The sequence below is a fragment of the Kribbella qitaiheensis genome, from assembly GCF_014217565.1.
In the GTDB taxonomy this organism is placed as follows: domain Bacteria; phylum Actinomycetota; class Actinomycetes; order Propionibacteriales; family Kribbellaceae; genus Kribbella; species Kribbella qitaiheensis_A.
In genome coordinates, this window is the sequence record NZ_CP043661.1 from 5,387,053 (window position 1) to 5,497,695 (window position 110,643).

117 protein-coding genes, 1 tRNA gene, 3 pseudogenes and 1 riboswitch (2 of these 122 cut by a window edge) are annotated in these 110,643 nt (G+C 67.5%); of the genes and pseudogenes, 60 read left to right on the forward strand and 61 right to left on the reverse strand.

The genetic code is table 11. The features are described from left to right. The 3 genes from F1D05_RS25600 to F1D05_RS25610 form a co-directional block, all read right to left on the reverse strand. Positions 1-1,004, reverse strand: the 5' portion of a protein-coding gene (locus F1D05_RS25600; protein ID WP_206685825.1) for a cellulase family glycosylhydrolase. It extends 991 nt beyond the left edge of the window; the window shows 1,004 of its 1,995 coding nt (coding positions 1-1,004); it begins with the start codon at positions 1,002-1,004; the stop codon falls past the left edge of the window. A gap of 32 nt (positions 1,005-1,036) precedes the next feature. Next, positions 1,037-3,046, reverse strand: a complete 2,010-nt coding sequence (locus F1D05_RS42185) for a glycoside hydrolase family 6 protein (RefSeq protein WP_185443052.1) — start codon at positions 3,044-3,046, stop codon at positions 1,037-1,039. Between the two features lie 187 nt (positions 3,047-3,233). Then, a complete protein-coding gene (locus F1D05_RS25610) occupies positions 3,234-4,280 on the reverse strand; it encodes a LacI family DNA-binding transcriptional regulator (protein WP_246485965.1) in 1,047 nt (348 codons plus the stop codon). A gap of 70 nt (positions 4,281-4,350) precedes the next feature. Between F1D05_RS25610 and F1D05_RS25615 the strand changes: the two genes are divergently transcribed. The 7 genes from F1D05_RS25615 (at position 4,351) to F1D05_RS25640 (ending at position 11,914) form a co-directional block, all read left to right on the forward strand. Beyond that, a complete protein-coding gene (locus tag F1D05_RS25615; protein ID WP_185443053.1) occupies positions 4,351-7,035 on the forward strand; it encodes a substrate-binding domain-containing protein in 2,685 nt (894 codons plus the stop codon). Positions 7,036-7,123: 88 nt separating this feature from the next. After that, complete coding sequence (locus F1D05_RS43140; protein ID WP_206685826.1) at positions 7,124-7,387, forward strand: alpha/beta hydrolase; 264 nt, start codon at positions 7,124-7,126, stop codon at positions 7,385-7,387. Then, the gene (locus F1D05_RS39070) at positions 7,345-7,590 is read left to right on the forward strand and encodes an alpha/beta hydrolase (protein ID WP_206685827.1); all 246 of its coding nucleotides are present in this window, start codon (positions 7,345-7,347) and stop codon (positions 7,588-7,590) included. The genes F1D05_RS43140 and F1D05_RS39070 overlap by 43 nt, the downstream gene beginning before the upstream one ends. Positions 7,591-7,693: 103 nt before the next feature. Beyond that, a complete protein-coding gene (locus F1D05_RS25625; protein WP_185443054.1) occupies positions 7,694-8,554 on the forward strand; it encodes an alpha/beta fold hydrolase in 861 nt (286 codons plus the stop codon). A 359-nt stretch (positions 8,555-8,913) separates the two neighbouring features. Then, entirely contained in the window at positions 8,914-9,360 is a 447-nt protein-coding gene (locus F1D05_RS25630; protein WP_185443055.1) for a CBS domain-containing protein, read from the forward strand. 25 nt (positions 9,361-9,385) lie between these two features. Further along, entirely contained in the window at positions 9,386-10,675 is a 1,290-nt protein-coding gene (locus F1D05_RS25635; protein ID WP_185443056.1) for an ArsB/NhaD family transporter, read from the forward strand. Between the two features lie 54 nt (positions 10,676-10,729). Next, positions 10,730-11,914 carry a cation:proton antiporter gene (locus tag F1D05_RS25640; protein WP_185443057.1) on the forward strand — a complete coding sequence of 395 codons (1,185 nt, stop codon included), beginning with the start codon at positions 10,730-10,732 and terminating at the stop codon, positions 11,912-11,914. Between the two features lie 143 nt (positions 11,915-12,057). On the opposite strand, the gene F1D05_RS25645 is transcribed toward F1D05_RS25640, so the two are convergent. Together F1D05_RS25645 and F1D05_RS25650 are read right to left on the reverse strand one after the other, a co-directional pair. Beyond that, on the reverse strand, positions 12,058-12,840 hold the full coding sequence (locus F1D05_RS25645; RefSeq protein WP_185443058.1) for a hypothetical protein: 783 nt from the start codon (positions 12,838-12,840) through the stop codon (positions 12,058-12,060). A gap of 341 nt (positions 12,841-13,181) precedes the next feature. Continuing rightward, a complete protein-coding gene (locus F1D05_RS25650; protein WP_185443059.1) occupies positions 13,182-14,123 on the reverse strand; it encodes a DUF389 domain-containing protein in 942 nt (313 codons plus the stop codon). A gap of 55 nt (positions 14,124-14,178) precedes the next feature. On the opposite strand from F1D05_RS25650, the gene F1D05_RS25655 reads away from it, so the two are divergent. From F1D05_RS25655 to F1D05_RS25665, 3 genes are all read left to right on the forward strand, one after another. Beyond that, positions 14,179-14,463 carry a hypothetical protein gene (locus F1D05_RS25655; protein WP_185443060.1) on the forward strand — a complete coding sequence of 95 codons (285 nt, stop codon included), beginning with the start codon at positions 14,179-14,181 and terminating at the stop codon, positions 14,461-14,463. 316 nt (positions 14,464-14,779) lie between these two features. Then, positions 14,780-16,759, forward strand: a complete 1,980-nt coding sequence (locus F1D05_RS25660; protein ID WP_185443061.1) for an APC family permease — start codon at positions 14,780-14,782, stop codon at positions 16,757-16,759. A gap of 13 nt (positions 16,760-16,772) precedes the next feature. Next, the gene (locus tag F1D05_RS25665; protein ID WP_185443062.1) at positions 16,773-16,916 is read left to right on the forward strand and encodes a hypothetical protein; all 144 of its coding nucleotides are present in this window, start codon (positions 16,773-16,775) and stop codon (positions 16,914-16,916) included. 1,304 nt (positions 16,917-18,220) lie between these two features. Here F1D05_RS25665 and F1D05_RS25670 read toward each other — a convergent pair. Continuing rightward, a protein-coding gene (locus tag F1D05_RS25670; RefSeq protein WP_185448958.1) for an IS3 family transposase occupies positions 18,221-19,491 on the reverse strand; the annotation gives its coding sequence in 2 pieces (ribosomal slippage) (positions 18,221-19,146 and positions 19,146-19,491; 1,272 coding nt in all). 169 nt (positions 19,492-19,660) lie between these two features. On the opposite strand from F1D05_RS25670, the gene F1D05_RS25675 reads away from it, so the two are divergent. Beyond that, a complete protein-coding gene (locus F1D05_RS25675; protein WP_185443063.1) occupies positions 19,661-19,825 on the forward strand; it encodes a hypothetical protein in 165 nt (54 codons plus the stop codon). A 158-nt stretch (positions 19,826-19,983) separates the two neighbouring features. Here F1D05_RS25675 and F1D05_RS25680 read toward each other — a convergent pair whose 3' ends face one another. Further along, positions 19,984-20,403, reverse strand: a complete 420-nt coding sequence (locus F1D05_RS25680) for a GlcG/HbpS family heme-binding protein (RefSeq protein WP_185443064.1) — start codon at positions 20,401-20,403, stop codon at positions 19,984-19,986. 95 nt (positions 20,404-20,498) lie between these two features. On the opposite strand from F1D05_RS25680, the gene F1D05_RS25685 reads away from it, so the two are divergent. Further along, positions 20,499-20,930, forward strand: coding sequence for a MarR family winged helix-turn-helix transcriptional regulator (locus tag F1D05_RS25685; protein ID WP_206685828.1), 432 nt, complete (start codon positions 20,499-20,501; stop codon positions 20,928-20,930). Here F1D05_RS25685 and F1D05_RS43145 read toward each other — a convergent pair. Both F1D05_RS43145 and F1D05_RS25695 read right to left on the reverse strand, forming a co-directional pair. Next, the gene (locus F1D05_RS43145) at positions 20,877-21,368 is read right to left on the reverse strand and encodes a sigma factor-like helix-turn-helix DNA-binding protein (protein WP_428994971.1); all 492 of its coding nucleotides are present in this window, start codon (positions 21,366-21,368) and stop codon (positions 20,877-20,879) included. The genes F1D05_RS25685 and F1D05_RS43145 overlap by 54 nt on opposite strands. 341 nt (positions 21,369-21,709) lie before the next feature. Further along, positions 21,710-22,111 carry a nuclear transport factor 2 family protein gene (locus F1D05_RS25695; protein ID WP_206685829.1) on the reverse strand — a complete coding sequence of 134 codons (402 nt, stop codon included), beginning with the start codon at positions 22,109-22,111 and terminating at the stop codon, positions 21,710-21,712. A gap of 110 nt (positions 22,112-22,221) precedes the next feature. Here F1D05_RS25695 and F1D05_RS25700 point away from each other — a divergent pair, with 110 nt between their 5' ends. Both F1D05_RS25700 and F1D05_RS25705 read left to right on the forward strand, forming a co-directional pair. After that, positions 22,222-22,452 carry a hypothetical protein gene (locus F1D05_RS25700; RefSeq protein WP_185443066.1) on the forward strand — a complete coding sequence of 77 codons (231 nt, stop codon included), beginning with the start codon at positions 22,222-22,224 and terminating at the stop codon, positions 22,450-22,452. Positions 22,453-22,861: 409 nt separating this feature from the next. Beyond that, positions 22,862-23,950, forward strand: coding sequence for an MFS transporter (locus F1D05_RS25705; protein WP_185443067.1), 1,089 nt, complete (start codon positions 22,862-22,864; stop codon positions 23,948-23,950). Positions 23,951-24,202: 252 nt separating this feature from the next. On the opposite strand, the gene F1D05_RS25710 is transcribed toward F1D05_RS25705, so the two are convergent. After that, positions 24,203-24,275 (reverse strand) — tRNA-Thr (locus F1D05_RS25710). 160 nt (positions 24,276-24,435) lie between these two features. Between F1D05_RS25710 and F1D05_RS25715 the strand changes: the two genes are divergently transcribed. From F1D05_RS25715 to F1D05_RS25725, 3 genes are all read left to right on the forward strand, one after another. After that, positions 24,436-25,179, forward strand: a complete 744-nt coding sequence (locus tag F1D05_RS25715; protein WP_246486902.1) for an MFS transporter — start codon at positions 24,436-24,438, stop codon at positions 25,177-25,179. Next, positions 25,148-26,346 (forward strand): IS3 family transposase gene (locus tag F1D05_RS25720; protein WP_185443068.1). Its coding sequence is split into 2 segments (ribosomal slippage): positions 25,148-25,412 and positions 25,412-26,346, totalling 1,200 coding nucleotides; the frame shifts between segments, so codons are not numbered across the junction. Before F1D05_RS25715 ends, F1D05_RS25720 begins: the two co-directional genes overlap by 32 nt. Then, positions 26,312-26,977, forward strand: coding sequence for an MFS transporter (locus F1D05_RS25725; RefSeq protein ID WP_185449861.1), 666 nt, complete (start codon positions 26,312-26,314; stop codon positions 26,975-26,977). Before F1D05_RS25720 ends, F1D05_RS25725 begins: the two co-directional genes overlap by 35 nt. On the opposite strand, the gene F1D05_RS25730 is transcribed toward F1D05_RS25725, so the two are convergent. Then, entirely contained in the window at positions 26,949-28,136 is a 1,188-nt protein-coding gene (locus F1D05_RS25730; protein WP_185443069.1) for an MFS transporter, read from the reverse strand. The two genes, F1D05_RS25725 and F1D05_RS25730, sit on opposite strands and share 29 nt — an antisense overlap. A gap of 76 nt (positions 28,137-28,212) precedes the next feature. Here F1D05_RS25730 and F1D05_RS25735 point away from each other — a divergent pair, with 76 nt between their 5' ends. Beyond that, positions 28,213-28,488 (forward strand): aldehyde dehydrogenase family protein, encoded by a 276-nt coding sequence (locus tag F1D05_RS25735; RefSeq protein WP_185443070.1) that lies wholly within the window; start codon positions 28,213-28,215, stop codon positions 28,486-28,488. Positions 28,489-28,529: 41 nt separating this feature from the next. On the opposite strand, the gene F1D05_RS25740 is transcribed toward F1D05_RS25735, so the two are convergent. From F1D05_RS25740 to F1D05_RS25750, 3 genes are all read right to left on the reverse strand, one after another. Beyond that, positions 28,530-29,345, reverse strand: coding sequence for an NPP1 family protein (locus F1D05_RS25740; RefSeq protein ID WP_185443071.1), 816 nt, complete (start codon positions 29,343-29,345; stop codon positions 28,530-28,532). Positions 29,346-29,557: 212 nt separating this feature from the next. Then, a complete protein-coding gene (locus F1D05_RS25745) occupies positions 29,558-30,019 on the reverse strand; it encodes a VOC family protein (protein WP_185443072.1) in 462 nt (153 codons plus the stop codon). Positions 30,020-30,028: 9 nt separating this feature from the next. Continuing rightward, entirely contained in the window at positions 30,029-30,469 is a 441-nt protein-coding gene (locus tag F1D05_RS25750) for a helix-turn-helix domain-containing protein (protein ID WP_185443073.1), read from the reverse strand. A gap of 41 nt (positions 30,470-30,510) precedes the next feature. Between F1D05_RS25750 and F1D05_RS25755 the strand changes: the two genes are divergently transcribed. Continuing rightward, a complete protein-coding gene (locus tag F1D05_RS25755) occupies positions 30,511-31,119 on the forward strand; it encodes a GNAT family N-acetyltransferase (RefSeq protein WP_185443074.1) in 609 nt (202 codons plus the stop codon). On the opposite strand, the gene F1D05_RS25760 is transcribed toward F1D05_RS25755, so the two are convergent. Continuing rightward, complete coding sequence (locus tag F1D05_RS25760; RefSeq protein WP_246485967.1) at positions 31,116-32,099, reverse strand: sigma-70 family RNA polymerase sigma factor; 984 nt, start codon at positions 32,097-32,099, stop codon at positions 31,116-31,118. The genes F1D05_RS25755 and F1D05_RS25760 overlap by 4 nt on opposite strands. A 140-nt stretch (positions 32,100-32,239) precedes the next feature. Here F1D05_RS25760 and F1D05_RS25765 point away from each other — a divergent pair, with 140 nt between their 5' ends. Then, a complete protein-coding gene (locus tag F1D05_RS25765) occupies positions 32,240-32,965 on the forward strand; it encodes an SDR family NAD(P)-dependent oxidoreductase (protein WP_185443076.1) in 726 nt (241 codons plus the stop codon). A gap of 24 nt (positions 32,966-32,989) precedes the next feature. Here F1D05_RS25765 and mmsB read toward each other — a convergent pair whose 3' ends face one another. The 4 genes from mmsB to F1D05_RS25785 form a co-directional block, all read right to left on the reverse strand. Beyond that, entirely contained in the window at positions 32,990-34,243 is a 1,254-nt protein-coding gene (gene mmsB, locus F1D05_RS25770) for a multiple monosaccharide ABC transporter permease (RefSeq protein WP_185443077.1), read from the reverse strand. Further along, complete coding sequence (gene mmsA, locus F1D05_RS25775) at positions 34,240-35,778, reverse strand: multiple monosaccharide ABC transporter ATP-binding protein (RefSeq protein ID WP_185443078.1); 1,539 nt, start codon at positions 35,776-35,778, stop codon at positions 34,240-34,242. Before mmsA ends, mmsB begins: the two co-directional genes overlap by 4 nt. Positions 35,779-35,822: 44 nt before the next feature. Beyond that, positions 35,823-36,968, reverse strand: a complete 1,146-nt coding sequence (gene chvE, locus F1D05_RS25780) for a multiple monosaccharide ABC transporter substrate-binding protein (protein WP_246485968.1) — start codon at positions 36,966-36,968, stop codon at positions 35,823-35,825. Positions 36,969-37,156: 188 nt separating this feature from the next. Next, positions 37,157-37,798, reverse strand: a complete 642-nt coding sequence (locus F1D05_RS25785; protein ID WP_185443080.1) for a TetR/AcrR family transcriptional regulator — start codon at positions 37,796-37,798, stop codon at positions 37,157-37,159. Between the two features lie 87 nt (positions 37,799-37,885). Between F1D05_RS25785 and F1D05_RS25790 the strand changes: the two genes are divergently transcribed. Then, positions 37,886-38,776 (forward strand): SDR family oxidoreductase, encoded by an 891-nt coding sequence (locus F1D05_RS25790; RefSeq protein ID WP_185443081.1) that lies wholly within the window; start codon positions 37,886-37,888, stop codon positions 38,774-38,776. A gap of 61 nt (positions 38,777-38,837) precedes the next feature. Further along, complete coding sequence (locus F1D05_RS25795) at positions 38,838-39,431, forward strand: GNAT family N-acetyltransferase (RefSeq protein WP_185443082.1); 594 nt, start codon at positions 38,838-38,840, stop codon at positions 39,429-39,431. Between the two features lie 57 nt (positions 39,432-39,488). Here the strand turns inward: F1D05_RS25795 and F1D05_RS25800 are convergent, their stop codons facing one another. From F1D05_RS25800 to F1D05_RS25815, 4 genes are all read right to left on the reverse strand, one after another. Beyond that, positions 39,489-40,427 carry a zinc metalloprotease gene (locus tag F1D05_RS25800; protein WP_185443083.1) on the reverse strand — a complete coding sequence of 313 codons (939 nt, stop codon included), beginning with the start codon at positions 40,425-40,427 and terminating at the stop codon, positions 39,489-39,491. 180 nt (positions 40,428-40,607) lie between these two features. Beyond that, positions 40,608-41,273: a class F sortase gene (locus F1D05_RS40850; RefSeq protein WP_246485969.1), complete on the reverse strand. Its 666-nt coding sequence runs from the start codon at positions 41,271-41,273 to the stop codon at positions 40,608-40,610. Position 41,274: 1 nt separating this feature from the next. Further along, entirely contained in the window at positions 41,275-42,177 is a 903-nt protein-coding gene (locus tag F1D05_RS25810; RefSeq protein ID WP_185443084.1) for a hypothetical protein, read from the reverse strand. Between the two features lie 130 nt (positions 42,178-42,307). Continuing rightward, positions 42,308-42,820 (reverse strand): VOC family protein, encoded by a 513-nt coding sequence (locus F1D05_RS25815; RefSeq protein ID WP_185443085.1) that lies wholly within the window; start codon positions 42,818-42,820, stop codon positions 42,308-42,310. A 143-nt stretch (positions 42,821-42,963) separates the two neighbouring features. On the opposite strand from F1D05_RS25815, the gene F1D05_RS25820 reads away from it, so the two are divergent. After that, positions 42,964-43,314: a histone-like nucleoid-structuring protein Lsr2 gene (locus F1D05_RS25820; protein ID WP_246485971.1), complete on the forward strand. Its 351-nt coding sequence runs from the start codon at positions 42,964-42,966 to the stop codon at positions 43,312-43,314. Positions 43,315-43,522: 208 nt separating this feature from the next. On the opposite strand, the gene F1D05_RS25825 is transcribed toward F1D05_RS25820, so the two are convergent. Next, positions 43,523-43,906 (reverse strand): ROK family protein, encoded by a 384-nt coding sequence (locus tag F1D05_RS25825; protein ID WP_185443086.1) that lies wholly within the window; start codon positions 43,904-43,906, stop codon positions 43,523-43,525. Positions 43,907-44,030: 124 nt separating this feature from the next. Here F1D05_RS25825 and F1D05_RS25830 point away from each other — a divergent pair, with 124 nt between their 5' ends. After that, positions 44,031-44,804, forward strand: a complete 774-nt coding sequence (locus F1D05_RS25830; RefSeq protein WP_185443087.1) for a TrmH family RNA methyltransferase — start codon at positions 44,031-44,033, stop codon at positions 44,802-44,804. Between the two features lie 65 nt (positions 44,805-44,869). After that, positions 44,870-45,430 carry a DJ-1/PfpI family protein gene (locus F1D05_RS25835; protein WP_185443088.1) on the forward strand — a complete coding sequence of 187 codons (561 nt, stop codon included), beginning with the start codon at positions 44,870-44,872 and terminating at the stop codon, positions 45,428-45,430. Between the two features lie 79 nt (positions 45,431-45,509). Here F1D05_RS25835 and F1D05_RS25840 read toward each other — a convergent pair whose 3' ends face one another. After that, the gene (locus F1D05_RS25840; RefSeq protein ID WP_185443089.1) at positions 45,510-45,932 is read right to left on the reverse strand and encodes a hypothetical protein; all 423 of its coding nucleotides are present in this window, start codon (positions 45,930-45,932) and stop codon (positions 45,510-45,512) included. 37 nt (positions 45,933-45,969) lie between these two features. Next, positions 45,970-46,695 (reverse strand): SAM-dependent methyltransferase, encoded by a 726-nt coding sequence (locus F1D05_RS25845; protein ID WP_206685830.1) that lies wholly within the window; start codon positions 46,693-46,695, stop codon positions 45,970-45,972. Positions 46,696-46,779: 84 nt separating this feature from the next. Here F1D05_RS25845 and F1D05_RS25850 point away from each other — a divergent pair, with 84 nt between their 5' ends. Beyond that, positions 46,780-47,220 (forward strand): GNAT family N-acetyltransferase, encoded by a 441-nt coding sequence (locus F1D05_RS25850; protein ID WP_246485972.1) that lies wholly within the window; start codon positions 46,780-46,782, stop codon positions 47,218-47,220. 63 nt (positions 47,221-47,283) lie between these two features. Here the strand turns inward: F1D05_RS25850 and F1D05_RS25855 are convergent, their stop codons facing one another. The 4 genes and pseudogenes from F1D05_RS25855 to F1D05_RS25865 all read right to left on the reverse strand — a co-directional run bounded on the left by F1D05_RS25855 (position 47,284) and on the right by F1D05_RS25865 (position 48,119). Beyond that, positions 47,284-47,682: a PPOX class F420-dependent oxidoreductase gene (locus F1D05_RS25855; protein WP_185443090.1), complete on the reverse strand. Its 399-nt coding sequence runs from the start codon at positions 47,680-47,682 to the stop codon at positions 47,284-47,286. 17 nt (positions 47,683-47,699) lie between these two features. Continuing rightward, the gene (locus F1D05_RS38520) at positions 47,700-47,834 is read right to left on the reverse strand and encodes an SDR family oxidoreductase (RefSeq protein ID WP_195826155.1); all 135 of its coding nucleotides are present in this window, start codon (positions 47,832-47,834) and stop codon (positions 47,700-47,702) included. Between the two features lie 58 nt (positions 47,835-47,892). After that, a pseudogene (locus tag F1D05_RS40855) lies at positions 47,893-48,000 on the reverse strand (SDR family NAD(P)-dependent oxidoreductase); the annotation flags it as partial. Beyond that, positions 47,952-48,119: a hypothetical protein gene (locus F1D05_RS25865; protein WP_185443091.1), complete on the reverse strand. Its 168-nt coding sequence runs from the start codon at positions 48,117-48,119 to the stop codon at positions 47,952-47,954. The gene F1D05_RS25865 and the pseudogene F1D05_RS40855, both read right to left, overlap by 49 nt. Before the next feature lie 195 nt (positions 48,120-48,314). On the opposite strand from F1D05_RS25865, the gene F1D05_RS25870 reads away from it, so the two are divergent. The 3 genes from F1D05_RS25870 (at position 48,315) to F1D05_RS25880 (ending at position 51,506) form a co-directional block, all read left to right on the forward strand. Continuing rightward, the gene (locus F1D05_RS25870; protein WP_185443092.1) at positions 48,315-49,481 is read left to right on the forward strand and encodes a neutral zinc metallopeptidase; all 1,167 of its coding nucleotides are present in this window, start codon (positions 48,315-48,317) and stop codon (positions 49,479-49,481) included. A gap of 23 nt (positions 49,482-49,504) precedes the next feature. Then, a complete protein-coding gene (locus F1D05_RS25875; RefSeq protein ID WP_185443093.1) occupies positions 49,505-50,809 on the forward strand; it encodes a neutral zinc metallopeptidase in 1,305 nt (434 codons plus the stop codon). A 514-nt stretch (positions 50,810-51,323) separates the two neighbouring features. Beyond that, positions 51,324-51,506 (forward strand): hypothetical protein, encoded by a 183-nt coding sequence (locus tag F1D05_RS25880; RefSeq protein ID WP_185443094.1) that lies wholly within the window; start codon positions 51,324-51,326, stop codon positions 51,504-51,506. Here the strand turns inward: F1D05_RS25880 and F1D05_RS25885 are convergent. Further along, positions 51,503-51,958: a GNAT family N-acetyltransferase gene (locus tag F1D05_RS25885; protein ID WP_185443095.1), complete on the reverse strand. Its 456-nt coding sequence runs from the start codon at positions 51,956-51,958 to the stop codon at positions 51,503-51,505. The genes F1D05_RS25880 and F1D05_RS25885 overlap by 4 nt on opposite strands. A gap of 214 nt (positions 51,959-52,172) precedes the next feature. Between F1D05_RS25885 and F1D05_RS25890 the strand changes: the two genes are divergently transcribed. Next, entirely contained in the window at positions 52,173-53,093 is a 921-nt protein-coding gene (locus F1D05_RS25890) for a mechanosensitive ion channel family protein (RefSeq protein ID WP_185443096.1), read from the forward strand. Positions 53,094-53,332: 239 nt separating this feature from the next. Here F1D05_RS25890 and F1D05_RS25895 read toward each other — a convergent pair whose 3' ends face one another. Then, a complete protein-coding gene (locus F1D05_RS25895; RefSeq protein ID WP_185443097.1) occupies positions 53,333-53,863 on the reverse strand; it encodes a hypothetical protein in 531 nt (176 codons plus the stop codon). A gap of 524 nt (positions 53,864-54,387) precedes the next feature. Between F1D05_RS25895 and F1D05_RS39420 the strand changes: the two genes are divergently transcribed. Then, a complete protein-coding gene (locus F1D05_RS39420) occupies positions 54,388-54,879 on the forward strand; it encodes a hypothetical protein (protein WP_219732964.1) in 492 nt (163 codons plus the stop codon). A 7-nt stretch (positions 54,880-54,886) separates the two neighbouring features. Next, on the forward strand, positions 54,887-55,099 hold the full coding sequence (locus tag F1D05_RS39425; RefSeq protein ID WP_246486903.1) for an STAS domain-containing protein: 213 nt from the start codon (positions 54,887-54,889) through the stop codon (positions 55,097-55,099). Positions 55,100-55,816: 717 nt separating this feature from the next. Here the strand turns inward: F1D05_RS39425 and F1D05_RS25905 are convergent. Next, positions 55,817-56,905 carry a hypothetical protein gene (locus tag F1D05_RS25905; protein WP_185443098.1) on the reverse strand — a complete coding sequence of 363 codons (1,089 nt, stop codon included), beginning with the start codon at positions 56,903-56,905 and terminating at the stop codon, positions 55,817-55,819. Positions 56,906-56,924: 19 nt separating this feature from the next. Continuing rightward, positions 56,925-58,115: a DUF222 domain-containing protein gene (locus tag F1D05_RS25910; RefSeq protein ID WP_185443099.1), complete on the reverse strand. Its 1,191-nt coding sequence runs from the start codon at positions 58,113-58,115 to the stop codon at positions 56,925-56,927. A gap of 298 nt (positions 58,116-58,413) precedes the next feature. Between F1D05_RS25910 and F1D05_RS25915 the strand changes: the two genes are divergently transcribed. The 3 genes from F1D05_RS25915 (at position 58,414) to F1D05_RS25925 (ending at position 60,881) form a co-directional block, all read left to right on the forward strand. After that, positions 58,414-59,259 carry a hypothetical protein gene (locus F1D05_RS25915; RefSeq protein WP_185443100.1) on the forward strand — a complete coding sequence of 282 codons (846 nt, stop codon included), beginning with the start codon at positions 58,414-58,416 and terminating at the stop codon, positions 59,257-59,259. Between the two features lie 522 nt (positions 59,260-59,781). Then, a complete protein-coding gene (locus tag F1D05_RS25920; protein ID WP_185449464.1) occupies positions 59,782-60,444 on the forward strand; it encodes a uracil-DNA glycosylase in 663 nt (220 codons plus the stop codon). Further along, the gene (locus tag F1D05_RS25925) at positions 60,444-60,881 is read left to right on the forward strand and encodes a hypothetical protein (RefSeq protein WP_185443101.1); all 438 of its coding nucleotides are present in this window, start codon (positions 60,444-60,446) and stop codon (positions 60,879-60,881) included. Before F1D05_RS25920 ends, F1D05_RS25925 begins: the two co-directional genes overlap by 1 nt. A gap of 91 nt (positions 60,882-60,972) precedes the next feature. Here F1D05_RS25925 and F1D05_RS25930 read toward each other — a convergent pair whose 3' ends face one another. After that, the gene (locus tag F1D05_RS25930) at positions 60,973-61,287 is read right to left on the reverse strand and encodes an ATP-binding cassette domain-containing protein (protein ID WP_246485973.1); all 315 of its coding nucleotides are present in this window, start codon (positions 61,285-61,287) and stop codon (positions 60,973-60,975) included. A gap of 176 nt (positions 61,288-61,463) precedes the next feature. On the opposite strand from F1D05_RS25930, the gene F1D05_RS25935 reads away from it, so the two are divergent. The 6 genes from F1D05_RS25935 to F1D05_RS25960 all read left to right on the forward strand — a co-directional run bounded on the left by F1D05_RS25935 (position 61,464) and on the right by F1D05_RS25960 (position 68,187). After that, positions 61,464-62,624 (forward strand): ROK family transcriptional regulator, encoded by a 1,161-nt coding sequence (locus F1D05_RS25935; protein WP_185443102.1) that lies wholly within the window; start codon positions 61,464-61,466, stop codon positions 62,622-62,624. A gap of 94 nt (positions 62,625-62,718) precedes the next feature. After that, on the forward strand, positions 62,719-64,047 hold the full coding sequence (locus F1D05_RS25940; RefSeq protein ID WP_185443103.1) for an ABC transporter substrate-binding protein: 1,329 nt from the start codon (positions 62,719-62,721) through the stop codon (positions 64,045-64,047). Between the two features lies 1 nt (position 64,048). After that, positions 64,049-64,996 (forward strand): carbohydrate ABC transporter permease, encoded by a 948-nt coding sequence (locus F1D05_RS25945; protein WP_185443104.1) that lies wholly within the window; start codon positions 64,049-64,051, stop codon positions 64,994-64,996. A 13-nt stretch (positions 64,997-65,009) separates the two neighbouring features. Continuing rightward, the gene (locus F1D05_RS25950; RefSeq protein ID WP_206685832.1) at positions 65,010-65,918 is read left to right on the forward strand and encodes a carbohydrate ABC transporter permease; all 909 of its coding nucleotides are present in this window, start codon (positions 65,010-65,012) and stop codon (positions 65,916-65,918) included. Then, positions 65,915-67,168, forward strand: a complete 1,254-nt coding sequence (locus F1D05_RS25955; RefSeq protein ID WP_185443105.1) for a 6-phospho-beta-glucosidase — start codon at positions 65,915-65,917, stop codon at positions 67,166-67,168. Before F1D05_RS25950 ends, F1D05_RS25955 begins: the two co-directional genes overlap by 4 nt. Next, positions 67,165-68,187 carry an N-acetylglucosamine kinase gene (locus F1D05_RS25960; protein ID WP_219732965.1) on the forward strand — a complete coding sequence of 341 codons (1,023 nt, stop codon included), beginning with the start codon at positions 67,165-67,167 and terminating at the stop codon, positions 68,185-68,187. Before F1D05_RS25955 ends, F1D05_RS25960 begins: the two co-directional genes overlap by 4 nt. A 69-nt stretch (positions 68,188-68,256) precedes the next feature. Here the strand turns inward: F1D05_RS25960 and F1D05_RS25965 are convergent, their stop codons facing one another. The 4 genes from F1D05_RS25965 to F1D05_RS25980 form a co-directional block, all read right to left on the reverse strand. Further along, positions 68,257-68,781 carry a DUF1990 family protein gene (locus F1D05_RS25965; RefSeq protein WP_185443106.1) on the reverse strand — a complete coding sequence of 175 codons (525 nt, stop codon included), beginning with the start codon at positions 68,779-68,781 and terminating at the stop codon, positions 68,257-68,259. Continuing rightward, positions 68,778-68,999: a YndJ family transporter gene (locus tag F1D05_RS25970; protein WP_185443107.1), complete on the reverse strand. Its 222-nt coding sequence runs from the start codon at positions 68,997-68,999 to the stop codon at positions 68,778-68,780. Before F1D05_RS25970 ends, F1D05_RS25965 begins: the two co-directional genes overlap by 4 nt. 63 nt (positions 69,000-69,062) lie before the next feature. Then, positions 69,063-70,070 carry an LCP family protein gene (locus F1D05_RS25975; protein WP_185443108.1) on the reverse strand — a complete coding sequence of 336 codons (1,008 nt, stop codon included), beginning with the start codon at positions 70,068-70,070 and terminating at the stop codon, positions 69,063-69,065. A gap of 94 nt (positions 70,071-70,164) precedes the next feature. Beyond that, complete coding sequence (locus F1D05_RS25980) at positions 70,165-70,974, reverse strand: helix-turn-helix domain-containing protein (RefSeq protein WP_185443109.1); 810 nt, start codon at positions 70,972-70,974, stop codon at positions 70,165-70,167. 72 nt (positions 70,975-71,046) lie between these two features. On the opposite strand from F1D05_RS25980, the gene F1D05_RS25985 reads away from it, so the two are divergent. Then, positions 71,047-71,835, forward strand: coding sequence for a phytanoyl-CoA dioxygenase family protein (locus F1D05_RS25985; protein ID WP_185443110.1), 789 nt, complete (start codon positions 71,047-71,049; stop codon positions 71,833-71,835). Between the two features lie 136 nt (positions 71,836-71,971). After that, positions 71,972-72,265, forward strand: a complete 294-nt coding sequence (locus tag F1D05_RS25990) for an HU family DNA-binding protein (protein ID WP_185443111.1) — start codon at positions 71,972-71,974, stop codon at positions 72,263-72,265. On the opposite strand, the gene F1D05_RS25995 is transcribed toward F1D05_RS25990, so the two are convergent. Continuing rightward, on the reverse strand, positions 72,262-73,341 hold the full coding sequence (locus F1D05_RS25995) for an SMP-30/gluconolactonase/LRE family protein (protein WP_185443112.1): 1,080 nt from the start codon (positions 73,339-73,341) through the stop codon (positions 72,262-72,264). The genes F1D05_RS25990 and F1D05_RS25995 overlap by 4 nt on opposite strands. Positions 73,342-73,566: 225 nt before the next feature. Here F1D05_RS25995 and F1D05_RS26000 point away from each other — a divergent pair, with 225 nt between their 5' ends. Next, complete coding sequence (locus F1D05_RS26000) at positions 73,567-75,522, forward strand: M13 family metallopeptidase (RefSeq protein WP_185443113.1); 1,956 nt, start codon at positions 73,567-73,569, stop codon at positions 75,520-75,522. Between the two features lie 1,160 nt (positions 75,523-76,682). Further along, positions 76,683-77,018 carry a GNAT family N-acetyltransferase gene (locus tag F1D05_RS26005; RefSeq protein WP_185443114.1) on the forward strand — a complete coding sequence of 112 codons (336 nt, stop codon included), beginning with the start codon at positions 76,683-76,685 and terminating at the stop codon, positions 77,016-77,018. Here F1D05_RS26005 and F1D05_RS26010 read toward each other — a convergent pair. The 10 genes and pseudogenes from F1D05_RS26010 to F1D05_RS40870 all read right to left on the reverse strand — a co-directional run. Further along, positions 77,015-77,662, reverse strand: coding sequence for a phosphotransferase (locus tag F1D05_RS26010; RefSeq protein ID WP_246485974.1), 648 nt, complete (start codon positions 77,660-77,662; stop codon positions 77,015-77,017). The genes F1D05_RS26005 and F1D05_RS26010 overlap by 4 nt on opposite strands. 388 nt (positions 77,663-78,050) lie before the next feature. Then, the gene (locus F1D05_RS26015) at positions 78,051-79,484 is read right to left on the reverse strand and encodes an aminopeptidase P family protein (RefSeq protein WP_185443115.1); all 1,434 of its coding nucleotides are present in this window, start codon (positions 79,482-79,484) and stop codon (positions 78,051-78,053) included. 74 nt (positions 79,485-79,558) lie between these two features. Next, positions 79,559-79,939 carry an aspartate 1-decarboxylase gene (panD, locus tag F1D05_RS26020; RefSeq protein WP_185443116.1) on the reverse strand — a complete coding sequence of 127 codons (381 nt, stop codon included), beginning with the start codon at positions 79,937-79,939 and terminating at the stop codon, positions 79,559-79,561. Positions 79,940-79,984: 45 nt separating this feature from the next. Then, entirely contained in the window at positions 79,985-80,917 is a 933-nt protein-coding gene (locus F1D05_RS43150) for an MMPL family transporter (RefSeq protein ID WP_246486970.1), read from the reverse strand. Between the two features lie 139 nt (positions 80,918-81,056). After that, a pseudogene (locus F1D05_RS43155) lies at positions 81,057-81,317 on the reverse strand (MMPL family transporter); the annotation flags it as partial. 107 nt (positions 81,318-81,424) lie between these two features. Beyond that, positions 81,425-82,855, reverse strand: coding sequence for an FGGY family carbohydrate kinase (locus tag F1D05_RS26030; RefSeq protein WP_185443117.1), 1,431 nt, complete (start codon positions 82,853-82,855; stop codon positions 81,425-81,427). After that, positions 82,842-84,239 (reverse strand): alpha,alpha-trehalose-phosphate synthase (UDP-forming), encoded by a 1,398-nt coding sequence (locus F1D05_RS26035; protein WP_185443118.1) that lies wholly within the window; start codon positions 84,237-84,239, stop codon positions 82,842-82,844. Before F1D05_RS26035 ends, F1D05_RS26030 begins: the two co-directional genes overlap by 14 nt. 6 nt (positions 84,240-84,245) lie before the next feature. Then, positions 84,246-85,244, reverse strand: a complete 999-nt coding sequence (locus F1D05_RS26040; RefSeq protein ID WP_185443119.1) for a Gfo/Idh/MocA family protein — start codon at positions 85,242-85,244, stop codon at positions 84,246-84,248. Further along, positions 85,235-86,158, reverse strand: a complete 924-nt coding sequence (locus F1D05_RS40865) for an amidase family protein (RefSeq protein ID WP_343066649.1) — start codon at positions 86,156-86,158, stop codon at positions 85,235-85,237. Before F1D05_RS40865 ends, F1D05_RS26040 begins: the two co-directional genes overlap by 10 nt. 91 nt (positions 86,159-86,249) lie before the next feature. Beyond that, positions 86,250-86,720, reverse strand: a pseudogene (locus tag F1D05_RS40870) (amidase family protein); the annotation flags it as partial. Between the two features lie 98 nt (positions 86,721-86,818). Between F1D05_RS40870 and F1D05_RS26050 the strand changes: the two are divergent. From F1D05_RS26050 to otsB, 3 genes are read left to right on the forward strand one after another with little or no spacing between them, the layout of a single operon-like run. Beyond that, complete coding sequence (locus F1D05_RS26050; RefSeq protein WP_112247103.1) at positions 86,819-87,127, forward strand: DUF3263 domain-containing protein; 309 nt, start codon at positions 86,819-86,821, stop codon at positions 87,125-87,127. A 2-nt stretch (positions 87,128-87,129) separates the two neighbouring features. Beyond that, positions 87,130-87,708 (forward strand): LytR C-terminal domain-containing protein, encoded by a 579-nt coding sequence (locus F1D05_RS26055; RefSeq protein WP_185443120.1) that lies wholly within the window; start codon positions 87,130-87,132, stop codon positions 87,706-87,708. Beyond that, a complete protein-coding gene (gene otsB, locus F1D05_RS26060; RefSeq protein WP_185443121.1) occupies positions 87,705-88,538 on the forward strand; it encodes a trehalose-phosphatase in 834 nt (277 codons plus the stop codon). The genes F1D05_RS26055 and otsB overlap by 4 nt, the downstream gene beginning before the upstream one ends. Here the strand turns inward: otsB and F1D05_RS26065 are convergent. Beyond that, positions 88,504-88,980 (reverse strand): hypothetical protein, encoded by a 477-nt coding sequence (locus F1D05_RS26065; RefSeq protein WP_246485975.1) that lies wholly within the window; start codon positions 88,978-88,980, stop codon positions 88,504-88,506. The genes otsB and F1D05_RS26065 overlap by 35 nt on opposite strands. Before the next feature lie 97 nt (positions 88,981-89,077). On the opposite strand from F1D05_RS26065, the gene F1D05_RS26070 reads away from it, so the two are divergent. The 4 genes from F1D05_RS26070 to F1D05_RS26085 all read left to right on the forward strand — a co-directional run bounded on the left by F1D05_RS26070 (position 89,078) and on the right by F1D05_RS26085 (position 93,024). Next, on the forward strand, positions 89,078-89,974 hold the full coding sequence (locus F1D05_RS26070) for a DNA-3-methyladenine glycosylase family protein (RefSeq protein WP_246485976.1): 897 nt from the start codon (positions 89,078-89,080) through the stop codon (positions 89,972-89,974). 39 nt (positions 89,975-90,013) lie between these two features. After that, complete coding sequence (locus F1D05_RS26075) at positions 90,014-91,264, forward strand: cation:proton antiporter (RefSeq protein WP_185443122.1); 1,251 nt, start codon at positions 90,014-90,016, stop codon at positions 91,262-91,264. 65 nt (positions 91,265-91,329) lie between these two features. Continuing rightward, a riboswitch (SAM riboswitch) is annotated at positions 91,330-91,470 on the forward strand. Positions 91,471-91,480: 10 nt separating this feature from the next. Further along, positions 91,481-92,749: a threonine synthase gene (thrC, locus tag F1D05_RS26080; RefSeq protein WP_185443123.1), complete on the forward strand. Its 1,269-nt coding sequence runs from the start codon at positions 91,481-91,483 to the stop codon at positions 92,747-92,749. After that, positions 92,746-93,024, forward strand: a complete 279-nt coding sequence (locus F1D05_RS26085; RefSeq protein WP_185443124.1) for a ubiquitin-like small modifier protein 1 — start codon at positions 92,746-92,748, stop codon at positions 93,022-93,024. The genes thrC and F1D05_RS26085 overlap by 4 nt, the downstream gene beginning before the upstream one ends. On the opposite strand, the gene F1D05_RS26090 is transcribed toward F1D05_RS26085, so the two are convergent. Beyond that, on the reverse strand, positions 93,021-93,968 hold the full coding sequence (locus tag F1D05_RS26090) for a helix-turn-helix domain-containing protein (RefSeq protein ID WP_185443125.1): 948 nt from the start codon (positions 93,966-93,968) through the stop codon (positions 93,021-93,023). The two genes, F1D05_RS26085 and F1D05_RS26090, sit on opposite strands and share 4 nt — an antisense overlap. A gap of 71 nt (positions 93,969-94,039) precedes the next feature. Between F1D05_RS26090 and F1D05_RS26095 the strand changes: the two genes are divergently transcribed. Together F1D05_RS26095 and F1D05_RS26100 are read left to right on the forward strand one after the other, a co-directional pair. Then, positions 94,040-95,065, forward strand: a complete 1,026-nt coding sequence (locus F1D05_RS26095; protein ID WP_185443126.1) for a saccharopine dehydrogenase NADP-binding domain-containing protein — start codon at positions 94,040-94,042, stop codon at positions 95,063-95,065. 46 nt (positions 95,066-95,111) lie between these two features. Next, positions 95,112-96,134 (forward strand): zinc-dependent alcohol dehydrogenase family protein, encoded by a 1,023-nt coding sequence (locus F1D05_RS26100; protein WP_185443127.1) that lies wholly within the window; start codon positions 95,112-95,114, stop codon positions 96,132-96,134. A gap of 324 nt (positions 96,135-96,458) precedes the next feature. Here the strand turns inward: F1D05_RS26100 and F1D05_RS26105 are convergent, their stop codons facing one another. The 3 genes from F1D05_RS26105 to F1D05_RS26115 all read right to left on the reverse strand — a co-directional run bounded on the left by F1D05_RS26105 (position 96,459) and on the right by F1D05_RS26115 (position 98,411). Further along, a complete protein-coding gene (locus tag F1D05_RS26105) occupies positions 96,459-96,659 on the reverse strand; it encodes a cold-shock protein (protein ID WP_185443128.1) in 201 nt (66 codons plus the stop codon). A 220-nt stretch (positions 96,660-96,879) separates the two neighbouring features. Next, positions 96,880-97,059, reverse strand: a complete 180-nt coding sequence (locus F1D05_RS26110; protein WP_185443129.1) for a hypothetical protein — start codon at positions 97,057-97,059, stop codon at positions 96,880-96,882. Next, positions 97,056-98,411, reverse strand: a complete 1,356-nt coding sequence (locus F1D05_RS26115) for a PspC domain-containing protein (RefSeq protein WP_246485977.1) — start codon at positions 98,409-98,411, stop codon at positions 97,056-97,058. Before F1D05_RS26115 ends, F1D05_RS26110 begins: the two co-directional genes overlap by 4 nt. Positions 98,412-98,668: 257 nt before the next feature. On the opposite strand from F1D05_RS26115, the gene F1D05_RS26120 reads away from it, so the two are divergent. From F1D05_RS26120 to F1D05_RS26130, 3 genes are all read left to right on the forward strand, one after another. Next, the gene (locus F1D05_RS26120) at positions 98,669-100,123 is read left to right on the forward strand and encodes an ATP-binding protein (RefSeq protein ID WP_185443130.1); all 1,455 of its coding nucleotides are present in this window, start codon (positions 98,669-98,671) and stop codon (positions 100,121-100,123) included. Beyond that, positions 100,120-100,761 (forward strand): response regulator, encoded by a 642-nt coding sequence (locus tag F1D05_RS26125; protein ID WP_185443131.1) that lies wholly within the window; start codon positions 100,120-100,122, stop codon positions 100,759-100,761. The genes F1D05_RS26120 and F1D05_RS26125 overlap by 4 nt, the downstream gene beginning before the upstream one ends. Positions 100,762-100,995: 234 nt before the next feature. Then, positions 100,996-102,318 carry an aminopeptidase C gene (locus tag F1D05_RS26130; protein ID WP_185443132.1) on the forward strand — a complete coding sequence of 441 codons (1,323 nt, stop codon included), beginning with the start codon at positions 100,996-100,998 and terminating at the stop codon, positions 102,316-102,318. 75 nt (positions 102,319-102,393) lie between these two features. On the opposite strand, the gene F1D05_RS26135 is transcribed toward F1D05_RS26130, so the two are convergent. Both F1D05_RS26135 and F1D05_RS26140 read right to left on the reverse strand, forming a co-directional pair. Continuing rightward, the gene (locus F1D05_RS26135; RefSeq protein WP_185443133.1) at positions 102,394-103,137 is read right to left on the reverse strand and encodes an alpha/beta fold hydrolase; all 744 of its coding nucleotides are present in this window, start codon (positions 103,135-103,137) and stop codon (positions 102,394-102,396) included. Between the two features lie 42 nt (positions 103,138-103,179). Continuing rightward, a complete protein-coding gene (locus F1D05_RS26140; RefSeq protein ID WP_185443134.1) occupies positions 103,180-103,917 on the reverse strand; it encodes an AraC family transcriptional regulator in 738 nt (245 codons plus the stop codon). Between the two features lie 55 nt (positions 103,918-103,972). Between F1D05_RS26140 and F1D05_RS26145 the strand changes: the two genes are divergently transcribed. Continuing rightward, a complete protein-coding gene (locus F1D05_RS26145) occupies positions 103,973-105,118 on the forward strand; it encodes an MFS transporter (RefSeq protein WP_185443135.1) in 1,146 nt (381 codons plus the stop codon). On the opposite strand, the gene F1D05_RS26150 is transcribed toward F1D05_RS26145, so the two are convergent. From F1D05_RS26150 to F1D05_RS26160, 3 genes are read right to left on the reverse strand one after another with little or no spacing between them, the layout of a single operon-like run. Further along, positions 105,102-105,839: a PIG-L deacetylase family protein gene (locus F1D05_RS26150; RefSeq protein ID WP_246485978.1), complete on the reverse strand. Its 738-nt coding sequence runs from the start codon at positions 105,837-105,839 to the stop codon at positions 105,102-105,104. The two genes, F1D05_RS26145 and F1D05_RS26150, sit on opposite strands and share 17 nt — an antisense overlap. A 56-nt stretch (positions 105,840-105,895) precedes the next feature. Continuing rightward, positions 105,896-106,522 carry a ClpP family protease gene (locus F1D05_RS26155; protein ID WP_185443136.1) on the reverse strand — a complete coding sequence of 209 codons (627 nt, stop codon included), beginning with the start codon at positions 106,520-106,522 and terminating at the stop codon, positions 105,896-105,898. Further along, on the reverse strand, positions 106,519-107,127 hold the full coding sequence (locus F1D05_RS26160) for a ClpP family protease (RefSeq protein ID WP_185443137.1): 609 nt from the start codon (positions 107,125-107,127) through the stop codon (positions 106,519-106,521). Before F1D05_RS26160 ends, F1D05_RS26155 begins: the two co-directional genes overlap by 4 nt. 415 nt (positions 107,128-107,542) lie before the next feature. Here F1D05_RS26160 and pcrA point away from each other — a divergent pair, with 415 nt between their 5' ends. Then, positions 107,543-109,864, forward strand: a complete 2,322-nt coding sequence (pcrA, locus tag F1D05_RS26165) for a DNA helicase PcrA (protein WP_185443138.1) — start codon at positions 107,543-107,545, stop codon at positions 109,862-109,864. 75 nt (positions 109,865-109,939) lie between these two features. Further along, positions 109,940-110,503, forward strand: a complete 564-nt coding sequence (locus F1D05_RS26170; protein WP_185443139.1) for a hypothetical protein — start codon at positions 109,940-109,942, stop codon at positions 110,501-110,503. Positions 110,504-110,534: 31 nt separating this feature from the next. Here the strand turns inward: F1D05_RS26170 and F1D05_RS26175 are convergent, their stop codons facing one another. Next, positions 110,535-110,643: the 3' portion of a lanthionine synthetase LanC family protein gene (locus tag F1D05_RS26175; protein WP_185443140.1), read on the reverse strand. It continues 467 nt past the right edge of the window; 109 of the gene's 576 nt are visible here — the last part of the coding sequence; its start codon lies beyond the right edge, outside the window; the stop codon is at positions 110,535-110,537.

The window sequence follows — 110,643 nt, forward strand, 5'->3', positions numbered from 1 at the left end:
GTGCGGTTCCAGTCGCCGGTGAACCAGGGCTGTTCGTAGACGAGCGGCCCGTAGTCGTGCGGCGAGTAGACCAGTTGGTGCTGGTACTGGCCGAGGTTGATCGGATGCTGAGCGACGCCGCGGAGCTGCCCACCCCACCAGTTGTTGTACCAGTCGTCCTTGTTCTGCGAGGTCCAGGAGACGCCGTCCTTGGGGTAGATCTCGGTGCCCTCGACGAAGATCAGCAGGTTCGGGTTGATCGCGAGGATCCGCTGCGCCGCGGTCTCGGCGAAGTACTTGAAGTTGGTCAGATCGGTGGAGTCGTCCCACTTGGCGAACGCGGCTTCGGAGAACTGCCCGTGCGGTTCGTTCTTCAGGTCGGCGCCGATGATCGTGTCGTTGGTCTTGTACCGCGTGGTGACCCACGACCAGGCTTGGTAGACGCTCTCGGTGGTGATCGATCCCTTGTACCAGAGCGGGTACAAGTGACCGGAGTTGTCGGCCTCGGCGCTGTGCAGGTCGAGGAAGACCTTCAGGCCGTACTGCTCGCAGAGCGCGAGGAAGCGGTCGAACACCTGCAGGTTGTTCAGGCCGGCCAGGTCGGGATTGGCGGCGAGGTTGACGTTCGGCATGATCGTCTGGCCGTTCGACCATTCGAGCAGCAGTTGCGCCGAGATCGGGATGCGGACGACGTTGATGCCGCGGTCGGCCATCGACTTGGTGATCTGCTGCAGGTTGCCCGACCACAGACCGTGCAGGACCCGCTCGCTGGCGTTGAAGCCGAACCAGTTGGCGCCGGTCAGCCACACCTCCTTCCCGGCCCCGTCGACGATCTTGTTGCCCTGGGCATGTAACCAGTCCTGGGCCGGCGCAGCTTGAACAGTTGGAGCCTGGGCAGTCGTGGGTTCGGCGGCCGAGGCGGAGGGGTGCGGCGCCAGTGCGCCCGCGAGCAGCGCGGCGGCAGCGACGACCGGCAGCACTGCGCGGTGGCGGCGGCCGGTCGATGACCAAGATGGGAAGAACACGGGAACCTCCTGGGACTAGGGGCGGTGGCCGGTCAGCCGATCGTGCAGGGCCGGCCGCTGACCGAGAACGCGGTCGGTGCGTTGTTGGTGCCTGTATGGGTGCCGTTGAAGCCGAGATCGACGCTCGCCCCGGGCGCGAGCGTCGCGTTCCAGGTACCAGGCGTGCCGGTGGCGGTCACCGTGCTGCCGGTCTGGCTCCACACCGCGTTCCAGCCCTGCTGGAGCGTCTGCCCGTTGGCGAAGGCGAACGTCAGCCGCCAGTCGGTCAGCGGAGTCGTAGCCGTGTTGGTCAGCTTGACCGTGGCCGTGAAGCCGGTGTTCCAGGTGTTCGTGGAGTAGGTCACGTTGCAGGCACCCGGCGGCGGGGTGGTCGTGCCGGTTGTCGTCACCGCCAAAGCCGCGGAGGCTGCGGACACGTTGCCCGCCGCGTCCTTGGCCCGCACCGTGAACGAGTAGGCCGTACTGGCGGTGAGCCCGCTGACGGTGAAGCTCGCAGTACTGGAGGTTCCGGCGAGCGTCGTACCGCGGTAGATGTCGTAGCCGGTCACGGCGACGTTGTCCGTCGCCGCAGCCCACGTCAGTGCCACCGAGGTGTTGGTGACCGCTCCGGCCTGCAGTGCGGTCGGTACCGACGGCGCCGTCTGGTCGGTGGGAGGAGTGCCGCCACCGTTGATGACGGGGAACGCATTGCGGACCAGTTCCGCGAACTGCGACTCGAACCAGCGACCCGCGAGCGGAGCACCCGGCGAGGCGCCGGTCAGCCGGTTCCCCAGCTTGGGCGACACGAACGTCGGGTCGCACATCCGGTCGAACCGCTTGCCCTCGTCGTTCTGGATGTCGGTGGACGCGCCGTCGGACTCACCCGGCGGCTTGATCCAGACGAAGGCGTCAAGGTGCGACGCCGCGGGCGCGGCCGGAGTCGCCTGCGGACGCTCGCCGATCCCGGCACCGAGTGGGTTGCACCAGGCGCCCCGGTGGTTTCGGCGATCGACCCTCGACTGGTCGACGTAGGTGTTGAGCTCCGTACTGGTCGAGGTTGCCGTCGGCCGTGCGGTGCCACCCCACCCGTTCCGCGAAGTGTCGATCAGCATGCCGGTGCCGGCCGGGAATCCCTCGGCGACGAGCAGGCTGTGCAGGTGCGCGGTCCAGTCGAGCTCGTCGAAATCGGAGTTCCACTCGTAGAACGCCGACGAGCGGATCGGCGTACCGTTCAGCGTCAGCGTCGGGTCCGGCAGGTACGGTTCCGCCAGCGGGGTGGTGTTCGCCGTGTTCGTGACGAACCCGTCGACCGAGGCCAGGCCGGCCTGGGTGGTCCGGGCCACGTCGGCGAACAGCTTGGCGGCCGGGGCGGCGTTGCTGTCCCAGCCGAGCCAGCCGGAGTGGGCGGCGTCGATGTAGTTGTAGACGTTCGGGATCGCGTGCAGCTTGTCGAGGGCGTACTTGACGCCGTCGCGATAGAACGGCGCGGCCTGCTGGCACTCGGACTGCGAGCTGTTCGTGATCAGGTTCGGCAGCGAGTCTGGCTCGATCGTCGCCGCGATCCGCAGGCCCTGGTACTTCGGGTCGGCGAGGATGGCCGCGATCGGATCGATGTATTCGGACTTGTAGCGGGTCAGGCCGGCCGCGGTGGCCGGCAGTTCGCCGTTCGAGGCTAGTGCGTAGCAGTCCCGGCCGGGCAGGTCGTAGATCACCAGGTTCACGACCAGCGGCGTACCGGACTGCTTCTGGGTCAGGGCGTTGTCGAGGTGGAAACGCAGGCCGTTGCCGTCGGCGTTGCCGACGATGGCGCTGATCCGGTCCATCCAGACCGCGGTCGGCTGGGTCTTGACCGCCCGCATCTTCGCGGCCTGGGCCGGATCACCGGCGCGGGTGGCTGCGCCTTCGACCGCGGCGGCCCAGGTTGGATTCACGTACTGCGTGGCGCCGGCGTACGGGTTGTCGGCGTGTGGCTCCGCGGCGCTAGCCGTGGTCGTCAGGGTCAGCGGAAGGATGACGACGGCGGCGGATGTGGCGGCCACCAGCGGTAGGGGGATCTTGAACACACGTGCCTCCAGGTGTGGTCGGCGTGCCGGTCCCGCCAGGAGGTCCAGGCACGAGCCGCCTCGGACGATCCGCGGCGACTCCGGTGAACCTCACACGCGGCGACACGGGCCCGGGATGGGGTTAAACGTTTAGGACGACGGCGCGTTACCGCATCGTGACCACGGTTCGGCGTGCGCGGGGTCGTGGTCAGCGGGATCGGGGTGCGGTACTGCCGCGGACGGCGACGCCGCCGGCCAGTTCCACCCAGCTGTACTCCGGCTGCCCGTCGAGCACCGCCAGCACGGCCCGGCCCATCGCGGTTCCGAGCTCGCGCGACGGCAGCGGCAGTGCGGTGATCGACGGGGTGGCGAGCCTGCAGAGAGCGGAATCGCTACCCGCCACGATCGACAGATCCCACGGCACCTGCAGGCCGAGCCGCCGCGCGACGTTGAGTGCGGCCACCGCCATCTGGTCGGAGTCGAGCACGATGACCGATGGCGGTATCGGCGCCGTCAGCAGCCGCCGGGTGGTCGCGGCCGCCTCCTCAGCGGTCGCGTTGGTGGCCTCGTGAATCAGCCTGCCACCGACCGCGTCGAGCACCCGGGTGAGCGCCTCCAACCGCAGCCGGGTGCGATGCAGGGCCCTCGAAGCAGTCACGGCAGCGACTTCACGATGACCGAGTTCCACCAGATACGTCCCGACCCGCGAGTACGCCTCGTCCTCGTTGAGCCAGACCGACGCCAGCCCTTGGCAGACGTCCGGGGAGGCCAGCACGGCGGCCGGCACGCGCATGCGTCGCAAGGCGTCCACTCGGGGATCCTGGGTCAGGACGTCGGTCACGATCATCACATCGAAGCGGCGCTCGGCCCACCACTTGCGGTACGTCGCGACTGCGGCCTCGGCGGAGTCCACGATCTGCAGCAGCAGGGCGAACCCGCGCTCGGCGACCACCTCCTGCACGGCGGAGGCGAAGTCGAGAAATGAGGTCGAGTGGGCCCCGGTTCCGGCCTCCCGGGTGAGCACCAGACCGGCCGCGCGCGGACCGGTCCGCAGCGAACTGGCGGCCGCGTTCGGCCGCCAGCCGAACTCGTCGGCGATCCGCAGCACCCGCTCCCGGGTGGCCGCCGACACGCCGGGGCGCCCATTGAGCGCATACGAGACGACCGCGATCGACACCCCGGCGGCCCGGGCGACATCGCTGATCGTGGGGCGGCGCGCGGGCGATCCAGAGCTGCCGGCGGTAGGTGGGAACACAATGACCTAGTGTGTCGGCCTGCTCACCGGAGCGCATCGGCTCGACCTGCCGACGTGACGAGGAGGGCGGATGGATGGGATGCGGCGCGGTGCCATGGTCACGAGTGCACGAAGGACGATCGGGGTGCTCTCGCCGGTCGTCGGCGGGTTCTACTTCGGTGCGCTGATCGCCGGGGTTTCGCGAGCGGCAAGACGGGACGGGCACAGCGTCGTCGCAGTACAGACTTATCCCGCCGGCCTGGACCGCGAGCGGTATCCGGACGAGCCGCTGCTCGAGGTACCGGTCGCGCTCGATGCCGTCGACGGCATCATCGTCATCGCCAAAGCAGTCCGGCACGACCGGCTCGCCTCCATGCAGGAGTGGGGCCGCCCGGTCGTGCTGATCAGCGAGGACCAGACCACGCTCCCCGCCCCGGTGGTGGTTCCGGACAACGCCGGGGGCGTGTCGGCCGCGCTGCAGCACCTGGTCGAGCACGGGCACACCCGGATCGGCTTCATCGGCAGCCCGTTGCAGCGCGACATCCGGGAGCGGTACGACGCCTATCGGACGGCGCTCGCCGAGCACGGGATCAAGCCCGGTCCCGGATGGTTCTCCGAGACCGCCGACAACCACGAGCAGGGCGGGTCTCAAGCTGCGGCGCGGCTGCTGGCCGGCGGCATGCCCACCACCGCGACGATCGCGGCGACCGACCGGAACGCGGTCGGCTTCATCCGGGCGCTCCAGGCGGCCGGACTCGTGCTGCCGCGGGATCAGGCCATCATCGGGTTCGACCGGACCGAGACCGGTGCCCGGTTGGTGCCACGACTGTCGACGGTGGACCCGCACAACGACCGGATCGGCGGACTCGCGGTGAAGTTGCTGCTCGCCCGCCTGCGCGGCGAGGAAGTGGCCGCCGGGGTGTACCGCGCGCCGTCGACGCTGGTGATCCGGGAATCCTGCGGATGCGGCGAGTCGACGGCCCAGCCCGACACGGACACTGCCGATCCACTGTTCGAGCGGTACGGCTCCACACCGGCGCGAGCCTGTCTACGCCGGCTGTCCGACAGCGGCTTCGGCGGCCGGTCCGCAGCGCCCGGCAGTTCCGGAACAGGCGATGACGAGGCCCGGGCAGGTTGGCTGCGCGCCGTCGTCGACCCGATCACGACCGCCGCCGAGCGGGGCACCGTTCCGTCCGGCGTCTCGCTCGGCCGCCTCGCCGATCTGACCTCCGTACGGCGGCCGTACCCGGAGGCCCTCGAACAGTTCGTCGCCGCGGTCCGGGACCTGGAAACCGAACTGACGAGCACCTTGCCGCCCGGGTCCGACCAGGTGCCGACGCTGCGTCGGGTCACGACCGACATCCTGCTCGCGCTGACGAAGGGCTGCACCCGGCCGATGCTCGCGCGCAGCGGATATCTGGAGCGGACGATCGCCGAGCAGTACGAGGTCGACCTGGACCTGCTGCGCGGAAGGGGTTCGAGCCCACGCGCCCTCACCTGGCTTCCGTCCGCCAGGCGCAGTGCCGCCTGCCTCGGGTTGTGGGCCGGCCATGAACGCTCCCCAGGTGATCGGGAGGTGGAGATCGTCGGCGTCAACGACACGACCGGGACGCTGTCCCGCCTGATCGGAACGCGCACCCCCGCCAGCCAGTTTCCGCCCGCGGCGCTGACCCGGGCCGGGGGCAGCGGCAGCAGTGGTCTCACCTTGGTGCTCCCGGTGACGTTCGGCGGAAGCGACTGGGGACTGCTGGCGATCGACGGCACCGTGGACATCCGGATGACCAGCGGCCGGGACAAGTACAACCACTGGGCCGCGCTGCTGGCGGTGGCGCTGGACCAGGAGCGGCTGATGTCGTCGTTGCGCGACCAGCGCCTGGCGCTGGAGGAGGCCGCGGCACGGGAACGAGCACTCGCCGACACCATCCGGGCCAGCGAAGAGCGGTACGCGCTCGCCTCGATGGCGGCTCAGGACGGCACCTGGGACTGGGACGTCTCGGCCGGCACGGTCTACTACTCGCCGAGGTGGAAGCAGACGCTGGGCTACGGCGAGGAGCAGATTGGCTCGTCCCTCACCGAGTGGCTCGACCGCGTCCATCCGGACGACCGGAACGAACTGTCGGCCGCGATCGCCGCACAGCTCGGCGGCGCCCGTACTCCGCTGGAGCTCGAGCACCGGGTACGGACCTCGTCCGGCGACTACCGGTGGATGATGTGCCGAGCCGTGACCGTTCTGGATGACGCTGGTTGCCCGGCCCGCCTCGTCGGCGCCCTCGTCGACATGACCGAGCGGAAGGAACATGAACTCGCCCTGCGCCGCAACGCCTTGCGCGATCCGGAGACGGGCCTGGTCAACCGAATACTCTTCCTCGACCGGCTCGGCGCCGCCATCAAGCGGACCCGGCGCTCGAGCGACTACGACTGCGCGGTCGTCCTGCTGCGGGTCGTCGCGGCCCCGGACGATCTCCCGGTGCACGACGATCCGGTCGCCGCGGAGGTCGAAGTACGGCGGGAGGTCGTCGGGCGGCTGCGGCAGGTGTTGGCTGAAGGGGACTCCGCGGCGCGCCTACGGCAGGACGAATTCGCGGTCCTGCTGGACGACATCGGACCCGACGGGATCCGGATCGATGAGCTGGTCGCCTCGGTACAGCCCAACCCCAACGCCGGAATAGCAGTCGGGGTGCTGCCGACCATCAAGCCCTTCCAGGACGCAGACGAAGCGCTACGCGGCGCCGACATCGCCCTACTCCGAGCCCAAACCCAGCCCCGCGCCCACTGACCAAGATCTTCAGGCTCGGCCGCGCCCGAGTGACGCGGGGGCGCGTGGGCCGCATCCTCTCGTCTCGCGACCAGCGTCAGGACAGCTTGTGTCTTTTGTCATCGCGCCCGGCCTGAATGGCTCGGACCACCAGCACTGGCAATCCAGATGGGAAGCGGACTGGCTGCCGGGCGCCACGCGCGTCCAGCGCTCCTCGTGGACGGAGCCTTCGCTTCCGGATTGGACCAGGGCCATCGAAACCGCCGTCGACCAAGCCGGCCCGGACGTCGTACTGGTCGCGCACAGCCTCGGGTGTCTCGCAGTCGCCGATTGGCTGACGAGCCGAGTCCGCTCGGCGTCTCCGCCGTACTGATTGCCAGTGACAACGATCCGTACTGCAAAGTGCAGGCAGCCGGCAAACTCGCTGCCGGCTGGGCGGTGCCGCTGGTCACGACCGGACTACAGGGCCACATCAACTCCGACAGTAACCTCGACCTCTGGCCACTCGGTCAGGACCTCTTCAAGTGCTTCGTCGCCGGCCTCGGTCTGCCCATCGATCCCAAACAGGGTCGATAGCAGTTACTGCTGCCGTGACTTCGCGAACCGCCAGTGGGGCTGAGGGTTGACGTTCATGGCGTACGGACTGGACGAAGTGTGGGCCGGCGGACACACTGGCGCAGTGCCGAGCGTCTACAAGACCCCAGCCGGTCAGCACGCGGTGCGGCAATGGTGTTTGGAAGCCTTGGCGCGGGCGGATTTCCCACTCACCACCGCGACCTTGGACACCAGCGCCGGCCTTGTGCATCTAACTTCCGCTGGAGGTGGCAAGCCGCAGGTGGTCATGGTGCCGGGAACCGGCTTCAACGCCGCGGTGGTTCTACCGTGGCTGCAGGCGCTGTCGCCCCGCTGGACGACCACAGTGGTGGATTTGCCGGGTCAGCCCGGACTCAGCGATCCGCGTCGGCCCAGTGGGGCGCGGCTGGCCTGGTACGGCCGAGTGCTCGATGAGATTCTGGCGGGGGTGGATGCCGACGGAGTTGTGTTGTTGGGCAATTCGCTGGGCGCCGCCGTGGCCCTGGCCGCAGGCTCGCCTCGAATCGCGGCGCGGGCGCTGGTCTCGCCCGCCGGGTTCAGCCGTCTCAACGTGGACCTGCCGCTAGCGCTGGCCTCGGCAGTCTGGTTGTTGCGTCCCACCGCCGAACACACCCGCCGCATGCTGCGGTTGTTCGTCGCCCCCGGCGCGGACCCGCCGCAGACCGAGGTGGAGTGGATGACCCTGACGGCCGCCAGTTGCCGCACAACTCTGGCCCCGCCGCCCCTGCCGGCCGCACTACTGGCCCGTCGCGCCGAGCGACCGTGTGTCGTCGGGGTCGGAGAACATGACCGGTTCCTGCCGCCCCGTCGACTGGCACCGGCAGTGCGCCGAACCATGAACCTCAACGTCCGGGTCTTCTCCGGTGTCGGCCACCTGATCACGCCAGGTCACCTCGACGAGGTGGTGTCCCTTGTGGGCGAGGTCACCGATCCGCTCGCCAACTAGCCCCTGCCATTCGACGCGGCGGATGCTTACAGCTGTTGCTCGATCGGATCAGCCCGTTGCCGCTGACATTGCTGTCGGCAACGGCGGCCCGCACTCGCACTGCTCGGAACACTGACCTTCAGTCGCCGGGATGTCGAGGGGCGATGACCATCGCTTCGACGAACGCGCCGGGCCGAAGGTGGTTGCTCTTCACGCCGGGATGAGGAATGGTTGGCGCCGGTGCGCCGGGAAGTCTGGTCGGCAACGCCTGTGCCCGACCTGGCCACGGGCTCTTGACCGATTCCCGGAGGCCTCCTTGCCGAGCACACGTTCACTTGCGGTTCCAGCTTCGGACCAGGTGACCGGAGTACGCTGCGAAGATGCACGGAGAGCAGATGGCCGAGGAGTTTCCGGTGGTCGGGCTGGACACGGACGCGCGCGAAGCTGCCGAGCTGCTGGCATCGCAGAGGTTGCCCGGTCTGATCGTGGCCGACGAGAACGGTGCGCCGTACACGGTGCTGCCCGCATCGCAGGTGGTCCGGTTTCTGGTGCCGAGCTATGTGCAGGACGACCCGTCGCTTGCCCGGGTGATCGACGAGTCGCTGGCCGACCAGGTCGCGGACAAGCTGGCCGGCGTTTCGGTGCGCGCGTTGCTGCCGAAGGAGTTGGCGGAGTTGCCGGTGGTGAACCACGACGACACGGTGCTGGAGATCGCCGCGATCATGGCGCGGTTGCGCTGCCCGTTGGTGGCCGTGGTCAAGGATCGGAAGATCATCGGCGCCGTCAGCGCGTCGAGGTTGCTCGAAGTGGCGATGACGCCGCACTGATCCCGGCTCGCCGGAAGGCGGCGGCATGACGGTCATCGCAGTCGTCGTCTTCATCGTGGCGTACATGTTCATCGCCACCGAATGGATCCACAAACTACTGGCCGCGCTCGGCGGAGCCGCGGTGTTGCTCGCCCTGGGCGTGACGGACGCCGAGCACGCGTTCTACTCGCATGAAACCGGTATCGACTGGGATGTCATCTTCCTGCTGCTCGGGATGATGGTGATCGTCGGCGTACTGCGCCGTACCGGGGTCTTCGAGTACGTCGCGATCTGGGCGGCGAAGCGGGCCAAGGGCTCGCCGCTCCGGGTGATGATCCTGCTCACCATGATGACCGCGGTCGCCTCGGCGTTGCTCGACAACGTGACGACCGTGTTGCTGATCGCGCCGGTGACGCTCCTGGTCTGCGACCGGTTGGGGATCAATCCGGTGCCGTTCCTGATCGCGGAGGTGATGGCGTCCAACATCGGCGGTACGGCGACGCTGATCGGCGATCCGCCGAACATCATCATCGCGAGCCGATCCGGGCTCACCTTCAACGACTTCCTCGTGCACCTGGCGCCGCTGGTCGTGATCGAACTGCTGGTCTTCTGCCTGGTCCTGCCGCGGCTGTTCAAGGGGGCGTTCGCGGTCGATCCCGACAAGGTCGATAACGTGATGCGGCTGAACGAGCGGGAGGCGATCGAGGACTCGCGGCTGCTGATCAAGTGCGGCGTCGTGCTGTCGCTGGTGTTCGTAGGATTCATCGGCCGCCCTTTGCTGCACGTTGAGCCGTCCGTGGTGGCCTTGCTGGGAGCCGGTCTGCTCGTGCTCGTCGCGGGGGTAGAGCCTCGCGACTACATGCCGAGTGTCGAATGGCGGACGCTGCTGTTCTTCGCGGGTCTGTTCGTGATGGTCGGCGCGCTGGTGAAGACCGGGGTGATCGGTCAACTGGCCAAGGCGATCGGTGGGGTCACCGAGGGACGCGCGTTGTTCGCGACGATGCTGATTCTGGTGGTGTCGGCGGTGCTGTCGGGTGTGGTCGACAACATCCCGTACGTCGCGACGATGAGTCCGGTAGTCCACCAGTTGACCAAGAGCATCTCCGATCCGGTCCAGGCGGACGCGTTGTGGTGGGCGTTGGCCATCGGCGCGGACTTCGGCGGCAACGCGACCGCCGTCGGCGCGAGCGCGAACGTGGTGGTGATCGGTATCGCCCTGCGCGCCGGTTCCTCGATCAGCTTCTGGGACTTCACCCGCAAAGGCCTGGTAGTGATGGCGATCTCGATCCTGGTGGCCGCTCCGTACCTGTGGCTGCGGTACTTCGTCCTGTCCTGAGCTCGTCCCGTCTGCTCCAAGGCCTGGCCGGTTCCTGGCCGGAGGGAAGCCGAAATGCTGCTGTTGTGTTTTGCGGTTGTGTTGTTACTTGCGGTGCTGGTCTCCAGCCTCGCAAACCGAACGATCCTGTCGACGGCGGTGCTGTTCCTGGCTGCGGGGGTCCTGCTCGGCCCGGAGACGACCGGCATACTCGATCTCCAGCCGGATTCGCCGGTGGTGTCGACGCTGGCCGAACTAGCGCTGTTCGCAGTGCTGTTCACCGACGGGATGCGGGTCGGCTGGGCAGATCTGCGGTCGGCCTGGCGGCTGCCTGGCCGTGCACTTGGCTGGGGGTTGCCGCTGACCCTGGTGATCACGGCCCTCGCCGCCCACTACATCGCGGGCCTCGATTGGCCCGCCGCGTTGCTGATCGGTGCGATTCTGGCGCCGACCGACCCGGTCTTCGCCTCGGCGCTGGTCGGCAACCAGAAGGTGCCGGCCCGGTTGAGGCATCTGCTCAACGTCGAGTCCGGCGTCAACGACGGTCTGGCGCTGCCCTTCGTCATGGTGTTTCTGGCGGTCGCGGTCGGCGCCGACGACCTGCATCTGGGCGAGCTCGCTCTGGAGCTCGGGATCGGCGTCGCGATCGGTGTGGTCGTTCCGTGGGTGGCGCTCCGGCTGGAACGGACCCGGTTCTTCTCGGCGTCGACGCAGTACGAACCGTTGAACGCGGTGGCGATCGGTGTGCTGGTGCTCGCGCTGGCAGAGACTCTGCACGGCAATCTGTTTCTCGCCGCGTTCGCCGCAGGGATCACGGTCGCGACGTTCGGTCCCGCGCAGCGCCGGGCCTTCGAGCACTTCGGCGAGCTGATCGCGGAGAGTCTGAAGCTCGCGGCGTTGCTGGTGTTCGGAGCGCTGATCTCGGTCGAGTTCCTCGGCGAGATCAGCTGGCAGGGTTGGGTCTTCGCACTGGTGGCACTGGTCGTCGCCCGGCCGCTCGCACTCGCGGTGTCCTTCCTGCGCTCAGGACTAGGCGCAAGGGAACAGTTGGCGGCGATGTGGTTCGGCCCGAAGGGCTTCGCCTCGGTCGTGTACGGGTTACTTGTGCTGGAATCCGGGATCACGGACGCCGACGAGGTCTTCCACCTGGTAGCGCTGACGATCGTCTTGTCGATCGTCGCGCACTCCTCGACCGACATCGTGGTCGCGCGATCCTTCGAATACGCCGATCTCAAGATCGAACCGGCAGCAGCCGACTGAATTCATCCTTCGGCGAGTACCGACCCTGCTGGACCCAGAGATGTGCGCCGATCGGGCAGTGCCGGGGACGCCGAGCCAGGTCGGCCCCCGCCCAGTCCAGTCGACGCGCGGCGGGTCATGGTCGATCTCGATCGGAGGTTGGTTCAGGTGCCGGACTTGGTGTCGAGGGTTCGGCGAGCCTTGGCCACTGCGTCGGCCGCGGCGGCGTCGAGGTCTTGCGACGTACCGGCCAGCACCGACATCGACAGCACGACCGCGTCGATGCCGGTGGAAAACAGGATGACTTCGAGTCCCTCGAGCGAACCTGAGGTCGCGCTCAGCCGTACGGCGACCGGACCGGTGCCGACCGGGGGAGCGGAGACCTCGTTGACGGCCATGGTCGAGCGGCCTTCGCCGGGGATGGTCAGGGTGATGCTTCGGCAGGCGGCGATTGCGGACTTGAAGGACCGCTGCAGTGCCTGGGCGGCTGCGGGCGATCCCATCGCGTCCAGGCTCTCGTCGATGAAGGGCCCTTGCTGGCCGCCGGAGAACGATCGGGTGACCGATGCCTTCGAGCCGGGCGGCGTGTCGGCGTTCGCGAAGGTGACAAACCGGGCGCACCGAGCGTCCTTCGAGGTCAGCCGGCTGTCGTCGCCGGTTGCGCTTTCGTCCTTCTCGATGGAGAAGCCGGAGGGCAGGTCGGGCAACGCCAGCAGGGCTTTGGTGAGCTCGGCAGCGGTCGGCAGTTTGTTCGCCGGCGGAACCGGCGTGGGGGAGGCGGTGGGCGTTCCGGCGGTGGTCGGTGTGACGGACGGATTGACCGATGCAGACGTCGGCGCTCCGGTCGTCGGCGACGATCCGCCGCTGCTCGTGTCGTTGGAGCAAGCCACCAGGCACAGCGCCAGGGCTGCGGAGAGGGCGAGGCGCACAGGGGTGATCTTCAGCATCGGTGAGACTCCTGTTTCTGGGCATGGTCAGGACATCGCCGACCAGACTTCCCGGCACACCGAGAGTGATGCTATTCGATCGGATACCCCTCGCGCCATCACTCCATGTAACAGTTTGGGAGGACTACGGGGGCCGTGGCGGGACGCATTGCGTCGTCGTCACGGCGGCGAGCGATACCAGGGGGTGTACAGCAAGAAGGAGCCCGCAAATGCGGAGAGCGGGAGTTTGCGAGGCTGGGCCCGCTGCGGTGGGTCGTGGGGATCTGTGTTCAACCGGTACGAGACGTTCGACGGCGGAGTGGTGTGAGGCTTCCGCATTGGCGTGGGTCGGACAAACCCGGTTAGGCCCGGCGACCTGGTTTGTGCGTGTTCAACCAGCGCCAGAGAACTTGCTGAACGATCAGTGTCGCGACCCCTGCACAGGTCATGCCGACAAGGTTGATGGCGAGCTGGGCGGCTGAGCCGCCGATCTGTTGTGGTGCCCATACGGCGATTGACAGCGCCAGGTCTCCGGCGGCGGGCACGGTGGTGACGGAGATGAAGACACCGACCAAGGCGTTGGAACGGCCTGCGGTCTGTGACAGCACGCCGGCGCAGCCGGCCAGGACGGCGACCACTGCCGACCATCTGTCGGGGCGCCAGATGAATCCGGTCAGCGGGCGGGCGGCGGTCACGTCGCCGGCGTCGATCCAGCCGGCCGCGTGGACGACCAGGGCGGCGAGCGTGGTGAGGACGATTGCCAGCAGGAATCCCTTGGCTAGAAGGGTCAGCGACCTCGAGGTCAGGTTGTGCCTGCGCAAGGCGATGCCGAGGGCCAAGGCGGCAACGACGCCGAACTCCGGGCCGACGACCATGGCTCCGACGACGAGGATGGCCGAATCGGTGATGACCGCGATGGCCGCGATCATGGTGGCGAGGGTCAAGAAGGCGTAGAACGCCCAGGAGCCTCGTGCTTCGGCGTAGCCCTGGTCGACGACCGCGTCCCACACGACGGCGTCGTCCGGTGCTCCAGGTGCTGCCTCTTCGGTCTCCCGGGCGTTGCGTGACGGGGAGGCGTCGACGGTGGTCAGTGCTACTGCTCCGTGGTCGTAGACGCCTTGGGCTTTCAGCCGCGCGAGGATGTCGGAGGTGGCCTCACGGGTGACGTCACAGTGCACGACGTCGCCGGCGGGGCGTTTGGCGGCGCCGGGGAGGACGACGACGTTGGTCAGCCGGGCATCGTCGATAAGGGACTCGACGATCAGGTCGGTGCTGTCGGGTGGGACGATGAGTCGAAGATGCATCACGCGCTCATGATGACCGACTCAGCGACTCGTACGTTGGGTGGACCATAGGGGAATGACAAAATTCAGCGCTGATCGAGAGACCCTGCGAGCACTGGCCGACGACGGCAACGAGAAGGCGTTGGACCGGCTGGCCGACCTCGCCGACGAACGCCAAGACCTCGACGAGTTGAGCGAGCTGCTGGACGAAGGTTGCCTGCATGCGGGGCAGTTGCTGACCCGGCGCGCGGTCGCTGCAGGTGACCTGCGGGAGCTGCAGCGGATTATGGACGCCGGATACGACGAAGCCGGCGACGAGCTCGATCGGCTGCTCGACGGCCGCACGGCCAGGGACGAATGAGAGCCACGCCGCAGATTCGCCTCCAGCAGTCCATCGCCTGTCCATGACTGCCGACACGGCACAGCGGCTCGTTAGCGCTTTCGGGTGGTGAGCGCGACGAGAGAGGCCGCGGCTGCGGCGACGGGGGCCGGGATGAGCCAGCCGGCGCCGGTGAGGTGGGTCGGTGCGAAGGTCAGGTAGCTGATGGCTGTCCCGCGCGGCGGAAAGCAGATTGGCCAGTGGCGATCGCGGCATACAGGGGCCGGCTCCTCTTCCACGCGACGGACGCCATAGGGGCTGTGGGAACCGACCCGGCGGGTCGTGCATTCTATGGGGCGTGACTACCTCCGATGAGTTGATCGTTCCTGCCACTGTCGAGGGGCCGGGTAAACCGTCGGCCCAGTCTGGCGGGGTGGGCGGGTGGCTCTTGCGGCATCGGGTGCAGCCGGTCGGGCCGGAGTCCGATGAAGGTCATGCGCCGCCGCAGGCGTGGTGGAAGGTGATGTGCCTGACCGGCGTCGACTACTTCTCGACCCTGTCCTACCTACCCGGTATCGCTGCTTTGGCCGCCGGTGCGTTGTCGCCGCTGGCGACGCTGCTGATCGTGGCGTTGACGCTGCTGGGGATGTTGCCGATGTACCGGCGGGTGGCCAAGGAGAGCCCGCACGGGCAGGGCTCGATCGCCATGCTGGAGAACCTGCTGCCATTTTGGCGGGGAAAGCTATTCGTACTGGTGCTGCTCGGATTCGTGGCGACGTCGTGGATTATCACCATCACGCTGTCGTCTGCCGACGCGACCGTGCACCTACTGGAAAACCCGTATGCGCCAGGTTTCCTGCATGGGCAGGAGGTGGCCGTCACGGTGGTGCTGCTGCTGATCCTGGGCGGGGTGTTCCTGCTCGGTTTCAACGAAGCGGTGGGGGTCGCGATCCCGCTGGTGGCGATCTTCCTGGTTCTCAACGCGGCCGTGGTCGCGGTCGGCGTCTACGACGTCGTCACGGTCCCCGGCGCAGTGTCCAGCTGGGTCGATGCGTTGACCGCTGGAAACGGCGGTATCGGCGGCATCGTAGGCCCTGCGATCGTGGCGTTCCCGTTGCTGGTGCTCGGCATGTCGGGCTTCGAGACCGGCGTCAGCATGATGCCGCTGGTCGCGGCCGATGGCGAGGACGCCGAAGAGCGACTGGCCGCCCGGATCCGCAACACCAAGAAGCTGCTGACCGTGGCCGCGCTGATCATGAGTGTCTATCTGCTGGCCACCAGCTTCATCACGACCGTACTGATCCCCGCGGACGAGTTCGAGGCCGGCGGGGCGGCCAGCGGACGCGCCATGGCCTATCTGGCCCATGAGCACCTCGGTGAGGTGTTCGGCACCGCCTACGACATCAGCAGCATGCTCATTCTTTGGTTCGCCGGCGCCTCGGCCATGGCCGGGTTGATCAACATCGTCCCGCGCTACCTGCCGACCTACGGGATGGCGCCGGAATGGGGCCGCGCGGTGCGTCCGGTCGTGATCGTCTACACGGCGATCAGTATCGTGATCACCATCGCCTTCGGCGCCGATGTCAACGCCCAGGCGGGTGCCTACGCGACGGGCATCTTGGCCATGATGGTGTCCGGCGCGGTCGCGGTCACCATCTCCGCAGGGCGCCGCCGGCAACGCCGCCAGACGATCGCCTTCACGGTCCTGTCCCTCGTTCTCCTCTACGCGCTGGTCGAGAACATCATCGAGAAACCCGACGGGATCGCCATCTCCGGCCTGTTCATCGCCGGCATCATCGTCGTTTCCTTGGTCTCCCGGGTCGCGCGCACCACCGAACTGCGCGCGGACCGGATCGAGTTCGACGACACCGCCCGCCGATTCATCACCGACTCGGTCGCCAACGACGGCGCGCTCAACCTGATCGCCAACCGCCGCCAGGCCGGCGACGCCTCGGAGTACTCGGCCAAAGAAGCCGAAGTCCGGGCGATGGATCCCGTCCCCGGCAACGCCGACGTCATGTTCCTCGAGATCGACGTGATCGACCCGTCCACGTTCAGCGACGTCCTGCGCATCGAGGGCATCGACGTCGACGGCTACCGGATCCTGCGCGCCCAGAGCCCGGCAGCACCCAACGCGATCGCGGCGATCCTGCTGACCCTGCACGACACCACCGGCGTCCGGCCGCACTGCCACTTCGAATGGTCCGAAGGTAACCCGCTCACCCATCTGCTGCGCTACCTCCTTCTCGGCCGCGGTGACACCGCTCCCGTCGTCCGCGAGATCATCCGCCAGCACGAATCCGACCCCGCCCAGCGGCCCGGCATCCACGTCGGCTGACGGCAGCTGACCCATGGCCATGGTGCTCTGGACCTTCGCCCTCACCCTCACGATCGCCGGGATGATCTGCGCTATCCGCTACAAACTCGTTCTCGGTGGCGTCCTGATCGCAGGCGGCCTGACCATCGGCATCTACGCCGGCAGCCAACTCCCCTGACCCATCACCGCGGTGCGCCCGCTGTCCGCAACGGCGTACCGCGGAGATCCAGGACGAAATCGCGTCGAGCTGATTCATGCGCAGTTCCCGCAGGCCGTGAACTCATTCGGTTGGGGTCTCCACCACTGCTGCAGACAGGAGTTCGATGCGTCGACGAAGTTGCCTGGGAAGGTACCAACCTGAATACAGCATCACGCTGGTCGTGAGCAGGTAGGGCAAGGCCCAGAGCGAACCGGACACAGCCTCTCCCACGGACCCGATCGCCATCACGCCGCCGAGTGCAGTTGTGAGTCTGGGACCAGGTTGCCAGCGGGACCTGGCCAGACCAGCGGAGGCTATCCGGAGAGCCGCCGCCCGGACCTCAGGATCGTTCGGTACTGGCCCACGCAGGGAAGCGCGACGAGCGACCTTCAGTTTGTCAGCTGGAAGGCCACCTTCAAGCTCTTCACGTTTACGTCGCCAGCTGGGCTCCAGCCACCAAGCCGCCAAGGCAAACGGAATTGTGGCCATGCCGGCGATGATTCCGGATGCTGACCAGCTCGCCTCCTCAGTCTTGAAGTAGAACCCGATTCCCACACCGCCAACTAGGCCGATCCAGACTGCCAACAGCCACCTGGGCGGGTCAGAAAGTCTGGTCTGCACGGGCTCATCATCCTCGACGAGTCCTCTGCACGCCAGAAGTGCTCTCCAGGTCCGCCCGGCCGGCCCAGTACGACGCCTGAACAGTTCAATCAACCAGCCGGGCGGTAATAGTGGGGTCCGACGGAGCCGCCCGGATCTGGTCGCGGCAGCGCAAAGATCTCACTGATCGGTTCCCCGATGTCGCTGCTGCGGCTTTCCGGAGTTGCCCGCCGGCGTAGTGCTGGACGGCGAGCTGGTCATCGGTGGGACCGATGGCCGGCCGCGATGGGCATCGAGGCCTGGTCGGGAAAGGGCGCGAGTCCACGCTACACGGGTGGGACGCGCGGATGGCTGAAGGTGAAACACAGGCGACCGAAGACATCGTGGTCGGGGGCGTGATCGGGCCGATCAGCCGGCCGGGATTCCAAGAAGCCGCTGACGAAGGTCGAACCGCTGATCGTGGGAGAAGTCGCCGCCGATGCCGCGCCGCGGCAGGACAGTTAAGGCATCCGTTGCGCTGGGTCCGAATACGAGCAGAGTTGTAGCCAGAAGGCGTTCCGCCACTTCCTCATACGGTGTGGATGGCTGATCTGTTGCGAGGTTCGGCGCGAGCGTGGTTGCTGCGTACCGATGCCCAGGGCAAGTATGGGCCTTACCCCCGGTTCGTGGACACGGGTGGTGGATTATGCCGCTGATGGGAGCGTAGCGGGGTAGAGGGTTTCGTAGGTGTTCGGGGAGTGGTAGCGGCACCAGGAGTGTCGCCTGCGGGTGTTGTAGCGGGTGACCCATCGGAACACTTCGCGGCGGCAGGTGGCCTCGTCGGGCCAGGAGTTGTGGTCTTGGAGGACCTCTCTTTTGAGGGTCGCGTTGAACGACTCGGCGAGTGCGTTGTCGGCGCTCGTGCCGACCGCACCCATGGACTGGGTCACGCCGAGGGCGTTGCAGAGGTTGGCGTAGTCCTTCGACGTGTAGACCGATCCGTGGTCGCTGTGGAACACGGATCCGGCCAGGCTGCCTCGGGTGAGTTCGGCGGCTTTGAGGGCGTCTTCGACCAGTTCAGTGCGCATGTGGTCGGCGACAGCCCAGCCGGCCAGCCGGCGGGAGTAGCAGTCGATGACCGTTGCCAGGTACAGGTTGTTGCCGTCGGCAAGTGGTAGGTAGGTGATGTCGCCGACGTAGCGCTGGTTCGGGGCGTCGGCGGTGAAGTCCCGCTTCAGCAGGTCGGGCACCTTCTGATCGGCTGGCTCGGGGATTGTGGTGCGGACCTTGCGGCGGCGCCGGTAGCCGGCGATGCCGTGCTCGCGCATCACCCGGGCGACCCGCTTGTGGTTCACCCGCTCACCGGCGTCTGCGCCGTCGTTGAGTTCGGCGGTGATCCGCGGAGCACCCTGGGTCTTGTCGTCGTCGTGGACGGCCCGGATCCGTACCGCCAACGCTGCGTCGGCCTCGGCCCGCTCGGCGCGGGCAGGGGCGGCCTTCAGCCACGCGTAGTACGACGAACGCTCGATGTCGACGAGCATGCACAGCCGCTTCACGCCCCAGCCGAGGCAGGAGGTGGTGGAGTGGTCGGCGACGAACTGGAAGCGGTTCACCAGTTCGTCTCCCCGGCGAAATACTTGGCCGCCTGGCGCAGGATCTCCCGTTCGGTGGTGAGCTTGGCCTGCTCCGCCCGCAACTGCGCGTTCTCGGCCTCGAGCCGGGCGATCCTCGCCTCCGGCGACTCCGGTCCAGCACCGGTCGGCGTCTCACGCCGACGGGGCCTGGACGAACTGCTGATGGTGCTGCCGTCGGCGGTCGTCTTCTTGTCCGTCCCGTACAGGTCGACCCAGCGTGCCAGGGTCGCCCGCTCGACCCCGAGATCGGCTGCGATCCCGCGCAGCGTCGCTCCCGGAGTGGACTCGTACAAGTCAACGGCCTGCCGACGGAACTCCTCGGAGTAGTTCTTGCGGGCCATGGTCCTGATCATCTCGCTTCCCCAGCACATGGCTGGATTCAGCGTGTCCAAGAACCAGGGTCAGGGCCCTATCCCGGTCACAGCCCGCACTTGAGGTAGGAACCCATTCTGAACTCCGGCGAAATGCTCAGGCCGATGGGCAGCCGGCAACCCGAAGCGCGGCGGACGATTGCTGATTTCGATCCGGCCGGCCATGCGGCTGGATCGCAGCGGCGTCAACGGAGCCGTCGCGGTGCTGCTCGGCGTCCTGATGTGGAAGAACCTCATTAACGCGGCCTCCGCGGTGCTGGCGATCGTGCTGGTCGTGTTCGGCACGCGTTCTGGACGTTCCTGACCGAGCATCGTGACCCGTTCGTCGTCACGAACATGTGGGTGATGCGAATCCGCGGCGTCTTCTACAGCGTGATGTCGAGGATCCGCGCGATCAGTGTCGTTGCGGCCGACTCCCGCCGTCGTCCGTTCGGGATCACCGTGAACTCGAAGCGAAGTCAGCTAGGACGTCGCAGTGGGTGTGAGGGAACCAAGCCCGACATCGGCGCACTCGTCGTCCTGCTCCGGCATGCCTCCGCTGACTGCGATTGCGCCGACAACGGCATCGCCGCGTCGGATCAGTCGGGAGCCTGCGCCCGCCATGATGGGTGTCCCAGCCAGGTGATCCATCTGCGCGAACAGGGCAGGCCAGGCCTGCTGGAGGCCCATCAACTCGCTGCCGTCGCGATGGAACAACGCAACGCTGGATGCTTTCGCAGGGGCAATGCGCGCCGAAAGCGGCGGCGCACCGTCCATGCGATCGAGCACCTGGAGGTGCCCTCCGCTGTCGACGATCGCGACCGTGACCCGCGCCCCGAGCGCGGCGGCGTGTTCGCGCATCCGAACACTGACGGCTTGAGCTTCACCCAAATTGAGTGACATTTTCCTACCCCAATTTCCTTGGATCGACCAACCTTGGCTCGACCCACGAAAACCGAACTCATTGGTACGACCAAGAGACTTGCTAGACTTCGTGGATGGAGATGGAAGATTCGCCCACCCGCCTGCGCGGCAAACCGAGCTGGCTGGTCAGCAAGGCTTCGGCGCGGGCCCATCGGCTCATCGGAGAAGCGATGGCCGCTGCCAGTGGGCGCGCCTACCACTTCGCGATCCTTGCCGCGCTGGACGAGTTCGGGCCCGACAGCCAAGTGCGGATCGGCCAACGGTGCGGAATCGACCAGAGCGACATGCACACGATGCTCAATGAGCTGACGGCGCAAAGTCACGTTGCGCGTACCCCGGACCCCAGCGACCGACGCCGCAACTTGATCATCCTGACCCCCTCGGGGCAGCGACGGCTAGAAGTGCTGGACACGACGCTCTCCGAGGTTCAAGACGACCTGTTGAACGCCTTGTCAGGAACCGAGCGCCACCAACTGACCATGCTGCTCACCCGCGTCCTCGACTAGGTTCTGTTGCGAAGGTGGATCTTGGTCGTCGACGATCATGGTCTGTGGGACGTGGTGATCTGCCGAACAGCCGGTGGTGAGCCAGGCCAGGAGTTGGCGGGCGACGTAGCGATCGGTGCGGACCTCAGCCATCAGTACTTCGACGTGCGCGACGGCTTCGTGCCAGGCGGTCGGTGCTGGCGCGGATCCAGGTGTTCGTAGACCTGCCAGACGTTCAGTCCGCCGCGTCCGGGCAGCCCGGTGGTAGCCCACGACCGCGCGTTGGAACGCCCCGAGCGCATCCCTCGTCTCGGCCGGTGAAACGACCTGGCGCGGCCGACGCACTGCCACGTGCGCCCGCGCCCGGTGCGCGATCTGGCGGACCGCGGCCGCGTTCCTACCGACGGCCGCCGCGATCTCGTCGTACTCCAGCCCGAAGACGTCGCGCAGTACGAACACCCCCGCGCGAGCCGTGAACCCGGCGTACAGAGTGATCTCCTGTACGCCGGCCCGGCGCCGTGACCCTCACTTCGTGGTGCACGTATCCCGTGGACGCACCGAAGGCCTGCTCACCAAGAACCTCGCTACCTTCCGGCCCGACCCGCATGCCGACCGCCCGGCACCCGCTGGAAGCGCCGCCGACGCACTGATCCACGAACGGAACGCATACGTCGTCCAGGACTCACCGGGATCACCTGAGTCAGCGGGCTCCATCCGGTCTCCGCCTGCCCGAGCCACCCTTGTTCGCGCCAGAGCGGGCGAACCACGCAGGCCTGCGGAATGGACTCGGCGCACCGGGCTCAGGAGGCGCAGGCCTCGGCGACGGCGAGGCTGTCTTCATAGACGTGATGCCGGGTAATCAGCCCGTCCAGCACCGTCAACTGCAGGGCGAACGAAGTGCTGAACCGCTTGCCGGTCGCTCGAACTGTCTGGGCTGTTTCGCCGATCACGACGGCGTCATCACCATCGATCAGAATTCGGCTGATGCCGGCAGAACCTTCACCAGGCACGCAGGCCGCGGCCAGGGTCCGGTGGTGATCTGCAACGTCGGCTCGGGTCGACCGGGGACGGATCCAGGGGACGTCGGCATGTTCGGGTCGAGGCCAGTTGACCCGCCAATCGACCTTCTCCGCATACAGCGCGGCCACTTCCTCCGGACCCGCCCCGGTAGCGATGCGGTTGAGGAATTCGTCGACGACCACCCGAGTGCTCATGCCGCACAGCCTCGCGCCCGGCGGAGTTTTCGACCATTACATCCCAGGTAATCGGCGAACTGGAACCCCTCGCCGCGCAAGGCCACGACCTGGAGGTCATGACGGCGATCGGAGACGTCGTCGAACGGCACAACCCCGGCCCCTATCCAGCCGACGAGCTGGCGATCTTGGCCGGAGTTACCCCGGCGGACGTTCAGAAGGTGCTGGACCGAATGGTCGCCGATGGGACCGCCACACCACCCACCGACACCCAGGAAACGGACCCGCGAAAGCATCGGTGCGGAAACGTACGGCGAGCAATCTGGGGCCGCGGGTTCGGCGGCGAGTAGCTGCAGAGGACTTCGGACATCGACAACGCATCGACCGCACTCTGGCGTGGGGAGAGTCGCGAAACTCTGTCCTGGATGCCTCGTCTCCAAGAGGCGTTTGACTGGAGACACGCGGGTACGCCGACGTACCGCTGATCGTTCCGCTGACGAACGCCGAGATCGACGCTCAGCTTCCCGGCCGGCGAACGCGCGTCGGCGACCAGGTGGAGCGCACACGCGGCAAGCTCCGCGAGTACGTCTCGCTGTGATCGGCGGCCACGGTGGAGGTCATTTCGGCTTTGATCATTGGGGAATTGGATGGAAATGCCGAGTACTCGACGTAGTGAGTTGGGCGCTGTCTAGTCGCGGCCAACGCGATGCGGGTGGCCAACGACGGCGCCGTGGTTGGGCTCACTTTGCTGCCTTCGAGGTGCTGCCGGGTACCGCTCAGCCCGCGACGATCGCCGGCTTGCTGGTCGCCGCCCTGATCGCGCCTCACCTGGCCGGACCCTGGATCGCACGGATGCTGGCGAAGTTCCGCGATACCCGCCCGCTGCTGGCTGGCGTTTTCATCGGTTACGGCGTTTCCATCGCCGGGGTGACTTTCATGCTCGGATCGACGCCGAGCGTGTTCCCGGTCCTGGTAGCGCTGTTGGCGGGATGCGCCGGACCTTTCCTTGGCGGCGGGCTGACCAGCCGGCTACCCAAGGAGGCCACCCGAGCGCTTGCCTTGGACAGCGCCACCTGGGGGATCGCCACCGCCGCAGGGCCGGCGACGGCAGCAGCACTAGCGCTGACCGTCGGTACCCGGACCGCCATGCTGATCTTCGCCGGCACCGCAGTGATGGCCGGAGTTCTCGTCCTCGCGCTTCCCGCAGTCACCGGGTCACGGACCGACGCGCCAGTCCTACGGGCGGGCGAGGTGGTGCGTCTGGTGAGCCGGACCCGAATGCTCATCCGTGCGGTCGCCGCCGCCGGCGTGGCCGGACTGGGCATGGGAACCCTGCGGGTCGCGGCTCCGCTGTTGAGTCTGGAGTTCGGTCGCGGCCCGGCGCAAGGCGGTGTCCTCTTCGCTTTGGATGGCCTCGGCAGCCTCGTAGGGAGCCTGCTGATCGCTGTCCGGCCCTTCAAGGCCAGGCCCGATCGCGCGGCCGGCGGCTGCTTGGCGGTGATGGCCCTCGCCGTCGCCGGAGCCGCTGGCGCACCGTCGTACCTGCTGGCGCAGGTATCCTTCATAATTCTCGGCCTCGCGAACGGGCAGTTCATCGCAGCCACCCTCGCTGCTTGCGTCCGGGACGCCCCGGCCGAGGCGCGCGCACAGGTACTGATCCTCAGCTCCAGCCTGCGGGTTCCGACGGCCGCCGCGGCAGGAGTCCTCGCCGGATTCGCCGGTGGCGCGGGCGGGCGGGCCATCCTGCTCGCAGCCGCAATCGCCCTGGTCCTCGCCGCCACTGCGGCCGGCTTCCTCCGTCCGCTCCCGGCACCCTCACCATCCTGTCCCGACGCCGAACCCGCCTGAACCCAAATCACGTCTCCAGACCGGATACGCCTGGTCGGGCTCCAAGGCCGCCGGCTACGCACTCGGCGACGTCGTCGCAATGTGGATGGGAAGGCCTGCGTTCACGGCTTCGGTGACGAACATCCGGCGGAAGTCGCGCGCGGTGGCCGCCGGAAGGCCCTGCGATCTGACGGAAGACTCGCTCCTGAGCGGCAAAGGAGTGAGTAGAGGCTCACAAATTCATGCTCTGTGGGGAATATATAGAGGTCAGAGAGCCGACGAGGGGACTCGAACCCCTAACCACCGCTTTACAAGAGCGGTGCGCTGCCAGTTGCGCCACGTCGGCGGGTGTGGGAGTGCCGGACCATCGTAGAGGATGCCGATGGGTGGGGAGGGAAATGGGTGGGGCGTGGGGGTGGGACAGGAAGGTTGCGGGCGGGCTGGAGACTTGTCCTGGAACACCCGTCGGGAAGTGACGGGGGTTGGTGGGTGTGGGCGAGTTGGGGATGGGAGGGGGCGGGGAGGTGAGTGGGGTGGGGGGAGGTGATGCGCGTCGGGGGGCGTTCGCTGTGTTGCGGGGGAATGGTGGGTTTCGAGGGTTGTGGGTGGCTCGGTCTGTGTCGTTCTTGGGGGACTCGCTGAGTCTTGTGGCCTTGTTGTTGTATGTCGAGGCTGAGACTGGGGCGGCGTTGGCGGTGGCGTTGCTGTTGTTGGCGGGGGACTTCACGCCGGGGTTGTTCGGGGCGTTTGCGGGGGTGATCGGGGATCGGATCGACCTGCGGAAGGTGATGGTTGGGTGCGATCTCGCCCAGGCTGGGTTGGTGGTGGCGATGGCGGCGACCTTGCCTCCCTTGCCGGTGCTGCTTGTCCTCGTGGCTGTCAGGAGTTTGGTGGCGCAGGTTTTTCAGGCCAGTTCGCGGAGTGCGGTGCCGGCGTTGGTGGCGGACAGGGATTTGGAGACTGCCAACTCGGCGCTTGGGGCGGGGACGCACGGGCTCGAGGCCGTTGGGCCGGTGATCGCCGCCGGGTTGTTTCTCGTGCTGGATGTGCGGGGGATTTTATTTATTGATGCGGCTAGCTTCCTGGTGTCGGCGGGGTTGTTGAGTCGGTTGCCGTCGTTGCCGCCGGCGCCGGGCGAGGTGAAAAACTCGTTTGAGGTGCTACGAACCTTCCGGACAGTGCCCAAACTAAGATTGGGTTGTCTGGAAAGGAAAGATTTTGCCGCGTTCGAAGAGGAATTTCACTCCTGAGTATCGGGAGGAAGCTGTGAAGTCGGTGATCGAGACTTCGCGGCCAGTAGCTCAGGTAGCGAAAGAGCTCGGTATCAATCCGGGGACTTTGAGTAATTGGGTAGCTGCGTATCGGCGTGATCATGCCGGCGAGGAGCCGCCGCTCACTGTGAATGAGCGGGCCAGGCTGCGTGAGCTTGAGCGTGAGACGCGGGAGTTGCAGATGGAGCTCACGTTCTTGAAAAAAGCCGCAGCGTACTTCGCCAAGGATCATCGATGAGCGAAAGGTTCGAGTTCATCGACGCGGAATATGCGGATAATAAGGCTTACAAGGACGCTGATGCGCCATCGATTGTTCAGATGTGCCGATGGTTCGGGGTGGGCCGGTCCAGTTTCAACGAGTGGCGGAACCGGCCGGTCTCGGTGACGGCGAAGCGCCGAGCCGATCTCAAGCTGATCATCAGCAAGTCGTTCGAGGAGTCCGACGACACCTACGGGTACCGGCGGGTGCATGCCGATCTGGTGGATTGGGGCGTGCCGTGCGGGCTCGAACTGGTGCGGGTCCTGATGCGGGAGCTGGGCCTGGAGCCGTGTCAGCCGCGGCCGTGGCGGCACGGTCTGACCGAGCGAGATGGCCTGGCCGGCGCGATCCCGGACCTGGTCGAGCGCGACTTCACCGCGGAAGCTCCAGGTCTCAAGATGGTCGGCGACATCACCTACATCTCGACCTGGGAGGGCTGGCTCTATCTGGCGACCGTGATCGATTGCCACACCAAGGCGGTGGTCGGGTGGGCGATGGACGATAACTACAAGACCCCACTGATCGAGGCCGCCATCGAAATGGCTGTCCGGAACCATGAACTCGCTGACGGCGCTATCTTTCATTCCGACCGTGGCAGTAATTACACGTCCGCCCAGTTCGCCGCCACCTTGAAGAAGAACAATCTTCGCCAATCGGTCGGCCGGACCGGCATCTGTTACGACAACGCCATGGCTGAATCGTTCTTCGGAACTCTCAAGAACGAGCGTATCTATCGCACTGAATATCCCACCCGCGAACATGCACGCCGCGACGTTGCCCGCTACATCGAATTGCGTTACAATACCAAACGTCGCCACTCAGGGCTTGGCTATCGAACCCCACAACAAGCCCATGACGAGTACCTGGAAAAGCAGCTCGCAGCGTGAATTAACCGTGAAAAAGCTGTCCGGGAAACGCGCGGCACCTCAGTTCTTCAAAGACGCGCGGGCGGGGATTGGTTATATCTGGAGTACCAAGATCGTCCGCGTCATCGGGCTGGGGTTTTTTGCGGTGGTGGCGTTCAGTGGGGTTGATGATGTGGCGATGGTGTTTTTGGCCAAGGACGAGTTGGGTGCGGGGGACTCGGGGGCGGCTGTTTTGTATGCCGGGGTTGGGATCGGGCTGGTGGTTGGGTATGCGCTGCTGACCAGGGTTGCGGGGATGGTCAGGATGCTGCCGCTGTTGGTGGTTGGGTTTGCTGTTACGAGTGCGGGGAATCTGCTGACTGGGTTGGCTTGGGCGGTGTGGGCTGCGCTTGCGTTGCAGACCATTCGAGGGTTGGGGATCGCGGCGCTTGACGTGGCGATCAACACTCATCTGCAGCGCGTGGTGCCGGCGTCCATGCTTGGTCGGGTGTTTGGGAACTTGTACGGCGCGATTGGACTCGCTGCGGGGATCTCTTATGTCTTTGGGGGTCTGCTGCTGCAGCACACTGATGCTCGCGTCACCTTCATTGCTGCAGGTGCGGGCGGGCTATTAGCCGCTGGGGCTACTGGGGTGGCGCTAGCTCGGCGATAGGCCTCCGTAGGGCACGGGCCCCTGGTACTGCGATTAGGGCCACCACCGCCATCACTAGGAACGCCACCAGGGGGTGGTCGACCAGGAGGCCGACTGCTACGGCTACTACTAGGCCGCCTAGGTTCCCGGCCATCCAGATCAGGCCTGCGCCGGTGCCTTCGGCTTCGCCTGTACGACGCTCCACTAGCTCGAGCACGATCGGTAGAGCAGGCAGCAGCAGGAAGCCGATCACGGTGATCGCTATGAAGCCCATGGCGGCCGACGGGAAGAGGGCGAGGGCGGTACAGGCCACTGCTGTTACTGCGAGGCTGATCACCAGCAGGGATGACTCTGCTCGGTGGCGGACTACCAGGACCGGCACGATGGCGCTGCCGATGACGCCGGCGACCACGTTGACTAGAAGGATCGTGCTGGCTGTCTCCGCGCTGACTCCGGCGGGCTCCAAGAGCGCCTGCGCAAAGGTGGTCATGGCAACGAACACCCCGAAGGGGAAGATCGCCAGGAGGGCCACTCGCCGGATCAGCGGGTCGCCCCAAGCAACCTTCAGTGCGCCACGTACTGGGCCTCGCCGCTCCACCTTGTGCTGCCCGGGCTTTCGCAGCGCTACAACCAGTACTGCGGCCGCCAGGACGCTGAAGCCGGCCGACAGCCACAGCATGGTAGGCAACTGGTCCGCATCGGACAGTACTGCGGCCATCACGAAGGCCAGCACCATCCCGGCGAAGATGCTGGCGGTGCCGACCGCTATCCCAGTAGGGCGGTCCTTCTCAGCCAGGTAGCGGCCGGTGATCCCGGTGACAGCGTTGAGCACGAGCGGCTGGGCCACAGAGGCGAGCAACTGTCCGACGAGCAGCCAGCTGTAGTCGTCACCGATGAGCCGGACCGCCGCACCGATGGCGGTGAGCACTGCGCCGACCAGTAGCCCGCTCCGGAACCAACGGTCGAGGATCAGGCCGGCAGGGATCGACAGTACGACGTACAGCAGCGGGAAGACCTGTGCGAGCCAGCCGATCGCGCTCTCGGACACGCCGTACCGCTCGGACGCGACCGTGGTGACGCCGGCGAAGTTGAGCCAGACCAGCTGCGTGGCCGCGCCGACCAGCGCGTACGCCACGATCGCCAACCACCGGCTGCGAACCGCCACGACCTGACTCTTCATCGAAGCCCTCCCCTTTGCGAGGACCTTAGATGCAGCCCTCGATCAGCGCCAGTAGCTCCGGCTCGGGTCGCGTCGCATGCCGCGAAGGTCCTCGGCCCGCGACCCGTGCCGGCCGGGATGGGGCGGGAGGGCCGTCGCCGGCGGAGTCGGGTCCGTGCGAGCGCCGTACGTCGAACCGGTCGTGCTGGTCGGCGTACCGGAGGACAGCGAAGCGGTACGAGAGGAGACGTTCGGCCCGACGCTCACCATCACGAAGGTCGCCGATCTCGACGAGGCGATCGCCAAAGCGAACGGCGGCCGCTACGGGCTTGGCTCGGCGGTGTTCTCACTGAAGCGGGCCCCTCGCAACTGAAAGCGGGCCCCCTGACAGACAGGGAGCCCGCGATCAGCTGGTCAGGACCAGGGGTCGAACGGGATGCCGGCCGGCTTGGAGGCGTTCAGGAGGTTCCTGAACCGGTCGTCCTTGTCGGTGATCTTGATCGTCGCCGAACCGAAGTCGGCGTTCATCAGGAGGTCGCGCAACGAGGTGGTCGGCCAGCCGTTCCAGTCGACCAGCGGCGGGTAGCGCCAGTTGTGGTAGTGGTTCTCGGGCGGCTCGTCGTTGGTGTTGGCCAGCCGGAAGAAGTGCGTGCTCAGGCCGTCCTTGTGGTAGACGACCTTCGGATGCGAACCGTCGAAACGCACCTGCGACCGGGGGTAGGTGACCTGGCTGGAGTGCTGCGTCGTGGTCACGTACCGGACCTCGTTGGCCGACTGGTTGATCCACGAGATGACGTGCTCGAAGTCGTGCCGGTGACCGCCGAGACCGCTGCCGGCCACGGCCTGGTCCTTCTCGAAGTAGCTGGCGTAGATGACCGCGCACCAGCCGTTGTTGCACTTCGAGCGGGCATAGGTCTGTGAGTTGTCGAGGTCGGACTGGTCCCGGCAACTGCCGTTGACGGCTCCGGTCGTGTTCAGCCCGGGATTGAGCGTGCCGTCCGGCCCGATGGCAGGGGTGGCGTAGCACCCGTCGCCGTCGTAGTCGTAGGCCGGCGAGAAGGACTGCTCCCAGCTGCCGGCGTTCTGCGGGAGATGCGGCGGCGGTGCGGCGAACGCGGCCGCCGCGCTGGTGACCATCAGCGCGGCGGTGCCGAGGGCAACACCGAGCACCCGGCGGCCACGCCTCTTCTTGGGGGGTTGACTGGACTCGATCGGCGACAGAATTTTCATTCAGCACTCTTTCGAGAGGAGCACGCGACGACGCACGCCGTCGGGTGCGGGGCGGCATCCAACGCTCTCGACGATGACAGAGACAGTGAACAACTGCTCACCTACTACGTGTCGCACAGGCGGCAGTCGGTCGAGGTCAGGGAAGGCGGAGGATAGGGGGTCGCCCGGGCGGCGGCTGGTGAGTGGTCGGGTTCGGTCGAACCGGGCCGGTGTCAGCTGCCGCTGCTCCAGCGGGCCTTGTCAGCTTCGGTGATCTCGACGGGGCCCTTGGCGGGCTGGGTGATCCGGACCTGGTTGCCGAAGGGGTCGCGGAGGGCGCAGTCGATTCCATAGGGCTGCTCGGTCGGCTCCTGGGTGAACTCCACACCCTTGCCGGAGAGGGTGTCGAAGGTCTTGCGGCAGTCGTCGGTGGAGAGGACGCAGGCCAGGCCGAGCGCGCCCTTGGTCAGCAGCTCACGTACCTGCCTGCTGACCTCCTCGCTGAGCGCGGGCGGGCCGGGCACCTCGAGCAGGAGGTGTCGCTCGGGGTCGCTGGGCAGCGCGATGGTCAGCCAGCGCATGAAGCCCATGTCGACGTCGTTGGTGACCTCGAAGCCGAGCTTGCCCACGTAGAAGTCGAGCGCTTCGTCCTGGTCGAGGACAGGGACCGCGGTGATGGCGATGGTGTTGAACATGGAACAACGCTAGACGCGGGCCGGCAGAGTCGCTTCTCCGAAACTGCTCGATCCGGCAGCCGTCGGCCGCGTCCAGGCCCGTACGACGCAGTCCGGCGCCTGGAGCGGTCGGCTGGACCTGCGATACGTCGATGGGGACTGCCCGACCACCGCCTTGAACGTCCGGCTGAACGTCCCGGGGCTGGTGAACCCCACTGCGAAGCCGACCTCGGTGATGCTCTGCGTGGTGTTGCGCAGCAGCGCCATCGCCCGCTCGACGCGCCGGCGCTGGAGGTAGCGGTGCGGCGGCTCACCGAAGGTGGCCCTGAACTGCCGGATGAAGTGCGCCGGTGACATCAAAGCGATCCCGGCGAGCGCCGCAATTGCCAGCGGCTCGGGGAACTGCCGATCGATCGCGTCCCGGGCGCGGAGCAGGCGCCGGTTGGCATCCTCGGTCCCACTGAGCCTCATTTGTCGAGCATAGGACCCGGAGCTCGTGAAACGGTGGGGTCATGCCGCAACCGATTCTGTTGACCGAGCGTCTGCTGCTGGTTCCGTTGGCGGACTCGCATTTCGAGCTCGAGGTCGAGCTCGACTCCGACCCCGAGGTACTGCGGTATCTGGTCGGCCGGGCGCGGTCGAGGGACGAGGTGACCGAATCGCATCAGCGCCGGATGGCTACTTCGGCCAAGGTGGACGGGCTCGGCTACTGGATGGCGTTCGGAACCGATGGCGGCCAGCGCGGGTCGACAAGGCCGGCGACGGAGGACGAAGGCGAGTTCATCGGCCTGATGATGTTGCCGCCGGCCCACGGTCCGGACCAGCCGGACGACCCCACGGTCGCCGAGCTGGGCTACCGGCTCGTCACCAAGAGTTGGCGTCAAGGGTTGGCCAGCGAGGCCTCTCGCGTGTTGCTGCGGCACGCCTTCGAGACGGTCGGACAGGACCGGGTGATCGCGCAGACGATGGCCGTGAACGCCGGCTCGCGAGGCGTGATGGAAGCCGTCGGTCTGCAGTACGTGCGCACCTACTTCCCCACCTGGGACGACCCCCTCCCCGGATCCGACCAGGGTGAGGTCGAGTACGAAATCACCCGCAAGGTGTGGGCTGACCGGACTTAAGGGAGCGATCGGGGCAGCCCGAACCAGGGCAGGGCGCTGTTGTCGAAACGGGTGACGGCGCTCACCTGGTCACCAAACAGGGTGAGGACGAGGAGTCCTGTCCCGTGGCGGATCCCGTCGGCCGGAGTACGGAGGTAAGTGCCGAAGGCAGGCTGACCGTTTGCCCGTGTCGCCACCAGGTCGTACCGGCGATCCGGTCGGATGACGGCGGCGTAGAAGCCCGCAACGGCTTCGCGTCCGTGGTACTCGAGGGGGACAGGTGGCATCGAGACGCGGACGTCCTCAGTGAGCAACGCGACCAGTGCCTCGACATCGCTGGCCTGGTACGCGCGGACGAACTTCTCCACGAGCGCCTGCTCGGCAGGTGAGTCGGGAGCGGGAGCGGAGTCTTTCGGCGGCAGGTCGCGCTGCAGGCCGGTGCGAGCCCGTTTGAGTGCACTGTTCACCGACTCGACGGACGAGTCGAGCATGTCCGCAACCTCGCTCGCGCGGTACCCGAGCACCTCGCGCAGGATGAGCACGGCCCGCTGACGAGCAGGTAGCACCTGCAGTGCGGTCACGAAGGCCAGCGAGATGGCTTCCCGCTGCTCGTAACGTGCCTCTGGGTCGTGTGCGCCGTCCAGGAGGACGTCGGGATAGGGCTCGAGCCAGACGATTTCACCGAGCCGCGACGGCTCAGGTGGCTGCAGGGCCGGCGCGTCCCACTCTTTGGCCTGGCGTCGCTTGGTCGAGCGGAGCGCGTTGAGGCATCGATTGGTGGCGATCCGGTACAGCCAAGTGCGGATCGAGGCGCGCCCCTCGAAACCTTCGAGGCCTTGCCAAGCGGCCAGCAGGGCGTCCTGGAGCGCATCCTCGGCGTCCTGGAAGGAGCCGAGCATCCGGTAGCAGTGCACCTGGAGCTCGCGCCGGTACGGCTCGGTCAGCTCCCGGAACGCGCTGCCGTCCCCACTCCGCGCCTTGGTCATCAGGTCGGTCGTCACCACTCCACCTTCACGTCGCCGGTCCCTCTCCAGTATCGACACCGGCCGGACCAAGAACTGGGCGGCCGGTCCGCGCCCAGTTTCCGGCGGTCGCGCGGTCTACCTCTTCGACAGGTCGCAATCACTCTGCAGGAGTACGAATGACAATCGCAGGCAGCACAGTTCTGGTCACCGGCGCCAACCGCGGTATCGGACGGGCATTGGTCGAGGAAGCTTTGAGGAGAGGCGCGAAACGGGTGTACGCCGGTACGCGGCGACCGCTGGTCCATCCCGATCAGCGCGTCACACCGCTGACCCTGGACGTGACGGATGCGGAGCAGATTCGGGCGGCGGCCGAGGCGGTCGAGTCGCTCGACATCCTCGTCAACAACGCCGGAGTGGGCCTGTACGCCGAACTCGGCGACCGGGCCGCCTTGGAGCAGCACCTCGCCGTCAACCTCTTCGGCAGCTACGACACCACCCAGGCGTTCCTGCCGCTGCTGACCCGTTCGCGGGGAGCCATCGTCAACGTGCTGTCGCTGGCAGCCCTTGCTCCGGTGCCGTTCGACCCGACGTACGGGATCTCTAAGGCCGCCGCGTTCTCCCTTACCCAATCGCTGCGGGTGGCCCTGGCCGGGCAGGGCGTGTCCGTGTACGCCGCCCTACCCGGCCCGGTCGACACCGACATGGGCCCGCAGGGCGACATCCCGAAGGCCGCACCGGAGGCCGTCGCGCGAGCCATCTTCGACGGGGTGGACAAGGGGGACGAGGAGATCTTCCCCGACCCGCTCTCGGCGGCCATGGCAGAGGGCTGGCCCAACAGCACGTCCAAGCTGCTCGAACGCCAGATGGCAGCCTTCGTCCAAGCAGTCCCGGCCACCTCATGAGCGAGGAAACGCACCCGTGAGCTGTCAGCGTGCGGCGCCCGCGCGGCGCTTGTTGTAGACGTCGAAGGCGACGGCCAGCAGGAGGACCAGGCCCTTGACCACGGCCTGGATGGACTGGTCGACACCCATCAACTGCATGCCGTTGCTCATGACGGCCATGATCAGTCCGCCGACCATCGCGCCGACGACAGTGCCGACACCGCCCGTGACCGCGGCCCCACCGATGAAGGCGGCAGCGATCGCGTCGAGCTCGAACATGTTGCCGGCGGCCGGCTGGGCACCGTTCGAGCGCGACGAGTAGATCACTCCCGCGACCCCGGACAGCATGCCCATGTTGACGAAGATCCAGAAGGTGACCTTCTTGACGCTGACACCGGACAGTTCCGCGGCCGGGAGGTTACCTCCGATCGCGTACACCTGGCGCCCGAAGACGCTCCGGTTCATCATCACGCCGTACACGAGGATGAGGACGGCCAGCACGATCAGCACGATCGGGAGCCCGCGCGCGTGGGCGAGCTGCCAGCCGAACGCCATCACCACGGCACCCACGCCGACCACCCGCGCGACGAACAGCGGGAACGACTCGACCGGCTGCTGGTAGCGGATCCGGGCGAGCCTCGTCCGGAACCCGCTGACCGCATAGCCGGCCACCGCGAGGGCGGCGATGACGAGGGTGAACGTGTCGTAGCCGTAGCCGCCGAGCAGCCCGTTGAGGAAGCCGTTCGCCATCCGCTGGTACTCGGGCGGGAAGGGCGACAGCGAGATGTTGTCCAGGACCTGCAACGTCAGACCGCGGAAGAGCAGCATGCCCGCGAGCGTCACGATGAAGGCCGGGATCCCGACGTACGCGACCCAGAAGCCCTGCCACACGCCGACGACGAGCCCGACGCCGATCGCGGCCAGCACACCGACCGTCCAGGGCAGGCCCTGCTGAATGACCAGTACGGCGGACGTCGCGCCCGTGAGCGCCACGACCGACCCGACCGACAAGTCGATGTGACCGCTGACGATCACGATCACCATCCCGATCGCGAGGACCAGGATGTAGGAGTACTGGAGCAGGACGTTGGTGATGTTGCCAGGGCTCAGCGACACCCCGTCGGTCAGGATGCCGAACAGAGCGATGATGGCCACGAACGCCACATAGATGCCACTCTGGCGGAGGTTGCGGGCGAGCAGCTCCCGGACGTCACTGGTGCCGGTGTGCAACGCGTCGGGAGGTGTACTCGGCGGCTTGTCGGCGGCCTGTCCCGGGGGCCGGGTTACGCTGCTGGTCATCGGTCGAGTTCCCTCTCCTTGGTCATGAGCTCCATCAGGTTCTCCTGGGTGGCCAGCCGGCCGGCCAGTTCGCCGGTGATCCGGCCGCCCGACAGTGCGTAGATGCGGTCACAGAGACCGAGTAGCTCCGGCAGCTCGGACGAGATGACGATGACGGCTTTGCCGTTCGCCACCAGCCGGTTGATGATCGTGTAGATCTCGTACTTCGCGCCGACGTCGATGCCGCGGGTCGGTTCGTCGAGGATGAGGATGTCCGGGTCGGCGAAGATCCACTTCGACAGCACGACCTTCTGCTGGTTGCCGCCGGACAGTTTGCCCACGACCGAGGTGACGGCGGGCGCCTTGATGTTCAGGCTTCGCCGGCTCTCCTCGGCGACCTTGGTCTCCTCCTCGGCATTCACCCAGCCGTAGCGGGAGAGCTTGCGGAGACCGGCCGCGGAGACGTTGCGGCGGATGTCCTCGATCAGATTCAGCCCGTACTTCTTGCGGTCCTCGGTGGCGTAGGCGAGGCCGTTGGCGATCGCCTCCGACACGGTCCGGGCCCGGATCTCCTTGCCCCGCTTGAAGATCCGGCCGGAGATGTTGCGGCCGTACGAGCGGCCGAAGACGCTCATCGCGAGCTCCGTCCGGCCGGCGCCCATCAGCCCGGCGATGCCGACCACCTCACCGGCCCGGACGGACAGGGAGGCGCTGTCCACCGCTTTGCGGTCCTGGGTCGGATGCCAGACCGTCCAGTCCTCGATGCGCAGCACCTCCTCGCCCGGCGACGACGTCCGCTCGGGGAAGCGGCTGTCGAGGTCGCGGCCGACCATGCCGCGGATGATCCGTTCCTGGGTCACCCCGTCCGCGCGCATGTCCAGCGTCTCCACCGTCCGGCCGTCCCGGATGACGGTCGTCGAGTCGGCGACGCTGGTGATCTCGTTGAGCTTGTGCGAGATGATGATCGAGGTGATCCCGCGCTCCTTGAGCCGGCGGAGCAGCTCGAGCAGGTGCTCGGAGTCGGTGTCGTTCAGAGCCGCGGTCGGCTCGTCCAGGATCAGCAGCCGGACATCCTTCGACAACGCCTTCGCGATCTCGACCAGCTGCTGCTTCCCGACCCCGAGCTGCCCGACGGGCGTGACCGGGTTCTCCCGCAGGCCGACGGACGCCAGCAGTTGGCCGGCCTCGGCATTCGTCCGGTTCCAGTCGATCAGCCCGCCGCGCCCCCGCCGTTCGTTGCCGAGGAAGATGTTCTCGGCGATCGACAGGTACGGGACGAGCGCAAGCTCCTGGTGGATGATCACGATCCCGACGCGCTCGCTGTCGCGGATGCCCGCGAAGTGGCACGGGGTGGCGTCGAAGAGGATCTCACCGGTGTAGCTGCCGGCCGGATACACACCCGACAGCACCTTCATCAGCGTCGACTTGCCCGCTCCGTTCTCACCGCAGATCGCGTGGATCTCGCCACGCCGTACCGCGAGTGAGACGTCCTGCAGCGCCTTGACCCCGGGGAAGGTCTTGGTGATGGAACGCATCGTCAGGATCTGATCGTCCATGGGTTCGTCGTCCTAGTCGTTGTCCTGGTCGTCGTACGGCGGGATCAGCCGGCCTGGCCGGAAGCGACCTCTTGCACGGTGTAATAGCCGGAGTCGATCAGCAGCGACTTGATGTCATCCTTGTAGACCGTCTTCACCGGCAGCAGGTACGAGGGGACGACCTTGACGCCGTTGTCGTAGGTCTTGGTGTCGTTGGCCTGCGGAGTGGTGTGCTTCAGGAAGGCCTCGGCGGCGATCACGGCCTGGTCGGCCAGCAGCCGGGTGTCCTTGAAGACCGTCGACGACTGCACGCCCTGGTTGATCAGCTTCACCGACGCGATCTCCGCGTCCTGTCCGGTCACCACCGGCCGCGCGATGCCCTTGGCTCCGTAGCCGGCGTTCTGGACCGCGGTGATGATGCCGCGGGAGATGCCGTCGTACGGCGAGAGAACGCCGTTGACCTTGGTGCCGTCGCTGTACGCCTTGGTGAGCAGGTCCTCCATCCGCTTCTGCGCCGTCTCCTGGGCCCACCGCAGCGTGGCGGTCTGCTCGATCGCGGTCTGCTTCGACTTCACCACCAGTTGCTTGGCGTCCAGGTACGGCTTGAGCGTGTCCATCGCACCGTTGAAGAAGTAGCGCGCGTTGTTGTCGTCGAGCGACCCGGCGAAGAGCTCGATGTTGAACGGGCCCTTCGCGGTGCCCTTCGAGCCGTCCTTGGTCATCAGGCCGAGGCCGGTCAGCAACGCCTTCCCCTGGGCGACACCGACCGCGTAGTTGTCGAAGGTGTCGTAGAAGTCGACGTTCTTGCTGCCACGGATGAGGCGGTCGTAGGCGATGACCGGGATCTTCGCGTCCGCGGCGGCCTGGAGTTGGCTGCTCAGGGCGGTGCCGTCGATCGCGGCGATGATGAGCACGTCGGCGCCCCGGGTGATCATCTGGTCGACCTGCTGGGACTGGGTCGGGATGTCGTCGCCGGCGTACTGCAGGTCGACCTTGTAGCCCTTGCCCTCCAGCTTCTCCTTGACCGCCTTGCCGTCGGCGATCCAGCGTTCCGACGTCTGGGTCGGCATCGCCACGCCGATGGTCAGGTCCGCGGGGGCGGCCTCCTTGGTGGTGGTGGCGTCGCCGCCGCCGGCACCACTTCCTCCGCAGGCTCCCAAGCCGAGCGCCAGGGTGGCGCTCAGTGCGATGAAGCCAAGCTTGATCCTCACGATGGTTGTCCTCCTCAGGGACGATGCCGCCGGCCTGGGCAGAACGACGCCGGGGCGGATGACGCTCAATGTGATCGCTAACATTGCGCTGTGTCAAGTCCTGGCGCACGGCGGCGGAGGGGGCTAGCGGATGCCTTCGGAGCGGAGGGTGGTGGCGAACTGCTGGACGTGGGTGCGGGTGATCGCGGCTACTCGCGCGACCTCCTTGTCGGTGCGGCGGGCGATCGGCGTCGAGCAGCTTTCCGGTCGCTCCCGTGACCGCTGAGCTGTTCGGCGAAGGTTCCTAGTTCTGCGAGCACCTCGGTCTCCACGTCTGCCAGGGAGCGTGTCTCGCCGTCGGCGATCCATTGCAAGAAGGCCACCGTGAAGACCGTGGTGCCTGACTCGGCGGCAAGAGTGGCATGGGGCTCGGGCACGCCGCGGGCACGCAGTGCCTTGGTGAACGCTGCGGTCAGCCTTGCCATCTTCAGGAGCTCGCGCTCTTGGAGTGGCGGGTTCGCCACGATGACCTCTTGGCGCTGGCGGGACCACTGACGGCGTTCAGCCGGGAAGAACTCGGCTGACGCGGCGAGGGCCGCGGCGACCAGTTCGACCGGCGAGGCGTCCTGCGGAGCCGCGGTCACGCTGTCCACGAAGGCCTGCTGAAGCGTGTCCTGGCCGTCGAACAGCACCTCCCGCTTGTCGGCGAAGTGGCGGAAGTACGTGCGTTCGGTCAGCCCGACGCTGCGGGCGATCTCCCCGACGGTGGTCTGCTCGAAACCCTGCTTCAGGTAGAGCTCCAACGCCGCCTGTCGTAGCCGGTCCTGAGCTCCGGGCTCCCATCGCACCATGACCGACAGCCTACGTGATGACAGTGACTGACATAAGGGTGTATAAATTGATGTCAGTCACTGTCATCATCTGAGGGAGAGCTGCTCATGCGTGTTTTCATCACCGGAGCGTCCGGTTGGATCGGGTCCGCAACTGTCGACGAGTTGCTCGCCGGCGGTCATGAGGTGGTCGGTCTCGCCCGCTCGGAGGCGTCTGCTGCGGCGCTGGAGGCCAAAGGCGCTCAGGTACGCCGAGGCGACCTGGACGATCTGGAGAGCATCCGGACCGGCGCGGCCGAGGCCGACGCGGTCATCCACCTTGCGAACAAGCACGACTGGAGCAATCAAGCCGCCACGAACAAGGCCGAGCGAGCGGCTGTGGAGGCGATCGGAGAGGCTATGGCCGGATCGAATCGCCCATTCCTGCTGGCCTCAGGAGTCGGCACCGCGCCGGGACGCGCCTACACCGAGAACGACCCTTCCCCGAACCACGGTCCCGACTCGCCCCGCGGTGGTAGCGAGAACCTCGCACTGGAGTACGTCGACCGCGGGGTGCACACGATCTGCTTGCGCTTCTCGCCGAGCGTGCACGGCGCGGGGGACCCAGGCCTGATCAGGCTGCTCGTCGGGACCGCTCGCGAGAAGGGTGTCTCCGGCTACGTGGACGACGGGGCGTCCCGCTGGCCCGCGGTGCATCGCTCGGATGCCGCGCGGTTGGTCGGCCTCGGACTCCAGAAGGCGTCCGCGGGCGCGATTCTGCACGCGGTCGGCGAGGAAGGCATCGCCAGTCGCGAGATCGCCGAGGCGATCGGCCGCGGACTCGGCGTACCGGCTGTGTCCATCGCCAGAGAGGATGCCGTGGCGCACTTCGGCTGGCTCGGCGGCTTCTTCGGCATGGACGTCCCCACCTCCAGCACACTTACCCGGCAACTCCTCGGCTGGACCCCGACCGGCCCGACTCTGCTCGAGGATCTGGCCACCGATTCGTACTTCCGCTGACCGGATCCGGGGCGCTTTCCGCACTAGAATTTCGGCAGGCGCCGCCGATCGGGGAGTAGAAGTGTCTACCGCTACCGCTGCTTTGTTCACCCTGCCGCTCGGCGACGACGCTGCCCTCGTACTGCGAACGGCCGCGATCGCGGACGCCCACTTCGCGCTGGTCGAAGCCAACTACCGGCGGCTCGCGCAGTGGTTCCCGGATGCGTTCCAGGAGCCGCCCGTACTGGAAGTCACCCGGGCGAATCTGGCGGAGGGCGGCCAGGGCTGGCTGGACGGATCCCTGCTGCCGCTGTCCATCGCGCTGAAGGAAGGCGATGGCTGGCGCTTGGTGGGCTGGGCCCAACTGATCATCAACAAAGCCATGCGATCCGGCGAGGTCGGGTACTGGCTCGACGCCGACTTCGTCGGACGGGGTCTGGTCACCCGGACCGTCACCGCCATCCTCGACCACGCCTTCGGCCAACTGGGCCTGGAGCGCATCGGATTGACGGCAACGGCAGACAACCTCCGCAGCCGGAGCGTCGCCGAACGACTCGGCTTCACCCTCGAGGGCGTAGTACGCGAAGCGGCGGCCTTTCCCACCGAACGCCGAGACGTTGCCCTCTACGGACTGCTCGCCCGCGAGTGGCGAAAGTCAGTCGAACAAACGCGGTAGTGGTTGCGGTGTCCGCGCCGGCACGCACAGGTGCCGGCGCGGAAGGTCACAACAGCGTCAGGCGCGGTACGCCGTCCACATGCTGCTGATCCGGGTGCTCTGTCCCGGGGTGAACTGGGTGTAGCAGGAGTCGTAGGAGTAATCCATGTAGTTGTGGATCGGGTCGAGCCCTGGCAGGGAACAGGAATCGCGGCCTTCGGGGCAGCCGTTGGTGGAGCTGCTCTGCGCAGGGGTGTCGGACACCTCGTCGTTCGTGGCCGTGCAACCGCCCTGGAAGGTGTGGTAGAGCCCGAACCAGTGGCCGGCCTCGTGGGTCGCGGTCTCACCCTGGTCGTAGTTCGTGGCCGATCCACCCGGCAGCGAGGTGTACTGCACGCGGATGCCGTCGATGCCCGGGTTCCTCGCGTAGTCCCACGGGAACGTCGCGATGCCGAGGTAGGCGAAGTCGACCAGCCAGATGTTCAGGGCGTTCTTGCCGCCCTTGCGGGTCTGCTTGCGGTAGGTGCTGCTCTGCTTGTCCTGGTGCCAGTTGGTGTTGTTGTAGCGGGTGGTGCCGGCGAGATAGAAGGTGAAGCCGGTGTTCGCGGCCGCGGATGACTCCTGGCCTCCGAAGGTCTTGTTCAGCACCGCGATCTGCTGGGTGATCTGCGTGTCGGTGACATCGCCGTTGCCGGCCGCGTCGCGCATCACGTTGATGTAGACGGGCACACTCGCGGCGGCGAGCGCACCCTTCGGTACGGCGATCCCGCGGGCCGCCTTGGCCTTCAGCAGTTGAGCGGTCCGAGCTTCGATGGACTGCTGCTCGGCGACGGTGATGTCGCGGGTGTCGGCACCGTGACCGCCCTTGGCGGCGGCACTGGCCGGCGGGACGAAACAGTCGTTCGACGGGTCGGCCGGCCGGTTCGCGGTGGCCTGGCCACCCAGCGGGCTGAGGGTGAGTGCGGCGCCGGTCAGCATGACGGCAAGCATCCGGGGTCGGGTGATGAGAGATCGCATGGCTGCGCTCCTCCAGATCGGGCCGCTGGGCGGGCGGCCGGTTGCCGGAATATTGCGGCCTCGGAAAGGGATCGCAAAGCGATCGGCCCCGAATTCCGCGGAATTCAGGGAAATCCTTCGGGCTGGGCGATTCAGGCGGATCGTGACCGGCTGTAGTCTCGCCGCTACTCTGCCGGCTGATCAGGCAATTCGCTGGGCTATGACAACCGCATTGCTGAGGTAGACCTTGCCGTTCCAGTCTTCGCAGGTGATCAGCACCAGCCGGCCCGGCACGGATTGATCGAAGACCTGTGCGGCGCTCTTCGCGAGCGTCTGTTTGCGATAGGTCGTGACGGCGGTGACGCGGTATGCCAGTTGCCCTCTGGAAGTGGTGACGCCGACGGTGTCGCCCGGCAGGAGTTGGCCCAGGTTGTCGAACGCGCCACCGCCGGTGTGCACGGTGTGGCCGGTGATGATGGCCGAGCCCAGCCGAGCGCCTGGCTGGGCGCCGCCGGACCACCAGCCCAGCTTCTGCGGGTTCGAGGGTGGGGTCAGGGATCCTTCGTCGATGGAGATTTCCACCACCGGGGCAGAGACCTCCAGCCGGGGGATGGAGATCCGGAGGGGCCTGCCTGGTCGGGCGGCCGGCTTGCGGGTCGGCGCTGTCGTAGTACGGGCGGGTGTTTTCGCGGCGGAAGGACTCTTTACCGACGGCGTCGAGATGGCCGCCTGATCAGGCGCGGCGGCTCCTGCCCGGTCACCGAACTGCAGGTAGCCGCCGACCAGGGCCAGGCCGATCCCGGCGAGAGCGATCGACCCGCCCCACCGGAGTGGGGCAGGTCGACCGCGGCGTCGGGCGGTGGTCACGTCAGCTACTGTGCCTGCCCCGCCGCCTGAGCGTTACAGCGGCACCCGCTGCCAGCATCAACCCGCCGGCCACCAGCAGGCCTGCGCCGAGGGTACTGAGCGGACCGCTGCGGCCTCCGCCACCTGGACTCCCACCGAGGCCCGCATCGACAGCCGTCGGTACGCCGGTGGACGGCGAGCGGGGGTTCGTCACGACCGGTGAACTGGTGATTCCGGTCGGTGACGTGGCCGGAGAGCTCGGCACGTGGGTCGGCGGCGTCGAGGGCGGAGTGGTGGGAGGGGTGGTGGGTGGGGTGGTGGGCGGTGTCGTCGGCGGTGTCGTGGGCGGGGTGGTCGGCGGCGTCGTCGGAGGTGTCGTGGGCGGCGTGCAGCCCGCGACCCAGAAGACCTTGTGCTTGGTGTCCGCGCCGATCGAGCCCTGGGCATGCACGGTGATCTTCACGTGGTAGCCCTGCTGCGGATGTGGTTCGCCCGTGAACGAAAGGGTGTAGGTCACCTTGGCGTCCAGGTCGTTACCGCCACCGGCCGGATCGCCGCCGATAAAGGGCGTCAGGTCGCCGGACTCGACTTTCAGGCCACCGTCCGCGGTCGGCGCCTGGTCCTCGAAGAGCACGGTCGCGTGGAGATCGCCCTCGTCGTAGTTGTAGAACTCGACCACAAAGGTGCAGCCCTGGTGCGGATTGTTGTCCGGCGGGCCACTCTGGATGTCGGTGCCTTCGATCTTGATCGTGCCGTTGTTCCCTGGCGGATCAGCCGCCGGAACCGCGGCGACAACGGCCTGGCCGGCCGACGCGGCTGAAGCGGCCGGAGCCGCGGCCAGGGCGACCGCTCCGGACAACAGCGACAATGCTCCGGCGGCGGCGACTATCCCGCCCGCTCGAGAACCACTACCTGACAACGACATCACGATCAGCCCCCGGATTCAGGAAAAAAGATCTCATTTGTAGTATGCGAGATCCGTTGCCCTGGTCAACTATCTACGGTAACAATTAGCTACCTGATCGGCTGTTTCAGTTATCAGTAAGAAGATTCAACTAACTGGCCGGGCGGGAGATGCCCAGTCCGCCGCGGGCGTCGCGGCCGTACTTCGTCAGCTCGGCGGGCAGGTCGAGGGCGCCGCGTCCGTCGCGGTCCGCCTCGGTCAGCAGGTCGGCCGGAATGAGCCAGACGACCTCGAACTCCAGCCCGTCAGGATCCTTGGCATACAGCGATTTGGTGGTGCCGTGGTTCGTCGAACCGACGAGCGAGCCGGCGTCGGCCAGTTTCTTCGCCAGGTCTTCGAGATCGCCGAGAGTGTCCACTTCCCAAGCCAGGTGGTATAGACCAACAGAAGTCCGGCCTGCGCCGGACGGCCCGGCCTGCGACCCGAGTTCGAACAATCCGAGGTCGTGATCGTTCGTCGATCCAGGGGCCCGCAGGAATGCGGCCTTGGGGTGCGCGTCACCGCCCTCGGTGTAGCCGAAACCCAGTACGTCGCGGTAGAAACGGACGCTCGCGGCGACGTCGCGTACGTACAACACCGCATGATTCAAACGGAAAACGCCCATGACTCAGCTCCCTGATCGACTGCGATCCACAGTAGTTGAGGCCTCAATCGAACACCAGTCAGCCGCTTGCCGGATTCCGGTACCGGGGTGGCTGGTATGCGGCGTGTCGTGGGTGATGCATGCTTGGAGCAACATCTGTTCAAGTGGAGGGCGAAGGTTTTATGGCGCAACGCACCGAGGTATTTCTCACCGACGATCTGGACGGGAGCAATATCACCTCTGGTAAAGGTGGAACCCTGACTTTTGCGCTGGATGGTAAGAGCTATGAGATAGATCTCAATGCGAAGAACACCAACGCATTGAGGAAGGCTCTGTCGCCCTATATCGAGGCCGGCCGTCAGGTCCGGACTTCGCGGGGTGCACGGATCAAGCGCACCGCGGTGGGCGCAGATCCGCGAACCATCAAGGAATGGGCCCGCTCCAACGGCTATGAGGTCAACGATCGCGGCCGGATCCCGAGCGAGATCCGGGAAGCATTCGAAGCGGCCAACTGACGGCCGTCCGAGCAGGACCGCGCAGTACAAGGGCCGCGGCCGGGCTGACGTCGCCGCGGCGGTGCCAAGAGCAGGACTGGAGGGCGGCAGAGGTGATCGCCAACCAGAAGCACCGACCACGGCGACGTACGGGCGGGTACAGAGCTTCGCTCCCGGCGGTGAGGTCAAGACGATGTCGCCATGCTCCTGCGCGGCACCCTTCCAATGCTCAGCCAGGGCTTGCCAGCTTCACGTCGTTCGCCACCGCGACCGGCTTCCGCAGCTCCGCTGACAGAACAGCGCTGAGATCCGGCTCGGAGAATCCCGGCAGCGGGTACGGCGAAAGCCCGGATCCGAACGGCCCGGTCCGTACGTCGTTGACGCCTTCGGCCGCGCGCAGCGCTCCGGTGACACCGCAAACCACCTCGGTGATCTCGTCCGGCTCGACCTCAGCTTCGGCCCAGCAGGCGTGGGCCGTCTCGACCACCACCCGGATCCGGTCGGCGGCCGCCAGCGCGGGATCCAGCTCGACCCGGCGAGCGGCCAGGGTGTTGCCACGCAGATCGGTGACGACCGCCCTCGTCTTGTGCGCGCCGATGTCCAGGCCGCTCACATAGCCGGAGTCCCCGCGGAACTGGAAGTGTCTGGCCGGCCGGGATCTCGTCCTTGACTCATCCCGGGCAAGGTATCGCAGGCCGCGAAGACCTAGTCCGAGCGGTCGGCTGTAGGGTTCCTGGGTGACTTCAAGGCGGGAATCGGGCGGGGGCGAGGACCGGGCAGGGCTGTCGCCGCGGGACAAGTGGATCACGATCTTCGGCCGGAAACCGGTGCTCGAAGCGCTCAACGATCCCAACCTGTCGGTCGCGAAGGTGGTCGTCGCGGACAACGCCACCGGGCAGTCGCTGAACGAGATCCTGCGCGCGGCCGACCGGTCCGGTACGCCGGTCCAGCGGGCGACGCCGAGTCGCGTCCAGTGGCTGGCCGGGAACAGCAAGCACGACCAGGGCGTGGTCGCCGACATCAACGCGCCCCGGATGACCCCGCTGCAGAACTTCGTTCGCGACCGCGGCAACCGCCCGACCAAGGTCTTCCTGCTCGACGGTGTCACCAACCCCGGCAACGTCGGCATGATCCTGCGGACGGCCACCGGCGCCGGGTTCGACGGCGTGATCCTGCCCCGGGCCGGGACTCCGCACGTGGGTCCGTTGGTGATCAAGGCATCGGCGGGTATCGCCTTCCAGGCGCCGATCGTGAACGCCCCGACCGCCAAGGCCGCGGTCGACGAGCTTCGTGCGGCCGGCTACCGGATCTACGGCTTGTCGTCGCACTCGTCGCAGTCGCTGTTCAAGGCCTCGCTTGAGCCGCGTTCGGTCTTCGTCCTGGGCGGAGAGACCAACGGCATCTCGGTCAGCACCGACGAGGACCTGTTGATCCCGCTCTTCAATGGCGTCGAATCCCTCAACGTCGCGGTCGCCGCGGCAGTCGTCGCCTTCGAGGTAGCCAACCGCTGAGACCTTGACCGGCAGGAACCGGCGACGGACTGTGGTCGGAGGGCTGTCGACCAGGAGGTTCTGCCGTGACCAAGGTGCTGATTCTGACCGGGGACGCCGCCGAGACGCTGGAGGTGTTCTACCCCTACCAGCGGTTGCTGGAAGAGGGGTACGAGGTGCACCTCGCTGCTCCGGCCGCGAAGAAATTGCAGTTCGTAGTCCACGACTTCGTGGACGGATTCGACACTTATACCGAGAAGCTCGGGCACACCTGGCAGGCGGATCTGGCCTTCGCCGACGTGGATCCATCGCAGTACGCAGCGTTGGTGATTCCTGGCGGCCGCGCACCGGAGTACATCCGGAACGACGAGGACTGCCTGCGGATCGTGCGGCACTTCTACGACGAGGCGAAGCCGGTGGCGCAGCTTTGCCACGGACCACTGCTGCCGGCGGCCGCCGGAGTACTGAATGGTCGCAAGACCTCGGCGTATCCGGCCCTTGCACCCGACGTACGGGCAGCCGGTGGTGAGTGGATTGACGGTGACGCCGTGGTTGACGGCAATGTCGTCTCCGGACGTGCCTGGCCGGATCACCCGGGCTGGATGCGCGCGTTCATGGCTGTTTTGAAGGAGCATGCGCCGGCTTGATCCGTGCCGGGTCTTGGTAGTACGAGCTAGGTTTCGGCCATGCTGGGGCGGCTGGGGGTGCTGGGCCGGGTACAGCGGGTCAGGCCCGGCCGAACTTCCACCACTTCGGCTTGCCGGCCTTGAGCTCGTCGTCGGTGAGCGGCGGCGGGACCGGCGGCTTGGACTCCTCGGTGAGGAAGTTGCCCGACTCCGTGTCGTACGCCGTGACGCCGAGCCGGCTGCTGATCTCCATCACCACCGGGATCGAGCGCGGGCCGTCGTTGAGGTAGAAGGTGATGTCGCGGACCTCGACACCCTTGCCGATCGTCATCTCGACGTCGTACTCGTCGCTCTTCAGCAGCAGCCAGGACCGCTTGCTCGCATCCACCCCGGGCGCCACCTCCCGCACCACGGCCACGACCTCCTCCGCCGTACCGAGTCTGGGCGGTTCGTACCCATCGGGAATGTCCTCGAGCCGACGTACGCCGCCCGGGCCTCGCATCGCATAGATAGCCCAACTCATGGCCCCAGCATCCCACCCGTACCAACCACGGTCGGCCTCAGGCCGGTTTGCGGGCGGTGACCAGGGCGAAGGTGAGGTACTCGCCCTGGTCCTTCTCCAGCATCGTGACCGTCGGGTCCGGCTCGTCGCCGGCGACCGCGCGGGCCCAGATGAGCCAGTCGTACCAGCCGGATTCCTGGAGTCGCGCGGCCGTCACCTCGACGAGTTCGGTGATCTCCCACTGGAATTTCCACCAGTCGGCGGTGTGCCAGGCCAGCGCCTCCCAGCCGACGAGTTCCTTGATGTGCGCCGGGATGTAGCCGAGGTCGCGGACCTCCTTCCGCAGCGCGGGTGTCGCGATGCCGAGCCGGCCGCCCGGTTTGAGGAAGCTGGTGATGTAGGCGAGATAGCCGTCCGCGGTACCGAAGTACTCGTAGGCGTCGATGCAGACGATCGCGTCGAAGAAGCCGCGGGCGAAGGGAAGGGCGTGCGCCTCGGCCTTGATCGCGGTCACCTCATGGCCGGCGAAGTTCTCGGCCGCCTCGGTGGGGTCGATCCACAGGTCGGCGGCCCACACCTGTACGCCGTACTCCTTCGCCAGGAAGACGCTGGTCGCGCCCTTGCCGGAGCCGAGGTCGAGCACCCGCATCCCGGGGCGGAGGTCGAGGTCCTTGGCGAGGTCCTCGAGCAGCCAGAGCGGGTTCGGGCCCATGTCGCACTTCAGTAACCACGCGGCGTCGTACTGCGAAGCCCGCGGATACTCGTCGCGCCTGAAGTCGGTCACGCTGCCACCCAATCAAGCGGTGATGCCGCGGGCAACCGACTTATCGGGGTCGACAAGGGCGCAAGGGCCAGGCAGGGTTTGAGGATGCGGGTGAGGGTGATCGACGACGAGGGGCTGCGCCAGGTCGAGGAGTGGCTGGCCGGGGATCCCGTGGGGAGCGCCGTCTTCGGTGGCTTCTACGGGCGGGCCGTCGAGCGATGGACGCCGCTGTTGTCCGCGCCGGAGCGGCACGGCTGGATCACGTACGACGACAGCGGACCGATCGGTTTCATCGACCTGGAGATCCTCGATGCCGAGGCCGAGATCTCGTACTACGTGTGTCCGGCGCGCCGCCTCACCGGGCTCGGCCGGGCCACGGTGGATCAGGTCGTCCGCCTCGCCAGCGAGAACGGAGCCCGCTTCATCCACGCCGCGGTGGAGCCCACCAACCTGCCCAGCCTGGCCCTGCTCCGCGCTGCCGCCTTCACCGAAAGCGGCCCGAACGAGTACGGCGAAACCGAGTTCGAGATGAGCCTGCATGCCTGACTACGCCGGCGTGATCGCCTCCGGGACGACCGTCGGGCGCGTCCAGTAGCTGAGTGGTGCGGGTCAGGCGCGAACCCGCACCTTGTCCGGGGTGATGCGGATGACGGTGCGGATGGCCTCGGGTGGCAGCTCGAGGTAGCCCTGGCCCGCACCGGGCCCTTCGTACTTCTCGGCGAGTTGTACGGCGACCGCCCGCCCGACATCCTCCGTCACGGTCGCGGTGCCGCGGATCTCGACGTACCGAGCCGAATCGTCCTTGTCCAGCACGAGCAGGCTCGCTTGGGGATTGCGCCGCAGGTTGGTGTCCTTCCGCATGCCGGCCGTGGTCGAGATCACCACCTCGTCCCCGTCCCGCCCCACCCACACGACCGAGGTCTGCGGGCCGCCGTCCGGATTGATCGTTGCCAGCACCCCCGAGTTGAGTCCGTCCAGCAACTCCTGTGCAACCTCACTCAGTTCCATTCCACGATCCTATGCAACTAGTAGACGTTGTGGCCGCCGTCTATCAGGAGGATCGAACCGGTCGTGAAGGAGGAGGCGGGGCTGGCGAGGTAGACAACCGAGGGGGCTATTTCTTCGGGGGTGGCGTAGCGCTGGAGTGCGGCGTAGATCATGCCGCGCGACCGCGGTACTGCAGTTCCATAAGGCGGTCACGTTCAGATCCAGCACCTGCTGCCACTCCTCGTCCGGGACCTCGAGTGCCGGCCGGTGGATCGCGATCCCCGCGTTGTTCACCAGTACGTCGATGCCGCCGAACGCCGCCGTGACCTCATCGACCATCGCGCGATGACCTCCGCGCGGACGGTGATATCGGCCTGTACTGCGAGACCCCGGCGACCGCGAGCCTCGATCTCCCGCACCACTCGGTCGGTCAAAGCGAAGCTCTCCAGAACACTCATGTGACCCCTTTGCCTACACGCAGTAGGCAATCAGCTGACGGGAGATCGCGAAGCGATGTCAATAGCTGCAAATCAATTCGCCCGCGACCACACCCCGCAATATCATCTTCCGGCGGGTCGGCCGGGGGGATACGGCGCGTCCTGCCACCGGCGCTGTGTCCAACGCCGGACTGAGGACAACTGGGGAGACCACAAATGCCGGACGACGAATCGGCGCCGAAGCCTGGCCATTTTCTGCCCGGCGGTGCGGGGGCCGACGCCTCGGCGCCACGCAAACCCGCAGTACCGGGTGACAGCGCGCCACTCACCGCGCCGACCCCTCGGCTTGGGGGCGGCTCCGGCCCGGCCGGACCGCCCCAGCTCAGCGGTTCGCGGCTCGGGCCGCCGCCGCCCGGAGATCCGGCGGCTGCCGCTTTCAAGGCGCGCTACCAGCCTGAGCCGATCCCGTTCGTCGTGAAGAAGAAGTCGAAGGCGCTGATCGCCGCGATCGTGGCCGGTGTGGTCCTGGTCGCGGGTGGCGGAGTGGCCGGTGCCGCGAAGCTGCTCACGCAGTACGACGACTTCGTCGCGAACCCGATCGGGACGACCCCGTCGCTGCCCGGCAACACGCCGACGGAGACCAAGCCGACCGGTACGCCGGTCGCGGATCCCGTGGCGGAGAAGGAGAACAAGCTCTACGCGAACGGCAAACTGGCTTCGGTCCGCTGCAAGGAGCCCGCGTTCCGGCCGACCTCCAAGGAGAACGTCCGGTCGTACTACGAGGTGCTCATCAAGTGCATGAACACTTCTTGGCAGCCGGTGGTGGAGAAGGCCGGCTTCGAGTTCCACGAGCCGCAGCTGATCGTCTTCGACGAAGGCGAGGAGACGGCTTGCGGAGTACAGAAGAAGGTCTCCGCGTACTGCGATTCCGGCGACGGCAGCGTGGCGATGCCGTGGCAGGACCTGGTTGATCAATATGCGGACAACAAGGCGCTGGCCCGGATCGACGAGCACGACGCCCTCGGGTTCGCCTACGCGGTTCACATCCAGAAGCTGGTCGGGATCTTCGACGCGGCCGGCGATCTGAGCGACGCGGCGGCCAATGACGCGGCCCGGCTGGAGCACCAGCGCCGCCAGGCCCTGCAGGCGGGCTGCCTCGCGGCCGTGTTCCTGGGCGCCGAGAAGACTGCCTTCCCGGTTCAGGGTGAGCTGCTGAAAGAGTGGCAGTGGCGGTCCAAGAACCACGGCGATGACGGGACCAAGGGCTCGGTACGCGACCATGGGTCCCGCAAGAGCAACGAATTGTGGCGGACCCGTGGTTTCACCACCGCGGACCCGGGCGCCTGCAACACTTTCGTGGCAGCGGCGGCACAGGTCGGCTGAAGACTGAGGACTGGGGAGTATTGATGGCGGACGACGACTCGGCACCGAAGGTGCCGGAGCCGACCGCTCCCGCGCCCGGGCACTTCCTGCCCGGCGGCGCTGGTGAGGCGACGAACGACTCCGGTACCAGGCCCGCCCATCCTCCCCACCGTCCGCCGCTGGGCCTGGGCAAGGCCCGCCCGGTGCAGAACGAGGTGGACCCGGCTCTGAAGAAGGCGGTCCCGCCGCGCACTGAGTACAGCGGGACCCAGTACGGCGCTCCGCCACCGGCCCCGTTGCCGGGTGCGCCCGCAGTACCGCTGCACGGGACCCGCCAGCCCGGTGGTGCTCCCCGGGTCGGCTGGAACTCGCCGTCGACGCGGGCCGCTTCGCAGTTCGCGGCCGGGCACAACGAAGTGAAGCCGTCGCGGCGAATGTCGAAGCCGGCGATCGCGGGTCTTGGCGTGCTGCTGCTGGCGCTGCTCGCCGGGGGCGGCATCGCCAGCCTCAAGCTGGCGGATTCGTACGACAGCTCGGTGGAGAACCCGCTGTCCAAGCCGACGGTGCGGCAGTCCGACGAGCCGTTGCCCGCTCCGCCCCAGCCGACGGTCACCGTGACCGTCCAGCCGGTGCCGGACGCAGTACGGGTGAAGGAGAACAAGCTCTACACAGTCGGCAAGGTGCCGTCGGTCAACTGCACCGAGCCGACCATCAAGCCGAACAGCCAGTCCGCGATCCTGCGCTACTACCAGGCGCTGCTGCCCTGCTTGAACAACGCGTGGGCACCGCTGGTCCGGAAGGCCGGCTATCCGTTCCGGGCGCCGAAGCTGACGCTGCTGAGCAAGCAGACCTCGTCCGATTGCACTGGCGAGACGTCCACTGCCTACTACTGCGGCGCCGACGAGTCGATCAACATGGATTGGCAGCTGGATCTCAAGAACTACAAGGAGAACGCGCTGGCCGGCCGGACCTGGATGATGGACACGCTCGCGCACGAGTACGGGCACCACGTTCAGTTCCTCACCAACATCTCGATCTCCTCGGCGTCCCGCGAGGGCTGGGCGAAAACGCCGGCCGCGAAGCAGGAGGAAAGCCGCCGCCTGGAGCTCCAGGCGACCTGCCTGGGCGCCGCGTTCCTCGGCGCGAACAAGCAGTCACTCGATTTCGCCGGCGCGAAGCTGGACATGTGGGAGTTCCAGACCCAGCACAGCGGCGACGAGTACAACCCCAAGAAGATCCGCGACCACGGCTCCCGCAAGAACCAGTGGTCCTGGGCCGGCCCCGCCTTCAAATCCACCAACCCAGCCTCCTGCAACACCTACACAGCCCCCGCCGCCCGAGTCTCGTGATCCCAAGACCGGCCCACCTGCTCGCCGTACTCGCACTGCTCGCAGCCGGAGCCGGAATAGCACTGCAAGGCGATCCGAAACCTGCGACGGCCGAGATCGCAGCGCCTCTGCCCACTGCTGCCCAGTCTCCCGTGCAAGTCAGCCACAGCCCGGCACCCCGCAGTACGACGCCCTCGGTGGAGTTTCGGGACCGGCTGTACGCGGGCGGCAAGGTGGCGGCGGTCAGTTGCCCGCTGCCGTCCGGAGCCCTGGACACCAAAGCCGCATTGCTCGCCTACGGCCGGGGCATGATCGCTTGCCTGCGAAGGGGCTGGCACCCGCCCGTCAGCCGGGCGGGTTGGCTTCTTGGGGCCGGCACCCCTTGTCCCTTTCGAGAAAGGGATGCCGACGCCGTGCGGCGAGCCGGAGGGCGACTACGGAGCCTTCTACTGCGGAACGAACCAGACCATCTACTTCCTCTGGAAGGAGTATCTGGAGCAGGAGTTCGAAGCCCGGGTCGACGCGCAGATTGGCGATGATCGAAGTCATGGGCCGGCTCGCCGAACTCGAGTACGCCCTGGAAACCGGCGACGACCCCGACGAACCACACGACCACGGCTCGGACAAGAGCAACAAGCTGTGGACGCGGGCAGCCTTCCGGTCCGGGAGTCCCGGCTCGTGCAACACCTGGAAGGCGCCCGCGGGCCGGGTGTCCTAAAGGGTGAGTTTGAAGCCCTCGTGGCTGTTGGTGAAGCCTAGGCGGGTGGTGTAAAAGCGGTGGGCGTCGGTGCGGGTCTTGTCCGAGGTGAGCTGGATCATCGCGCAGCCACGGGCGCGGGCCTCGGCGATCGACCATTCCATCAAGGTGGTGCCCAGGCCCGTACTGCGGGCTGACGCCGCGACCCGGACCGCCTCGACCAGGGCGCGGGTCGAGCCCTGCCGGGACAGGCCGGGGATGAACGTCAACTGGAGCGTGCCGATCACCTCACCGTTGCGATCGGCAACGACCAGGAACTGGTTCGGATCAGCGTCGATGGCTGCGAAGGCCCGCTGGTACGGCGTGAGGTCGGCGGGCGACTCCCTGATCGCCCCGAGCGGGTCGTCGGCGAGCATCGCGACGATCGCGGGGACGTCGTCGGAGGTGGCGCGGCGGATCACGACATCGGTCATGGAGTCATGATCTCAAGCCGGGTCGGGGCGCCGTAGTACGGGTTGACTGGTCACTCTAATTGCCTTAAGCAATCACATTGCGTTACTTCAGAGGGTTTGTGGGCCGTTCACGCGGGAACGGGAGGGAGCAGACACCACTGCAATCCGCCCGTAGCCGGAGTCGCGCGGGCGGTTGCGTGGCGGCGGACGCGGGCCAATCCGGAGAGGAAGGCCGATGTCCGCACTGGCAATCGACTTCACCCAACCTTTCGAAGATGCCTTCAGCAAGCTTCTCGGGTTCATCCCGAACCTGCTCGGTGGCCTCGTCATCCTGGTGATCGGCTACATCGTCGCCAAGATGCTCGGGAAGCTGGTCGGCAAACTGCTCGGCCGGGTCGGTTTCGACCAATGGATGGAACGGGCCGGCGTGTCCGGCGTCCTGCAGCGGTCCGGCACGGGGCTGACCGCTTCGGCGATGCTCGGTCAGGTCGTGTTCTGGTTCGTGTTCCTGATCAGCTTCACGATGTTCGCCTCCGCGCTCGGCGTACCGGAGATCTCGAACTTCATGAGCGACATGCTGGCCTACATCCCGCGGATCTTCGCCGCGATCGTGATCGTCTGCCTGGCCGCGCTGTTCGCGAACTTCCTGGCCGCGATCATCCGTGGCGCGACGGGTAACGAGACGCTGGCCAAGGTCGGCAAGTACGCGATCCTCGTGTACGCGGCGTTCGCGGCGCTGACCCAGCTTGGTATCGCGGTCCAGCTGACCGGCAACACGCTGTTGATCGTGCTCGGTGGTGCGGCTCTGGCGGTCGGCCTTGCTTTCGGCCTCGGGGGTCGCGAGATGGCCAGTCAGGCGCTGCAGACGCTGTTCGAGCGTGGTTCCGCGATGAAGGCGAGCAATGCGGGTTCGAACGGGACCGCTGCCAATGGGACCGCTTCTGGTGGGACGGCCGACCAGGGCTATGTCCCGAACCATGGCGGCTACGACCCCAACCAGCGCCAGGGTGGTTACGACCAGGGTTACGGGACCGACCAGGGGACCGCGGAAGCGCCGTACCCGGCTGCGCACGGTTCGCAGCAGGCCGGTGGCTGGTCCAACGGGGACGGCACGGCCGGTGGCAACGGCAACTGGACCGGTGGCGAGAACCGCTAGACCCCTCGGGCCGGAACGGGCCACCTCCCACTTCCCGGCCTGAGGCAAACGGCGGGCTCGATCGGATCGGATCGAGCCCGCCGTTCTCGCAGTGGAGCCTTGCGGCTGCTCCTACCGCGGTGCTTCCTCGTACTGCGGCGGTAGAGCCGTCAGCTCTCGGTCGCGTCGGGCCTCGTGCTGCGGCGGTAGGGCCGTCAGCGCTCGGTCGCGTCGGGCCTCGTGCTGCGGCGGTAGAGCCGTCAGCTGTCGGTCGCGTCGGGGCCTGCGCGGCGTACGTCGTCGACCTTGGCCATTGCGTCGCGGAGCTCGCCCAGCCAGCTTTCGCTGTGCTGCGCGACCAGCTTGACGCACCAGCCGAGCGCGTCGCTGCGGGAGCGCGCCACCCCGGCATCGACCAGCGTGTCCAGCACCTGCCGCTCGGGCTGCCGCAACCGCGTCATCACCGGCGCGGACAGGGACGTGAAAACCGTCCGCGTCTCGCCGGCCTGGACGCCCCAGGCGACCTTCTTGCGGGTCGCGTGCTCGAGTTCGCGGGCGATCTCGATCCGCTTCTCCCGGGTGTCCTCCCGGTACTGCTTGATCCGGCCCTCCTCGGCGGCGGAACGCTCGGCCGCGCTGACCTCGCCGTCCTGCTGCGGAGCCGGAATCCTGCCGACCACGAGGATCTCGTCGCGGTCGATGCTCACCTCTGGTTCGCCTTCGAACCAGTCCGAGGGGAGTCGGCCGGTCAGCCAACCCCTCACTCGCTCACCTTCTTGCTGTGTACTCATGTAATCATGATTACATCCCAGTCAAGCCCAGAGGTTGCGCCCCGTCTGGAGGGCTGGTCCAGACCAGAAACCTTTGGGACTCTGATCGCCACATTAAGGTGACCATCGACGTCTTTGAATCCCAGGCCGGTCGCGCCGCCGACTGGAGCGCCGCGCGGAGGCCTTCGAAGGCCAGGAAGGTACGTCGGCCGCCTGGACCATCACCGAGTACGCCGTCTGCGCCACCGCTTGACCCTTGGAAACGTGAAGGCCTCGCAAGCTCATACCTTGCGAGGCCGCACTTTTTCTACCAGTCCCACCAGCACCCCCAGGTGACCAACACGCCAACCCTGTCCGACGCTCACGCCGCCTTCTCCCACAGGCTCACTCCCACCTCCAGGTAAAGTTGCGGCCGGTGCGAGCGTTCTGGTGCTCCTCACCTGCCGCGTTCTTCCCGCGGTCCCGTGCATCCGCCGAGCGCAATGACGCGCCGCTTTGTTCTTTGTCTAGGGACCTTATGGCTTGGTTGGTTTCACCGCGTCGGTGTGCTGAGCTCGCTGACGCCTGAGTCAGCCACGCCCAAGTCCTCATCGCCCGGTGACAGCGACATCACCTCGGTCCGGGCCGCGCTGCGCTCACCGCGCCGCCTGCGGACCGAAGTACTGGCCGGTCTCGTGTCGGACTCGCCCCGATCCCGGAGGCGATCAGCTTCTCGATCATCGCCGGGGTCGACCCCGCGGGTCGGTCTGTTCGCGTCGTTCACCAGGGCGGTCTCGATCTCGTTCCTCGGCGGCCGTCCCGCGATGATCTCCGCGGCCACCGGCGCGGTGGCGCACGTGATCGCACCGGTGATGCGCAACCACGGCTTCGACTACTTCGTCGCGACGGTCATTCTGGCCGCCCTCCTGCAGGTGATCCTCGGCGTACTCGGGGTCGCCAAGCTGATGGGCCCACTTCACCTCCGTCCGCGAAGTAGGGCACCCCGACCCCGACGCCAAGGTCTACCCCGTCACCGGCGAACACTTCTTTGCCTCTAGCAACGACCTGGTCTACCAGTTCGACTACCGCAACGACCCCACCACCATCATCATCGACCTGACCGACTCCCACATCTGGGACGCCTCCACCGTCGCAACCCTGGACGCCATCACCACCAAATACCACCGCTACGGCAAAACGGTCGACCTCGTCGGCCTGAACCCCTCCAGCGCCCAACGCCACAACCGCCTGGCCGGCAACCTCAACCCCACCCCCTAACCCCACGCCACGCACTGCCCGGATACCACGTTTCGAACGTGTAGGCGCTTCCCGACCACCTTCTGAGCCAACCAGAATCCCCGATCAGTCCGCTCAGGAAAACGCCTGCGAGTCCAGCAACGGTCAAAGGCCGCGCGCGCGTGGTGCGACTGGGAGGACACGCACGTCGCGACGCACGCGGATACAAACCAGACGGCCTCGGCACCGCAAGCATGTCCGACCTCGTCATCATCGCCCTCAACCGCTTGCCCGCGCTGCTGCCGCCCACCAAACAGCAACGCCAACACCTGCAATGCCGCGAGGTCGGTGGTGCCCAGTTCGGTCGGTTCCGGACTCGACGTACATCTCGGCAACGTCGCGCACCTTCGCGTAGAACTGCGTCCGGTCACCTGGCCGCGCGCCAGCCGCCAGTCGTCGGCCGTCCCCGAACCGCGAACCGCGAACCGCGAACCGCGAACCGCGAACCGCGAACCGCGAACCGCGAACCGCGAACCCCGAACCGCGACCCCCGAACCGCGAACCCCGAACCGCGAACCCCGAACCCCGAACCCCGAACCCCGAACCGCGAAACCTCGAGCCCCCCGTGTGGTCGGGCAGAACTTCGCGAGCGAGCGGCACCGACCTCTAGGTAGCGACCAGAACCAAGCAGGCCATCCTCTCCGCCAGTCGGGATAGCGGGAGAGCCCTGTGGTTGAGGTCGGGTGAGGTGGGTGCGGTTTAGAAGGGTGGGGGGCTGTCGTCGGTGGGTGACGGGGTGGTTACGGGGCCCGGGCGTGGTGGGACGGTGGTGTAGCGGTGGCCGGTGGGGGTGGTGAGAGTGGTGGATCCGTCCGGGTTGTTAGCGGCGTTCCATCCCCAGGCGGGGGTGTCTTTGATGACGTGGTGGAACTCGCAGTACGAGCGCAGGTCGGTCAGGTTGGTGGTGCCGGTCTGGGCGAAGGGGGTGCCGTGGTCGCGGTCGCATTCGCGAGCTGGACGGCTGCAGTTGATCCAGTCACAGACCGAATGGGCGGCCAGGAGTGTCTCGGAGACAAGGCTGCCGGGGTCGTGGCGGTTGGTGGAGGCTTGTAGTACCGCGCCGTTGGTGGGGTCGGTGAGGAGGCGTCGCCAAGTGCCGTCGGTGGAGATACGTCGTGCCATCTCGGCGGGGATCGGCCCGTATCCGGTGAGTTGGCAGGGCTCGTCGTCGAGTCCGAGCAGGGTGCCGACCGGAATGAGGACCTCGATGTGGGGTCGCCGCCGGTGCTGGTCCGGGAGACGCCTGCCGAGCCAGTCGAGTCCGTTCCAGAGCATGATCTCGAACAGTTCCGCAGCCATATCCGCCCGCCGCTGCCCAGCCGTACGCCCCTCATCAACAGCGGGGCGGCCCTGTCCGACATCTGGACGACCAACGCCGGTCACGTCCGCAGAATCAGCACCCGCCCACGGTCCTCCCTCCAGTACAGAACCCTCCAGCGCAAACCGGTCCGGCGCGGAGTTGTCCAGTGCGGGGTTGTCCAGTGTGGGGTTGTCCAGTGTGGGGTTGTCCAGTGTGGGGTTGTCCAGTGCAGGGCTGCCCTGCGCGGAGCCGTCCAGTGCAAGGCTCTCCAGCGCAGAGTCCTCCGTCGCAGGGCAGCGCTGTGCAGAATTCGCCGGAGCAGGGGCGTCCGGGGCGGAGTTCTCCTGGGACGAGTTCTCCGGTGCGGGGTTCTTCTGGGCAGAGTCCTCTTGAGGAGGGCTGGCCGGCGGCTTGACGGTGGCGGCACCGCTGCCGTTCAGACCGATCTCGTTCGAGAAGTCCGCTGCGCCTACCTTGGAGCCGACCATTGATTCACCACCCGACGGCTCACCGTCTGCGGAGAATGTGCTGTGGGGAACAGCATCTGAGCCGTCGGAGGTCGCGCCCGGCTCGGCGACTGTGCCGTCGTCGGAGGTCGCGGGCCGGCTCGGCGACTGTGCTGCCGTCGGTTGTCGCGTCGGGGTTGGCGACTGTGCCATGGTCGGTTGTTGTGGTGGAGGTGCTCGCGTCCCGGTTGGTGTGGTCGTCAGTGTGGGAGTCTGCGCGGGTGGTGGGGGCGGGTGTTGTGGTGGGGCGTTTGGCTAGGTCGGCCATGGCTTGGATGACGATCCACATTTGCTGGATCTTTTCGGCGGTGTGGACGATCCAGAGGCCGGCCATGCCGTCGGGGAGGGGGACGAGGCGGACCTCGCGCTGTGCTGTGGCTTCGCGATGGCGTTCGGCTTCGTTCTTCGCGTCGTAGTGGGCGACCTGCTTGCGGAGGGAACGGAGCAGATTCGCGTGGGACTGAGAAGGGGCGCGCTGGAGGACGTGTGCTTCGACTGCCTTGGCCTGTGCGTCGGTCAGAGGCCGGGTCGCGTCGCTGATCGCGATGGCCTTGGACAAAGTGATCGCGCCGCAGCGCAGTGCGGTGTGGGTCGCGGTCAGCATGCTGGTCAGGCGCAGCGCGGTATCGACATGACTGCTCGCGGTGTTGGGAGACAGCTTCAGTGCGGCGGCGATCTCGGCGATCCAGGAGCGTTCCGGATCGATCGGGCGGCCGTGGGAATCGATCTCGCTGGGGCGGGAGAACTCGGTCGCCTGGGCCTGACGCTGCCGGTAGAACGACGCGATGGCCGACAGCCTGCCCGCCTCGCTCCATGCGGTCAGCCGGCTGGTCGCTTTCATCAACTCGATCAGCGCCATCGGTGACTCCGTCTGCGGGCGCACCTCTTCCAGCGCTGCCGCCAGCTCACCGCCTGGCGGCAGGAACACCCACTCCGGCGCCTTCATCTCGAGCATAATCTTCTCGGCTTCGTCCTGCTCGACGCCGGCCCACAACTCCCACTCCAGCGCGTCGATCCGCGACATCTGAAATCTGGACCCGTCGTCGAAAAGGTCGAACTCGTCGACATACCGCGGACCGCCCGGTGCCTCTGGATCTTCCGGCACCGTGAGCACCCCGGCTTCGATCAGCGCAGCAAGCTCGTCGGCGTCCACCTGCTCGCCGTACCAAGGATCAACCGCCACCGTGCTCATGTGTCTATATTAGAACAGGAGTTCGAGTACATCAAATTCGCAGAACCCTTGTGAGGGGGCGACACAGCGGTGATTCGTTGCCTTTCGCAAGCAGATCTCAAGGGTGGTTCCCGGCGGCGGGCGGTGCTCGATCTGCTCAGGCATGGTGCGGCCGACGTACGGGCCCTGATGTTTGGCCTGTCAGGGGATGGATGGCCGAAGAGCCGGGCTGCGGCATCAGGGGGACAAGTGAATCTTCTGGCGTCGATTGCCCGGCTTGCGAGATCTTCGCGCTCCATCGGCGGGTGGTGCGCTCTGGGTGGCGGTGATCGTAGAGATCGAGTTCCCGCACCGCGCCGCTGTCGAGAGCGCGTTTTCTACCGAATGGCAGCTCGCGGTGTCGCTGACGCGCAATCTCGCATCGCAACTGACTGTTCTTCCGTTTGTCTGCTACATCGTCGGATCGATCGGCGCCAGTCTGTTCAACGGCCTGCTCAAGATCGTCAGCGGGCAGTTGCGGAAGTGGGGCGAAAGAGGCCGGGTCGACAGTTGGGCTGTTCGGAGTTCTGGGCAGCCTCAGGCTGATTCCTTCGCCCGTTGGTTCGACGGAAAGCCGAAGGCTTCGCCGATCGACGGCCACGGCGCTTTCGGTGGAGGAGAGAGCGGTGATTCGGAATTCGCTCGCGATGGCGCCCGAGAGCATCGCCAAGCTTTCCCGGCGGCTGAGATCACCCGTGATCTCCCCGCCACCTTGTTGCAGTTGTCGAAGGAGGCGCCCGATCGATATCAGCAGATCGATCGCCTTCGTGGCGAAGTCGAGTTCCGGATTGCGGTGGCCTTCCCGCTGTTCCTTTTCATCGGACTTGTCTCGCTGGACGGGCCTTGGTGGGTTGCTCCGCTGTTGGTCATTCCGGTCGGCCTGGCCTGGCCGTCCCTGCGCCTTCGGCAGAAGAGCAATGACTTGTTGATCACTGCCGCGCATCTCGGGTACGTCGAGCAGCCGGTTCTCTCCGCGGTACGGACTGAGCTGGAGCCGGACGGGATCACTCGAGATTCTGCTGTGGTCGCGCTGGTTTGGATGAAGAACTTCCTCACGACAGTCGGAGCCGAAGAGCTCGTTATCAAGGATGCCGAGCAGCGGGATGAGTGGGAGAGGGCGAAGTAGTCACCAGCCGGCGGCACACGTGGCCGTGTTGGGGAGGTGCCATCTCTGGTCGCGAGGCGTGGCGGCTTCGGTAGGAGGCAGGCGGCGAGCCGTGGCGTAGACATCGGCGGGGTGGGTGGGAGCGGCGGAGTCGGAGTGACGTAGGAGCGAGTGCGGAGGCGTGTGAGGGTTGGCGTTGGGAGTGGGGTGGGTGGGAGCGGCGAAGTCGGAGTGACGTAGGAGCGAGTGCGGAGGCGTGTGAGGGTTGGCGTTGGGAGTGGGGTGGGTGGGAGCGGCGGAGTCGGAGTGACGTAGGAGCGAGTGCGGAGGCGTGTGAGGGTTGGCGTTGGGAGTGGGGTGGGTGGGAGCGGCGGAGTCGGAGTGACGTAGGAGCGAGTGCGGAGGCGTGTGAGGGTTGGCGTTGGGAGTGGGGGTGGGTGGGAGCGGCGGAGTCGGAGTGACGTAGGAGCGAGTGCGGAGGCGTGTGAGGGTTGGCGTTGGGAGTGGGGTGGGTGGGAGGGTTGGCCGGTGAGTCCTAAGAGCATGGATGAGTTGGTGGCGGGGGACTGGGCTGAGGCGTTGGCGCCGGTTCAGGAGACTGTGGCGCGGATGGGGGAGTTCCTGCGCGGGGAGATCGCGGCGGGGAGGTCGTATCTGCCGGCGGGGGAGAACGTGTTGCGGGCGTTCAAGCAGCCGCTGGACGAGGTGAAGGTGCTGGTGGTGGGACAGGATCCCTATCCGACGCCTGGGCATCCGGTGGGGTTGAGTTTCTCGGTGGCACCTGACGTACGGCCGGTGCCGCGGAGTTTGGGGAACATCTACAAAGAGCTGATGGCGGATGTCGGCGTACCGGCGCCGTCTAATGGCGATTTGACGCCGTGGGCCGAGCAAGGTGTGCTGCTGTTGAACAGGGTGCTCACGGTGCAGCCCGGGAAGTCGGGGTCGCATCGGGGGAAAGGCTGGGAAGCCGTTACGGAGCAGGCGATTCACGCGTTGGTGAAGCGTGGTGGGCCGCTCGTGGCGATTCTGTGGGGTCGGGACGCGCAGACGTTGAAGCCGATGCTCGGCAGTACGCCGTACGTCGAGAGCGCGCATCCGAGCCCGATGTCGGCCGACCGTGGGTTCTTCGGGTCGAAGCCGTTCAGCCGCGTCAACGCGCTGCTGGTCGAGCAGGGCGGTACTGCGGTCGACTGGCGTCTGCCCTGATGGACAAGCCGGTGGTGGAGAAGACGTTCGACCCGCCTGTCCTTGTGCAGCGGATCTTCGCAGGGGTGTGCGGCATCGCGTTGATTGTCCGTCTGGTGGTCGAGCCCAGTCTGCGGAATGCCCTCTGGGTCATCGCCCTTTGCCCGATGTGGGCGTTCGTCGCCATCTCGCCCAAAGCCGGCCGCGACCGGCGTCACTCGGCCTGGGAGCGGTGCCACCCGGTCCTCGGGGGAGGTATCGCGGCGATGTTCGGCGGGATCGCCGCCTATCTGCTCTTCTCGTTGCTCCTCGACGGCTGGCTGAGCGTCGCGATCGCCGTTGTACTGGGGCTCGCCTTTGGTGTGTTGATCGGCTATCGCGCTAGTAAGCGGGTGGGGTTGAGGGGTGCCGGTCCAGCTGTGCCAGAGGTGGGCGTAGCGGCCGGCGGCGACCAGTAGGTCTGTGTGGGTGCCTGACTCCACGATTCGGCCGTGGTCCATCACGATGATGCGGTCGGCCTGCTGTGCCTGGGTCAGGCGTGGGCCACGATCAGCGTGGTACGGCCTTCGGTGGCTGCGGGCTGGCTCGTTCGAGATCGCGTGCATCCGCGCTGCCCGCCTCGGCAGTTGCTTCATCCAGTACTGCGACCGCCGGGTCGGCCAGCGCCAGTCGCGCCAATGCAACCCGTAGCGCCTGGGCGCCGGTCAGCTGATGACCGTTCTCGCCCACCTCGGTGTCCAGTCCCTCGGGCAGCGCCTTGACCCACGCGAGCGCTCCGACCAACTCCAGCGCTTCCGAGAACTCGTCGGCACTCGCGTCCGCCCGTGCCAGCCGTACGTCGTTCACCAGCGGCCCGGAGAACACGTGGATCCCCTGACTGAGCAGGGCCCAACCGTGATCTTCCCATCGATTGACACCGCCGTGATATCTCCGTACGGTCTCGCGTTAATAGGAAACTTTCCTAACAGTTGAGATCGAGGTCGGAAGAAGGGCGGATTCGAGTGGCAAGCACCCCCGGGACGCCCCGTCTGCTCCGCGCGATGAACGATCGCGCCGCTCTCGACCTGCTGCTCACCCAGGGCCCGCTGTCCCGGACCACGCTGGGAAATCTCACCGGCCTGTCGAAGCCGACCGCGTCGCAACTGCTCGCCAGGCTGGAGAGTGCCGGCCTCGTCCGCGCCCGCGGCACCAGCGCCGGCCGGCCCGGTCCGAACGCTCAGCTCTACGAGATCAACGGCAGCTTCGCGTACGTCGCGGGCCTGGACGTCACGCCCACCCGGTTCCGGGCCGCGGTCGCGGACCTGACCGGCAAGGTGGTCGGCACCTTCGAGTTGCCGACCCCCGGCCGCAGCGCCAAGAGCACGGTCGAGCGGGTCGTGAAGACGATCGACGGCGCGCTCGGCGAAGCCGGCCTCGATCGCGATCGTCTGCACCGCGTCGCCATCGGCACTCCCGGTGGGTTCGACCCGACCACCGGCCGGTTGCGCTACGCGACCCACCTTCCCGGCTGGCATGCACCCCACCTGCTCGACGAGCTCGCCGAAGCCATCGCCGTACCGCTCGAGGTCGAGAACGACGTGAACCTCGCAGCTGTGGCCGAACGGCAGGTCGGGCACGCGCAGGACAGCGACAACTTCGTGCTGCTGTGGGGCGAGGAGGGCATCGGCGCCGCGATAGTGATCGGTGGCCGGCTGCTCCGCGGCGCGACCGGCGGCGCCGGCGAGGTCGCCTTCCTGCCACTGCCCGGTACACCGCTGGTCCGCAACGTCGGCCGCAACAACGCCGGTGGTTTCCAGGAGCTCGCCGGCGGTGAGCCGGTCCTCGAACTGGCCCGCACGCTAGGCCTCAAAGCCCGTACGCCGGAAGCCGCGATCAGCGTCGCGCTGCACACCCCCGGCGCTGGCGACACCATGCTGAACGAGTTCGCGCATCGCCTCGCGGTCGGCCTGGCCGCGATCGTCGCCGTGGTCGACCCGGAGCTGATCGTGCTCTCCGGAGGGGTGATCACGGCCGGCGGTGAGCGGCTGCGCGGACTCGTCCAGAACGAACTCGCCGAGCTCGCAGTGCCGCGACCCCGGTTGCTGATGACCGCCATCCATACCGATCCAGTACTCGCCGGGGCCCTGCAATCCGCCCTGAGCGCCACCCGCGACGCGGTTTTCGACACCGCCGGCCCGACGAGCGGGGGCAGTACCGACTAGACCGCCAGACCAGACACCTCACCCGGACAGGGAAAGCCGACCTGCGCCGGTGGATCCGCACACCCTCATGAACGCCAGATCAGGAGAATCGGAAATGCCCCGAGTTCACAGAGCCGTCATCGCCGCCGCGGCGATCGCGCTGCTCGGTACCGCCTGCACCGGTACGTCGGCCGCGCCGAAGGCCAGCGACGACGCCACCCAAGAGACCACGATCACCTTCTGGCACGGCTGGAGCGCGCCGAGCGAGGTGGCCGCCATCGATGCCAACATCAAGGCGTTCGAGGCGAAGTTCCCCAACATCAAGGTGAAGGTGGTCGGCAACATCGCCGACGACAAGATCAAGCAGGCGCTGCGCGCGGGCGGCCCGAACTCGCCCGACGTGGTGTCGTCGTTCACCACCGACAACGTCGGCACGTTCTGTGCGTCGCACGTGTTCGCGGACCTGAAGCCCTTCTTGGACAAGTCCGGTGTGGATCTGGACAAGACCTTCCCGAAGCCGCTGCAGGACTACACGCAGTTCCACGGCACCCGCTGCACGCTGCCGCTGCTGAACGACGCGTACGGCCTGTACTACAACAAGGACGCGTTCAAGGCGGCCGGGATCGCGAACCCGCCGAAGACGATGTCCGAGTTCGACGCGGCCGCGAAGAAGCTGACCAAGGTCAAGGGTGACGGCTTCTCCCAGCTCGGCTTCATGCCGAACTTCCACGGCTTCGAGTCCACCACCACGCACTTCGCGGCGCAGTGGAACCCGACCTACTTCACCGGTGAGGGCAAGTCGAACCTGGCCGCCGACCCGGCCTTCGCCAGCATGCTGAAGTGGCAGGGCAACCTGGTCAAGGAGCTCGGCGGCTTCGCCAAGCTGGAGAAGTACCGGGCCGCCTTCGGTGACGAGTTCGGTGCCAAGAACCCGTTCCACACCGGCCAGGTCGCGATGGCGATCGACGGTGAGTGGCGGCTCGGGATGGCCAAGGAGGCCGGGGTCAAGTTCACCATCGGCGTCGCGCCGTTCCCGGTCCCGGACGACCAGGCCGACAGCTACGGCAAGGGCTACCTGTCCGGCACCATCGTCGGCATCGCGAACACCAGCCAGAAGCAGAACGCGGCCTGGGAGCTGGTCAAGTTCATGACCACCGACACCGATGCCGTGGTCAGCTTCGCCAACGCGATCCACAACGTGCCGTCCACGCTGGACGCGCTGAAGTCGCCCAAACTGGTGGCGGACGAGAACTTCAAGACGTTCCTCGAGATCGCCCAGCACGAGAAGAGCAGCACCACGCCGGCCAGCTCGAACGGCGGCGCCTACCAGCTCACCCTGCAGGACTTCGGCTACGCCTTCGAGGCCGGTAAGCAGACAGACCTCGCGGCCGGCCTGGCGAAGACCGACGCGCAGGTCGACAAGGACATCGCGCAGGCGAAGTGACATGACGATCATCTCGGTAGGACTATTACGCAAGCGCCGCCGCGAACGGCTGCGCAACCTCGCTTTCCTGTCCCCGTGGCTGATCGGGGTCAGCGTCTTCTTCCTCTACCCGCTGCTCTCGACGGTCTACTTCAGCTTCATGAAGTACGACGGGTTCACACCGCCGACCTGGGTCGGGCTGAAGAACTGGACCTACGTCTTCAGCGACTACCCGTTCTTCTGGCCCGCGCTCCGCAACACCCTGTGGCTCGTCATCGTGATGGTGTCGCTGCGGGTGCTGTTCGGCCTCGGCATCGGCCTGCTGATCACCAAGGTGAAGACCGGCGCCGGATTCTTCCGGACCGCCTTCTACCTGCCGTACCTGGCGCCGCCGGTGGCCGCGACGATGGCGTTCGCGTTCCTGCTCAACCCGGGCACCGGGCCGGTGAACAACATCCTCGGCTCGCTCGGGCTGCCGCAGCCGGGCTGGTTCAACGATCCGCACTGGTCCAAGCCGGCGCTGACTCTCCTTGCCCTGTGGGGAATCGGCGACCTGATGGTGATCTTCATGGCCTCGCTGCTCGATGTGCCGATGGACCAGTACGAGGCGGCCTCGCTCGACGGCGCGGGCTGGTGGCAGCGGTTCCGGTTCGTCACGATGCCGAACATCCAGCCGATCGTGTTGTTCGCGGTCATCACCGGCGTGATCCAGACCATGCAGTACTACACGCAACCACTCGTCGCGGGAAAAGTCGCGAGCGGTGTCATCGGTGGCTCGGGGCAGCAGTTCGAGCCGGGCTACCCGGAGAAGTCGACGCTGACCCTGCCGCAACTCGTGTACCACCTGGGTTTCCAGCGGTTCGACACCGGTGGTGCCTGCGTGATCGCGCTGGTGCTGTTCGCGCTGGCGATGGTGTTCACGGCGTTCTTGATGCGCCGCGGCAGTGGCTTCCTGGCCACGGACGACTAGGGGACTGCTTGCCATGAGCAACTTACTGATCGATCGCGAGCCGGAGGTTCCGGTGGCCCCGGCCCCCGGTCTGACAGCGGCGGGACGCGCGGCACGCCGTACGAGGTTCCTGAACTGGGTCGCGGTGCACTCGTTGGCGCTAGCGGCGGCGCTGTTCTTCGTGCTGCCGTTCGTGTTCGTCTTCCTGACCGCACTGATGAGCGACCAGCAGGCCCTGACCCGCGACCTGTGGCCGGACACCTGGCACTGGGAGAACCTGCGCACGGTGTGGGACACCCCGGGCTTCCTGACCTGGTGGAAGAACACCATCCTGTACGCCGGGCTGGGTACCGTGCTGACGCTGGTCTCGAGTATCCCGGTCGCCTACGCGCTGGCCCGGTTCAAGTTCCGCGGCCGCAACTTCGCGATGCTGCTGGTGATCTCCACGATGATGCTGCCGCCCCAGGTCGTGATCGTGCCGATGTACCTGTTCTGGGCCAAGCAGTTGCACCTGTCCGGAACGTTGTGGCCGCTGATCATCCCGATGGCGTTCACGGACGCGTTCTCGATCTTCCTGCTACGCCAGTTCCTGCTGACCATCCCGAAGGAGTACGTCGACGCGGCCAAGGTGGACGGCTGCGGCGACCTCAAGGCGCTGCTCCGGATCGTGCTGCCGATGGCCAAACCAGCCGTCGCGGCGGTCGCGCTGTTCCAGTTCTTCTCTTGTTGGAACGACTACTTCGGACCGCAGATCTACGCCAGCGAGAATCCGGCCGCCTGGACACTCAGCTACGGCCTGGAAAGCTTCAAGGGCGCCCACCACACCAACTGGAACCTCACCATGGCAGCGACCCTGCTGGTGATGGCGCCGGTGATCATCCTGTTCTTCTTCGCCCAAAAGGCCTTCATCGAAGGCGTCACACTCACAGGGGTCAAAGGTTGAAACTCACAGTCGTCGGTGGCGGATCCACCTACACGCCTGAACTCATCGACGGGTTCGCGCGGTTGCGTGACTCACTGCCGGTCTCCGAGCTCGTGCTCGTCGACCCGGCGGCCGACCGGCTCGAGCTGGTCGGTGGGCTCGCACGGCGTATCTTCGCGAAACAAGGCCATCCTGGCCGCATCGTCACCACGTCCGACCTGGACGAGGGGATCGAGGGTGCGGACGCGGTCTTGCTCCAGCTCCGGGTCGGCGGGCAAGCGGCCCGGAACTCCGACGAGACGTGGCCGCTCGAATGCGGTTGCGTCGGCCAGGAGACCACCGGCGCCGGTGGCCTGGCGAAGGCGCTGCGGACGGTCCCCGTCGTACTCGACATCGCCGAGCGGGTCCGGCAGTCCAACCCGGACGCGTGGATCATCGACTTCACCAACCCGGTCGGGATCGTCACCCGCGCGCTGCTGACCGAGGGCCACAAGGCCGTCGGGCTGTGCAACGTGGCGATCGGGTTCCAGCGGCGGTTCGCGAAGTTCCTCGGCGTCACGCCGGAGGAGGTCGCGCTCGACCACGTCGGGCTGAACCACCTCACCTGGGAGCGCGGCGTCACGGTCAACGGCGAGAACGTGCTGCCGAAGCTGTTGGCGTCGCACGCCGGTGAGCTTGCCGACGACCTGAAGCTGCCGCCCGAGTTGCTGCTGCGGCTCGGCGTCGTCCCGTCGTACTACCTGCGGTACTTCTATGCCCACGACGAGGTGGTTCGCGAGCTGCTGGAGAAGCCGTCGCGCGCTGCCGAGGTGACGAAGATCGAGAAGGAACTGCTGGACCTGTACGCCGACCCGACGCTGGACGAGAAGCCCGCGTTGCTGGAGCAGCGCGGCGGGGCCTACTACTCGGAGGCAGCGGTCGCACTGGCGTCATCGCTGCTGAACGACATCGGTGACGTCCAGGTCGTCAACACCCTGAACAACGGGGCGCTGCCGTTCCTCCCGGACGACGCGGTGATCGAGGTCCCGGCGACGGTCGGAGCGGCCGGTACGACGCCGTTGCCGATCTCGCCGCTCGAGCCGTTGTACGCCGGGCTGGTCGCGAACCTCACGGCGTACGAGAATCTAGCTCTCGAAGCGGCTCTGAAGGGTGGTGCGGAAAGGGTGTTCAACGCACTGCTGGCGCATCCGCTGATCGGGCAGATCGAGTACGCGAACGCCCTGACCGACAAGCTGCTGGCGCACAACCGCGAGTACCTTCCGTGGGCATGACGATGGTGCAGGGGATTCAGCCGCTCGTGCCGGGCGGTGTGCTTGCCTTCGACGCCGGCAACAGCAAGACCGACGTGGCCCTGGTGTCCGCGGACGGACGAGTGCTCGGTACTGCGCGGGGTGGTGGCTTCGAGCCGCACATCGTGGGTGCGTTCGCCGCCGTCGAGGGGCTCGCGCCGCTCGTCGCCGAGGCGGCTCTCGAAGCCGGGCTGACCCTTGGCGAGGTGCCGCTCGTGCAGCAGATCTCCGCGTGTATGGCGAACGCGGACCTGCCGATCGAGGAGGAGCGCCTCGCTCAGGCCTTCGAGAGCTTCGGCTGGGCCGAGTCCGTGTACGTCGCGAACGACACCTTCGCGCTGCTCCGCGCGGGTGTCGACGAACCGCGTGGCGTAGCTGTGGTGTGCGGTGCCGGCATCAACTGCGCCGGACTGCTTCCGGACGGCCGTACTGCGCGGTTCCCGGCGGTCGGCAAGATCTCCGGTGACTGGGGTGGCGGCCAGCAGTTGGCCGACGAGGCGTTCTCGGCCGCGGCAAGAGCCGACGACGGGCGTGGGCCCGCTACTGCCCTGACGACGGCTCTGCCCGCGCACTACGGGGTCGGGTCGGTGACCGAGTTGATCGAGGCTCTCCACCTTGGCGACATCCCTGTTGCCCGCCGGTTGGAGGCGACTCCGTTGCTCTTCCAGGTCGCGGCCGCCGGTGATGCGGTGGCGGCGGACGTGGTTCGGCACCAGGCGGAGGAGATCGTCGCCATGGCCGTTGTGGCGATGCGGCGCCTCGACATGCTGGACGAGCCGACCGACGTGGTGCTGGGCGGCGGCGTACTGACTGCTGGGCACCCGATGCTGATTGAGACGGTGACGCGGCTGCTGTCGGCCGCTGCTCCGAAGGCGGTGCCGCACGTCGTCGACGTACCGCCGGTGGTCGGTGCGGCGCTGCTCGGGCTCGATCGGACAAGGGCTGTATCGACCGCCCACTCGCAGCTCCGCGCGGCCTTCGCGCCGTCGCCGGCAGCCTGATTTGCGGCTGACCTGAACCGGGTGGTCCGGTCCCGGCCTCATGCGGGACTGGACCACCCTTTCCAGCCGTTATCGGCTGGCGAGGCGTTTGAGAGTTGCGGCGTACCGGTGCGCGAAGAAGGCCTGCGCCCGGCGCCCAACAGGCCCACCGAGGCGGGTGTACCAGGTTGCCGGGCGGCTGTAGGCGCGCAGAGTGAAGAACACCTCGTCGGCTTCGCGAGTGATGAGGAACGACTCCTCGCCCGACTCGGGATGACCGGCCAGCGTGCCGTACGCGAAGCCGACCCGGTCCGGCTCGTCGACTGTCCAGACCACCCGGCAAGGCACCGGCAGTCCGAGCGAACCGACGCCAAGCCGGCCGAGCGAGTTGGTGCCGATCACCGCGGGACTGTCGGTCGCCTTGATCCGGACGCCGGCGGCGCTGTGCATCTTCCAGCTCATCAACGCTTCCGCGGCCCGCCGGAACACCTTGTCACCGTGCCCGATCGACTCCCGATGCTCCAGCCGGTGATACCCGACCGGCGTCTTGTCGACACTCGTCGACCCGACCGCGTCATAGCTGAACCTGAGCCCACCAAGATCTGCCAGCTTCATCTTTTGTCCCCTTCAGCCATCACCCGTCGCCAGGCCAGTAACCCACACAACCCGAAGTCAATCGCGATCGCGACGCCGTGTCTGGCGACCATCCACTCCAACGGTAGGTACGGCGTCGAAATCACATGCCCCAGCGCCCAACTCACCGCGAGCAACATCGTCACAACCAGCACCGAGGCGGAGACCGTCAGCAGCACCGCGGTCGGCCGGTCGACCACCCGTGAGCCCGAGCGGCACGATCACGAGCATGCCCAGGCTCACCACCAGATGGATGAGTACGGTCAACTGCTCTTCAGACCGGAGGTCTTGTCCTCCTTGAGGGCCTGGAAGAGGGCCTTGGCCTTGGCGGTGTCCCACTTGACGGCGGAGCCTGCCGGCGTGCTCAGGTTGGTGTCGGAGATCGGCACGGTCAGAGTGACGCCGTTACCGCCGCCGGCGACCGCCTTCATCGCCTTGGCGAACTTGAACAGGTCGAACGGCCCCATGTCGTTGTCGATGGTCAGGGCGTCGGCGCTCGCCGTGCCGACCTTGTAGTAGCGGAGCGGATTGAGGACCGTCTTCGGCGAAACCGCCTTGTCCGCGACGGCTCCGATCATCTCGCGCTGACGCTGCACCCGGCCGAGGTCGCCGAGCGGGTCGGAGTACCGGGCCCGGACATAGCCCAGGGCCTTGGTGCCGTCCAGCTTCTGGCAGCCCTTCGGCAGGTTGATGTGCGCCTTCTGGTCTTTCATTGCCTTTGGCAAGCACATCTGCACGCCGCCGACACTGTCGATGATGGAGGCGAAGCCGCCGAACCCGACCTCGACGTAGTGATCGACGTGCAGCCCGGTGACGCCCTCGATGGTCTGGATCAGCAACTTCGGTCCGCCGAAGGAGAAGGCGGCGTTGATCTTGTTCTTCCCGTGCCCGGGAATCGCGACGTAGCTGTCCCGCGGGATGCTGATCAGCGCGGTCGGCCCGGACTCGGGGACGTGCAGCAGCATGATCGTGTCGGTGCGCTGGCCTGCCGAGCTGCCGGTGCCGAGCTTCTTCTTCTCGGCGGCACTGAGGCCCTCGCGGCTGTCGGAGCCGACCATCAGGTACGTCGTACCGGGGGTCTCGGCCGGGCGCTGACCGGCGGGGAACGCGTCGACCTTGTCGATCCGGCTCCACGCGTACAGCGGGACGCAGATCAGCATCAGCAGGAACAACAGGACGATCAGTCCGATGAGCCGGCCGAACCAGTTGCGACGCTTCTTGCGAACGGGCCGACTGACATAGCGCGGGTCGATGGGCTGGGGTTGACTCATACCCCGACCGTATCGGGAACCGGCGGCCCACCGCGTCACTCCGGCGGAGGGTTCTGCCCCGATACTTTCAGACCGGGCTGCGGCGCGGCCTCCGTCAAAGGGAGGAAATCGGCGCCGCGATCGAACCAAATCGGCGGAACTCGCGTGGTGACTGCCCGACGCGGGTGCTGAACAGCCTGCTGAAGTACGCCGGATCGTCGTACCCGACCTGCCTCGCTATCACCGCCACCGGGAGCTCCGACTCGGCCAGCAGGGTCTTCGCCTCGTTCAGCCGGGCCGTCAGGACCACCTCCTGCGGGGTTGATCCGGTGGCTTTGCGGACCGCGTCCCGAAGTTCGGCGACGGACAACTCCAGCTCGGCGGCGTACTCCTGGATCGACGCGGCCTTGAGCGATATCCGTCCTAACCGGTCGGCGATTCCGTCGTGCGCGTCGTCCGCCGAGGCCGCCGCGATCAGGTCGAAGAGAGCGCCGGCAACCTGTACTTCGGGGGTGGGCGCGCGGGTGATCCGGAGTAGCCGCGAGAAGGCTCGCTCGATCGGCCGCGGGTCGGCGTACCGGCGTACGGGGTGGGTTTGGTCGAGTTGGCCGAGGGTGGTGAGCGCGTCGGTGGCGGGGCCGCCGAACAGGGCCCACGCCTGGTCCCAGTCCGTTGCCGGGCGGTAGCCGTGCAGGACGCCGGGGAAGAGCCAGAGGAGCGCGGGCGCGGCCACCTCGTGCAGCACACGGTCGGGGCCGTGGAGAAGGTGGCCGGTGCCGTGGCGGAGGAAGACGACGGCGTGGCAGCCGAGTGCGCGTTCGGGGGACGCTCTTGGAGGTGTGCGCTGTTCGCCTGCTCCCAGGCAGAAGAGTCCAAGTTGGCGGTGTGTTGCGCTTGGAGTGAGGTAGATCGACCAGTCGGTCATGGGGATAAGAGTCCAAGAAATCGGCTTTCGAGTCCATTCACGAGAGGGTGAGCGGGCTGATGGGATCGGGGTATGCCGACCTCGAACGGGTATCACCTGGATGAATCTGCTCACCGCCTCGGCCGGCTGGCCGCAGTACCGGAACGGGAGGTGGGGGATCGGGATGCGCTGCGGGGGCGCTTGACGCGGGACGGGTATCTATACCTGCGCGGGTTGCTGCCGGCCGCCGGCGTACAGGCGTTTCGGGAGTACTACTTCTCCCGGATCGGATCCGCGGATCGGGCGGAGTTCAGGAAGGTGTTGTTCGGGGAGATCGTGCCGGGGCCGGAGTACGCCGCCTTCTGTTCGCAGCCGGCGCTGCGGGGGTGGTTCGAGTGGTTTCTGGGTGGCGAGACGTTCCTGCACAGGCGGAAGATCATCCGCCGGACGCTGCCAGGGGAGAACGGGATCGGCACGGCGACGCAGGCGCACTATGACCTGGTCTACCTGCGCGAAGGGACCGACCAGGTGCTGTCCGCGTGGATCCCCCTCGGCGACTGCCCGGTGGCGCGTGGCGGGCTGGCCTACCTCGAAGGCAGCCATCACCGAGTGCTGCGTGAGGAGGCGGCCGGGCGGTTGAAGCGTCCGGCCGCGTCGATCACGGCTGACTTGCCGGCGCTGGCGGACGAGTACGACGCACGCTGGCTCGTCACCGACTATGCGGCCGGTGACGTGGTGATCCACACGGCCCACACGGTCCATGCCGCGCTCGACAACCTCTCGGAGACGCCGCGGCTCTCGACCGACCTCCGCTACCAGCGTGCCGACGCCCCGGCGGACGTTCGCTGGCAGCAACACTGGCACGACCAGGACGGCCTCTGAGCCGCGGCCGGACGGCTGATTTCGACCGGATTCCGGACCGCTCTCGCTAACGACATTCATTTCGGTTAAGGTTTTCGCGACCGGCCGGTGCGGCAGATGGGGTGCCGCTCCGGAGGTCCGAGTCCTGAGGAGAACCGTGAATCGCAACGAGCTGGTCGCCGGTGTGGCAAAGAAGGCGGGCATCCCGCGCAACCAGGCCGAGAAGGTCCTCGACGCGCTCGGCGACGTCGTCACCGAGGCCGTGCACGAGGGGGACAAGGTCTCGCTGACCGGCCTGCTGAGCATCGAGCGGGTACTGCGCGCGCCGCGGACCGGCCGCAACCCGCAGACCGGCGAGCCGCTGTCGATCCCGGCCGGCTACTCGGTCCGGCTCTCGTGCGGAAGCCGCCTCAAGGCCGCCGCTCGCGGCAGCCTCCGCACGATCAACTAGCGAGTTACCGCCGTTACCCAGTACGGCGTGGTCGGCGTGGGCGGAGTGCTGAACCTTGCGTTGGGCAAGTAGATCCTGTTGCCGAAGAAGGCCGCCGTCGTCGGTACGTCGAAGTCCGTGCTGGTGATCTCGCGGACCAGCCGGCCGCTGCGCCCGGACCTGGTCAGGTCCAGGACGGCGACTTTGTTCAGCCGGTTCTGCACGACGTACAGGGTGTCCTTCGACAGCAGCAGTCCGTCGCCGGCCGTCATCACCGCGCCACCGAGGTCGATCCGCCGGGTCACGCCCGTCCGCGGGTCGACCCGGAACAGGAACCCGGTCGACGACTGGACGATGATCAGCGCGCGGCCGTCCGGCGTGAGCGAGATGCCGTTCGCGTTGTTGTTCACGGGATCGTGGACGTAGTCGCCACTGAGCGCGACGGTCTTGACCGCTTCCTGCTTGGGCAGTTTGCCGTTGCGGCCTAGTGGGACTTTGTAGAGCACGGGTTGCCGGGAATCGGTGAACCAGGCGGCGTCCTTGCTCAGGATGACGTCGTTGACGAAGGTCGGTGTCGCGGTGGTGAACTTGTAGCTCGCGAGCACCTTGCCGGTCCTGGTGTCGATCACCCTGCCGTCGCCGCCAGTTGCTCCGGCGACGAAGAGTCGGCCGTGGCTGTCGATCTTCATTCCGAGGGAGGCAGTGCCCGGGCCTTGGCTGATGACTCGGCCGGTGCCGGTGCGGAGGTCGGCCGCGTAGATGTCGCCGTCGACGCGCGATCCGAAGTACCCGGTGGTGTTCTTGATCGCGATGCCTTCGGGCTGGAAGCCGGCGGGGAGTTCGATCCGGGCCGGGAAGCTCTTGGCTGTCGCGGGTGCTGCGGCCGCTGTTTCCGTCCCGAATCGGATCGGGTCGCAGTTCATCGCGTCGTGGTGCTTGGTGGCGTACGAGACGGTCATGGTCCCGCTTGTGGTGGCTGCTGCGGGTGTGGCGGTCGCGGTGGTGAGGGCGGAGGCGGTGAGGCTGCCGAGGAGTAGTGCGGGGAGTCCGAGCAGCGCGGTGAGCGCGCGGGCTACCTGGTGCGGAGAGCGAGGCATGGCGGGGGACCTCCTGGTTGATGCCGGAGCCGCCTGGTGCCCTGGGTCGGCCGACTCAGCGGCTCGTTGACTTTCAACTTATGTCAACGAGCCGGGGAGCTGAACGGTTCAGTGGCCACCGGATTCCGGATCCTGAGTGGCTCTGCCTGCCGGGTACTGTCTTCCGCAGGTGGGGTGTGTCGAACGATCGAACACTGTGTCGCACGTGGAGTAGAGGGAGCACCGATGACAGCTGGGGTCGAATTCAACGACCTGTCCACGACCGTCCGGCCGCAGGACGATCTGTTCCTGCATGCGAACGGACCGTGGCTGGAACGGACCGAGATCCCCGCCGACAAGGCGATCTACGGCGCCTTCCATGCGCTCTGGGACACCGCCGAGAAGGACGTCCGGGCGATCGTCGAGAAGTCCGCCGGAGCCGGCCATCCGGACGGTAGCGAGGCGCGCAAGATCGGTGACCTGTTCAAGTCCTTCATGGACGAGGAGCGGATCGAGAGCCTCGGCGCGACCCCGATCGCCGACCAGTTCGAACTGGTTGCCTCGGTCAAGGACCTGGACGGGTTCCTCGGGGCCCTCGGCAAGCTCGAACTCCAGGGCGTGCCCGGCCTCTTCTACTACGGGGTGGACGCCGACGCCAAGAAGTCCGACGAGTACATCGTCCACGTCATGCAGGGCGGCTTGAGCCTGCCGGACGAGTCGTACTACCGCGAGGACACCTTCGCGACCGAGCGTACGGCGTACGTCGAGCACGTGGCCCGGATGCTCGAATTGGCCGGCCTGCCCGATCCGGCCGGCGCCGCCGAACGGATCATGGCGCTGGAGACCCGGCTCGCTTCGGCCCATTGGGACCGGGTGAAGGACCGCGATGTCACTCTCACTTACAACAAACTCGACCGGGCCGGCCTCGACGCGCTGACTCCCGGTCTCGACTGGTCCGTGTGGCTGGCCGGTGGCGGCGTACCGGAGAGCGCGTTCGCTTCGCTGGTCGTTCGCGAGCCCTCGTACCTCACCGCTGCGGCTTCGGCGCTGCAGGAGATCGACATCGAGGACTGGAAGGTCTGGCTCGACTGGCGGATCGTGCACAGCGCTGCCCCGCTGCTGAGCAAGGTCTTCGTCGAGGAGAACTTCGCCTTCTACGGCCGCGTTCTGACCGGTGCGCCGGAGCTCCGTGAGCGCTGGAAGCGTGGACTCGGCGTCGTCGAGTCCGCACTCGGAGAGGCACTCGGGCAGCTGTACGTCGCGGAGCACTTCCCGCCGGTCGCGAAGGCCCGGATGGTGGAGCTGGTCGCGAACCTGGTCGAGGCGTACCGGCAGCGGATCGACGCACTGGAGTGGATGAGCCCGGAGACGCGGCAGCGCGCGCTCGACAAGCTCGGCCGGTTCACGCCGAAGATCGGCTACCCGGACAAGTGGAAGGACTACAGCGCGCTCGAGATCAGCGCCGACGACCTGGTCGGCAACGTCCGCCGGTCGACGGCGGTCGAGACCGAGCGCGACCTGGCCAGGCTCGGTGGGCCGGTCGACCGGACCGAGTGGCGGATGACGCCGCAGACGGTGAACGCGTACTACAACCCGCGGATGAACGAGATCGTCTTCCCCGCCGGGATCCTGCAGCCGCCGTTCTTCCACCTGGTCGCCGACGACGCGGTCAACTACGGCGCGATCGGCGCGGTGATCGGGCACGAGATCGGCCACGGCTTCGACGACCAGGGGTCGAAGTACGACGGCGACGGCAACCTGAACGACTGGTGGACCGACGACGACCGGGCCGCCTTCGAGCAGCGCGCCGACAAGCTCATCGAGCAGTACAGCCAGTTGGAGCCGTCGGGAGCACCCGGTCACCATGTGAACGGAGCTCTCACCCTCGGCGAAAACATCGGCGACCTCGGTGGACTGTCGATCGCCTACACGGCGTACCAGATCTCACTCGGTGGTGCCCCGCTGCCGACTACTGACGGCATCACCGGCGACCGCCGCTTCTTCCTCGCCTGGGCAGCCGCCTGGTCCTCCAAGGCCCGCGAAGCCGAAGTAATCCGCCGCCTCGCGCTGGACCCCCACTCCCCACCCGAGTTCCGCTGCAACGCAGTAGTCCGCAACCTGGACGAATTCCACACCGCCTTCTCAGTAACGGACTCCGACAAGATGTGGCTGGCCGAGGAAGACCGCGTCCGCATCTGGTGAGCCCTCGCGGGAGGTCGCCCACGCGCCCTCCCGCGCTCGCTCCTCCGTTGCTCCCGCTACGCCCGCTCCCACCCACCCCTCCCCGCCCGCGGGTGCGGCTCGTCTTCTGCCAGACCGCTAGGGAAACTCCGCAGGAGTCACGGTGATCGGAGCTCGGGTCGGGACGCTCCAGCGAGTCGGCTTGTGGACCAGAGGTGGGGTGAGGCCACGGAGGCTTTTAGGGCTGGAGGTTCCTCCTGGGAATGGACAAGCCGTACATCCGCCTGCGTACTCTCCGCCGGTGCCCACCGGAAGTGGGTCGGCTCCCCAGCTTGGTCGAGTGAACTCGGGGCTTCGGACACCCCGTCGGGGGTCCGGGCCGCCGGGGGTCCGGGCACCATGCCCGAGCGGGGGACGAGGCATTCCCGGACCCTGGACCCCGGAAGGTGTCCTAGGCCCACCGATGGCAGCCACCCCCGTTCGCCCCCAGCGCGGGGCGTCTTTGTGCACCGGCTGAGTATCCCGCCCCCCGGGAAACGCTCACTGGATGCACAAAGGCCGGCAACCGACGCGGGCGTTCCGCACCTTTGTGCACGGCCTGAGCAAGCGATCGCCCGGGAACGCTGAGCCGGTGCACAAAGACGTCTGCACCGCAGGCAACGGGGCGTCCCAGAAGCCCCAGCCTCGGAGCCAACCGGCCTGCCCAATCACGCTCCGCGCGACGTGACCAACCCCATAAGGCCCCCGGTGCCCCCGCCCCGACGGCGAACGAACTCCCAACCGATTCCGGCCGGCTGCAGAGCCGCTCCATCGCCTCCCCGCCCCTGCGGGCGAAAGTACTACCGCCAACGCCGCCGCTACCACCAACGCGGCACAGGACAAACACCCGAGACCAACTTGTCCAGCACGTACAAACAGTCCTGGCTCCTTCGATCCCGGCGAGGAGTGCAATGCCGCAGCGCAAGATCTCGTCGACAACTCGCCAGGCCAAGGGATCCGCATCTGGTACCGGAACTGCCCGAAGGGCACGGTCACTCTCCGCATGCACAGGATCTTCGACACCCGGGTCACCGCGATCGTCACCGTCCGCGCTGACGACGAGCGGACTGCGCGGAAAGTGCTGGACTACGTCAAGGTCGACTGAGCACAGCCCTCATCAGGCCCGCTTTCAAAGGTGCGACGTGGTTTCCGGACGCTCGGGCTGGCCGTTTCGTACGGATCGTGCCTACGGCAACGTGCTGAAGCGGTTGGGTGAGGAGCAGGTTCAGGAACTGCTCGTGGGTGCTTTCGAGATCGACGAACTCGGTGTACTCGCAGGGACCAGAGGAACAGGGCTCGGGCGGCGGCTGCTCACGAAAGCCGTCGAGGATCAGGGGTCGCGAGCATGGTTGCTCACCTGGAACCAGGCGCACGACACCATCGCCTTCTACCGCCGGATCGGCTGGAAGGAACCGGTGGTCCGCGGTTCTGAGACCGACATCGTCGTGTTCCTGTCTCCGGATCATTCGAAGGCTTAGTAGGTTCCGGTGGTGCCTAGGTCTGTGTAGTGGGCAAGGCGCGGATCGTCAGGATCCCCGCCGGCTTGTACTACGAAGTCGCGCGCGGCCGGCTCCCCGCCGTACTGGGGATTGAGCGGCCCGGCGAGACTCCTGTGCATCAAGGCGAAGTCGACGTACGGATCGCCGAGGCCGAGGCGGCTGAGATCGAGTAGTCCACTGAACCGCAGGGTCGTCGGATCGACGAATACGTTCGGCGCCGTGAAATCGCCATGGGTGACAGCCCCACGTGTACCCGGGTAAGGCGAGTCGAACGGGCAGTCGGTCAGCGCGTGCAACTGCCTGATCCCGTCAGCCACAGCAGCCAGTACTGCGGGGCGCTCGGCGGCGGACCATGCTTGGGAGGCGTCGCGCCCGGCCAGCTCGGTGGTGAGCATCCACTCACCCTTCTCGTCCTCACCACGATCGAGGATCCGCGGGCAGGGAATCTCGGTCGTGCCAAGCCACCCAAGCCGATCCGCTTCTGCGCCGATCCCCAGACCTGCCTTGTAATAAAGGACTTTGCCGCCACGCTCCAGCCGCACGACTGCCGCGTCGGAGAAGCCGAGGTCGATCGGCTCAGCACCACCGGCACCAAGCCGATCCATCAAGCTCTGCAGATCCACTCGCCGAACCCTACGTCCCAACCCCGAGCCGAGGTCACCCAATTAAGGGCGGTGGACCACGCAAGAGGTGAAGGCAGTCTCCGAGCAACTCACCAGCCGACGCCGGATTGGTTCGCCGCCGATGCGCCGTTCACGAGAGACCTGGACCTTGCAGCGCCTGCCCTGGGGCGATTGTCGACTACGCCGATTATCGCCGTCGGTCTGTGGGCCCAAGTGGCGGTCCGGCAGACGACTGCCCGCGCGTGGGCATGAGCCGCGACGCAGGAGCGGTGGGGAGGGGTGGGTGGAGCACCCGAAGGTGGAGCGACGGGGGTGCGAGCGCGGAGGTGCGCGGGCGATCTGACCCAGGCGGGGAGGGCGCGTGGGCGTCCTCCCCGTTGGTTGAGGGTTAGGAGGACATCCAGGATTGGAGGGCTTCTACGTCTCGGGGCATGGCGCCGGAGAGGTTTTCGGTGCCGGTTTTGGTGATGAGGATGTCGTCCTCGATGCGGATGCCGATGCCGCGGAGGTCTTCGGGGACGGTGAGGTCTTCGGCCTGGAAGTAGAGGCCTGGTTCGACGGTGAGGACGTAGCCGGCTTCGACGTTGCCCTTGACGTACTTGTCGTTGCGGGCGGACGAGCAGTCGTGGACGTCGAGGCCGAGCATGTGGCTGACGCCGTGGAGCGTGTAGCGCTGGTAGATGCCGCTGCTCGGGTCGAGGGCCTCGTCGGCGGAGACCGGGAGCAGTTCCATCTGTTCGAGCCCGCGGACCAGTACTTCGATGGCCGCGTTGTGGCCGGAGCGGAACGGTACGGCGGGGCGCAGTGCGGCGATGCCGGCGTTCTGGGCGTCGAGGACCAGTTGGTAGAGCTCACGCTGGCGTGGGGTGAACTCGCCGCTGATCGGGAACGTCCGGGTGATGTCGGCGGTGTAGAGGTTGCGGTTCTCCACACCCATGTCGAGCAGCATCAGGGTGCCGTCGTTCACCGGGCCGTCGTTCTCGATCCAGTGCAGGGTGGTGGCGTGCGGTCCGGCGGCGGCGATCGAGGTGTACCCGACGTCGTTGCCTTCCGCGCGGGCCCGGCGCCAGAAGGTGCCCTCGATCCAGCGTTCGCCGTACTTGCGGACCTGGTCCATGTCGCTCAGTACGTCGGAGAAGCCGCGGTGGGTGATCGCGCAGGCGTCGCGGAGTTGCTCGAGCTCGAAGGCGTCCTTGACCAGGCGCAGCTCCGACAGGGTGAAAGCTAGTTCGGCGTCGCGCTCGGCGTCGGTGCCTAGACCGCTCAGCAGCGACTTGATCGAGCTCTCCTCGCCACGGCGTACGCGGGTCGGGACGTCGCTCTTCAGTACGCCGGCGAGCTGGTCGACGTGCCGGGTCTCGATCCCGAACTCCCTGGCCGTCTCGGTCAGCGACGGACGACGGCCGGCCCAGAGCTCGCCGTACATCCGGTCGCGCCAGAACTCCTCGCCCTCGGCGCGGTCGGCCCGGGGACGGAAGTACAGCACCGAGTCGTGGCCGCTGGTGCCGTTCGGCTCCAGCACGAGGACCGCGTCGGAGGTCTGGTCGCCGACCAGCCAGACGTAGTCGGTGTGTGGGCGGAACACGTAGTCCGTGTCGTTGGAGCGCACCTTGTAAGTGCCGGCCGGGATCACCAGCCGCTCACCGGGGAAGACCTGCGAGAGCGCGTCGCGGCGCTTCGCGGCCCAGGTGCCGACGTCGCTGAGCGTGACGTCGGCGCGCTCGATATCGCCCCAGCCGGAGTTCATGAACTGGCGGAGTTTTTCCTGCGGCTCGTTGTCGTGCGTCGCCGTCTTCGGAGCGTTCTCCGTGCTTTCCGTCATCCTCGACCTGTCCTCGTCCTCAGCGCCGAGATGGTCAGCGCGTGTGCAGTTGATCGCCGCGGAGCGTGCCCGTGTCAGGCAGGGCCCTCGGCGGGGTCCGAGCCGATGCGGGTGATCGCATTGCGCTCGTCCACGAAGACTACGCTCGGTTCGAAGATCTTGGCCTCGGCGGTGTCGAGCATCCCGTAAGCAATGAGGATGACCAGGTCGCCCGGGTGGATCAGGTGCGCGGCGGCGCCGTTGATCCCGACGATCCCGGAGTCGCGCGGGCCCTCGATCAGGTAGGTGCTCAGCCGGTTGCCGTTGGTGATGTCGACGATGTCGACCTTCTCACCGGGCAGCAGGTTCGCCGCTTCCATCAGGGTGGCGTCGAGCGTGCACGATCCGACGTAGTCCAGGTCGGCCTGGGTGACGGTGGCTCGGTGGACCTTGGACTTCATCATTTCGCGCAGCATGGCGCTCATCATGCAGCCCGCGGCGATAACTGTCAGTGGCCGCCATCACGCCCGAACGGCGGATGGCGGCCATTGACTCTCGGTCAGCGGTTGGCCAGTTCGGGGACCCGCGGGGCGGGAGCCGTCGGCTGGGGCCGGAGGGAGTCGCCTTCGATGTCGACGTTGGGCAGCAGGCGGTTGAGCCAGCTGGGGAGCCACCAGGCGGACTTGCCGAGGAGGGCCATCACGGCGGGGACGATGGTCATCCGGACGATGAAGGCGTCGACGAAGACGGCGAAGGCGAGGCCGAGGCCGATCTCGCGGACCAGGGTCTCGCTGGACAGGATGAAGCCGGAGAAGACCCCGGGCGCTGTGGCTGAAGCCGTCGACGACGGAGCGGATCGGCCCGGCGCCGTGAACGTGTTGCTCACGCATCCTGGTCACCAGGAAGACCTGGTAGTCCATCGCGAGGCCGAAGACGATGCCGACCAGGAAGACCGGCAGCATGCTGATCACCGGTCCCGTCTGCCCGGTGATGCCGAACAGGTCTGCCAGCCAGCCCCACTGGAACACCGCGACCACCGCGCCGAAGGTCGAACCCACCGTGAGCAGGAACCCGAGCGTCGCCTTCAGCGGAACGAGGACGGACCGGAAGACCACCATCAGCAGCAGGAACGCGAGCCCGATCACCAAGGCCAGATAGGGAACCAGCGCCGACCCGAGCTTGGCGGAGATGTCGATGTTGAACGCGGTCGCGCCGGTGACCGATACCTCCGCGCCGGCGCCCGGCGGTACGTCGCGGATCGCCGCGACCAGGTCCTTCGTCTGGGTGCTGCTCGGTCCGCTGGCCGGGATGACGCGCAGCACCGCCGTATCGCCTGCCTGGTTGAAGACGGCCGGGGTCACCGCGGTGACGTCGGGCAGTCCCTTGAGCTTGTTCTCGATCCGCGCGGCCGTACCCTTCGGGTTCTGGGCCTTGGAGCCGTCGATGACCACCATCAGCGGGCCGTTGAAGCCGGGACCGAAGCCGTCGGACAGCGTGTCGTACGCCTTGCGCTGGGTGGAGGAGGGCGGCGGTGAAGGCGGCCCCGAGGCCCATCTGGGTGAGGAACGGGATCCCGACGACGGACAACCCGGCCAGCGCGATGACCACTGTGAGTCCGGCGAAGACCACCGCGGAGCCCGCCGTACCGACCGCGTGTCCGACGGCTTCCTCCGGCTCCTTGCCGGCGGCGATCTCGTGCCGGTAGCGGGACATGATGAACAGGGCGTAGTCGATGCTGACCGCGAGGCCGATCATGAACGCCAGGATCGGCGTACCCGAGCCGATGTCGACGAAGCCGGTGGCGGCGGTGATCCCGGCCGCGCCGATGCCGACCGCGATGATTGCCGCCAGCAACGGAAGTCCGGCGGCGACGGATCAAACGATCGAGCGACAGCCGCACCGACGTGCGGCCAGGGTTACGACGTCTGCTGCCAAGAGCTTCTCGACCTCGTCCGACGTACTCATGAGAGGGAGTTCGCGGCCTGGACTGTCAAGGCACGAAGGGATTCGTAGCGCGGGCGGAGCTCGGCGACCCGGTCGACGTCCGCGGCGACGGGCCGCAGCGATTCGCCGCAGGGAGCGGGGGAGAGCCCCAGTGCGACGGCCGCCGCGCCGCGCGCACCGACCTCGGCTTCGGCGCAGACCTCGGTCGGCCGGGCGAACGTCGCGGTCAGGCAGTTGCGCCACCAGGCCGAGGCATCGATCCCGCCGCCACCCAGCACAACCTCCAACTGCCGGCCGAACAAGCCGTCCAGCATTCGAAGCCCACGGTCGATCTCAAGCGAAGCGCCTTGCAGGGAAGCGGCCAAGAGGTCGGCGGCGGTGTCGTCGAAAGACAGCCCGAAGTACGCGCCGGACCCACCCGGCACGGTTTCAGGTGGCCTGGTCCCGGCCTGGAAGGGAACACCGATCACCCGCGACGAGCCGATCTCGATCCCGGTCGGTTCCCGGTGCCCGGCGTCGAGCTGCAGTACGCCGGTCAGCCACGCATGCAGGTTCCCCGCGGCAGAGAAGGCCATTCCGGTCACCGCGCGCTTGTCGTCGACGCGATACCGCCACAACTCCCACGGTAGTTCGGGCGCGTCTTCGATCGGATGCACGACCCGCACGGCAGCCGACGTACCGACCGTCACGGCCGCCGTCGTCTCGTCGTACCCGCCGGTCCCGACGTTCGACGCGGCCCCGTCACCTGTCGGCGGATGAATCGGTACGCCGGCGAGCGCGGGCCATCTCAGCGCGAAGGCAGATGACAGCACTCCGGTCCAGCCGGTCGGCACGATCGGGGGCAGCTGCGACCCGGAAACCCCTGCCACCGCAAGCGCTTCGGCGTCGTACGCGCCGGAGGCGAGGTCGAGGGTGCCCGTTCCGGACGCGATCGACACCGACGTGACCCGTTCGGAGGTCAGCCGCTCAAGCACGAGATCCGGCAACCCGGCATAGAAAGCAGGCGAAACGATCGACCGCAGCCAGGGTATCCGCCGGGGCCAGTAGAGCCGGTGCAACCAGGCGCCGGTCCTGGCATGGAAGGCGCACTCGTCGAAGTCGGACCCCACCGGAGCGGGCACGGAACGCGTGTCCACCCAGGGGATCACGGGCGTCAGCGCCGCTCCGGTCGAAGACAGCGCGACGATCGAGTGCCACTGGGACGACAGCACGATGTCGCTGATGTCGACGAGGTGCCCGTTCTGCTGCAGCTCGTCCAGGCAGCCCAGGAGCCCCTCGACGTAGTCGTGCAGATCGAGCGTCGCTGCGCCGCCGGCGCCGTACGACGGACTGATCTTGTGCCTCGCGAGTGCGCCTTCTACGGGCGACAGATCGGGCGAGAGCACCAGGGCACGAGCGGACGACGTGCCAAGGTCCAAAGCGAGGACCCGGCTGTCAGTCTTCGGCATGCAGGGCCTTCAGGAACGAAGCGGCCCAGACGTTCACGTCGTGCGCGGCCAGGTGTTTGCGCATCGCCTTCATCCGGCGGCCGAGCTGGCGGTCGTCGGTGTTCATGGCGTCGACGATGGTGTCCTTCATCCCGTTGATGTCGTGCGGGTTCACCAGGAAGGCCTGCCGGAACTCGTCGGCCGCACCGGCGAACTCGCTCAGCACCAGCGCGCCGGTGTCGTCGTACCGGCAGGCGACGTACTCCTTGGCGACCAGGTTCATCCCGTCGCGCAACGGCGTCACCACGGCCACGTCGGCGGCCCGGAACAGCGCTGCCATCTCGGTCCGCGAGTAGGAGGTGTGCAGGTAGTTGATCGCGGGAGTGCCGATCCGGCCGTGCTCGCCGTTGATCCGGCCGACCAGCAACTCGATCTCGTCCCGCAGTACGCGGTACTGCTCCACGCGCTCCCGTGAAGGCGTCGCCACCTGGATGAATACGGCGTCGTCGACCGAGACGCGGCCCTCGTCGAGGAGCTCACCGAAGCCGCGCAGCCGTTGCCGGATGCCCTTGGTGTAGTCGAGCCGGTCCACGCCGAGCAGGATGTGCGCGGGGTTGCCGACCTCCTTGCGCATCTCGAGCGCGCGGGCCTCGGTCTCCGGCTGCCGGGCGAGCTGCTCGAGTTCGCCGACGTCGATGGAGATCGGGAACGCCTTGGCGCGGACGATCCGGTCGTCCGGCAGGTGGATGCGGTCGCCGCGGGTCCTGAGGCCCATCCGGTTGCGGGCCAGCCGGGCGAAGTTCGAGGCGGCGCCGGGACGCTGGAAGCCGACCAGGTCCGCTCCCATCAGCCCGTCCAGGATCTGGCGGCGCCACGGCATCTGCGCGAACAGCTCGGTGGGCGGGAACGGGATGTGCAGGAAGAAGCCGATCCGTACGTCGGGGCGCAGGCGGCGCAGCATCGCCGGGACGAGCTGCAGCTGGTAGTCGTGCACCCAGACCACAGCGTTGTCGTCAGCAGCGTCTGCCGCCGCCTCGGCGAACCGGCGGTTCACTGCGACGTACGACTCCCACCACTCCCGGTGGAACTCCGGCGCCACGATCACGTCGTGGTACAGCGGCCAGAGCGTCGCGTTGGAGAAGCCCTCGTAGTACAGCTGGATGTCCTCGGCCGACAGTGTCACCGGGACCAGGTGCATCCCGCCCTCGTCGAACGGGTCGACCTTCTCGTCGGCGCCGCCGGTCCAGCCGATCCAGGCGCCGTGGTGGCGCTGCATCACCGGTGCCAGGGCCGTTACCAGCCCACCTGGGCTGCGCCGCCACGCAGTTGTGCCGTCGGGCATCTCGGTCCGGTCGACCGGTAGCCGGTTGGCCACCACCACGAAGGAACTGCGTCCGCTCGGCATCAGTTGTTATCCACCCAGGTATTCGTCGTCGCCGGGGTAGCTGACCCCGATCTGTCTACGTGTCTCGTCGAGCAGCTCGAGAATCTCGACCGTGGCGGCGTGCGGGAGCGCTGGGCACTCGACCTGGCCGGCGCGGAAGGAGCGCATCACCTCGGCTGCTTCGTAGTGGTACCCAGCGCCATGCATCGGTACTTCGACCCGCTCGTCGCCCGAGGCTGTCTGGCGTACGTAGTACTCCGGGTGGTGGAACCCGCCAGGCAGCAGCAGCGAACCGTCCGGACCGCTGACCGAGGCGTTGAACGGGTGATGCGAGCGCAGCCCACAGGTGAGCCCGGCCACGGCGCCGGACGCGTACCGCCACGACATCGCGACGCTCAGGTCCACACCGTCCTCGTTCAGCGATCCGACGGCCTTGACCTCTTCGGGACGGCCGAGCGCCATGTACGCGAACGTCATCGGGTAGATGCCGCCGTCCATCAGCACCCCGCCGCCCAGCTCCCGGTCGAGCAGCCGGGGCGGGAGCTGCGGCCGGTGGAAGCCGAAGTCGGCCAGCGCCTGCATCGGTTCGCCGATCACACCCTTGGCGAGGTCCGCGAACATCGCCTGGACGACAGGGTTGGTGCGCATCCACATCGCCTCGGCGAACAGGGTCTTGGACTCATGTGCCACCGCGACCAGGTCCGCAGCCTGCTTGGCCGTCAGCGTCACCGGCTTCTCGCAGAGCACCGCGATCCCGGCCTGTAACGCCATCCTGGCGATCCCGTAGTGCTGCGGATGCGGCGTACCGATGTAGAGCACGTCGACGGTGCCCGACTCGATCAGCCGGCGATAGTCGTCGTAGCGGTGCTCGATCCCGAACTGCTCACCGAACCGGTCGGCACTGCCCTGGGATCGGGACGCGACGGCGGTCACCACGGCGTCGTCGAGGACCGCCAGGTCTTTCGTGAACGAGGTGGAGATGTTGCCAGTCGCAACGATTCCCCAGCGGACGCGATCTATACCCATTGTCTGAACTCCGGGGTCGGGAACGGACCGGTTGCCTTGATTCTCGCGGTTTCGAACGCGTGCGCCAAGCGAATGAGGGTGGCATCACTCCGCCCGGTACCGCTGAAGGTGATCCCGACCGGCAGTCCTTCGACCAGTCCGGACGGGACCGACATCAGGGGGTAACCGGCCAGGGCGGCATGGGTGGACGAACTGCCGAGGACGTGGTCGCCGTTGACCAGATCGATCGACCAGGCCGGCGAGTACGCCGGGGTGACCAGCGCGTCGAGCTGGTTGTCCCGGAGCAGGCCGTCGATGCCGTCGCGGCCGGCCCTGAGTGCGGACAACCGGGCGGCGACGTAAGTGGGCGAATCCAGCCCGTCGGTCTGCTCGGAGCGCTCGAACAACTCCTGGCCGAAGTACCGCAACTCTTCGTGGGCATGGGCCTTGTTGAAGGCGATCACGTCCGCGAGGGTGCGCGGGCCGCCCGGCTGCCGGGTGGCCAGATACGCGGCGAGGTCGACCTTCATCTCGTGGAACAGGATCGAGACCTGATCCTCCTCGCTGCCCGGAGTCGGCAGCGACAACCCGTCGACGACGGTGGCGCCGGCTGCCGACAACAAGGACAACGCTTCCTCGGTGACGCGGTCGAGGCCGACCGAGTACCCCCACAAGGGCCCTCTCGGCACACCGATCCGTACGCCGGTCAGGTCGTCGCCGAGGCAATGCGACTCGTAGTCCGTGCCGCCGCCGGTCAGTACGGTGAGCAGCGCGGCCGCCTGGCGAACAGTCTTCGTCATCGGCCCGGCGGTGTCCTGGGAGTGCGACAGCGGGATGATGCCCTGCTGCGGGATCAGCCCGACGGTGGGCTTCAGCCCGACGATGCCGTTCAGCGCGGCCGGGCAGACGATCGACCCGTTCGTCTCCGTCCCGATGGCGAGCTCCGCGAGACCGGCCGCGACGGCCCGCGCCGGAGCCGCTGGAGGAACCGCCCGCGGAACGGTTCAACGCATACGGATTGCGGGTCAGACCGCCGTACCCGCTCCAGCCGGACGACGAGGACGAGCCGCGGAAGTTGGCCCACTCGCTCAGGTTGGTCTTGCCGAGCACGATGCAGCCCGCCTCGCGCAACCGGCGTACCAGCGGGGCGTCGTACGGCGGTGGTGGCTGGTCGGCCAGCGCGAGCGAGCCGGCGGTGGTCGGCAGGTCGGCCGTGTCGATGTTGTCCTTCACCAGCACGGCCATTCCGTGCAGGGGACCACGGATCCGGCCGTCGTCACGCTCCGCGTCCAGGCGAGCGGCTTCGGTCAGGGCAGCTGGGTTCGGCGTGCAGACGGAGTTGATCAGCGGGTCCACCTCGGACCGCCTCGCCTGCAGCTCTTCGACCGTCGCGATGGCGGGTCGCGGGCCGGGCGACACGTCGCCGAGGCCCTGTCGAGTTGAGCTCACACCCACGATCCTGCCAGAGTTGGCCGGGCCCGACCGTCCGCCCGACATGTCGCCGCCACCAGGCGGAGGGTGAATGACATGACTGTTGTTCCCCCGTACAGTGGAGCGCGGACGGACATCGCCGACCGCACGGGAGACACCAGCAGATGGACAGCGCCAACGCCAGCTCCTCCGGCTCAGCCGAAGCAGCCCAGCCGGCTGTCGCTGGATTATCGGACCGTGATGGGGCGATCCTCGGCTTCGAGCGGCACTGGTGGAAGTACGCCGGCGCCAAGGAGCAGGCGATCCGGGACCAGTTCCAGATGTCGGCCACCCGCTACTACCAGGTGCTGAACGCGCTGATCGACCGGCCCGAGGCACTCGCGCACGACCCGTTGCTGGTGAAGCGGCTGCGCCGGTTGCGCGCCGCCAGGCAACGCGCCCGATCCGCCCGTCGCTTGGGTATCGAGGTCTGAACTTGACCCGCCCGAAGGACGACAAGGGCCAGATCCTCTCGTCCCTCGTCGCCGTGCTCGCAGTCGTGGCCATCGTCGGTGGCCTGCTGGTGCTGTTCGGGACCAGGGGCAGCAACTCCGTGGCCGACTCCAAGCCGGCCGCTTCGACGCCGAAGACGTCGGCCAAGCCCTCCGACGTGCCGGTGATCTCCCCGACTCCGACCGCCGGTCCATCGACCCCTGCTCCGTCGACTGCTGTTTCGTCGACCGCTGTTCCGCCGACCGCGCCGACGTCGGCGCCGACCTCTGTGCCCACGGTTCCGGTCTCCGAGCGACCCGCCGTCGAGGTGTACAACAACACCCCGCGCAAGGGGCTCGCGGACGATGTGTCGATCCGCGCCCGGCGGGCCGGCTGGACCGTGGCCGGCCGGGACAACTGGCACGGCAAGATCGTCACCAGCACCGTCTACTTCCCGGCCGGGATGGAAGCCGACGCCACCCAGTTGGCCAAGGACATCGGCGTGGGCCGGATCAAGGACGCGCTCGAGAACATGAAGAAGGACAGGCTGACCGTCATCCTGACGACGGACTACGCCGGATGAGCACTCCGGTTCTGGTGACACAGGCCGGCCGGGACGGTTGGGAAGCGATCGTCAAGGATCCCGCCGGGGCGGTGATCGCCTCGGATTTCGACGGCACTCTGTCCCCGCTGGTCGAGGATCCGGCGATGTCCCGGGCGGCCGACGGAGCGCTTGACGCTTTGGCGCGACTGGCCGGCGTGGGTGCGCAGGTGGCGATCGTCACCGGGCGGCCCGCGCTGGTGGCAACCGAGCTGTCCGGTGTCAGTGGCCACGCAGGACTCGGCAGCCTCGTAGTACTGGGGCACTACGGGCTGGAGCGCTGGGAGGCCTCTACAGGTGCCGTGACCAGCGAGCCCGTTCCCGCGGGTGTAGCCGTCGCGCGCGAGCAACTCCCTGCCGTACTACGCGACGCGGGGCAGCCGGATGCGTTCGTGGAGGACAAGGACAGCTCGCTGGCGGTCCACACTCGCAGACTGCCTGATCCGGCGGGGGCGCTAGAGGCTTTGCGTACGCCGCTGTCGGAGCTGGCCTCGTCAGTAGGCCTTCACCTGGAGCCGGGCAACCTGGTGCTGGAGCTGCGCCCGCCCGGGATCGACAAGGGGCTAGCCCTGCGTCGTTTGCTCGACAGCACCGGGGCTCGCTCGATCCTGTACGCCGGTGACGACCTGGGTGACCTGGCTGCCTTCAAAGCCCTTCAGGCTCTCCGCGCCGACGGTCTGCACGCAGTACTGGTTGCAGCGCGGTCGTCGGGTGCCACCGCGCTTACTGAGTCCGCCGACATCGTCGTGGACGACCCGGCGGGGGTAGTAACCGTCCTCACTGCCCTCGCGGATGCGATCGCAACGCGCTGAACGCCTGGCTCAGCGTCTTGCCGAGGGACTGCACCGGATATTCGGTGTAGCCGCCGTCGTCGAGGCCGGCCAGCCGCTCGAAGATGTTCCGGGAAGCCGGACAGCCGGTCCGTAACAGGGACCAGCTCGCGGCGAGGATGTACAGCGGGAGCATCGGCAGGCCGATCAGGCAGAAGTACTGCCAGGAGTGCCGTTCCTCGTGCTTGATCAGCGTCGGCTGCTCGTCGAAGTACGCACGGTCGTGTTTGGTCAGGATCAGGTTCCCGATCGTGAAAGCGCCGGCGACCGGAAACTTCAGCCGGTAACCCGTCGCGTAGAACAATCCCCGCGGCCCGCGGCTGAACCGGGCCCGCCCGAGCACGCCGACCAGCACCCCGGTCAGCGTCGAGAGATTGATCGTGTTCACCACCAGCTTCACAGCCTGCCACCCCGACATCGCCATGCCTCAGTATGTGGTTCTGTCGGCGCGGTAGGTAAGACTTGCGGTGTGAGCTCGGTGGTACGGCGGTGGCGGCCCTGGGCGGCCTGTGGATCCTCAGATGGTGATCGGGGGGCTACGGAAGGGGCCAGGAGATCCCGCGTACGTGTATGACGGGCGGACTATCTGGCGAGCCACCAGGACGCCGGACGGGCCGGTCCTGTTGCGATTGACGCCGTACTCCGCGGTGGCCGAGGTCGAAGCCGAGGCGTGGGGTCCGGGGGCGGGCTGGGCGCTGGACGGGGTTCCCGAGTTGCTGGGAGACGCGGACAGCTGGGACGGGTTCGAGCCGCTGCCGGAGCATCAGCCGCTGGTCGATGCGGCGAGGCGGTTCCCGCACTTCCGGGTGCCGCGGACGCGAGCCGTGTTCGAGGCGATGGCGGCGGCCGGGATCGAGCAGGTGGTGACCGGGAAGGAAGCGTTCGCGGGGTGGCGGATGCTGCTGCGTGAGTACGGCGAGCCGGCGCCGGGTCCGGGGTCGCCGGACGGGCGCAAGATGATGGTCCCACCGTCGCCGGAGGAGTGGCGGCTGATCCCGTCCTGGCAGTGGTTGCGGGCCGGGGTCGAAGGCCGGCGGTCGCGAGTCGTCATCACAGCGGCGACGCGGGCCGCGGCGTTGGAGCGGACGCTCGAGCTGACCGACGGCGTGGAGATCGAGCGACGGCTGCGGTCGTTGCCTGGCGTCGGGGTCTGGACCGCGGCCGAAGTACGGCAGCGGGCGCACGGGGACGCGGACGCGTTCTCGTTCGCGGACTATCACGTATCCCGCAACGTCTCCTACGCGCTGACCGGCGAGGAGCTCGACGACGAAGGCACCGCCGAACTGATCGAGCCGTACCGCGGGCATCGCTTCCGCGTCCAGGCTCTCCTGGGCCTGGCCGGTCTCGCCCATCCCCGCTTCGGCCCCCGCAAGTCGCTGCCGACCCACACGCCCGGGGCGACGAACCGGCTTCGCTGAGCCCGGCCGGGCATCAGTCGGGGCACTAGGGTCGGCATGATGCGAATCGACGGGGACGGCCTCTACCTGGTCGCCGGTGCGGCCTTGCTGGTCGGCGCCATCCTGCCGCGACTGCTGCGCCGGTACGCGATCTCGGCCCCGATCGCCTTCGTCGGGGCGGGGCTGTTGCTCGGTCTGGCGGTGGACCGCAGCCACCTGAGCCCCATCGCCGAGCCGGGGCTCACCAAGCACCTTGCCGAGCTGACCATCCTGATCGCCTTGATGGGTGTCGGCCTGGCGATCGACCGCCCGATCGGCTGGCAGCGGTGGCGGACGACCTGGCGGCTGCTGCTGATCGCGATGCCGGCCTGTATCGCCGCGGTCGCGGGGGCCGGCTGGTTGCTCGGGCTGGCGCCCGCGACGGCGCTGCTGCTCGGCGCCGTACTCGCGCCGACCGATCCGGTGCTTGCCTCGGACGTCCAGGTCCAGGGGCCCTCGACCGGCGAGGGCGCGGAGCCCGAGGAGGACGACGAGGTGCGGTTCGCGCTCACCTCGGAGGCCGGCCTGAACGACGCGCTGGCCTTCCCGTTCGTCTACGCGGCCGTCTTCGCCGCGACCAAGGGCGCGATCGGCGACTGGGGAATCGAGTGGCTCGCCTGGGACCTGGCCGGCAGGACGCTGATCGGGATCGCGGTCGGCGCCGGGGCAGGCCGGCTGCTCGGCAAGATGGCGTTCGGCGCTCCGTCGCGGACCTTCCGGCTGGCCGACTCCCGCGAACCGGTGCTCGCGCTGGCGATGACGCTGGGCGTCTACGGGTTGACCCAGGTTCTGCACGGCTACGGCTTCCTTGCCGTCTTCGTCGCCGCCCTGACGCTGCGGGCGGCCGAGCGGGGCCACGACTTCCACGCTGAACTGCACAGCTTCATCGAGGAGCTCGAACACATCCTGACCTGGGGGATCCTGCTGCTGCTCGGCGTCGCGATCACCGGCGGCATCCTCAAGCCACTGACGGTGACCGGTGTCGTGATCGGGGTCGCGCTGGTCCTGGTGATCCGGCCATTGACCGCTTGGGTAGCCCTCCAGCGGACCCCGCTGCGCAGATCCGAGCGGTGGGTGACCGCTGCCTTCGGCGTACGGGGCGTCGGTTCGGTGTATTACCTGGCGTACGCCGGACCCGAGTTCAGGGCGGACCTGCCCTGGTTGTGGGCGACTGTCGCGTTCACCGTGGTTCTGAGTGTTCTTGTGCACGGGGTCGCGGCCACACCGCTGATGCGGATGCTGGACCTGCGCCGCGGCGGTGACCAGGACTGAGATCGACTGTCTCGCATAGTGGGATCGGAGGACACAATGTGGACCCGATTGGGTAACCTCGTCAGTGCTCATCCAGAGGGACTGAGGGAAACGGCCCGTTGAAGTCCCGGCAACCCTCCCCGTTGGCGCACTCGATCCGGGTGCGTTCGCGGCGGACCGGTGCCAAATCCGTCCCGCGCCGAGATCCGGTTCGGGGAAGATGAGGAGGGAACCTCCATGAGCTTGAGCACCCCGACCGCCACCCACACCATCCGTGCAGGTGCCTTCGGCAACGGAACGCACCTGAGCTGTCGCGCCTGCGGCGCGAAATCCGAACTCGGCCCGTTCTACGCCTGTATGGAGTGCTTCGGTCCGCTGGAGGTCGGGTACGAGTTCCCGGCCATCACGCGTGCACAGATCGAGGCCGGCCCGAAGAACATCTGGCGCTACCAGCCGCTGCTGCCCGTCCCGGTCGACGTGGCGAGCTTCCCGAACACCGAACCGGGCTACACCCGGCTGATCGACGCCGGCAACCTGGCCCGCGAGCTCGGCCTGCGCAAGCTCTGGGTGAAGGACGACTCGGGCAACCCGACCCACTCCTTCAAGGACCGCGTGGTCGCGTCCGCCCTGAGCGCCACCCGTGAGCTCGGCATGAAGGTCTTCGCCTGCCCCTCCACCGGCAACCTGGCCAACGCCGTCGCCGCCGCGGCCGCCCGGGCCGGCATCCGCTCGGTCGTCTTCATCCCGCAGGACCTCGAGCGCCCCAAGATCATCACCACCGCCGTGTACGGCGGAACGCTGGTCGCCGTCGAGGGCAACTACGACGACGTGAACAAGCTCGCCTCCGAGATCGCCGGTGAGGAAGAAGGCTGGGCGTTCGTCAACGTCAACGTCCGGCCGTACTACTCCGAGGGCTCGAAGACGCTCGCGTTCGAGATCGCCGAGCAGCTCGGCTGGCGGATCCCGCAGCAGGTGGTGATCCCGGTCGCGTCCGGTTCGCAGCTGACCAAGATCGACAAGGGCTTCACCGAGCTCGGCAAGCTCGGGCTCGTCGACGCCACCGACTACAAGATCTACGGCGCCCAGGCGACCGGCTGCTCGCCGATCGCCCAGGCGTTCCGCGACGGGTACGACGTGGTGAAGCCGGTCAAGCCGGACACCATCGCGAAGTCCCTGGCGATCGGGAACCCCGCCGACGGACCGTACGTGCTCGACGTCGCCCGGCGTACCGGTGGTGTGATCGAGGACGTCAGCGACGAAGAGGTCATCGAGGGCATCCAGTTGCTGGCCCGGACCGAGGGCATCTTCACCGAGACCGCCGGCGGCGTCACCGTCGCGACGCTGAAGAAGCTGATCGAGACCGGTCAGCTCGACCCCGACGCCGAGACGGTGATCATCAACTCCGGCGACGGGCTCAAGACGCTCGACGCGGTGGCCGACCGGGTCGGCCCGAAGGTCACCATCCCCGCGTCCTACGACGCCTTCGTGAAGGCAGGTCTGCAGTGAGTGTGAGCGTGCGCGTCCCGACCATCCTGCGGCCGTACACCAAGGGTGTCTCCGAGGTCTCGGTCGAAGGCTCGACCCTGAGCGAGGTGCTGGAGTCGCTCGACACGTCGTACCCGGGCATCAAGAGCCGGGTCCTCGACGAGTCCGGCGAGCTGCGCCGCTTCGTCAACGTGTACGTCGACAACGACGACGTCCGGTTCTCCGAGGGACTCCAGACCGCGATCAAGGACGGCGGCCAGGTCTCGATCATCCCGGCCGTCGCCGGCGGCTGCTAACCAGCCTTCGTGCTGCGGAAGGATCGTCGGTAGCTGTCCGGAGGGACGCCGACGATCCGCTTGAACTGACGCCGGAGCGTCGTCGCGGTGCCCATGCCGGTGGCGACGGCGACCGCTTCGATGCTCTGATCGGTGGACTCCAATAGCTCCTGGGCCCGGCGTACGCGCTGGGTCAGGAGCCACTGGATCGGCGCCTGGCCGGTGACCGAGCGGAACTGCCGGCCGAGGTTGCGCGGGCTCGTGCTCACCTGCCGGGCCAGATCGGTGACGGTCAGCGGCTGGTCCAGACGTTCCTGGACCCAGGCGAGCAGGCGGGCCAGCTGATGATCGCCCGACACCTGGATCGGCGTGGTCACGAACTGGGCCTGGCCGCCGTCGCGGTGCGGCGGTACGACGAGGCGGCGGGCGACCGTGTTGGCGATGGCCGCACCGTGATCGAGGTTGACCAGGTGGAGGCAGAGATCGACGGCTGCCGCCTTGCCCGCGGCGGTGAGGACGCGACCGTTGTCGGTGTAGAGCACGTCCGGATCGACCAGCGCCAAGGGATGACGGGCGCGCAGTTGGTCGGTGTGAGCCCAATGGGTCGTTGCCCGCCGGCCGTCCAGGAGCCCGGCCGCGCCGAGGACGAAGGCGCCGGTACAGAGCGACGCGACCCGGGCGCCTGCTTCGTACGCCGCGCGGACGGCTTCGACCAGTTCCGTCGGCAGCGGGTCGTCGACATCGACGTACGCCGGCACGATCACCGTGTCGGCGGTGGCCAGGTGATCCAGGCCGTGGTCGGGCTCGAGCTTGAACGGGCCGACCTGGATCGGGCCGGGGCCGCACAGCGATACGTCGTACCAGTCGTCCTCGGACCCGAGTGGGGGATTGCCGAAGATCTCGTACGCGACGCCCAGCTCGAAATGCAGGAGCCGGCCGGCCGTTGCCAAGGCCACAGTGTGCATGTCCGAAAGTGTACGCATGGTGTCGTTCCGGACTATCACGTTGCGTCGCCTCGCACCGGCAGAGTGGAGGCATGAGAGACGTTGTGAGTTCAGTGGTGGTTGTTTACGGAGCGACCGGGCACACAGGTCGGTTCGTTGTCGAGGAGCTCCGGCGGCGCGGCTTCAGCCCGGTCGTTTCCGGGCGGGACGCGACGAAGTTGGAGGCGCTTTGGGGTGGGCTGGAGGTTCGGCCGGCGACGGTCGACGATCCGGATTCCCTGGATCGGGCGCTCGCTGGGGCGGCTGCGGTGATCAACGCGGCTGGACCGTTCGCGGCGACGGCCGGGCCGGTCCTCGAAGCGGCCTTGCGGGCGGGGATTCCGTACCTCGACGTCGCTGCCGAGATCGAGGCGAATGCGACGACGTTCGCCGACTATGCCGAAGCGGCTCGGGAGGCGCGCATTCCCGTAGTACCGGCGATGGCTTTCTACGGTGGGCTTGGTGATCTGCTGGTGACGGCGGCGATGGGTGAGTGGACGGCAGCGGACGAGGTCGATGTCGCCTACGGGTTGAGCAGTTGGCATCCGACGCCGGGAACCCGGGTGGCCGGGGAGGTGTCCCACGAGCGTCGCGCGGGTCGGCGGGTTCGGTTCTCGGGCGGTGCGCTGGAGTACCACGACGAGAAGCCGTCGGAAGAGGACTGGGGCTTTCCGGAGCCGCTGGGCCGGCGGGCGGTGATCGCGGGGTTCACGATGGCCGATGTCATCACCGTGCCCAGCCACTTGGCGGTGCCCGAGGTTCGCACCTACATGAGCGTCGAAGCCGCGCGGGATCTGGCGAACGCGGACACACCCGCGCCTACGCTCGATGCCTCGGGGCGCTCGGATCAGACCTTCGTCGTCGATGTCGCCGTTCGGGCCGACGGCGTCGAACGCCGCGCGACAGCTTCTGGCCAGGACATCTACGCGGTCACCGCCCCGCTCGTGGTCGAGGCCGTCGACCGCATCCTGACCGGCCGTGGCCGAGTTGCCGGCCTTGCCTCGGCCGGTGCCATGTTCGACGCTCCCGACTTCCTGCGTGCTTTGGCGCCGCACATCTCCGTCGATCTCACCAACTGACCGGTGTCGGGTGGTCTGGACGGGCGTTGTCGCTGAGGATGGCTGGATGCGCGCGATTGTGGTCGAGCAGTACGGCGTACTGCCGTCGGTCCGGGAAGTTCCTTCGCCCGAGGTGCGGCCCGGTGGGGTGGTGGTGAAGGTCGAGGCCACCGGGTTGTGCCGGAGTGACTGGCACGGGTGGCAGGGGCATGACTCCGACATCGTGTTGCCGCATGTCCCAGGGCACGAATTGGCGGGGACGATCGCGGCAGTGGGAGAAGGCGTTGAGGGCTGGGCCGTTGGCGACCGGGTGACCTCGCCGTTCATCTGCGCGTGTGGGAACTGCGAGCAGTGCGCCGCGGGGAACCAGCAGGTCTGCCCGAATCAGTTGCAGCCCGGCTTCAACTACTGGGGATCCTTTGCCGAGTACGTCGCCTTGCCGTTCGCGCAGGTGAATCTCGTCCGGTTGCCCGACGAGTTGGACTTCGACACCGCGGCTGGGCTCGGGTGCCGCTTCGCCACGTCGTACCGGGCTGTCCGGCAGGTCGGCCGGGTGGTCGCTGCGGAGACCGTGGTGGTCTTCGGGTGTGGCGGGATCGGCTTGTCCGCGGTGATGATCGCGGCCGCTCTCGGTGCGAAAGTAGTTGCCGTTGACACCAATCCGGACGCGCTCGCGCTGGCGGCGAAGTACGGGGCTGCTGAAGTGGTGACGGCCGGGCCGGATGCGGTGGCGCGCATTCGTGAGGTCACCGACGGCGGTGCGCACGTGACGATGGACGCGCTCGGCTCGAACGCGATCGTCCAGGATGCGCTGCGGTCGTTGCGGCCGCGTGGGCGGCATCTGCAAGTGGGGTTGCTGCCTGACGGTGTCCAGGTCGATGTGTCCGGGTTGATCTGGCAGGAGCTGGAATGGCTTGGCAGTCATGGCATGGCCGCGCACCACTATCCGGAGATGCTGGGTCTGGTCGCGTCGGGTGAGCTCAAGCCCGCCGAGCTGATCACGCGCACGATCTCGTTGGCCGAAGTCCCTGCTGCGCTGGAGGAACTGAACACCGGTACGCCGGCGGGCGTCACCGTGATCCACCCGTGAGGCCGAGTTGGCCGGTCAGGTTGGGGGGAGGCGGTTGAGGAGGGTTTCGAGCATTTCTCGGGTGGCGGCGAAGTAGCTGTTCTCGCGGTGGAGGGCGCGGTGGAAGGCGGCTAGTTCGGCGGCGGAGATGGTGTTCGAGAAGGTGCTGATCTCGGTCAGGTCGAGGCGGCGGTTGAACAGGTGGACGGTGTCGCGCCAGCGGTGCAGCAGGCCGACGAGTTCGGCGTCGCGGCTCGGCCACGTCCTACCCCTCCCAAGGTGAGACGTCAGGTTACCGGTTGGCCACGCTCGGCGCAGTCCGGAAACCTATAGCCCGAGCCGGGCTCAGACGGTCTTGACGGTGTCGGCCTCCCGGCCCTTGGGTCCGTCGATCACCTCGAACTCGACCGGCTGGCCGTCCTCGAGGGTCTTGTAGCCGTCCGAGACGATCTTGCTCCAGTGCACGAAGACGTCGTCCTGACCGTCGACGGCGAGGAAGCCGTAGCCCTTGTCGGCGTTGAACCACTTCACGGTGCCGCGCACCATCGGAACTCCTGTTGACCTTCAACGGGATCCGCTTCACCCGGACCCCTCGGGTGCTCCGGCGACGACCAGAGCGGTCAACAAGCCTAACCCAAGTACTCCGGGCGCCTTTGGCGACCGTCCAGCCGCGGTCGGCCGAGATCGGCCTTGGCGGGGACAGGCCAGCCGCGGTCGGGACGGGGTCAGCCGCGGTCGGGACGGGTCAGTCGCGGTCGGGCAGGGGTCAGCCGCGGTTGGAGGCGGCCAGGCCGACGATGCCGGCGGCCACCAGCAGGAGCGCTGCGGTCAGGCCGAGGTCGTCGGTCTGGACGGCGCCGTTGTCGTTCAGGATCCAGATCGTGGCGGCACCGGTCAGGACGGTGCCCGCGATGACGCCGGGGACGTCCGGCTTCGTCTTCCTCATCCGCGCTCCACCCTGATGCTGCCGAGTTTCAGGTCCAGGTCCAGTGTGACCAATGCCGGCCCGACCTTGCTGTCGGCGCCGAGATCGTTGGTCAGCACCAGTTCGGCGTTGTGGCCGCCCTTGTGCTGCCCGAGTGCGTTCACATCGCCGGTCTTGGTCGTCACGGTCCCGCTGACGTCCACGTTCGCGGGGATCTTGACGACGATCTCGCCGACCCGCCCGTCCACGACCACCTTGGCGTCCTTGGCGAAGGTCGCCTTGGTCAGGTCGAGATGCACCGAGCCGGCGTCGAAGTGGTACGCCGTGTTGGTGGCGTCGACCGTCTTGCCGGCATCGGCGACGAAGTTCGTGTCGGTGAAGTCGCGCGGGATGGACGGGAAGATCGTGCTGGCGGCGACGCCGAGCGCGAGCAGGATGCCGAGCGGCAGCAGGCCCATCGTCCGGCCGAGGAACCCGCCGACGAGCATGCCGAGGCCGAGCGTTCCGAGGCCGATCACCAGCATCAGCGGTACTGCGGCGCCGGCAATCCAGGCGATCGCGATAGCGAGCCCGGTCAGGGCGGCGACGGCCGACTTCACGCCGCGCATGCCCTTCGCAGGTGGTGCCCCGGGGGCAGACCTGGCCGGCGCGGGCGGCTCATCGACGTACAGGCCGAGGGGGTCGTCCTCGATCCACACAGCCTGGACCGGTGCGGTGACACGGTCCTGTGGTCGCTGCGCGGCCGAGGACGACGTGCCCGCCGGGGGAGGTGGCGGGCCGTTCTGAGCAGGCGCCGTTCCGTACGCCGGGGTGCCGCCGTACTGCGCGTCCTGCGGACGGGGAGGCGTGGTGCCGGGAGCTGCGCCGGTCGAACCGAGGCCTGGATTGGTCCAACCCGGGTTCTGCGGGGTCCCGTTCGTGCCGCCGCCGTGCCACTGGCCGCTGGGGTTGTCGCCGCCGTGCCACTGCGAGCGGCGGCGGCCGGACCACGGCGCACGGCCGTGCTTGCGGCGGAAGGCGACCAGCCAGATCACGCCGATCACCAGCAGCGGTCCCGGTACCAGCTTGCCGAAGTTGAAGGAGGACATCATCGCGATCGCGGCGAAGACGCAGACGCCGATCACGACCGGCCACAGCCACGGGTGATCGGGACGGACCCGGTCGCCGAGCAGGCTTTGAGCGGGCGAGCGGTCGGAGCCCTCGTCCGGCATCAGCACCCAGGCGGCGCCGTAGAAGATGATGCCGGGGCCACTGAGGATCAGCACCGCCATCACCACCCGCACCAGCACCGGGTCGATGTTGAGGGCTCGGCCCATGCCGCCGCAGACACCGGCGACCATCCGGTCGGACCGGCTCCGGCGCCAGTTCTGCACATCGCGCAGGGGGGCGGGGTTGAATCCACCGTCCGGGCCCTGTGCCGCTCGAGTTCTGCTCCATGACACCGATAGTGTCCCGCTCCGGCCGTTCCGAACATCGGGGATCCCCCTGCGGTGACCCCGGGTCGCCCCGCTGCCACGGTCAGCTAGGGGTTCTCCCCGGCCCGACCCTGACCGTGGCGACCGGCGGCTGAGGTCCCGGCCGGGGACAAGCCTGCTGGTGTCGCCCCGGTCCGCATGTGACGATCGTGGAGATGAATCAACCAGCCGCTGCCGCGCCTCCGGGCGGACCCAAGAGCCAAGGGGTCCCACCCGCCGGTCCGCACGCCCCGGGCCAGTACGCCGGTACGCCGGGCAGCAGCGCGCCTGGAACGAGCCAGCACGGCAGCAGCGCGCCGGAAGCGAGCCAGTACGGCGTACCACCTGGGAGTGGTTCCGGGCAGCAGGAAGTGCCTCCTGTGCGGCGGGCTTACCGCCGTGCCGATGGGCGGGTGGTGAGTGGTGTTGCCGGTGGGGTGGCGGACCACCTGGGTGTCTCCGACACGGTCGTCCGGCTGGTCTTCATCGCGATGACGGTGTTCGGCGGCTTCGGCGTACTGATCTATGCGGCCCTGTGGTTCCTGATGCCGCTGGCGGCTCCGACCGTACCGGCCGCACCCGGCCTCGCAGCGCACACCCGTGGCGGGCTGCGCTCGGATCAGCCGCCACCGATGACCGAGAGCAAGGCTCGCCGGCGGGAGAAGAACCGCGGCCAGATGATGGCCCTGGCCGTCGTCGGCGTCGGCCTGCTGCTGCTGCTGAACGTGGCCGGCCTCGGGATCGCCGGGAAGATGTTCTGGCCGCTCGTGTTCGCCGGGACCGGTCTGGCGCTGATCTGGCGGCAGGCGGATGAGGGGCAGAAGGCAGCCTGGACCAACAAGGCGCCCACGCTGGGCATGCTGTTCGGCAAGGGCGGCTGGAAGTCGATCGTCCGGATCGTCGTCGGGTTGGTGCTGCTCGGCACCGCGGTGACCGTCTTCCTGGTGCAGAACGGCCGGCTGTCGATGGTGGGCGACGTCCTGGTCGCACTGCTGCTCGCGGTGGTCGGCATCGGCGTGATCGCCGGACCGTGGGTGCACCGCCTGACCCGCGACCTGAACTCCGAGCGCAGCGAGCGCATCCGGTCGCAGGAGCGGGCCGACATGGCGGCTCACCTGCATGACTCGGTGCTGCAGACGCTGGCGCTGATCCAGAAGCAGGCGAACGACCCGCGAGCCGTAGTACGGCTTGCTCGGGCGCAGGAGCGGGACTTGCGGTCCTGGTTGTACGACGAGGACGACAAGACCGACCAGACCCTGGCAGGTGCGGCGAAACGGGCCGCTGCCGAGGTGGAGGACTCCCACGGCGTACCGGTCGAAGTGGTCACGGTCGGCGACTGCGACATGTCCGAAGGACTCTCGGCGATGGTGCGCGCGGCAAGAGAATCGATGGTGAACGCCGCAAAACACTCCGGAGCTGACAAGATCGATGTATTCGTCGAGGTCGACGGGGACCGGGCCGAGATCTTCGTCCGGGATCGCGGCAAGGGCTTCGACACCGACGGGGTGCCCGAGGACCGGCTCGGTCTGCGGCACAGCGTGATGGGCAGGATGGAACGGCACGGCGGCCGCGCAACGGTGCGGTCGAACCCGGAGACAGGCACCGAAGTGCGACTGGAGATGGACAGATGACACAGAGGCGAGTGGTGGTCATCGACGACCACGACATGTTCCGGGCCGGTGTTCGCAGCGAGATCGGGTCCTCGGTCGACATCGTCGGCGAGGGTAACGACGTCGACAGCGCGGTGAAGGCGATCGTGGCGAACGAGCCCGACGTCGTCCTGCTCGACGTGCACCTGCCCGGCGGCGGTGGCACCGAGGTGATGAAGCAGGTGCACCAGCGGCACCCCGAGATCAAGTTCCTCGCGCTGTCGGTGTCTGACGCGGCCGAGGACGTGATCGGTGTGATCCGGGCCGGCGCGCGTGGGTATGTCACCAAGAACATCAGCGGCACCGAGTTGGTCGACGCGATCGGACGGGTCGCCGACGGTGACGCCGTGTTCTCGCCGCGGCTGGCGGGATTCGTCCTGGACGCGTTCTCCGGCGCGATCGACATCGCCTCGGTGGACGAGGACCTGGACCGGCTCTCGCAGCGTGAGCGCGAGGTGCTCCGGCTGATCGCGCGCGGCTACGCGTACAAGGAAGTGGCCCGCGAGCTCTTCATCTCGGTGAAGACGGTCGAGACCCACGTCTCCTCCGTACTGCGCAAGCTCCAGCTCTCCAACCGCCACGAACTCACCCGCTGGGCCACCGACCGCCGCCTGGTCTGACCTCGGCAACCGCCTTCCCGTCGCCGCTTGCCGGCGGCGGGTTTCGCGCGTGGCTCTTCCGGTGAGTGGAAGATGGGGGTTTGGCACGCGGACCGTACGCCGGTGCTCGGGCTGGCGATGGCGCTCGGAGGGGCCGCGGCGGCCGTCTCATCGGTGGCGGGATCTGGACAGGGCACATCTTCGCCACGCGACAGGAGCGCAGGGACCTTTGCCGCTGTTATACCGTCGATTGCTATGGAGCGGAATCTCACTGCCGAACAGCTCGAACTCTTCGAGAAAGAGTTCGCGGCGCACCCGGCGTACCGGGTGATGCAGAACGCAGTCACCCAGACACCGATCGCTACGATCGCCCTCGACCGCCAGATCGTCACGAGTCTTGACCATTCGGTCTCGAATCTGCTCGACGACTGGAAGGTGACGAACCAGAAGAAGAGCGGCCGTTGCTGGCTGTTCGCCGGGCTGAACCTGCTCCGGGTCGGCGCCGCCGAGAAGCTCGGCGTCAAGGACTTCGAGTTCTCCCAGAACTACCTGCTGTTCTGGGACAAGTTCGAGCGGTCCAACTTCTTCCTCGAAGCGATGATCGAGACCGGCGACCGCGACGTCGACGACCGGACGGTGGCGCACCTGCTGTCCGACCCGATCGGTGACGGCGGCCAGTGGAACATGTTCGTCGCGCTGGTCCGCAAGCACGGCCTGGTGCCGAAGTCGGCGATGCCGGAGACCGAGAGCTCCTCGTCGACCTCGCAGATGAACGACACGCTCCGCCAGTTGCTCCGCCAGGGCGCGCGCGATCTGCGCAAGCTCGACGGGGTCGAGGCGAAGCGGGCGCACAAGCAGGTGTTGCTGACCACGATCCACCGGGTGCTGAGCATCCACCTCGGTACGCCGCCGCAGAAGTTCCTGTGGCAGTGGAAAGACACCGACAAGGGCTTCCACCGCGACGGCTGGACCACCCCGGCCGAGTTCGCCGCGGCGTACGTGACGCTGCCGGTCGACGAGTACGTGTGCATCGTGCACGACCCGCGCGAGACCAGCCCGACCGGCAAGACCTTCACCGTCGACTTCCTCGGCAACGTGATCGACGCGCCGCCGGTGGTGTACCTGAACGTCGAGATCGACCTGATGAAACAGCTCACCCAGGCCGCGATCGTCGGCGGCGAGCCGGTCTGGTTCGGCTGCGACGTCGGCAAGCAGATGAACTCCGACCTCGGCTACTGGGACGCGAAGCTGTACGACTACGGGTCGATCTACGACACGGAGTTCTCGCTGAACAAGGCCGAGCGGCTGGTCCACCACGAGACGCTGATGACGCACGCGATGCTGTTCACCGGTGTCGACGTGCTCGACGGCAAGCCGCGCCGCTGGCGGGTCGAGAACAGCTGGGGTGACGAGAAGGGCGAGAGCGGCTTCTGGACCATGAACGACTCGTGGTACGCCGAGCACGTCTTCGAGATCGCCGTCCGCCGTTCCGCCCTCCCGGCCGAACTCCAGGCCCGCCTCGACGACGCCCCGATCGTCCTCCCGGCCTGGGACCCGATGGGTGCCCTCGCCGACTGACAGCTGAGTGCTTGCGGGCCCGGCCGCCTGAAGAGGCCCGCCTTGCCGGTGATGGTGAGTGTTGGCGGTCCGCCTTCAGGACAAGGCGGCGCGGACCAGTTCGATGCCTTCCGCGCGGCGCTCGAGGGTCGGGAGGTGGCCGGCCCAGGGGAGTTCGACGTGGTCGACCTGCGGCAGCTGGGCGGCCAGGTGGGTCGCGCAGTGGTGGAAGTAGTCCAGGTCGTGCGTGCCGTGGAAGAGCTTCACCGGCATCGTCAGCACCTTCGGGTCGACCTCGTACTCCTCCTGGTCGAGGTCTCCGACCGCGAGCCCGACGTCGAAGGCGCGCTTCTGCATGATCCGCAGCAGCTCGTGGGCCTCGTCGTCAGCTTCGGGGCCCAACCAGGTCCGCACGTTGAGGTCCGTCGCGCCGTCGACGTCCCCGGCCTCCAGCAGACGATCCTCCTCCGCCCCGAACGCCCGCAGATCGTCGGTCCTCTCGACCCCGTCCATCGGCGGCGACATCAGCACCAGCCGCGTGAACCGCTCCGGCGCATGACTCGCCGCCTGCAGCACCACGTTCGCCCCGAACGACGCCGCGACCACCGCCGTCGTCTCCACCTGCAACTCGTCGAGCACGTCCAGCAGATCCTGCGCGTCGGAGTACTTCACCCCGGCCTCCACCGGCGTCTCCCCGAACCCGCGCAGATCCACCGTGATCACCCGATGATCCCGGCTGAGATCCGCCACCTGCTCCGCCCACATCCGCGAGTCCGCCACCCCCGCGTGCACCAGCAACACCTCAGGCTCGTCACCAACCACCCACCTAACAAGAGTCATGCCCCAGACCCTGACCCCCTCCACCCCGCCCGGCAACTGTTTTTAGGGGTGGTGGCGGCCGGGGGTGGTGGTGAAGGTTTGTTTGTAGGTGTCTATGAAGGCGCTGGGGGTGGACCAGCCGCAGAGGTGGGCGACTGTGGTGACGGGGTGGCCTTCGGCGAGGAGGACGAGGGCGTGGTGGAGGCGGAGTTGGGTGCGCCATTGGGGGAAGGTCATGGCGAACTCGGCGCGGAACAGGCGGGAGAGGGTGCGTTCGCTGGCGCCTACCGCGGAGCCGAGGGCTGCTAGGGGGCGGCTGTCGGCGGGGGTGCGGTCGAGGATTGCGCACAGCGCCGCCAGGCGGGTGTCCTGGGCGGCGGGGAGGCGTAGGGCGGCCTGTTGCGTGGATAGCTTTAGCTGGTCGAGCAGTACTGCGCGGAGGCGTCGCCGTTCGGCGCTGTCGTCGGCAGGGTCGTCTGTGTAGGCGATGATCAGCTCACGGAGCAAGGGATGGACGGACAGTACTGCGGGCGTCGCAAGACCTAGCGGGTTGACCGGAAGTCCTACGAGGTGGAGTGCCGTGTCGCCGTAGGCGCGGTGCTCGTGCGGCGTGCGGGCGGGAATCCAGATCGCGCGGGTGGCCGGTCCGACCCAGGTGCCTTGCTTCGTGGCGACAGAGACGACTCCGGCGGCCGCGTAGACGATCTGGTGGTCGTCGTGGACATGCAGGTCGATCCGCTCGCCACCGGCCAGTTGGCGGAGAACGGTCGGCGCTTGAGGTTGCTGGCGGATTCCCGACATATGTTGTCAGATTAACGGAAGTCAGCCAGGGCCAGCAGGTTGCAGGCTGTTACGTATGGCGAAGCGCAACGCGACCCTGGTGATGGCGGTCGGTCACTCCAGCGTCGACTTCTACCAGGGGCTGATCCCTGTCCTGGTCCCGTTCCTGGTGCTCGACCGGGGCCTCGGCTACTCGGCCGTGTCGATCGTCGTCCTTGCGGGGACCGTGGCGTCGGCCGCGACGCAGCCGGCGTTCGGCTGGTTGGTGGACCGTCGCACGCTTCCCTGGATCCTCCCGGTGAGCATGCTGGCCTGCGCTGGCGGCGTAGTCCTGCTGGGCGCGTCCACGTCCTTCGGTATGACGCTAGTGGCGGCTGCGCTCGTCGGGTTGGGCGTAGCGGCGTACCACCCGTCTGCGGCGCGCATCGCGCGTACGGTGACGGGCGGCGGTCATCGGGAGATGAGCTGGTTCTCCCTGGGTGGCAACGCGGGCTTCGTACTGGCTCCGCTCGTCGCAGGACCAGTCCTGTCGGAGCTAGGCCTGCAAGCGACCGGTTGGCTCGCAGTACCAGCTCTGGTTGGTATAGCGGTGACAGTGCCCGTTCTGTCGAAGTACAAGCCGGCGACAGCGACTCGCTCGACAGCAGCAGGCACTGACGACTGGGCTGCGTTCGGGCAGCTGACAGCGATCGTCGTACTACGTTCGATCGCCTACCTCGGCCTGGCGGGCTTCGTTGGCCTGTACGCCGTACAGCGCGTCGGTGGTGGAGGTAGAGCCGCGACGGCAGCCGTGTTCGCCTTGTACGTGGGGGCTGCCGTCGGCACCGTACTGGGCGGCCGCTTCGCCGAGCGGTGGGGTCGGCTCCCCGTAGTACGGGCTGGTTATCTTGCGACAACCCTCCTGCTGCCTGTGCTTGTCCTCGTGCCAGGGCCTTCGCTGTACGTCGTGATCGCGCTGGTCGGGACCGCGCTGTCAGTGCCGTTCTCGTTGCACATCACGCTCGGGCAGGACATGTTGCCGACCCGGCCCGGTACCGCCAGTGGAGTCACTCTCGGGCTGGCGGTCTCGGCGGGTGGACTGTTCGCGCCGCTGATCGGGGCGGTCGTCGATCACACGTCACTGCGGGCAGGACTCGCAATGCTCGTGGTGTTCGTCCTGGCCGCTTGGTTGATCAGCTTGCGACTAGCGTTCCGTAGTACTGGCCTCAGCCGAGGCGGATAACGGCGAAGCCCTCCGCGAGGTGGCCTTCGGGAAAGCCTGCCTGCGCGGCGTTCTGGCCGTTCCAGGCCCTGATCCGGTCCGGCATGTTGTCCGGATCGGGGTGCTGGCTGACGTGCGACAGGATCGCCTTGACCTTGGCGTCGAAGGTGTCGGTGATGTCGACGTAGTGGTTCTGCTCGGGATGGGCCTGCAGCCAGAGTTCGCCGACGGTCCACGCCTCCAGGCCTTCGCTGATCAGCTCGGGGAACGCGTACGGGTTGCCCACGGCCGGGAAGAAGGCGCGCGTCGTCGCTTCGCCCGCGGCCATGTGATCCGGGTGCGACGCGGGCATCCGGGCCCAGTTCCGCTCGGGGGACGAGGTGACGAGCCGCTGCGGCCGGACCTTACGGACCACCCGCACGATGTCCCGGATCAGGTCCAGCGTCGGCTCGACCTGCCCGTCCTGATAGCCGAGGAAATGCAGGTCCTTCACGCCGACGTGCCCGGCCGCGGTCGACTGCTCCGCGCGGCGTACCGCGGGCATCTCGGCGCGATCGCGGTCCGGCTCGAAGCCGCCGGCCTGGCCGTCGGTCACCAGGCAGTAGCTCACCTCGATGCCGGCCCGGGTCCAGCCGGCGATCGTGCCGGCGGCGCCGAAGTCGACGTCGTCGGGATGGGCGACGACGACCAGGACGCGCTCGATCTCTTCGTCAGGGCGGGGATTTCCGGCAGGCAGGCTCACACCGCGACCCTAACCGGCGCGCTCAGCTGCCGATCGCCTCGGTCCCGAAGACGCTCTCAGCCGCTGATCGCTTCGGCGCCGAAGACAGGAAGGCCCGGACGAAACTGGATCACGGCATCGACGACGCCGTACTCGCGGGCCGCCTCGGCGGTGAGTACGTGGTCGCGATCGGTGTCGTGCCGCAACTGCTCGATGGACTGCCCGGTGTGCGATGCCAAGATCTTCTCGAGCTGGCTACGAACCCGGACCAGTTCGTCGGCCTGCAGGATGAGATCCGGGATCGTGCCCTGGCCGCGACCAGCAGGCTGGTGCAGAACCACTCGCGCGTGGGGCAGGATCGCGCGCTTGCCCGCCGTACCGGCTGCCAGCAGTACTGCGCCCGCCGAGATCGCCTGGCCGACGCAGACCGTCGCGATCGGCGTACGGATGAACTGCATCGTGTCGTAGATCGCGAGCATGGCGGACATGTCGCCGCCCTCGCAGTTGATGTAGAGCTCGATCTCCTGATCGGGCTTGTCCGCCGCCAGGTGCAGGAGTTGCGCGATCAGCGCGTTCGCGACGCCGGCGTCGATCGCAGTACCGAGGTAGATGATCCGCTCGGACAGCAGATGCGAGTAGACGTCCATGATGCGCTCGCCGCGCGGGCTCTGGGTGATGACGTTGGGGATCGTGTAGCTGCTCATCGGGTCGCTCCGAGTTTCTGGTGCTGGAGGGGCATCACTTGGTCGAACGATTCGACGATGTGGTCGATGAAGCCGTACTCGAGTGCTTGCGGCGCGGTGTACCAGTGGTCGTGCAGCGAGTCCTCGTACACGGTCTCGAGTGGCTGGCCGGTGTCCTCGGCGATCAGCGCGAGCACGGTGTCGCGGATATGGCGCAGGTCGTTGGCCTGGATCTCGATCTCCACCGCCGATCCGCCGATGCCGGACGAACCCTGGTGCATCAGGACGCGAGCGTGCCGTAGCGCGAAGCGCTTGCCCGGCGTACCGGCGGACAGCAGGAACTGGCCCGCGCTGCAGGCGAGGCCGAGCGCGAGCGTGGAGACGTCGCACGGGACGAGCCGCATCACATCGCGGATCGCGAGCATCGACGGCACCGAACCGCCGAGCGAATGGATCCACAACGCCACATCGGTGCTGGGATCCTCGGCGGCGAGGGTGAGGATCTGGGTCGCGAGCAAGGTGCCGTTGTCGTCGGTCAATTGACCATCGAGCACGACGATCCGCTGCCGCAACAGCTGTTGTCTGGACTCATTGCTGAACATCGGAGCTTTGGCTTCATCGGACATGTCATCCACCCTGACCGGCCGCAGCCCCGCACCCCACCCTTTCTGCTCCTAGCAGCTCTGCTCTCAGCCAACCCCCCCCGCCACGCCGGCCCACACCCCCGCCCGGTCGCCACGCGCTTCGCCCAAACGCGGTGCTTGCCTCCTCCTGTCGGGGTTACCCCACCCGCATGCCAATCCGGTCGCCACGCGCTTCGCCCAAACGCGGTGCTTGCCTCCTCCTGTCGGGGTTACCCCACCCGCATGCCAATGAGGTAACCCCCACACCGGGAGCGAACCCCCACACCAATGGGTTAAGCCCACCCCGGAACTCGGATGGCGCCGGCCGACGGGGTGCTCACGTGTCGAGCGGCGAACGTGGGGGTGGTTTTGGTGGGCGTACGCGGACTGTCCGTGGGAGCGCCTAAGGTGGTGGGCGATGACGACGCTCTTCTCTCCAGATGAACTCCCGGTGCCGCTCGAGGAGCCCAAGAAGCATCGGCCCGACCCCGATGCCTTGCTCGAAGGGCTGAACCCGCAGCAGCGGGCGGCCGTCGTGCATGCGGGGAAGCCGCTGCTGGTGGTCGCCGGAGCAGGCTCGGGCAAGACGCGGGTGCTGACCCGCCGGATCGCTTATCTCCTGGCGGCGCGGGATGCGCATCCTGGCTCGATCCTGGCGATCACCTTCACCAACAAGGCCGCCGCCGAGATGCGCGAGCGGGTGGTGGAGGAGCTGGTCGGTCCGCGGGCCAAGCTGATGTGGGTCTCGACGTTCCACTCGTCCTGTGTGCGGATCCTGCGCCGCGACATCAAGCGGTTCGGGATCTCCTCGACGTTCTCGATCTACGACGACACCGACTCGCGCCGGCTGATGACGCTGGTCTGCCGCGAGCTCGACCTGGACGTCAAGCGGTACAACCCGCGCGCCATCCTGAACTGGATCAGCACCCAGAAGAACGAGCTGATCGACCACGAGTCGGCGGCCTCGAAGACCTCCAACCATCTGGAGGAGACGTACGCCGAGTGCTACCGGATCTACCAGGAGCGGCTCGCGCAGGCGAACGCGCTGGACTTCGACGACCTGCTGATGACCACGGTCAACCTGCTGCAGGCGTTCCCCGAGGTCCGGGAGTACTACCGCAGAAGGTTCCGTCACGTCCTCGTCGACGAGTACCAGGACACCAACCACGCGCAGTACACGTTGATCCGTGAGCTCTGCGCCGCCCTCGAGCCGGGCCCGAACGACGGTCCGATCAGTCCGCCGGCCGAGCTGATGGTGGTCGGTGACTCCGACCAGAGCATCTACGCCTTCCGCGGCGCGACGATCCGCAACATCCTCGCCTTCGAGGAGGACTTCGCCGGCGCCGAGACGATCCTGCTCGAGCAGAACTACCGCTCCACCCAGACGATCCTCTCGGCGGCGAACGCGGTGATCAGCCGCAACGAGGGCCGGATGGCGAAGAACCTGTGGTCCGACCAGGGCAAGGGCGAGCAGATCGCGGTGTACGTCGCCGACAACGAGCACGACGAGGCGCAGTTCGTCGCGGACGAGATCGACCGGCTGGCCGACGCCGACGGGGTGAAGCCGTCGGACGTGGCGGTGTTCTACCGGACCAACGCGCAGTCGCGGGTGTTCGAGGAAGTGTTCATCCGCACCGGCCATCCGTACAAGGTCGTCGGCGGTGTCCGGTTCTACGAGCGCAAGGAGGTCCGCGACGCGCTCGCGTACCTGAGGGTGCTGACGAACCCCGAGGACACGGTCTCGCTGCGGCGGATCCTTAACGTCCCCAAGCGCGGCATCGGCGAGCGCGCCGAGGCGGCGATCGAAGCGCTGGCGCTGCGCGACCGGATCACCTTCTCCGCGGCCCTCAGAAGGGCCCAGGAAGCACCGGCGATGGCCAGCCGGAGCGCCAACGCGGTGCAGGGCTTCGTCGACATCCTCGACGAGCTGACCGCGATGGTCGACTCGGGTGCGCCACCGGACGACATCCTCGACGTCGCACTGCATCGCTCCGGGTACTACGAAGAGCTGCAGAAGTCACCGGATCCGCAGGACGAGACCCGGCTGGAGAACCTGGACGAGTTCATCTCGGTCGCCCGCGAGTTCGTCGAGGAACGGACCGCGGCCGCCGAGCCGTCCGACCTGCAGGCGTTCCTGGAGCGGGTCGCGCTGGTCGCCGACGCGGACCAGATCCCGGATGCCGCCACCGACGGCGTCGTCACGCTGATGACGCTGCACACCGCCAAGGGTCTCGAGTTCCCGGTCGTGTTCCTGACCGGGATGGAGGACGGCGTCTTCCCGCACTCCCGGTCGCTCAACGACATGAAGGAGCTGGAGGAGGAACGCCGGCTCGCGTACGTCGGGATCACCCGGGCGCGGCAGCGGCTGGCGATCTCCCGGGCCGCGGTCCGGTCGGCGTACGGCGCTCCGCAGCACAACCCGCCGTCCAGGTTCCTCGAGGAGATCCCGCCGGAGCTGCTCGACTGGCGCCGCGACGAGTCCGCGATCACCCGCTGGTCGGGGACCGGGACGTCGGGCTCCAGCGGAGTCAGCAGCCGCTGGGAGCCGGCTCGCCGGACCGCCGCCGACAAGGCCGTGATCAGCCTCAATCCGGGCGATCGCGTCGTCCACGACAGCTTCGGGATGGGCACGGTCGTGGTGGTCCGCGGCGAGGGCCAGCAGTCCCAGGCGGACATCGATTTCGGCTCCGAGGGAGTCAAGCGTTTGCTGCTCCGCTACGCCCCGGTGGAAAAGATTTGAGCCTTCGGCGTGCCGAATTGACCCAGCCCTGCGACAATCAGAACTTCGGCCCTCCCTGGACGAAGGTCCCAGCCCATGCCCAAGGCAGCAGACGGTAACAACCGCCGGATCATCCTGGCGGGAGCGAACCCTGGCCTGCGGCTGTTCGACAAGGACGGCAAGGTCACCGCGTTCGCCTCGATCTGGATGGTCGACTGGTCGATCTGTGGCGCCGGGACGGCGGTCGTGCTCTGGTTCGACGGGATCGTCCGGGTGGTCTCCGAGGACGTCGACCTGGCCTCCTGGCTGGAGCGGTACTTCGTCCGCTCGTTCCTCGAGGTGCAAGGGCTGCCCTGGCACGAGCCGGCGGTGGAACGCGACCTGGTGCAGGTCTCGATGAACCTGGCCGACGGGCTCAGCGCGAAGGCCGCCGATATCCAGATCGAGATGAGCGGGGTGCTCGACCGCCGGCTGTTCGCGACCGACAACTTCCAGCTGGCCGACGGCCCGCACAGCCTCAGCCTGGTGATCGCCCCGGTCCGCGCCGCCACGGTCTCGATCGGCGGCGCCTCGGTCCCCGGCTTCGTCCAGGTCGACGGCTCGGCCGACCGCCCTGGTTCGTCCGCCTTCCTCACCACCGCCGAGGTCTGGCGCCGCTAACAGCCACCCGTACTGCGATGCGCCGCCCGCACTACGAGGGCAGGGCCCACCACGTCTCCATCCGGGGAATCGCCGTCGCGGCCGGCCCCTCGATCGTCAACCGGCTAGCGCGGAACAGGAACGTGGCGATCCCGGCCGCT

Coding starts and splice junctions, on each gene's coding strand:
- F1D05_RS26050 (WP_112247103.1), top strand. CDS start 86,819: ATGGACAGCGCCAACGCCAGCTCCTCCGGCTCAGCCGAAGCAGCCCAG.
- F1D05_RS25855 (WP_185443090.1), bottom strand. CDS start 47,682: ATGGAACTGAGTGAGGTTGCACAGGAGTTGCTGGACGGACTCAACTCG.
- F1D05_RS26130 (WP_185443132.1), top strand. CDS start 100,996: ATGGAGCGGAATCTCACTGCCGAACAGCTCGAACTCTTCGAGAAAGAG.
- F1D05_RS25745 (WP_185443072.1), bottom strand. CDS start 30,019: ATGTTCAACACCATCGCCATCACCGCGGTCCCTGTCCTCGACCAGGAC.
- F1D05_RS25935 (WP_185443102.1), top strand. CDS start 61,464: ATGAACGATCGCGCCGCTCTCGACCTGCTGCTCACCCAGGGCCCGCTG.
- F1D05_RS26035 (WP_185443118.1), bottom strand. CDS start 84,239: ATGCCGAGCGGACGCAGTTCCTTCGTGGTGGTGGCCAACCGGCTACCG.
- F1D05_RS25630 (WP_185443055.1), top strand. CDS start 8,914: ATGCACGGAGAGCAGATGGCCGAGGAGTTTCCGGTGGTCGGGCTGGAC.
- F1D05_RS26065 (WP_246485975.1), bottom strand. CDS start 88,980: ATGGCGATGTCGGGGTGGCAGGCTGTGAAGCTGGTGGTGAACACGATC.
- F1D05_RS26040 (WP_185443119.1), bottom strand. CDS start 85,244: ATGGGTATAGATCGCGTCCGCTGGGGAATCGTTGCGACTGGCAACATC.
- F1D05_RS25950 (WP_206685832.1), top strand. CDS start 65,010: ATGAGCAACTTACTGATCGATCGCGAGCCGGAGGTTCCGGTGGCCCCG.
- F1D05_RS25975 (WP_185443108.1), bottom strand. CDS start 70,070: ATGAGTCAACCCCAGCCCATCGACCCGCGCTATGTCAGTCGGCCCGTT.
- F1D05_RS25715 (WP_246486902.1), top strand. CDS start 24,436: ATGGGAGGGGGCGGGGAGGTGAGTGGGGTGGGGGGAGGTGATGCGCGT.
- panD (WP_185443116.1), bottom strand. CDS start 79,939: ATGCTGCGCGAAATGATGAAGTCCAAGGTCCACCGAGCCACCGTCACC.
- F1D05_RS25700 (WP_185443066.1), top strand. CDS start 22,222: ATGACGGCGATCGGAGACGTCGTCGAACGGCACAACCCCGGCCCCTAT.
- F1D05_RS25920 (WP_185449464.1), top strand. CDS start 59,782: ATGGATGAGTTGGTGGCGGGGGACTGGGCTGAGGCGTTGGCGCCGGTT.
- F1D05_RS25725 (WP_185449861.1), top strand. CDS start 26,312: ATGACGAGTACCTGGAAAAGCAGCTCGCAGCGTGAATTAACCGTGAAA.
- F1D05_RS25840 (WP_185443089.1), bottom strand. CDS start 45,932: ATGAGTTGGGCTATCTATGCGATGCGAGGCCCGGGCGGCGTACGTCGG.
- F1D05_RS25945 (WP_185443104.1), top strand. CDS start 64,049: ATGACGATCATCTCGGTAGGACTATTACGCAAGCGCCGCCGCGAACGG.
- F1D05_RS25880 (WP_185443094.1), top strand. CDS start 51,324: ATGATCGAAGTCATGGGCCGGCTCGCCGAACTCGAGTACGCCCTGGAA.
- F1D05_RS26075 (WP_185443122.1), top strand. CDS start 90,014: ATGCGAATCGACGGGGACGGCCTCTACCTGGTCGCCGGTGCGGCCTTG.
- F1D05_RS25615 (WP_185443053.1), top strand. CDS start 4,351: ATGGATGGGATGCGGCGCGGTGCCATGGTCACGAGTGCACGAAGGACG.
- F1D05_RS25635 (WP_185443056.1), top strand. CDS start 9,386: ATGACGGTCATCGCAGTCGTCGTCTTCATCGTGGCGTACATGTTCATC.
- F1D05_RS26125 (WP_185443131.1), top strand. CDS start 100,120: ATGACACAGAGGCGAGTGGTGGTCATCGACGACCACGACATGTTCCGG.
- F1D05_RS26095 (WP_185443126.1), top strand. CDS start 94,040: ATGAGAGACGTTGTGAGTTCAGTGGTGGTTGTTTACGGAGCGACCGGG.
- F1D05_RS25650 (WP_185443059.1), bottom strand. CDS start 14,123: ATGCATCTTCGACTCATCGTCCCACCCGACAGCACCGACCTGATCGTC.
- F1D05_RS25995 (WP_185443112.1), bottom strand. CDS start 73,341: ATGCCTCGCTCTCCGCACCAGGTAGCCCGCGCGCTCACCGCGCTGCTC.
- F1D05_RS25655 (WP_185443060.1), top strand. CDS start 14,179: ATGACAAAATTCAGCGCTGATCGAGAGACCCTGCGAGCACTGGCCGAC.
- F1D05_RS25740 (WP_185443071.1), bottom strand. CDS start 29,345: ATGAAAATTCTGTCGCCGATCGAGTCCAGTCAACCCCCCAAGAAGAGG.
- otsB (WP_185443121.1), top strand. CDS start 87,705: ATGAGCACTCCGGTTCTGGTGACACAGGCCGGCCGGGACGGTTGGGAA.
- F1D05_RS25765 (WP_185443076.1), top strand. CDS start 32,240: ATGACAATCGCAGGCAGCACAGTTCTGGTCACCGGCGCCAACCGCGGT.
- F1D05_RS25910 (WP_185443099.1), bottom strand. CDS start 58,115: ATGAGCACGGTGGCGGTTGATCCTTGGTACGGCGAGCAGGTGGACGCC.
- F1D05_RS26145 (WP_185443135.1), top strand. CDS start 103,973: ATGGCGAAGCGCAACGCGACCCTGGTGATGGCGGTCGGTCACTCCAGC.
- F1D05_RS25735 (WP_185443070.1), top strand. CDS start 28,213: ATGCCGCGAAGGTCCTCGGCCCGCGACCCGTGCCGGCCGGGATGGGGC.
- F1D05_RS26000 (WP_185443113.1), top strand. CDS start 73,567: ATGACAGCTGGGGTCGAATTCAACGACCTGTCCACGACCGTCCGGCCG.
- F1D05_RS26155 (WP_185443136.1), bottom strand. CDS start 106,522: ATGAGCAGCTACACGATCCCCAACGTCATCACCCAGAGCCCGCGCGGC.
- F1D05_RS25850 (WP_246485972.1), top strand. CDS start 46,780: ATGCGGGTGAGGGTGATCGACGACGAGGGGCTGCGCCAGGTCGAGGAG.
- F1D05_RS25985 (WP_185443110.1), top strand. CDS start 71,047: ATGCCGACCTCGAACGGGTATCACCTGGATGAATCTGCTCACCGCCTC.
- F1D05_RS25730 (WP_185443069.1), bottom strand. CDS start 28,136: ATGAAGAGTCAGGTCGTGGCGGTTCGCAGCCGGTGGTTGGCGATCGTG.
- F1D05_RS26100 (WP_185443127.1), top strand. CDS start 95,112: ATGCGCGCGATTGTGGTCGAGCAGTACGGCGTACTGCCGTCGGTCCGG.
- F1D05_RS25755 (WP_185443074.1), top strand. CDS start 30,511: ATGCCGCAACCGATTCTGTTGACCGAGCGTCTGCTGCTGGTTCCGTTG.
- F1D05_RS26120 (WP_185443130.1), top strand. CDS start 98,669: ATGAATCAACCAGCCGCTGCCGCGCCTCCGGGCGGACCCAAGAGCCAA.
- F1D05_RS26090 (WP_185443125.1), bottom strand. CDS start 93,968: ATGCACACTGTGGCCTTGGCAACGGCCGGCCGGCTCCTGCATTTCGAG.
- F1D05_RS25815 (WP_185443085.1), bottom strand. CDS start 42,820: ATGGGCGTTTTCCGTTTGAATCATGCGGTGTTGTACGTACGCGACGTC.
- F1D05_RS25665 (WP_185443062.1), top strand. CDS start 16,773: ATGGCCATGGTGCTCTGGACCTTCGCCCTCACCCTCACGATCGCCGGG.
- F1D05_RS25645 (WP_185443058.1), bottom strand. CDS start 12,840: ATGCTGAAGATCACCCCTGTGCGCCTCGCCCTCTCCGCAGCCCTGGCG.
- F1D05_RS43150 (WP_246486970.1), bottom strand. CDS start 80,917: ATGGTGGTCATCGACGGCTCCAAGGCCCAGAACCCGAAGGGTACGGCC.
- F1D05_RS25685 (WP_206685828.1), top strand. CDS start 20,499: ATGGAGATGGAAGATTCGCCCACCCGCCTGCGCGGCAAACCGAGCTGG.
- F1D05_RS25870 (WP_185443092.1), top strand. CDS start 48,315: ATGCCGGACGACGAATCGGCGCCGAAGCCTGGCCATTTTCTGCCCGGC.
- F1D05_RS25980 (WP_185443109.1), bottom strand. CDS start 70,974: ATGACCGACTGGTCGATCTACCTCACTCCAAGCGCAACACACCGCCAA.
- F1D05_RS25960 (WP_219732965.1), top strand. CDS start 67,165: ATGACGATGGTGCAGGGGATTCAGCCGCTCGTGCCGGGCGGTGTGCTT.
- F1D05_RS26140 (WP_185443134.1), bottom strand. CDS start 103,917: ATGTCGGGAATCCGCCAGCAACCTCAAGCGCCGACCGTTCTCCGCCAA.
- F1D05_RS25965 (WP_185443106.1), bottom strand. CDS start 68,781: ATGAAGCTGGCAGATCTTGGTGGGCTCAGGTTCAGCTATGACGCGGTC.
- F1D05_RS26030 (WP_185443117.1), bottom strand. CDS start 82,855: ATGCCGAAGACTGACAGCCGGGTCCTCGCTTTGGACCTTGGCACGTCG.
- F1D05_RS25905 (WP_185443098.1), bottom strand. CDS start 56,905: ATGGTCGGCTCCAAGGTAGGCGCAGCGGACTTCTCGAACGAGATCGGT.
- F1D05_RS25790 (WP_185443081.1), top strand. CDS start 37,886: ATGCGTGTTTTCATCACCGGAGCGTCCGGTTGGATCGGGTCCGCAACT.
- F1D05_RS25925 (WP_185443101.1), top strand. CDS start 60,444: ATGGACAAGCCGGTGGTGGAGAAGACGTTCGACCCGCCTGTCCTTGTG.
- F1D05_RS25885 (WP_185443095.1), bottom strand. CDS start 51,958: ATGACCGATGTCGTGATCCGCCGCGCCACCTCCGACGACGTCCCCGCG.
- F1D05_RS25640 (WP_185443057.1), top strand. CDS start 10,730: ATGCTGCTGTTGTGTTTTGCGGTTGTGTTGTTACTTGCGGTGCTGGTC.
- F1D05_RS26015 (WP_185443115.1), bottom strand. CDS start 79,484: ATGACGGAAAGCACGGAGAACGCTCCGAAGACGGCGACGCACGACAAC.
- F1D05_RS25750 (WP_185443073.1), bottom strand. CDS start 30,469: ATGAGGCTCAGTGGGACCGAGGATGCCAACCGGCGCCTGCTCCGCGCC.
- pcrA (WP_185443138.1), top strand. CDS start 107,543: ATGACGACGCTCTTCTCTCCAGATGAACTCCCGGTGCCGCTCGAGGAG.
- F1D05_RS25680 (WP_185443064.1), bottom strand. CDS start 20,403: ATGTCACTCAATTTGGGTGAAGCTCAAGCCGTCAGTGTTCGGATGCGC.
- mmsB (WP_185443077.1), bottom strand. CDS start 34,243: ATGACCAGCAGCGTAACCCGGCCCCCGGGACAGGCCGCCGACAAGCCG.
- F1D05_RS38520 (WP_195826155.1), bottom strand. CDS start 47,834: ATGATCTACGCCGCACTCCAGCGCTACGCCACCCCCGAAGAAATAGCC.
- F1D05_RS26135 (WP_185443133.1), bottom strand. CDS start 103,137: ATGACTCTTGTTAGGTGGGTGGTTGGTGACGAGCCTGAGGTGTTGCTG.
- thrC (WP_185443123.1), top strand. CDS start 91,481: ATGAGCTTGAGCACCCCGACCGCCACCCACACCATCCGTGCAGGTGCC.
- F1D05_RS25785 (WP_185443080.1), bottom strand. CDS start 37,798: ATGGTGCGATGGGAGCCCGGAGCTCAGGACCGGCTACGACAGGCGGCG.
- F1D05_RS25895 (WP_185443097.1), bottom strand. CDS start 53,863: ATGAGTACACAGCAAGAAGGTGAGCGAGTGAGGGGTTGGCTGACCGGC.
- F1D05_RS25800 (WP_185443083.1), bottom strand. CDS start 40,427: ATGCGATCTCTCATCACCCGACCCCGGATGCTTGCCGTCATGCTGACC.
- F1D05_RS25890 (WP_185443096.1), top strand. CDS start 52,173: ATGTCCGCACTGGCAATCGACTTCACCCAACCTTTCGAAGATGCCTTC.
- F1D05_RS25810 (WP_185443084.1), bottom strand. CDS start 42,177: ATGTCGTTGTCAGGTAGTGGTTCTCGAGCGGGCGGGATAGTCGCCGCC.
- F1D05_RS26070 (WP_246485976.1), top strand. CDS start 89,078: ATGGTGATCGGGGGGCTACGGAAGGGGCCAGGAGATCCCGCGTACGTG.
- F1D05_RS25940 (WP_185443103.1), top strand. CDS start 62,719: ATGCCCCGAGTTCACAGAGCCGTCATCGCCGCCGCGGCGATCGCGCTG.
- F1D05_RS26170 (WP_185443139.1), top strand. CDS start 109,940: ATGCCCAAGGCAGCAGACGGTAACAACCGCCGGATCATCCTGGCGGGA.
- F1D05_RS26110 (WP_185443129.1), bottom strand. CDS start 97,059: ATGAGGAAGACGAAGCCGGACGTCCCCGGCGTCATCGCGGGCACCGTC.
- F1D05_RS25875 (WP_185443093.1), top strand. CDS start 49,505: ATGGCGGACGACGACTCGGCACCGAAGGTGCCGGAGCCGACCGCTCCC.
- mmsA (WP_185443078.1), bottom strand. CDS start 35,778: ATGGACGATCAGATCCTGACGATGCGTTCCATCACCAAGACCTTCCCC.
- F1D05_RS26105 (WP_185443128.1), bottom strand. CDS start 96,659: ATGGTGCGCGGCACCGTGAAGTGGTTCAACGCCGACAAGGGCTACGGC.
- F1D05_RS25865 (WP_185443091.1), bottom strand. CDS start 48,119: ATGAGTGTTCTGGAGAGCTTCGCTTTGACCGACCGAGTGGTGCGGGAG.
- F1D05_RS26160 (WP_185443137.1), bottom strand. CDS start 107,127: ATGTCCGATGAAGCCAAAGCTCCGATGTTCAGCAATGAGTCCAGACAA.